The following is a 114,452-nucleotide window of genomic DNA, read 5'->3' as shown; positions in this document are numbered from 1 at the left end:
CGCGCTCGAGTCCCGTCAGACCGAGGGCAAGGTGCTCCTCACGCACTGAGGCGCGTCGGTCAGGAACGCGTCGCCACGTGGAGTCCGATGGCGTACGCACCCGTCGTGCCGGCGACCGGCGAGTAGGTCGTCGTCGTGTAGTACTGGTGCGGCGCGACGCCCGCGCTCGCGACCGCGTTCGTGCCGTCGTTGGCGCAGATCAGGTCGCCGGTGTTGCAGACGTTGTAGACGAAGAGTCCCGCCGGCCAGGAGCTCCGCTTGCCCCACACGCCGCCTCGGGAGGCAGAGTTGTTGCTGACCTTCCCCCGGAGCGCCGAGTTGAACATCGGGTCGCCGATCAGGCCGATGCCCTGCAGCCGCGACAGCTGGGTGGACGAGAGGCCGACGACGACGTCGCCGACGATGTGCGCGCCCTGGGAGTAGCCGACCAGCGCGATCTTCGTCGACGGGCACCCGTTCACGTACGCGGTGATCTTGGCCTTCAGGGCCGTCCGGCCACTGCTCATCGAAGCGAGGTAGTTGAACGACGCCGGGTACGACACGTAGTCGCTCTGGACGTTCGCCGCACCCTTCTTCTGGGTGAACGCGAGCTGTGCGGTCGGCAGCCTCGTACCCATCGATGCCTGTTGGCCGTCCTCGGTGCCACGGACACCGATGAACGTGAACGGCTTGCAGGTGACTGCACTGGCGGGTGCGGTGGCGGCAACGGTGCCGGCCGCCATCAGCGTGGCCGTCGCGGCCCCGACGAGTGTGCGGCGGACGTTCCTCGATCCGATCATGTCGGCTTTCCTCTCCCGAAGGCCCACGCCCGTGTGGACCGGTCGACCTCACCCTGGCGTCGAACACGGCGGCGCGTAACCCCCGGAAACGGGGGGTCGGCGCAGCGGGCGGCTACGGTGAACGAAGCCACCGACGAGGAGCAGCCATGCGGATCTGTGCCACCTGCGGCGTCGAGTTCAGCGAGCCCCTTCCCGAGGTCTGCCCGATCTGCGAGGACGAGCGCCAATGGGTGCCGGCAGACGGGCAGCGCTGGACCACGACGGACGAGCTGAGCGCTGCGGGCCAGCAGCTGGTCTGGACCGACCGCGAGCCGCGACGAGCGGAGATCCGGACGAAGCCGGCGGTCGGGATCGGTCAGACCGCGCAGCTGGTGACGACGGACCGCGGGTCGTTGCTGTGGGATCCGCCCGGCTACCACGACGAGGCGACCGCTCGTCGGATCCTCGAGCGCGGTCCCGTCCTGGCCGTCGCGGCGAGCCATCCGCACATGTTCGGAGTGCAGACCGCGTGGGGCGACGTGCTGGATGCGCCCGTCCTCGTGTGCGCGTCGGACGCCGAGTGGGTCGGTCGAAGCACGCCGCGCGTCCAGCTGTGGGAGGACGTGCACGAGCTCGCGCCCGGGCTGACCCTGCACCGCATCGGCGGTCACTTCGTCGGTGCTGCCGTCGCGCACTGGGCCGACGACGAGACCGGGCGCGGCCTCCTGCTCAGCGGTGACACCGTCTTCCCGAACCCCGACCGGCGGTCGTTGGGCTTCATGCGCAGCTATCCGAACAAGATCCCGCTGTCGGCGGCCGTCGTCCAGGCGATCGCAGACCGGCTCGCGCCGCTCGACTTCGATCGCATCGTCGGCAACTTCGGCAACCTGATCGACGGGGACGCGAAGGCCGTGCTCGAGTTCTCCGCCGCCCGCCACATCGCGTGGGTGCGCGGAGACCACGACGGCGAGACCGGGATCGGGGCTGGTCGCTAGCGCCGCATCACGAAACCGCCGCCGGTCACGACGCTCAGCGGCGGGACGTCGTGCGCGACGACCGTGCCCGCACCGACGACCGAACCGTGACCGATCGTCACACCGGGCACGACGGTCGCCGCTGCTCCGATCCAGACGTCGTCCTCGATGACGATGGGCGCGTGCGTGATGAAGTCGAACCGCTCGGCGACGGCGACCGGATGCCCGGCCGTGGAGAGCGTGACACCCGGCCCGATGAGGACCCGGTCACCGACGGTGATGCCTCCGAGGTCGAGGAAGGAGCAGCCCTGGTTGACTAAGACGCGCTCGCCGAACTCGGTCCCGAGGCCGTAGTCGCAGAAGAACGGCGGATAGATCGTCAGCGACTCCGGGAGGGGTTTGCCGAAGATCTCGCTGAGCAGAAGGTTGCGGCCGTCGACGTCGCTGTGCCGCAGGGCGTTCAGGCGCGAGGTCAGGTCCATGACGACCTGCACGCGCTCGGCGAAGGCACGCGACTCGGGGGTTCTCGTGGGCATGCGGCGCTCCTCGAACATGGGCCCGATGCTGGCACAGGGGTCTGACGCAGGACGCAAGCCGTTCCTTCGCCGTACGCCCTTCCCAACGGGTGCGCACCAGGTCTAGGGTGCGTGTGACGCTCGTCACACGCAAAGTGGCCCCCCGGAGGCGAAATGTTTGCTTGGACTGCATCCACCCCTCACCGCACGCGGACGCCGCTCCGTCTGCTGGTCTTCATCGTGGCGCTGGCACTTGCCGCGGCGTTCGGGCCGCCGGCCGCCACCGCCAGCGATCCGGGCCACTCCGGCGACGCGCCGTACCGGGGCAAGGTGATCTCCAAGCTGCGCCACATGACGGTGGAGCAGAAGGTCGGCCAGCTCTTCGTCATCGAGGTGGCGGGTCGCGACGCCAACACCGTGAGCGACACTGCGAAGGCCACCAACCAGCGGTTGTACGGCGTCGACACGCCCGCGCAGGCGATCGCGAAGTACCAGCCTGGTGGAGTCATCTACTACACGACGCGCAACAACGACGACAACATCGGCACCCCTGCCCAGGTGGCGACCCTGTCCAACGGGCTGCAGACCGCCGCGCTCGCTCAGCCCGGTCGTATCCCGCTGCAGGTCTCGGTCGACCAGGAGGGCGGCGCCCTCGTGGCCCGCTTCGGTGCCCCCGCGACGCAGATGCCCGGCAACATGGCGCTCGGCGCAGGACGCTCGGAGGCGGATGCCACGCGCTCGGCGGAGGTCATCGGCACCGAGCTGGATGCGGTCGGCGTGACGCAGGACTACGCACCGGTGTCGGACGTCAACGTCAACCCGAACAACCCGGTGATCGGGATCCGGTCCATCGGCTCCGACCCGGCGCTCGTGTCCGACCTCGCTGCGGCGCAGGTCCGGGGTTTCCACGCCGGCGGGGTCTCGGCGGTCGCGAAGCACTTCCCGGGCCACGGTGACACCGGCACGGACAGCCACTTCGGTCTGCCCGAGGTGACCCACACCCGCGCCCAGCTCGAGGCGATCGACCTGCCGCCGTTCCGCGCGGCGATCGCCGCTGGCGTGGACACGATCATGACCGCGCACGTCGTGCTGCCGGCGATCGACCCGGGCGTGCCGGCGACCATGTCCCACAAGATCCTGACGGGGCTGCTCCGCGACGAGCTCGACTTCGACGGCCTGATCGTCACCGACGCCCTCGACATGGCGGGTGCCACGGCGACGTACCCGCCGAACGTCGCGCCGGTCCAGGCCTTCCTCGCGGGCTCCGACCAGCTGCTGGTCCCGCCGCAGATGGACACCGCGTACGCTGCCGTGCTCGCGGCGGTCGAGGACGGCACGATCAGCAAGAAGCGGCTCGACGAGTCGGTCTACCGGATCCTGATGCACAAGCACAAGCGAGGGATCTTCAAGGACCCGTACGTCGATCCCGCCGCTGCGACGCAGATCGTCGGTGCGCCCCAGCACCTGGCCGACGCCCAGGCGATCACCAACCGGACGACGACGCTCGTCAAGAACGACGCGGGGCTGCTCCCGCTCGCTCCGGGCGCCCGCAAGGTCCTGGTCGCCGGGTGGGGTGTCGGCACCACGCAGTCGATGGCTTCCGCGCTCACCGCTCGCGGCGCGACGACACAGGTCCTCGAGTCCGGGACGACGCCGTCCGCGACCGCGATCGCCAATGCTGTGGCGGCCGCCCAGACGGCCGACCTCGTGCTGGTGTCGACGAACAACGCGTACGCCGTCAGCGCGGCCACCGGTCTGCCGACCGCGGCCGCGACGGCGCAGACCGCGCTGGTGCGGGCCTTGCTCGCGACCGGGAAGCCGGTCGTGGTCGCGGCGATGCGCAACCCGTACGACGTCGCGTCGTTCCCCGAGGCGGCGACCGTGCTCGACACCTTCGGCTACACGACACACCAGATCGAGGCGCTGGTGCGGGTGATGTACGGCGAGGTGGACCCGACGGGCAAGCTGCCGGTGTCGATCCCGCGCGCGGACGGCACGGGCGAGCTGTTCCCGTTCGGCCACGGGCTCGGCTTCTGATGTCCGTCACGTGCCGGGGCACCGGTCCGCCCACTCGATCCGCACGCCGGTCACGGTGTAGGCGCCGTCGAAGTGGATCATGGTGTTCGGGTTGAGACAGACCTGCTCCACCGCGCCCGTCGAGTTCACGGTGTAGCGCAGCCACACGCGGTCGTCATTGCGGGAGTTGTGGACCCAGTCCGAGCCACGGCTGCGGGACCCGAGGTTCTGGTAGGAGCTCGTCACGTCCTGGAAGCTCGACGTCGGCGTTCCGGCCCACCAGTGGTCCATGGTGAGGTAGAAGCACACGCGGGGCCACGCGCAGCCGTTGAACGACTCAGCCGAGGCGGGCGACGCTCCCATCGTGACGGCGACGAACGCGGCAACTGCCGCGACGACACCGGTGATCCGCGACCTCATCGTCACCAGCTCAGCTTCTTGCAGACGTTCGGGTCCTGGTCGCCCTCCCACGAGTCCTGCCGGTGCATCATCGCGTCCCTCGTCTGCGGACCGTAGACGCCGTCGGCGGTGATGCGCTCGATCTGCTGGACGCGCCTGAGCGCGGCCTTGGTCTTCGGGCCGAAGTTGCCGTCGACGCCGATGTTGAGCACGGCCTCCCCGTAGCCGCGGTAGCACCAGGTGATCGAGTACTGGAGCTGCCAGACCGCGCGGTTGCCGTTGTAGCCCTGCTGGAGATGACAGTGCAGGCTGCCGCTGCTCGTCGCCGGCACGGAAAGGATGTTGCCGCTCCTGGTGACGCCGTACCCGTTCGTGGTGCACGCGGGACTTGCCGCCGCCGGCCCCCCGGACGCGAGCAGCAGGCCCGCGGTGAGTCCGGCGGTGGCCAGGACGGTGATGACCTTCTTCTTCATGACATTCCCCCTTGTGGCGCTGGATGGACACCGTGGTCTTCCCGCCTGCTGTCGGCGGACCGCCACGGCGAAGGGATCGTGTCACCGAGGACGGAGCCGTCGACAGGCTTTTCGATGAGCGTTGAAAGTCCTCGCATGGTGAACCGATGAGTTTGCGAGCCTGTGGGGGTCCTGGTGGGCGTCCTGGTCAGGGGGAATCCAGTGCTGCGCATCCACTTCGGCGAGCTCGACCTCGCCCGCACGCGCCTTGCCGACGCGCCCGACCCGTTGTGGGAGATCGCCTCGAGCCTGCACCGCTTCCAGACGCGTCGAGGGCGGTGGGCACACGGTCGCTGGCACGCGGACGCGGTCCGCACCCTGCGCGGCAGCCCGCTCGGTCGTGCCGTACGCACGCTGCTCCTGCCGCTCTATCCGCGCGCCCAGTACTTCCCCGACTTCCTCACCCCGGGCGAGGGAGAGGCCGGTCTCGGCGCGGGACTCGAGGCGATCCTCGCCGCACCGAAGCGCCGTGTCACCGGGGAGATCACGCAGATCGAGCCGCGCCGCCGCCACGCCTCGCCGCTGCACACGCTCGCCACGCCGCGGGAGCGACGCGTCCTGGTCGAGACGCTCCGCGCCTACCACTCCGCCGTGATCTCGCCGGTCGCCGGTCAGATGCGTGGCCTCCTCGACAGCGAGCGCGCACTGCGTGCCCGGCATCTGCTGGACGGGGGAGTGGACGGTCTTCTCCGAGGGCTCGGCCCGACGATCCAGTGGCGTCCGCCGGTGCTCAGCGTGATCGACCACGTCGACGACCGCGACGTCCACCTCGACGGGCGCGGACTCCGCATCGTCCCCTCCTACTTCTGCTGGCAGCAGCCCGTCACCATGGCGGACCCGGGGTTGCCCCAGGTGCTGGTCTACCCGATGCCTCGCACCGCCGAGGACCAGGTCGCTGCCTCCTCGGAGGAGGCCGTGGCGGCGCTGATCGGCGGAAGTCGCGCCACCGTTCTCGCAGCCTGCGCTGCCGGCGCCACCACCTCGGAGATCGCTCGACGGGCGGGAGTGTCAGCCGGGACGGTCAGCTATCACACGCGTACGCTGCGCGAGGCTGGGCTGATCAGCAGCCGCCGCCATGCCGAGACCGTGCTCCACACCCTGACCCGCCTCGGCGCCGACATGCTGCGCCACACGTCGTGACGAGCCCGGGTCAGCTCGCGTACCGTACGTCGACGGTCCGGATCGTCCCGTTGAACGGGAACGGCGCCTTGTCGTAGTAGTCGAGAGAGACCGAGCTGCCGAGGCAGGTGCCGATGTCGAGACAGTCGTTGGCGGTGAACAGCAGCGGCGCGCTGACGGGCACCTGCCCGGACGCCACGACGTCGCCGTTCACGCGGATCGTGATGTCGAGCGGACCCCCTGGTCGCGGCTCCGCGTAGACGGTCTCCACCTCGATCGCGACCTTCCCGGTCGGGAGCGGCTCCTCGGAGCGCAGCTTGGTGCGCATGAGGATGAACAGGTTGTACTCGTAGCAGAGGTAGCCGTCCTCGACGAAGCAGGTGAGGCCGCCGCCGGCACCGCCGAGGGCGTACAGGACACCGTTGGCGTTCTCCGGCAGGTCGGCATCGATGGTGACGGTGTTCGCACGGTTGCCGAGCGCGGGTGCGCAGAACTCCGGCATCCGCACGATGTCGCCGGTGAAGCTCCACTCGCGGTACGGCGTGGAGATGCGCATCTCGGGATGGAACACCGGCACCCACAGACCGCCGCCGACCGGGTACACGCTGTTGCGGGCGGCCTCGATGGCGAAGATCTCCTTCATCCGCGCAAGCCGTTCGGGGTGTTCCGCAGCGAGGTCGCGTGCCTGTGTCCAGTCCTCGTCGAGGTGGTACAGCTCCCACGTGTCGTGGTCCGGTGTCCAGTCCAGGATGCCGTCGGGCAACCCGGGCAGCCACGGCGTACGCGGTCCGAAGGCCGACGCCATCCACCCGTCGTGATAGATCGCGCGGCTGCCCATGATCTCGAAGTACTGGGTGCGAAGACGCCCTTCCGCGTCCGGGTCGTCGAACGTGTACGCGAAGCTCACACCGTCCAGCGGTTGCTGCTCGACGCCGCGGACGACGCGCGGGGGAGTGATCCCCAGGATCTCGTACAGGGTCGGGACGAGGTCGTTGCAGTGGTGGAACTGGGTTCGCGGCTCGGCGGCCGGCGTGATCGTCCCTGGCCATCGGACGACCATCGGGTTGCGTGTGCCGCCGAGGTGGGAGGCGAGCAGCTTCATCCCCTTGTACGGCGTGCTGCCGGCCCACGCCCAGCCGGCGTGGTACTGGTTCTCCGTCTTCGGGGACCCGAGCACGTCGAGCCCTCCGATGTCGTCGAGCGCCTTGATGTGCATGTCGACGGTGGTGGGGATGCCGTTCTGCGCCAGGAGCTCACTGATCGTGCCGTTCTGGCCCTCGCCCGAGGAGCCGTTGTCGCCCCAGATGTAGAACACGATCGTGTCGTCGCCGTAGCCAAGCCGCTCGAGCTCGTCGACGAGCCGGCCGACCTGGACGTCGCAGTGCTCGGCGAACCCGGCCGCGACCTCCATGAGCCGGCGCTGGAACGGACGCTCCTCTTCGGGGATGTCGTCCCACGCGGGCAGGTTCGGGTCGCGCGGGGTGAGCTCGGCGTCCTCGGGGATCCAACCCTGGGTCTTCGCCCGCGCGAACACGCGCTCGCGGTACGCGTCCCACCCGTCGTCGAACGCACCGGCGTACTTGTCCGCCCACTCCTTCATGACGTGGTGAGGGCCGTGCAGGCATCCGCTCGCCCAGTACATGAAGAACGGCTTGTCAGGCTCGAACGCCTTGTGCTTGCGGAGCCACCCGATCGCGTCGTCCGCGAGGTCCTCGCTGAGGTGGTAGCCCTCCTCGGGACGCTTCGGCGGCAGCACGCTCGTGGTGTTGCGGACGAGGTTGGGCTCCCACTGCGACGCCTCGCCGGCGAGGAACCCGTAGAAGTACTCGAAGCCCTTGCCGGTCGGCCAGTTGTGGAACGGCCCTGCCGGCGTCGTTTCCTCGGCCGGGGTGTTGTGCCACTTGCCGAACGCGGCCGTGGAGTAGCCGTAGTCGGTGAGCACCTCGGCTGCGAGCGCGGTGCTGTCGGGGATGCGCCCCGAGTAGCCGTCCCAGTCGTTCGCCAGCTCGGCGATCTGTCCGTTGCCGATCCGGTGGTGGTTGCGTCCGGTCAGCAGCGAGGCACGGGTCGGCGAGCACATCGCCGTGGTGTGGAAACGGTTGTATCCGATGCCCTGCTCGCGGATGCGCGTCAGGGTGTCCGTGCGCACCTCGCCGCCGAAGGTGTCGGGGAGCCCCGGCCCGGCATCGTCGATGAGGATGACCAGGATGTTGGGGGCGTCGTCGGCGAGCCGTGGGGGCTCGACCCGGCGCTCGTACGTCGACTCCTGCATCGTGCGCCCGGCCACAGAGGCCGACGGCGTCGGGGGAAACGGCAGGCTGTCCTGACGGGGTAGGGACGGAAAGCTGGTGTCCACGACGACTCCTCCTCGGGCAGGGCGTTCGTGATCATCATCATGGCCACGATCCATGCGCCCGCACCTTTTGTCGTCGGCGTCGTGCGACGGCGCCCGGTGAGCTCGGGAGCTAGGTCCCCGGATGCTGACGGACCCGGCCGAGGATCGACCGGCTGCTGCGGCGGCTCAGGATCGACGCGCTGCTCTGCTCGCTGAGGATCGAGCAGTTGCTCTGTCGGCTCAAGATGGAGCAGTTGCTCTGGTGGGAGAGCATCGACATCACCGACATCAAGGACCCGATCGAGCCGACGGACAGCACCGAGCCGATCGAGCCGATCGAGGCGATGGACCCGATGCTCCCGATCGAGAGCACCGAGCCCTCGGAGCAGATCGACAGGAACGAGTTCTGGGAACGCCACGAGAGCACGGCGGCAGTCTAGCGTCGCTCGAGCCGGTGACGGGGCCCATGCGGGGCGGGTGCTGCTAGCGTCCATCCACCTGCCGCTTGTGAAGAGGATGCCGCCGTGACCCGATCCGACCCGCTCGACCTCGCCGCGTCGCCGCGCGACAACCTGTACGCGTTCGGCAAGACGTGGGGGACCTTCGGCGAAGACCCCCTGATCTCGACCTTCCACGGGGCGATGTACGCCTCGGTGGGGACGTCGCGGCTGCAGCCGCTGTTCGGGTACGCCGGGACCGGCATCACGAAGGTCCGCTTCGTCGGCGAGGGCGCGGGCGAGCGACTGCAGATGCGCGGCAAGGAGACCGGGTTCTTCTACGACCTGCGCACGGGGGAGGTCATCGAGAGCTGGGACAACCCGTTCACCGGCGAGACGGTCGACGTCTTCCCGTTCCTCAACGACAAGATCGGCGGCGAGCTCACGCTGGAGATGCCGAGGCTGTACGTCGGTGACGCCGAGGAGCACGGCGTCGCGATGAACGAGAACGTCGACGCGTCCGACGACGGGACGCTGCCGTTCCTCCTCCCGTGGGCGGTGTACGGCGACGAGGTGCTGCTGGAGTGGGACTACGCCCACGAGTACCCCAACCCGGTGACACCGTCGGGCTGGCCCAAGTCTTCGACCGGCGACACGATCAACCCGTCGGAGCACTTCGTCATCTACACCTCCAAGCGAGAGCTCGAGGACCGCGACCTCGCTTCGGCGCACTTCCGCGCCGGGTTCTCGCGCGTCTCACCGTTCTGGCCGTGGATGCGGATGGGTGGCTCGGGCCTCGAGGGCGGGGTGATGACCGGCCGACTGCACAGTCGCAAGACGATCCGCGGGCTCGACGACGTGCCGCCCAAGATCCGCGCGTACACCGAGAAGCACCACCCCGACTACTTCGAGGCGCCGGAGGACTGGGACGTGTCCGGCCCGATCCTGTCGTCGTGGGAGGCGTACGCCCGCAGCACACCGCGCGAGGCGTGAGCCGTTCCGTACGTCGGTCAGCGCCGGCGCGCGTGCAGCGTGCGGGCGGCACGACCGTCGACGAGGGTCAACGCCAGCAGACTCGCGGCCGTCGCACGACCCGCCCAGCCACCTCGGGCGACGACGACCGCGGTGCCCACGTTGGCTGCCGCTCGCGCCGCCAGCCACGGCCACCGCGGCGTACCCCCGAGCAGGCCAGGCACCAACGAGAGATCGACCAGACCGAGCTTTCGCGCCGTGCGCGGGTCGGCGACGCCGGCCAGCGGCCCCACGCGACTGGGCTGAACCAGCAGCGCCGTACCGATGACCAGCGTGGCGGCACCCGCGATCCGGCTCGCCCGCAGCGCAGCGTCCTCATCCATGCGGTGATCCTAAGTCAGTCATGATGAGGACGACGGCTATCCGCAGGAGGGCATCATGTGTCGCTGGCTCGCCTACTCGGGCTCACCCGTCCTCATCGAGGACCTGCTGTACAAGCCCAAGCACTCCCTCATCGTGCAGAGCCTGAGCTCCGAGCTGGGCGCGGAGCCGACGAACGGGGACGGATTCGGCGTGGGTTGGTACGGCCGTCCGGAGACTCCAGGACTGTTCCGCAGCGCTGAGCCGGCGTGGAACGACCGCAACCTGCGCGACCTGGCGACGCACATCGAGTCGCCGCTCGTCTTCTCGCACATCCGTGCCTCGATCGGCTCGCCGGTGCAGCAGACGAACTGCCATCCGTTCCGGCACGGTCGTTGGCTCTGGATGCACAACGGGTACCTGGACGGATTCGCGTCCATGAAGCGTGACCTCATGATGGCGGTCGACGCGGACCTGTTTCCCTCGATCGAGGGTTCGACGGACTCGGAGCTGTTCTTCTTCCTCGCGCTCACCTTCGGTCTGACCGAGGACCCGCCGGCCGCCGTCGCCCGCGCGGTCGGCCTGATCGAGGAGACAGCACGGCGGCACGGCGTGGGGTTCCCGGTGCAGATGACGGTGGCGACGACAGACGGCGAGACGATCTGGGGGTTCCGCTATTCGAGCGAGGGCCGCTCGCGCTCCTTGTTCCACAGCACCGACGTCTCGACGCTGCGCCACCAGTACCCCGACAACCCTGTGCTGCACGGACTGTCGGACGAGACCCGCCTCGTGGTGTCCGAGCCGCTCGGCGACCTTCGTGGCGCGTGGCGCGAGGTCCCCGAGTCGACGTGCGTGATCGTCCACGGCGGCTCGGAAGAGCTGCGCGCGTTCCAACCCGAGCTCGGCGCATGAGTCTGCCGAAGTCCGTCGACGGCGTCATCTCCCGTCTGCGAGAGATCGATGCCGGGCTCCCGGCCAAGGACGGGGTCGCGGTGTTCAACCGGATGTACCTCACCGTCACCGAGCGGGTCGCGGCGGTCATCGCCGATCCGGCGTCGGCCGGCACCCGGTTCCGGGACGCGGAGACGATGGCCTCGCTCGATGTCGGCTTCGCCAACCACTGGCTGGCGGCGATCGACGACGACGCGGCGGGGCGGCGGGTCGCGCCGGCGTGGCGGCCACTGTTCGAGTCACGTGGCGCGCGGCGCTTGTCCATCCAGTACGCCGTCGCGGGCATGAACACGCACATCGAGCACGACCTTCCGATCGCCGTGGTCGACACCTGTCGAGCGGGTGGCCTCGAGCCTGACGACATCCACGCCGACTACGAGACGGTCAACGACATCCTCGCCCAGGTCGAGTCGTCGATCCGGCGGTCGTTCCTGGACGCGTCAGGGCGTGCGGTCGACGACCGAGTCGGCCCGGTCGTCCACCTGATCAGCACCTGGAAGATCGACAAGGCACGTGATCTCGCATGGGTCACCGCCGAGACGATCTGGGCGCTGCGCCGGACGCGGATCCTGCGTGGCCGCTTCCTCGACGGTCTAGGTCACACCGTCGGCATGACGTCGAGGGCGTTGCTCATCCCCACGGACTAGTTGGTGATGCTGATGTTGAAGTTGGCCGGGTAGGCCAGCGACGGGTCGTACCCGCGATCCTCCATCTCCGTCTGCAGCGTCCGCAGCCGGTCCAGCCACGCGAGCATCACGCGCCGTCCTGCTCCGTCGAGGGCCATGTCCTCGACGTGGCTCTCGAGGAGCATGTTGAACGGGCGCCAGGTCACGAAGAGGACCGCGAGCGTGTCGAGCGCCCGCACCTGATCCATCTGGTCGGCGCTCGCCGGGACCACGGCGGGCACCGCGAACCCGAACGTCCCGTAGTCCCAGATGACGTTGTTGAGGATGTCGTGCTCGACGGTCGAGAGGTGGATGACCGTCGCGCACACCCGGGCCAGCCATTCACGGGTGATTCCACCGTCGGGTCTGCTGACGGGGTTCGGCAGCAGCGTGTCGAGCGCGTCGGCCCACCGTGCGAGGTCGGGGTCAGCGCGGACCGCGTCGTCGTCGGCGTAGTACAGCGCCAGGTACTCGCGCACGTAGTCGAGGTTGACCGCCCACAGCTCGAGGACGTTGTCGCGGTACGGGTAGGCGAACGGCGTCTCGGTGGTTCCGCGGCGTTCGAACTGGGTGTCCGGGGTGAAGCTGTGCAGGTCGAAGCCGTGCAGGTGCCGCGCGGCGAGGGCCGCGACCTCCTTCGCGTCGTGGGAGAACAGCGTGACCGCGAAGCTCTTCGCGCCGGCGAAGTGGGCGTTGCAGTTCTCGAGGTTGCCGATGAGCAGCGTGTGGAAGGTGTGCTGGAGCAGTCGCCTGACCGGGTGACGGGCCATCAGCTCGTTGATCGTCGCGATGGTGACGTCGGTGAGGATGACGTTGTGGATCGAGAGGTTGTGACGGAAGGTCGTCATGTCCTCGTTCATGGCCGCAAGCAGTGCTCGGCGCGCGGTTTCCTGCTCGAGGTCGTCGCTGCGGATCACGGTACGGGTGCGGAGGCCCGCCGCAGTCGGTGACAGCACGGCCTTGCCGCCCGGCCGGAGCAGACCGTCGCGCACCGGCTGGTCGAGATAGTGCGAGAGGTCCACGACGTACTCGTCCTCAGCGGCCTCACCAGCGGTGACCTCCTGGGCCGTCGCTCGCCGCAGGAAGGAGCCGAACGGACCGCGTACGGCGATCTCGGCGATGACGTCGGCGTCCGGCCCGCGCAGCTCCGGCGGCAGCACCGGGCGCCGTACTCCCGCCTTGTCGAACTCGCGCGGGTAGACCGCGTCGAGGAAGGCCTGCTCGTCGGCCGGGATCGGCGGGGCGTCCGGTGGCGCCAGGTCGACCAGCAGACGACGCAGTCGCATCTGCACCCGGATCTTGAGCCCGCGCCGCTCGGCATGGTCGGACGGGATGAACGTGGCCGCGACCCGGACCCCCGGCAGAGGGATGTCCGGCCACAGCTCGTCGTGGGACACGTGGTCGATCCGCGTGTCCACGGGTTGCGCCAGCGGCTCGATCGGGTGATCTTTGAAGCCGGCGCTGAGAAAGCCGGCCAGGATCGTGCGGTACAGGCGGAAACGCTGCCGCGTCAACATGTTCCGAGAGTAGCCGCGCAGCACGATCGTCGGGGATGAGACGTATCCCAGACGACCCTCGGTCGACGCAGGCGGGCCTGATGAGGGAGTTGCCATGGCCACCGACGTACCCGACGAGCTGGCAGCGGCCAACGCGGCGACCGGCATCGACCGCGGCGAGCACCAGGCGACCGTGTTCGCCGAGCACATCGCGCGGGTCAGGCGTGACGGTGCGTTCATCGAGCCGCCCGACCTCGGCACCCCGCCACCTGGCCCGCAGCCGGCCCCGGACGCCCTCCGTGGCGCGAAGGTCGCGGCCGGACGGGTGCTCGGCGCCGTCGGCTCCGGCCTCCTGCACCGCGTCACGAGCCTGCTGGGTCGGCACACCAGCGGCCGGATCTGGACCAACTGGTACGCGTCGGGTGCACATCTGCCCGGGCCCGTGTCGACATCGGTCAAGATTCTCAAGCTGGCCCACATGCGCGAGACGCTGTTCGCGAACAACGTCGTCCGCACGTACGCCGCCGGTCAAGCGACCGGGTTCGCCGAGCCGCAGTCGCAGGTGCCGGCGTTCGCTCGACGGTGGCGGACGGCCGACGGCAGCTGGAACGACCTCTCCCGTGACGAGGCGGGGAGGATCGACCCGATGGTCGGGGCCGCGTACACGCGGTTCTTCCGCAACGTCGGCGACGATCAGGGCCTTGCCGGGGTGCGCCCGCGCGAGAACCCCGCATCCGACCCGGTGAGCGTCCGCGACGTCAGCCGCAAGCTGCTCGCCCCCAAGGGGCCGCGGGTCGAGATGCCCTTCCTCAACCTGTGGGGTGGCGCCTGGATCCAGTTCCAGAACCACGACTGGATCAGCCACGGCACCGACCTCGACGGGGAGACCGACACGATCCCGCTGGCCGAGGACGACCCGCTCCGGGAGCACGGCATCGAGCACCTCGAGGTCCGCCGGTCGCTCTCCGATCCGACCCGGCGCGACGACGGCGCCGACCGGGACATGCCGGTGACGTTCCTGAACGAGGTGACCCACTGGTGGGACGCCTCTCAGATCTACGGCAGCGACTGGGAGTCCCAGCACTCCCTGCGCGCCCACACCGGGGGGCGGCTGATCGTAAACGACGACGGCTCGCTCCCTCTCGACCCCGAGACGGGCACCGAGCGATCCGGTTTCGTCCGGAACTGGTGGGTCGGGCTTGCGATGCTGCACACGCTCTTCGCCCGGGAGCACAACGCCATCGCCGACACGCTCGCTCGGTCCTATCCGGACTGGGACGACGAGGCGCTCTTCCAGACCGCCCGCCTCGTCAACGCCGCGCTGATCGCCCGCATCCACACCCTCGAGTGGACGCCCGCCATCCTCCCGAACGAGGCACTGCTGAGCGGCATGGAGGCGAACTGGTTCGGTCTGGTGACCTCGCTGCTCGGCGGAGAACGTAAGCAGGCGCTCGAGGACGTCCCCATCGCCAGCCGGGAGCTCGGCGGGATCGTCGGCAACGCGCCCGGCGACGCCCCGACGTACGGGCTGTCGGAGGAGTTCGTCAGCATCTACCGTCTGCACTCGCTGCTGCCCGACCGGATCCGCCTCGTCGATGCCGCCGGCGACGAGCTGGCCTCCGTGCCGTTCCAGCGCACCCGCCATGCCGCATCGCCTGCGCTGCTGGCCGAGCACGGGTTCGAGGCGCTGGCGCGGACGCTGGGCGAGCAGTCGGCGTGTGCGCTCGTCAACAACAACTACCCGGACTCGTTGCGCGCGATCACGGTGCCGGGCGCTCCGGTCGCCGACATCGGTGCGATCGACCTCTACCGCGACCGCGAGCGTGGCGTGCCGTCGTACAACCAGCTGCGTCGTGAGCTCGGCCTCGAGCCGGTGCCGAGCTTCGATGCCCTCACCGACGACCGCGACTGCGTGGCCACCCTCCGCGAGGTCTATGGCACCGACGCCGACGGGCACGACAACATCGACGACATGGACCTGCTGGTCGGCACGCTCTCGGAGGGCCACCGGCCCACCGGGTTCGGTTTCGGCGAGACCCTGTTCCAGATCTTCATCCTCAACGCATCGCTCCGGCTGTTGGGTGACCGGTTCTACACCACCGACTTCCGCGAGGAGATCTACACGCCCGAGGGGATCGCCTGGGTGGACGGGACCACCATGAAGGACGTCCTGCTGCGTCATTACCCCGACCTCGCCCAGACCGGCCTCGCCAACGTCTCCAACGCCTTCGAGCCCTGGGACATCGGCCCGCTCTCGCCCGAGCGCCACCCGCTGCGCGCCTGGGAGGGACGGCACGACGACCCCTGGGCCGGCGACGCCCCGGACGTTCGCTGAGCGAGCGTCATCCACCGCGGTCACGAGCGCGTTGCGAGCCAGACTGGTAGCGGCCGATGAATTGGGCACCGTGCGGGCAGGGTTTGACTGTCGGTACCAACGGTCAAGCGTCAGGCCCGGGTGGCTCGAGAGAACGGACGCCCGGGCCGTCCTGGGGGATCTGGCGTGTGGTGACGATGTGCTCGGCGACGTCGAGGAGCCGGATGTTGGTCATGTTGGAGACACGCTGCAGGAATCGGAAAGCGCGGGGATCGTCGAGGTCGTAGCGCTCCATCACGATGCCCATCGCCTGGCCGATGATCGTTCGGGTGCGCACCGAGCGTCCCAGCTGCTCGATCTGGCGTGATGAAGCGAGCGCGACGGCGATGTGGGCGGCCATGGCGACGCCGACGACCTGGTCGTGCTCGTCGAAGGCATCGACCCGATCGGCGTACATGTTCAGTGCGCCGTAGTCGTCGGCGGACGTGAAGAGCTGGAAGCAGAGGACGCTGCCGAACCCGAGGTCGCGGCTGACGGGCAGACTCCAATGGGGCCACCGGCCCTCATGGGCGAGGTCGCGGACCAGGGTGGTCCCGTGGTCGTGGATGGTGTCGAGACACGGGCCCTCGCCGACCTCGTACTGCAGGAAGTCGGCGTCTCGTGCACGGGAGCCGGTGGCGTTGAGGGTCTCGACCCGATTTCCCCGGCGGATCAGGCTGATCGCTGCCTCGTCACAGCCGGCGATGGTCTCTACCGTCATCTTGAGCGCCTGATCGAGCGTGTCGGACTCGTCGCCCTGGTCCGTGAGACACCGCGCCAGGTCGGCGAAGCGGTCGTCGGGGTCGGATTGACTCCACATCTCGTCAGAATAGTGAGGAGCGGCGCCTGGAGGGGATCAACCGGCGACCTCAACCGCGATTGACTCTGACCGCCTGGTGAATCAACGACTTGAACGCGCTCAGGTCCAGCTGATCAGGCTTCCAGCGTGCAGATGAGGCCGTCCAGCGAGAACGCCGGCACGCCGTCAGGGTTCGATGGCTTGCGCCATTTGATCTCCTCGACCACGTCGGGCTCAGCCTGCTTGATCAACGATCGAATCTCATCGATCCGAGCAGTGCGCCAGTCCTCACTCACAGCGCCAACGTACTTCAGTCACGCGTCGAGGTCGCGCCGAGCGACTATCGATCATGCGACGCGGGGGCGTTCAGGAGTTCGGCGAGGGTGACCGCGTCGGGTGTGCTGATCAGGAGCTCGTCGAAGCCGGTCAGCCGGCGGTCGACGGCTACGCGCAGCAGCGGTACGCCGCGTCGCATCGCCACCAGTCGCCGCAGACCTGACGGATGCCGGAAGGTGCCGATCTTCAGGTAGCCGGACACGGCGAGCCCTGAGCGGGCGCCGAGCATCTGAGAGGTCCAGCCCGGCTCGGCCGTCGCCTGCTGGATGGTCTGGGGAGGGGCGTTGAAGGCGGATTTCCCGGCCACCAGTCGCTCCCAGCCGGGAAACGTGACGTGGATGCCGGTGTGATCGGCGTGTACTCGGGTCATCGATGTCCTCCGCAGTTCTACGATGGGATCAGACTGCGAACATTATCAGAGTGAGAATAATGAGGTCCCATGGGTGAGTCACCGATCGCCGACGTCGTCATGCACCCCGTGCGCCTGCAGATCATCAAGCAGCTCGGTGGGCGTCAGCTCACGACGTCCCAGCTTCGCGAGGCGCTGCCCGGCGTCACGACGGCAACCCTCTATCGGCACGTCGCGAAGCTGGTCGACGCGGGGATCTTGACGGTGGTGGGGGAGCGTCGGGTGCGTGGTGCGGTGGAGCGCACCCTCGCGCTCGGTGATCGGATGGCGCGCGTCGATCAGGCCGAGCTGCGGGCGATGAGCGACGCGCAGCTGCGTACCGCTTTTCTGACGTTCATCGCTGACGTCAGCGACACCTTCGACCGTGCTGTCGCGAACGGTGACGAGAGCGCGCGTGACTTCCTCGGCTTCGGCGAGGGGCCGCTCTACGTGACGCAGGAGGACCTGGCGAGCATCCAGGCCGCCCTCGGTGAGCTGCTCGCCCCGTACCGCGCCGAGCGTGCGGGCTGTCGCCGCGTCACCCTCGCGACGATCCTGCTCCCCGAGGACCTCTAGGACGGGCGGCTATCCGCGAAGGTAGGCCAGAACCGCCGACACGCGGCGGTCCGAGTCGGAGTCGAGCCGGAGCTTGGCGAAGATGTTGCCGACGTGCTTGCGCACCGCCGCCTCGCTCACCACCAGCACCTCGGCGATCGACCCGTTCGTACGCCCCTCGGCCATCAGACCCAGCACCTCCCGCTCTCGCTCGGTCAGCGAGGCGAGCGGACCGTCGTCGCGGCGCCTGCCGAGCAGCTGCCTGACCACCTGCGGGTCGATGACCGTCTCGCCGGAGGCCACCCGGTCGAGGCTGTCGAGGAACTCGCGGACGTGCCCGACCCGGTCCTTGAGCAGGTAGCCGATGCCGCCGCCAGCAGCGGAGTCGATCAGCTCGGGGACGTACGCCTCGGCGACGTACGCCGACAGCACCATGATCGCGATCCCGGGGTGCTCGCTCCTGATCCGCGCTGCCGCCCGCAGCCCTTCGTCGGTGTGCGTCGGCGGCATGCGGATGTCGGTGACCACGGCGTCCGGCCGCTCCTTCGCGACGTACGCGAGCAGGGCATCCGCGTCGCCCACCGCAGCCACGACCTCGTGGCCGGCGCGCTCCAGGATGCCGACCAGGCCTTCGCGCAGGAGGGCTGCGTCCTCGGCGAGCACGATCCTCAGCCGGCGCACGGGCACTCCATCCGCACCTCGGTCGGCCCGCCCGACGGGCTGCTCACCCTCAGCTCGCCGCCCAGGGCGTCGAGGCGGATCGCGAGCCCGCGCAGCCCGCTGCCAGCGCCGTCGAGATGTGCTCCGCCGACGCCGTCGTCGACGACGGTGAGCACGACACGGTCTGCCTGGCGCCAGGCGTGAACCTCGGTCCGCCGCGCGTGGGCGTGCCGGGCGACGTTGGTGAGCGCCTCGCTGACGACGAAGTAAGCCGCCGCCTCGACCGGGACCGGCAGCCGCTCCTCGAGACGGATGTCGACGTCGACCGGGACCGTCGAGCGGTCGGCGATCTCGTGCACCGCAGCCGCGAGCCCGTGGTCGGCGAGCACCCGCGGGTGGATGCCTCGTACGGTGCCGCGCAGGTCGTCGAGCGCCTGCTCGGCCTGACGGTGCGCTCGGCGAACCAGGGTCAGGCCCGGCCCCTCGGGGACGTCGAGCTCGGCGTGCCCGAGGGTCATCGTCAGCGCGACCAGCTGCTGCTGCACCCCGTCGTGGAGGTCTCGCTCGATCCGGCGACGCTCGGTCTCGAACGCGTCGACCAGGTCGACCCGAGACCGTCTCAGGTCGACGACCGCGCGAGCCAGGTCGGCCTCGCGCGGGTCGAGCAGCAGCCTGGCGAGCGCGGCCTGGGCCACGGCTGCCACTCCGACCAGGTACGCCGCCGCGACCAGCAGCACCAGGCCGACCGCGGAGGCCGCCCATGCCTCCGTGCCGGGATCGACCTGCCAGCCCATGACCTCCATCCGGCCGACCGTCGCCAGCCACGGAGCGAGCAGCATCACGACCGGGAAGCTCACCGCGAGCACCAGGAGCAGCGCATCGAGCGGCCAGAGCACGACGGCGACCAGGAACGCGTACCCGACCTCCGGCCAGGACACCGCGAGGCGACGTCCCGCGCGGAGCCGGTCGGCCAGCGTCATCCCCGAGGGTGCCGCGCGTTGGACGAGCCGCAGCCGCGCGCGTTCCACCACGCCCAGCAGCCCGGCGAGCACCGGGATCGTGGCCAGCACCACGATCCCGACCACGACGACCAGCGTCACCGCACCGACGAACAGCGTGAGGCCGAGCACGACCAGCGTGACCAGGCCGACCGGCACGGTCGTCAGCAGGTAGGCGAGAGCACCCCACGGCCACCGGGAGCCCAGGTAGCGCCAGGGCTGCGCGCGCAGGGCGGCCCAGGCGTCAGGCGTACCGCTCATGTGTCGACCCTAGGGCGTGGAGGGCCCGAGCGGGGTAGCGCACGCGCTACCCCGGGTGTCGCGTACGGGCCAGAGATCGGCGGCCCGTCGGCGCCTTCGATGGAGACATGACGACCCACCTCACCACCGACATCGCCGTCGGGCTCGACGGCGTCACCCGTACGTACAGGTCCCGCGCGGGTGACGTGCACGCCCTGCGCGGCGTCACGCACGCCTTCGCTCGCGGCAGCTTCACCGCGATCATGGGGCCGTCCGGCTCCGGCAAGTCCACGCTGCTCCAGGTGGCCGCCGGCCTCGACCGACCCACCCGTGGTGAGGTCGTCGTGGGCGGACAGCCGCTCGGGGCGATGAACCAGACCGGACTGACGAAGCTTCGGCGTACGGCGATGGGCTTCGTGTTCCAGTCCTACAACCTCCTCGACGCCCTGACCGCGGCGGAGAACGTCGCGCTTCCGGCGCGCCTGGCCGGTCGGCGCGTACGGCGTGCCGCGATCGTCGACGCGCTGCGCCAGGTCGGTCTCGAGGGCAAGGCGCGGCGGCGACCGCCCGAGCTGTCCGGCGGCCAGCAGCAGCGGGTCGCGATCGCTCGCGCGCTGCACCTGCAGCCGGAGGTGCTGTTCGCCGACGAGCCGACCGGGGCACTCGACCGGAGCTCCGGTCGGCAGGTGCTCGAGCTGATGCGCGCGGTCGCCGACGAGCAGCGGCAGACGGTCGTGATGGTGACGCACGACCCGCTGTCCGCGTCGTACGCACACACCACCCTGTTCCTGGAGGACGGCCTCGTCGTCGGGCGGCTGGACCGCGCCGACGCGACCCAGATCGCCGCTGCGATGAGCGACCTGGAGCGACGATGATGCTCCGGCTCAGCCGCCAGACGGTGCGGCGCTCCTGGCCGCCGTACGCCGGAGCCTTCGTCGCCCTCGCGTGCGGGACGGTCCTCGTCGGGACCGCTGTGAATCTCGCCGCCGCCGTCGACGCCGCCATCAACGCGTCGGACCTCAGCGCTGACCAGCGCACCCAGCTCGCCGACCTGTCCTCGCTCGTCGGCGTGATGGCGGGGATCTCGGTGTTCATGGCCCTGTTCGTCGTGGGCAGCACCTTCGGGTTCGTCGTCGCCTCACGCCGGCGCGAGCTCGGGATGCTCCGGTTGATCGGTGCCACGCCCTGGCAGGTGCGCCGGATGGTCCTCGGCGAGTCCGCGCTGGTCGCGGTGCTGGCCGGGGCGGCGGGCTGTCTGCTGTCCGCACCGGCCACCACCGTGTTCGTCTGGGCGCTCCGCGCACGCGGACTCCTCGACGTCGCGCTCGAGCCGTCCGCACCGTGGCTGCCGTGGGCGGTGGCCGGGCCAGTCGCCATCGGCGTGGCGCTGCTCGGCAGCTGGCGCTCGTCCGCCCGGGCGGCGCGGGTCGCACCGGCGGCCGCCCTGCGTGAGGCCGGCGTCGAGCGCCGCCGACCGAGCGTCGTGGCCATCACGATCGGGTCCGTCTGCCTCGGCGCGCCGATCGCTCTGATGGCGGTCGCCGACCACTTCACCCCGCTCTTCACGGTGGTCGTCTCGATCCTCGTGCCGGAGGTCTTGGTGATCGGTCTGGTCTGCTTCGGCGGGGTGCTGTTCCCGTGGCTCGCCGGGCTGCTGGGGCGGCCGTTCGTCGATCGCGACGTCACCGCGCGGCTGGCGCGCGAGCAGGTGCGCACCGCCGTACGCATGCCGGCCGCGCTCGCGGCGCCGATCCTCGCGATCTCGGCGATCGCCGGATCACTGATCGTCGCGCTGAGCTTCACCGCCGACTGGACGACGGCCCTGGACCGCGAGCAGCTGCGCACGCCGCTCGTGGTCGAGACCGGAGGCGACCCGGCGGTGGCGGAGCGCATCGTGGCGGCGCAGGGCGTGGCCGTCGCCGACCCGCGTTCCACGATCTCGGCCCGGCTCCGCCCGGACGGCGAGCGAGATCTGGTCGACGTGATCGACCTCCCCGCGGCGACCCAGGCTCGCGGGCTCACCGCGGTGGAAGGCAGCCTCGCCCGGCTCGGCGCCGACGACATCGTGGTGACCGAGACCTACGCCTTCGACCTCGGCGCGGACGTCGGCGACCCGATCGACGTGCGGGTCGGCGGCCAGCGGATCCGCGCGACGGTCGCCGCGGTCGTACGCGATGCTCCGGACCTGTACGGAGAGGTGCTCGTACCTCGTGCGATGGTCGCCGACCTTCCGCTCACCGTCCCGGACGTCGTGTTCGTCGACCCCGGCTCCGCCGACCTCGATGCGCTGCTCGCGGGGACTGCCGGGAGGGTGCTCGCTGCGGACGCGTGGATCGACTCGGTCGACCAGCAGACGCGTGCCGGCAACAGCCTCGGACTGTGGGTGCTCCTCGGCCCGGCCGGGCTGTACGCCGCCATCGCCATCGTCAATGCCGTGCTGATCGGCGCCTCGCAGCGCCGTACGCAGGTGCGGACCGCGATGCTCCTGGGTGCGACCGATCGACAGCTGCGCCGTACCGCGCTGTGGGAGGCCGGCTTGGTCGGTGGAGCCGCGCTGGTCGTCGGGGGAGCGGTGACGGGCTTCGTGGGTTGGCTGATCCGGCAGGCCGTGACCCGTGACGTCGGCGCGGTCGGCATGACGATCCCGTGGCTTCCGCTGCTGGCCATCCTGGGCACCTGCCTCGGGTTGACGCTGGTCGCCGCGCTGGTCGGTTCGCGCCGGATCACCCGATCGGTCTGACGCCGTTTCCAGCCGGCGCACCTGCGGAAGGTGTGCGCACCCCGCTGACGGGGCACCCCTTGGGTTGCCGACCCGGGCGGCGGGCGCTCGGTCCCGAATGAAGGAGAAGCGCGTGACCAGATCCATCCGTTTGCTCGTGGCGCTCGGCGCCGCGATGCTCCTGGCGCTCGGGCTGCTGAGCCCGGTCGCCACCGCGACCGCTGCGCCTAAGGCCTCCGCACCGACGGCCCAGCGCGACCTGGTCGAGATCCCGGCGAAGGCCGCGGTACGACAGGCCGTCGCTCCCAGCGAGTGTGCGGGCACCTTGCTCGACGGCTACGTCGACGGGTTGCTCTCCGACATGACGACCGAACAGCTCACCTTCCTGTTCGCCCACCTCGACACCCTGCTGGATGTCCCGACGTACGACGCGCTCTTCTTCGGCACGACCGGTGACCCGGACTATGCGCTCGAGTCGCACGCCCACCAGCTCCAGAACACGTTCCGCGACCTCCGTAGGTTCTGGGACATCGAGTCCGCTGACATCCAGCTGATGGCCATGCACGGTGACGTGCTGCTCGACGCCGACCGCATCGCAGCCACGCTGACCGCCATGGTGGAGGCCGGGGAGATCGCCCCGATGACCCCCGCCCAGATCGAGCTCGAGGCACAGACCGTCGCCGACTTCATGCAGACGCAGGGAGACTTCTACGACAACCCGCTGTGGACGCTGAACGCCTACGCATTCAGTGGCGAGGACGAGACAGATCCCGTGCTCGCCGCCCTGCCCGACAAGCTGGTGTTCGGCGACGGCATCCTCGCGGCGTACGACGCCATCGGCCTGGGCGACGTCGGCCCGCGAGTGATCATGGCGCACGAGTTCGCCCACCACGTCCAGTTCGAGCTCGGCGTCTTCGACACCGGCCCGACGGATCCTGCGGAGGCCACGCGCCGTACCGAGCTGATGGCCGACGCCATGGCGGCCTACTACGGCGTCCACAAGAAGGGCCTCGCCCTCAACCAGAAGCGGGTCACCGACGCGCTGCTGAGCTTCTACACCGTGGGTGACTGCCAGTTCGCCAGTCCTGGACACCATGGGACGCCGCTGCAGCGGGAGCGCGCCGCGGCATGGGGAGCCGAGCTCGCGGCAGCTGCCAAGCCGCGAAGCTACGTGCTGCCGGCCGCGACCTTCATCGAGCTGTTCGAGGACGCGCTGCCGGGCATCATCTCCGGGAGCTAGACCGAGGTGGTACGGCGCCGCCCCCGGCCCTCGGGCCGGGGGCGTTGCGCGTCGGTGAGCGTCAGCTCACCAGCTGCCGGCTCGCGTGATGCAGAACGGGTGCCCGCCGGGGTCGATCAGCACCCGCCAGGTCTCGCCGGGCTGCTCGTCCGGCACGCGAGCCCCGAGGTTGACCATCGCCTTCTCGGCGGTCTCGAGATCGTCGACGGCAAGGTCGAGATGGAACTGCTTCGAGCCGTGCTCGTTGGGCCACGCCGGCGCTTCGTAGTCGGGGATCGAGCCGAAGCCGAGGGCGTGGGCGGGACCGGTGAGCATGGCGTACTCGTCCTGTGAGTGCGCCACCTCCCAGCCCAGCACCTCCGACCAGAAGGCCGCCGACGCCGGGGCGTCCGCGCAGTCCAGAGTGATCATCTTCAACTCGGCCAAGCTCATGGTTCTCCGCTCCGCGACGAAACCTCGCCGCTGATGGTGTCGTGGACAGAGCACCAGCATCGCCGGATCGCGGGCGCGGCGGCTTGAACGAACGCGACAGAGCGATGATGACGGCGAGCGTCGAGCCGGGATGCAGCCGACTGGTCGGCCCGATCGCCTGCGGTGGGGAGCCCCACTCAAGGCGCAGACGCGGATAGCATGTGGCCAGTTCGAGTGCCGCAGGTAGGGGTCACTATGCAAGCCGTCATCCAGGACAGGTACGGCAGCGCGGACGTCGTCCGGTTGGGCGAGCTCCCCGACCCCGTTCCGGCCGACGACGAAGTGCTGCTCCGCGTGCGAGCGGTCTCGCTGAACGGCTCGGACCGGGAGAATCTGGAAGGTCGGCCGGCGTACGCGCGGTGGACCAACGGACTCCGCCATCCCCGGGATCCCGTGCCCGGATCCGACGTCGCCGGCGTCGTCGCTGCCGTAGGCCGTGGGGTCACGGAGTATGCCCCGGGCGACGAGCTGTACGGCGAGCTCGCCGGATATCGCGGCGGCATGGCTGAGCTCGTGGCCACGCGCCCCAAGCTGCTGGCCCGCAAGCCCGACGGACTCTCGTTCGTCGAAGCGGCGGCGATCCCGCAGGCCGGAGGCATCGCGCACCGGGCCACGGCCCATGTCCGACCGGGCGACGCCGTGCTGGTCAACGGCGCGGGTGGTGCTGGGGGAGTGTTCGTCGTCGGTCTGGCGAAGCACGCCGGTGCCGAGGTGACTGGGGTCGACCGAGCCGACAAGGCCGACTTCCTGCGCGAGATCGGGGCGGACCACACCATCGACTTCGCCACGCAGGACTGGGCAGACGAGCGCGGGCGGTACGACCTCATCGTTGATCTCGTCGCAGAACGCTCACCGTTCCGTGTGCACCGCGCCCTGCGTCCCGGCGGGCGTTACGCGATGGTCGGCGGGCAGGCCAGGATCCTGTTGGGTACGGCGGCCGTCGGCTTCCCGGTCGGGAGGGTCCGCGGCAAGCGGGTCGGCGTACTGGTCGTTCCGCAGTCGCGAGCGGACCTCGAGTCGGTCACCGCCCTGATCAGTCAGGCCGGTTTCTCGCCACCGATCGACAGCGTCTATCCACTGCGGGACGCTCAGGCAGCCTTCGCCCGGATCGCTGCCGGCGACAGCCGCGGCAAGATCGTGCTCGAGGTGCCCGAGGGCCGATGAGTTTCCGCGTCGCGGGTGGTCACCAGCAACATGACCCAATACTTGCTGTCCGTTCCTCACGACTCCGACGAAGAGCCGACGATGGAGACCATGGACCCGGCCGAGCTCGAGGCGGCCCTGGCTGCCACCGGCGCGATCATCGAAGAGCTGACGTCGACCGGCGCTCTCGTCTTCGCGGGTGGGCTGATGCCGCCCTCGAGCGCGATCACGGTGGACAACACCGGCGAGTCTGTGAGCACCGTCAACGCCCCCTTCGTCGAAGCTCCCGAGTACCTCGGCGGATTCTGGATCATCGAGGTCGCCGACGAGGAGGCCGCCGTTGGCTGGGCCGCCAAGGCATCGAAGGCCCTAGGCGGTCGGATCGAGGTCCGGGCCTTCCAGGTGCCGCCGAGCGAGTGAGTCCACGGTTGCTGGTCTGAGCGCCCTCACGCGGGCTGCAACGGACTCTGCCGGCGGACCACCGCGGCGGACCACACGATCGTCACGACTGTCGCGACAACCGTCAGGGTGAAGACCGCCCCGCCCTTGATCAGCACGAAGCTGGCGGTCGAGAGCGACAGCAGCAGCCAGAGCGTGATGGCGCCCTTGGCCAAGATCACCGCACCCCACATCAGCGTGAGCCGTCGGAACAGGGCACGGATCTCGGGGTGCGCGGCAGTCGAGGCACTCAGGGGATAGAAGTCTGGTGCGATACGCGCGATGATAGGCCGCGCCGTCCACAGCGAGCCCAGGAAGATGACGGCCACGATGACGTCGGCGATCACCGGTTGGACGAAGTAGACGAAGGTGTTTCCGCTGACCAGGGTGAACGCCGTCTTGATCGTCAAGATCCCCAGGGTCAGCAGGAGCAGGACGGACACCGGTCGCTTCGTCGCGTATCGCCAGCCCATCGCCACCAACATCCAGGCCAGAACGGCGATCACTGCCACGGCGACGTTGAAGAGTTGCAGCATCGTCCACAGCAACACGCCTGGCACGATGGCGGCGACGAACAGACTCCCCACGACTCGGGCCAGGACATCGCGGGAACGCGGAGCGGAGATGGCGATCGCATGCTCGTCTCTCATGTCCGGCTCCTCCCCGCTCGTACGACCAGGCTTTGGGTGTGCACCGGAAAACGGAGCAGGAGCCGCCCCACGCCAGGAATCCTCGGCCTGTTCACGGTACCCCGCTCGAGTGCGGTCAATCTCCGACGCGCACATTGCGTCGGGAGTGGTGGGAACAAACCGATCACTTGGCGGAGTGCCGCGACGATCAAGCCAGGGATGCCGTCATACGTATCGAGACGAGCAGTCCCGGTATCTCGGCTCCTAGCTTGGCGGCGTAGCGGGCCGGTGGTTCAGACGGGAACCAGCGGGCGTACTCCTCGTTCATGCCCGCGAAGTCGCCCGGGTCGGTGAGCAGCACGCCTACCTCGACGACGTCATCGAGCGTCGCGCCAGCCTCCCGCAGGATGGCCTCGCAGTTCGCCAACGCTTGCCGGGTCTGAGCCTGGATGCTGTCACCGGCCATGCGACCGGTGCTCGAGTCGATACCGGTGGTTCCCGAGATGAACACCTGGGACCCCGCTTTGACTCCTTGGCTGAAGAGCGGTGAGCTCGGCGCGTTCGAAGTCGTGATGATCTGACGGGGCATCTCGGACCTCCTGGTTGAACTTTCCCTGTGCAGGCAACTTTTGTGGGCGATCGCACGAATACCTGAGTGAGGTCGACGCACTGACCTCGGGGGGTGCGCTCGACCGTCCGACCCGCGGCCGGCAGCGAGCCTCCACAGACGGAGGGTGATTGCGATGAGAAGGCTGCTGATCCTGCTGGGCGTCACGCTCGGCGCCATCGGGTTCTCGATGATGCCGGCATCTGCGGCGGACGATGCCCACGTGTCCGTGCTTCACGGTATCCCGGAAGCTGTCGTCGACGTCTATGCCAACGGCGACGAGCTCCTCACGAACTTCGAGCCCGGCACTCTGACCGACCCGGTCTCGTTGCCTGCCGGTGACTACGACCTCAAGGTCGTCGCGGCTGGTGACGGCGCTGACGGCGACGCCATCGTCGAGGCGAACGGAGTTGCCGTGCCTGGCGGCGCCAACATCACGGTCGTCGCCAACCTTGATGCTGACGGCAACCCCGCGCTGACGCCGTTCGTCAACGACACCTCGAAGATCGCCGCCGGCGACGGCCGGCTGACCGTTCGCCACGTCGCAGCGGCGCCTGCCGTCGACGTGCGCGCCAATGGTGAGCCCGCGTTCACGGATCTGACGAACCCGAACGAGGACACCGCCGACCTCCCGGCCGGGACGGTGTCCGCGGACGTGGTGCTCGCTGGGACCGAGGATGTGGTGATCGGCCCCGCTGATGTGGATGTTGCCGAGGGTGTGAGCACGATCGTGTACGCATGGGGCAGTGCCCAGGACGACAACCTGCAGCTTGCGGTGCAGACGATCGACGGCATGCACTCCTCGCCTGGCAGCGTGCCCGGTGGGTCCGGAGGACAGGCAGCGGACGGCTTGATGTTCGGCAGCGCGGTGGGATGGATCGTCGCGGGCACGCTGATCGCGGGCGGGCTCGCTGCACTTCTCACCCGTACGCCGGTGCCGCGACGCCAGCAGTGAGAACACGACTCACCACCCGCAGGGCGGTGACCATCCTGGTGGCCGCCCTCGCGGGCGGCGTCGCCGCCGGAGCCGTCGCCTGGACAGGGGATGACGGCTCGGTTGCCGACGGCTACGCCGCATCCAGCACGCTGCCCGACGACCTCACCTCACCGCCCCAGGCGGCGACTCAGGGACGAGTCGTCACCTCCGCACCTGACGGGCCCGATGCGTCATCGCCCGAGTGGGTGAGCATCCCTCGATTGGGAGTGCGGATGAGGGTCGTACCCACGGGCGTGGCACCAGACGGTGCGATGGCGCTACCGAGATCACCGGAGAAGCTCGGCTGGTACAAGTACGGAGGTCGGCCCCTGGATCGGGAAGGCTCGACCGTCGTCGCGGGGCACGTGGACACTGCGGCCGACGGGCCAGGGCCACTGGCAACGCTCGGAGGTCTCCGCCGTGGCGACCGCATCGACGTGGTCGCCGGTGGTGAGCGCGTGCGGTATGCCGTCACCTCGATCACGCGGATCGACAAGGACAAGATCGACCTCGACGCCGTGTTCGCCCATGGCGGGAGACCGCGCCTCCATCTGGTGACCTGCTGGGGGGCGTACGTCCGTTCATCGGGCGGCTATCAGGACAATCTGGTGGTCGCGGCACGGCGGGTCACCAGCTAGTCACGCGACGGCCAGGCGCCTGTGGTCACTCCTTCGGCGTGCCGATTCGAAGCCGGTTCCCGTCCGGATCGCGCAGCTCGATCTCACGTGCCCACGGAGCATCCTCCACGGGAACACCGAACTCCGATGCGGCTGCGTCGACGTCCAGCACCCGCAGATAGATCAAGGTGTCGGGCCGAGCGTCGCCCTGGTGCTCCGACAAGAACAGCCGCATCCCGAGCCCGCGCGCCACCTCGACGAACGCGGGGAATCCAGGCTCGAAGCGGTGCTCCCACTGCTTGGTGAATCCCAGCCGTGCGTACCAAGCGACGGCAACCTCAGCGTCGTCCACGTGCAGAACAGGAACGACCTCTTCGTCCATGCCGTCATGCTCGCACAGGCGCTGGACGTCCTGAGTCCCTAAAGGTCATCGGGGCCAGGTCAGTGGGTCAAGCAACTGGTAGAAGCCGAGACGGTCGGCGTCCAGGTCGATGCCGTACCCCTCCGCGAAGCCGTGGTCTGCTTCGCGGGCCGTGAGCTCGTCGGGCCAAGACTCGCGGGCGTTGGTCAAGAGCAGGGCGATGTCCGCGTAGGGGTCCGCGCGACCGAGGCGTCCGAGGTCGACCAATCCCGAAGCGCGGAGCGTGTCGGGGTCGACGAGAATATTCGGTAGGCAGAGATCACCGTGACAAACGACGCGCTCATTGCTTTCACGGCGGAGATTTCGAGCCAGTTCGTCTTCTAGCTGGCCGAGGATTGCCCTGGGTGGCACGTGCTGCACGTCTTCTGGCAAGAAGTCCCGCTGGACGCGGTTGGCGGCCACGGTCGTACGTGCGAGCGGCATCATCGTGGCCAGTCCGCGGTCGAAGGGGCAGGTCGCCGGCGGGATGTTGTGCAGCTCGCGCACGAGAGCCGTGATCGTGGGCCAGGCCTGCCGGAGCGCGCTTGCATCGAGCTGGGCAGCCGGAACACCTGGCACAGCGCGCGTCACGAGGCATGCGCCGTCGTCGGTCCGTCGCCACTCGAGCACCGACGGACCAGGGATGCCGGTCTGTTCCAGCCAGCGGATCCGATCCCGTTCGCCGGCCAGTTCCGCGGCCTGCTCGGCAGGTACGAGCTTCGCGTAACGCGCGGATTCGCGGTCGTGGAGCACTGTGGCTCCTGACTCCCCGATGGTGATCGACGACCACGTCGCACCATCGGCGGGCAGCAGATCGGCTTGCATGGGAGTGGGCTCCTTCATGACGCGGACGACTTTGCCGGGGATGTGAGTCACGCCGGATCTCGGTAGCGATCTGCGACTGTCTGTGCGCGGGTACGCAGGGAGGTACGTAGATCGAATGGCGCGAGTGCTTCGGCGTCGGTGCCGAGCTGCCACAGCGCCCACTCCGCGTGCCAGAGGTCCTGAAAGGTGAGCTCGAGGCGTAGCCAGCCGTCCGGTTCGGGTTCCTCGGTGCGGACGGCTTCCGCCATGTCCAGAAGGTGGTCTCGACGCGCCGGGTTCACGCGTACTTGGACGGGGATGTGGCCTTCGGAGAGGAACTGGGCGCAGCGCTGTGCCCAGATACGTTCGAGGTCGACCTGGTCTGGACGGTCTGCGGGTTCAGGCAGTTCGTGAGCGGTGCGGATCCGCGATATCCGCATGGTCCTGTCCGTGCCGGACTCGGTGGCCAGCAGGTAACCCTTGTCTCGTACGGTCACCAGACCGATCGGGTCCACGGTGCACCACCGCGGCGACTGGCCCCGGGACGCGTAGTGGATGCGCAGCTTGTGGCCGGCGAGGACGCCACCGCGAACGATGCTCAGGGTGGCGTCCGGGATGTCATCCCGAGACAGGCGGCGCGAGAGCAGGTCGGTCTCGGGGTCGACGAGGAAGCGTTGGGCCGCGTTGCTCGCGGCGATCTGGTGGCTTTGGGGAAGCGCATCGACGACCTTGCGCATAGCTGAGGCGAGAGCCGTTCCAAGGCCGAAGAGCTGGTCGCCGGCACCCGAGCCGGCGGCGAGCAGGGCGAGGGCTTCGTTGTGGTTCAACCCGGTGAGTTCGGTCCTGAAACCGGGAAGCAACGAGAACCCACCGTGTCGCCCACGTTCGGCGTACACGGGGACACCCGCTGCGGAGAGTGCCTCGATGTCGCGTAGGACCGTGCGGGTAGAGACCTCGAGCTCCCTGGCCAGCGCATCCGCGGTCAGCCGACCGCGCTGGCGCAGCAGCAGCACCAACGACACCAGCCGGTCAGCCCGCACAAGGCGACACGCTACCGAATACCCGACACAAGGTGTCGTGATTCAACGGCAGGGTTCAAGGCGACGCCGAACTAGCGGCGCTCGCGCAATCGGGGACATGCCCGACAAGATCAGAATGGAGCTGATGTGGGAATCGAACGAACGGCCGTCAATCCGGTGACGTGGTCGCTGGAGATGGGGTTCAACCAAGGAGAGGTCGTCACCGGCCACCCGCGGACCCTGTACTGCTCTGGGCAGACCGCGATGGGTGCCGACGGTACGCCCCAACACGAGGGAGACATGGCGGCGCAGGTGGCGTTGAGCCTGGACAATCTGGAGGCTGTCCTAGCCGCGGCGGGGATGTCGTTGGCCAACCTCGTCCGGCTCACCGTCTACACCACCGACGTCGACCTGCTCTTCCAGCACTACGGCGTGCTGGCATCGCGGCTGGGAGCCGCCCGAGTCACACCAACCACCACCATGCTCGGGGTGACACGCCTCGCGATCCCCGGCCAGATGATCGAGCTCGAAGGAACCGCAGTCGCCTGAAACGACCGCCGTCCTGCTCCCCGCGCTGGGCACCTGGCGCGGGCAGCAGGGCGAACCCCACGGCCTACGCTGCGATCTGCACCCTCTAATCGGCCCTGACGCGTCTCGTGTCGTAGGCCCACATCGCGATCTCGACGCGGTTGCGGGTGCCGAGCTTGGTCATCAACGATGCGACGTGGGTCTTGACCGTGCTGAGGCCGACGAAGAGCTCGGTGGCGATCTCGGCGTTGGTGCGGCCTCGGGCTACCAGCGCGAGCACCTCCTCCTCGCGCTCGGTGAGCGGGTCGGTGGGCTGGACCGGTGCCACCGGCGCCTGGTCGGCGAAGGTCGCGAGCAGCCGGCGGGTGATGTTGGGGGCGATCAGCGCGTCCCCGTTGGCCGCCGCGTGGATGGCCTGCACGAGGAGCTCCGGGCCGGCGTCTTTGAGCAGGAAGCCGCGGGCGCCGGCGCGGAGGGCGCCGAGGACGTACTCGTCGAGATCAAAGGTGGTGATCACGACGACCGCCATCGGGTCCTCCACGTCTGGCCCGGCGAGGCGCCGCGTCACCTCGACGCCGTCGAGCCCGGGCATACGGATGTCGACGAGGAGGACATCGGGACGCAGCCGGGTGGCCAGGTCGAGCGCCGCGAGCCCGTCTGCTGCCTCCCCGACGACCTCGAGGTCGGGTTGTGCGCCGAGGATCATCACCAGCCCGGTCCGGACCAGGTCCTGGTCGTCGGCTACGACGATTCGGATGCTCATGCCAGCGCCTCCACCGGCAGGACGGCCTCGACCACCCAGCCACCCTCGGGCGCCGGCCCCGCGGAGAGCGATCCGCCGAGGAGCTGGGCGCGTTCGGCCATGCCCAGCAGGCCAAACCCAGGCTCCGGGGCTGACCCCGGCTCGGTCAGTCCGTCGTCGCTGACACGCAGCCTGACGGCGTCGCCCTCCCGGCGTACGTCGATCCCGACGCGGGTCGCGCCCGGGGCATGCCGTACGGCGTTGGTCAGCGACTCCTGCGCGAGCCGGTAGAGCGCGGCGTCTACGGGTCGTGCCAAGTGAGTCAACGAACCGTCCAGCGAGACCTCGACGGTGGGTGTCGCGTCAGCGCGCGCCAGGGCAGGCAGGTCCGCGACGCCAAGCGGCGGTGAGTAGGACACGGTTTCCTCCTCGCGCAGCACCCGCACCATGGATCTCATCTCCGCCAGGGTTCGCGTCGCTTCAGACTCGATCGCGGCCAGGATCTCGGCAGCCTTCTCAGGCTGGATGCCGGCGACCACTCCACCGGCCTGCGCCTGCACCGCGATGGCCGAGACGTGGTGGGCCACGATGTCGTGCAGCTCGCGCGCCAGCGCGACCCGCTCCTGATTGCGGATCTCCCGCTGTTGGCGATGCCAGAGGTCCGCGCGGTATCGGAACACCGCCGCGAGGGCGACGAACAACAGCAGGAGGACGGTCCCGCCGAAGATGTCGGCCCAGCCCGCGGCGGACGCGTACATCCCGAGCGCGACGACGACTGTCACGAACGCCGTCCCCAGGACTACCTCCGGTCCCGAGCCCCACCGCACGAGGGAGTAGAGCAGGATCAGGACGGCCATCATGGAGTAGAGGCCGAGGTCCCCGGCGTCCGCAGTCAGCTGGAGGATCGAGAGCAGCCCGACGGCCGCCCACCCGACCAGGGCGGCCAGCAAGGGGTGGCTCCGCCGCCAGAGCAGGACAGGCATCACGGCGAGGGCGAGCACCGTCACCAGGGGGCGCCAGGCCAAGTCCGGACGAACGATGCCCTCGATCAAGGCAGCCGCCGCGAACACGCCCACCAGCAGCCAGTCGAGACGACCGATGGGTGGGGCGTCGGCAGGCCGCGGCTCATGCCAGAGGGAGCGCCGGAAGGTGACCACGGCCCCAGCCTAGGGATCGGCGCGCCTCGGCGTACCCGCCGAAAGAACGAGAGCGAGACCATTCCATCGGCCAGGCGAGGTCCGGCCTCCGGGCCGATGTGCCCCGCCGCCGGGCTCAGTGATCGTGGACCTACCGATCCTCACCACGACAACGGAGCCCATGATGAGCACACGTCAACCCACCACCACCCTGGAAGACCAGCCGGTCCCGGTGAGAGCCAAGCTCGCCGCAGCGTGGACAAGCTTGATGTTCCTGTACGCCTACGTGGACATTCTCAACTTCTTCACGCCCGGCGTCATCGAGGACATCCTCGACGGCCGGGTCTTCGAGTTCGACCTCTCCCAGACCTTCTCGACCGCGGCGCTGACCCTGATGGCCATCCCGATCTTCATGGTCGTGCTGTCGGTGACGCTGCCCGCCCGGGTCAACCGCATCACGAACCTCGTCGTGGCCGCGGTCTACGTCCCCGTCACGGCATTCAACGTGGCGGGCGAGTCCTGGCTGTGGTTTTACGGCCTTGGCGTCGTACTGGAGTTGATCCTTCTCGCCCTCATCATTCGGTACGCCTGGACCTGGCCCCGCACCTCGCCCTCGGCGACCATCGCGACCAGTCGCGACCGTGCAACCGTCCGCGCCCAGCAGCAAGCGTGAAACCACGAGCGGTTCCGTCGTGCCAGCGGCGGTATCGGCTCGCTCAACCAGCGGACGTACGACGAAGGCCAGGCATCATCGCGATGCCTGGCCTTCGTGGATGGTGCGCCATCAGGGACTCGAACCCGAACCCAGTGAGAAGCGGACGGGAGTTCTCGCGGGTGCGGGGGAGTGCTCGGAAATGTGCCCTGACCTGCGGCGATGCTCGCTCGGGTGTCTGGCGCGTGCTCGCTGATTCGGGCCGTTTCGCGTTGAAAGAGGGAGCATAAACCGGAGGCCATCCTTTGGTGCCACACGCGTCCCGCGCTGGCAACTTGGCGCGCGGGGCTCCGTCGAGTGGTTTGGCGAGACGGCGCGCCAAGTCGGAGTCAGACAGGCGGCCACGCGTGAAAGCATCGTCGCACCGACTTATGCCAGGGTTCCCCGCCGTCGCGGTAGCCCTTGCCTGGCTCTCCCGTGCGTTCGTTGACGACCAGCGGCGCCAGTGATGGCTCACTCCGATCGATGCATTCTTGACTGACGAGGTCAAGTATTCGGTTCATATGGTGACCCACAGGGACGTCGGGGTCGAAGTCGATGGCGCGGGCGAGCTCGCCGTAGGTGAGGGTGCTGCGCCGCATCGCGGCAGTGATCAGGGCTGCTCGGGCTCGTTCAGCGAGAATTTCGTAGTCCACGGAAGAAGCCTGCCAGGTTCGCCGGTGAACTCTTGTGGGACTACTACGAGCCCCGCTTCGCGTCCCGCCGAAGGCCCACCGTCTCGGCTCCCCTACCCAAAGATCGTGGTCGAACGCGGCGGAGTGGGGCAGGTCGGCCGTCCCGCGGCCGGTTACTCGGGCTCGGCAAAGGCGTTGAGCGGCTCGCTGAACTCTGGGCCAGCGTGGATAGAAAGGTGTCCATCGTCGTCGATCTGGGCGAGCTGCTTCGTAGCGGACCCGCTCCACCAGCAAAGGTGAGGGGTTGATAGGGCCAGGGGCGTCTGAGTAACCCAGGATTGGTGTGTCCACAGCTCCCCGGACACGCCGGGGTGGTTCAAGGTGTAGGTGGTCGATCTGTCGTCTTGCACAGGACTGTGAAGAGCGGTTCTTTTCGCTCGTAGCCTTACCAGTCGGTCTCGTCAGCAAGACTGTCGTCGTGACGAGGGGTCACCAGTCGAAATCGAAGAGGTGCGCAGATGCGCGACGTAGGGGGAGTTGCAGTGGTGAGCGCGATTCAAGTGCGAGCGCCTAGATGGTGCGCATGACCGGCAAGAAGAGCACTGCGAAGCTCCATCACTATGTGCCGCAGGGGTACCTTCGGGGATTCGCGACGAGCCAGGAGCGCATCAGGGTCGTGCCCCTTGACTGCTCCCGACCGCCATACACGCCCAGAGTGAAGAACGTGGCTGCGCAGAACCACTTCCACACGGTCGGCGAGTTCGAGGAGCCAGACGCGTTCGAGAAGGTGCTTAGTGAAGTCGAGGGCCAGGCCCTCAGTATCATCAGGGGCTTTGCCAACGGCGAGTTTCCTCCCTCCGAGGAGAACAGGTGGGCCTTTGCCCACTACACGGCCTTGCAAAGCGTGCGCGGGCCAGATACCCGGAGGACAATCGAGCACCTCCGCGCGACCGTGGTTCGGCTGGAGGTAGGTGTCGGTGGTCGCAAAAACGTCGGTACTTGGATCCAAAACAACCTTGGGTTCGATCCGACGTCCGAGCAAGAGGATCGAATCTGGGACGAGGCCACCCAGCCCGGTGGACCGCCGATCGGATTCTCCAACCTGGCTCACATCCAGAACACGGTCGAGACCGCAATCGAGTTGACGCCCTACCTTGCGACCCGTCCCTGGACACTCGTTCGCTTCGACCGACGCTCCCTCATCACATCGGATGCTCCAGTCAGCCTGGTGCGCCGACCGGACGACGAGCCATGGGAAGGAGTCGGCTTCGCGACGGCATGGGGCGTCACCTTCCCGCTCACTCGCAAGCTGGGGCTGCTCATGAGTGATCCCATGGCGATGTTGGAAGGTGTCGGAGCGGGAGATCCGCGTGTCCAGCAATTCCGCGAGATGGTGCTTGCCGGACGGATCGACCGAATCCAGTCCGGGACCACAGCAATGGAGAAGTTTTTCAACACGCACACGGCGGAATCGGCAAGGGAGTACGTCTTCCACCACCCCGAAGACGAGCGATACGTCCCTGTCAATCTGCCCGAGCCGGACCTGCTCAACATCAAGCCGATGGGCGGTCTCGTTGATATGGATTTTGACGGTGAGCCGCTGTTCGCATCCGATTGACGGCTCTTCACAGATGAGGGTGTGTGACGGTTGGGGTCTGATTGTCGCGCGTCATGATTCGTGGCAGGGCTGTTGAGTCAGTCCTGAAGGAGAATCTGAAATATGTCAGAATCACCCTCGATCCCGGCTGAGAAGAAGACCCGGATCGTGTTGAGCGTGTTGGCAGGCGAGATGACGATCGCCGAGGCGGCACGCAAGGAGATGGTGTCCGAGCAGTCGATCGGTCGTTGGAAGGCCGACTTCCTCGAGGCGGGCAAGACCGCGCTGGCGGCCGGTCCGGGCCGTCGACGCGTGAGTAGCAACTCGAGGCCGAGGTGGCCGACCTGACCCAGGCCTTGGGCGAGGCCGCGGTCGAGAACCGGATTTGGAAGAAGTCGGCGGAGGGCCGGCCCGGCCCTTCGAGGACCTCGAGGTCGTGTTGAAGCATGGGCTGGCGCATCCGGCGTCGGGGCACCGCAAGGTGTGGGCGATGGTCCGCCACGACGGCCACGTCGTGTCTATGGCGACGGTGCTGAGGCTGTTGCGTGACGAGGGGCTGATCCTGCCCGCGGTCTACCAGCGCGGACGCCGCCGGTCGGCAGAGCGCCGCAAGGCCGCGTTCGCGAACGAGCCGACAGGTCCGAACCAGGTGTGGCAGCTGGACTTCTCCGAGTTCGAGACCAAACGCGGCGGCACCTGGCGGCTCGCCGGCTGCCGGGACTACTGGTCGAAGTACGAGTACCCGTTCCACGTCTCATCGACGGCGAACAAGCACGACGCGATCGATGCGATCGAGCTGGCCCTGGCCGAGTTTGAGACCTTGTTCGGCCACCCGGACATGCCGGCGACGGTGATCGCCGAGCGGGTGGGCTGGACTGGGTCGATCACGTGGTTCCGTGACAACGTCCGGCGTCTGCGGCCTGAGCATCGGCCAGTCGATCCGTCGGACCGGTTGACCTGACTGCCCGGTGACGCGGCGCAGTGCGACCTGTGGTTCCCGCCGCGCAAGATCAGGCTCGAGGACGGCACCCAGGCGCTGCTGCCGGTGCTGGTGATCACGGCGGCGCATTCACGGTTCACGCTCGCGACGATGCTCCCGTCTCGCCATACCGAGGATCTGCTGCTGGGCATGTGGGAGCTGCTGCAGCAGCTCGGTGCGGTGCCGCGTCGGTTGATCTGGGACAACGAGCCCGGCATCGGACGCGGCAAACGGCACGCCCACGGCGTCGAGGCGTTCACCGGCATGCTGGCCACCACGCTGCAGCGGCTCAAGCCGTACGACCCGGAGTCCAAGGGCCTGGTCGAGCGTCGTAACGGGTTCTTCGAGACCTCGTTCATGCCCGGCCGCGACTTCACCTCACCGGCCGACTTCAACACCCAGTTCAGCGACTGGCTGATCAAGGCGAACGCCCGGATCGTGCGCACCATCCGGGCGCGTCCGGTCGATCTGCTCGAGGCCGACAAGACGGCGATGCTGCCCCTGCCGCCGGCGCCGCCCACGCTGGGGTGGATCAACCGGGTCCGGCTGGGCCGTGACTACTACGTCCGCGTCGATGCGTCCGACTACTCCGTCGACCCGAGCGTGATCGGCCGGTTCGTCGACGTCCATGCAGACCTGTCCCGGGTCGAGGTCCGCCACGGTGGCCGTCTGGTCGCCAGCCATGACCGGGTGTGGGCACGCGCGATGACTGTCACCGACCCCGCTCACGTGACCGCGGCGAGGGTGCTGCGCGAGCAGTATCAGCGTCCCCGGCCGATGGCCGATGATCCGCACGACGGCCTGGTCAGGGACCTCGCCGACTACGACCGCGCGTTCGGCCTGATCGTCGGCGAGGTCGCGTGATGGCCGCGAAGACGAAGACCGACGCGACTGAGGCGCTCAAGCAGCTGACCTACCTGGCTTCGGCGATGAAGGCACCCCGGATCATCGAAGCAGCCGCGCGACTCGCCGACCACGCCCGCGACGCCGGCTGGACCCATGAGGAATACCTCGCTGCCGTCCTCGAACGCGAGGTCGCCGCCCGCAACGCCTCCGGCGCCCAACTGCGCATCCGCGCCGCGGGGTTCGCAGCCCGCAAGACGATCGAGGAGTTCGACTTCGACGCCCAACCTGCCGTCCGTCAGCAGATCGCCGCCCTCGCCTCCGGCGGGTTCCTGACCGAGGCCCGCAACGTCGTGCTCCTCGGACCGCCCGGCACCGGCAAGACCCACCTGGCCACCGGGCTCGGTATTGCCGCCGCCAACCACGGGCATCGGGTGCTGTTCGCGACCGCAACCGACTGGGTCATCCGCCTGTCCGACGCCCACCGCGCTGGCCGGCTCCCGCACGAGCTCGCCCGACTGCGCCGCTACGGCCTGATCATCGTCGACGAGGTCGGCTACCTGCCCTTCGAACAAGACGCAGCGAACCTGTTCTTCCAACTCGTCTCCAGCCGCTACGAACACGCCTCGCTGATCCTCACCAGCAACCTGCCGTTCAGCGGCTGGGGCGGCGTCTTCGGCGACCAGGTCGTCGCCGCCGCGATGATCGACCGTGTCGTCCACCACGCCGACGTCCTCACCCTCAAAGGCGCCAGCTACCGACTACGCAACCGCGGCATCGACACCCTGCCCAGCATCCGCGAGACCGCCGACCACCAACCCCACTAGGCTGCCCCCACACCGTTCACTTTTCGGCCGTCGAAACCGACCAAAGTTCGAGCGCCGCCGACACTAGGCGATGTCTCGTTGCCCGCTACCCGCGCTCTCCCTATTGGATGTTGGCGGCGACCCCACTACGAAGCGCTTTTGCTATCAGCGAAAGTTCTACCTGTACTACGGCGACACCGTGGTCGAGAAGATGCGAGTCTACGTGTACCTCGGCAAGACCGGGATGAGGATCATGCCGCTTTCCCGGGCAGTGGCGTTGGTGGAAGAGGCAAGCGCAAGGCAGAAATCATCAACCGTGGCGGGACAGTCCGCTATGACACAGGACGTTAGGAAGGGAGCATGGGACTCGTAAGGCCACGAGTTTGGATATGGCCCTCGACTGACGAGAGCGTCCTTCATCTCCAGGTAGGCCGACTCCTTCACGAACTGGACCCCGCGACCCTCGACGTGCCGGCTGATCTCAGGAAGAGGCTGCTGCGCTGGGTCGAGACGTTCATGGACCAAGGGCCGATGTGGGAATGGGACGACCCTGAAGTCTGGCGTCAGTTCGTGTGGCCGGGTTTCGGCTAGCGGCCGATCTCCAAGAAGCTCTATGGCCTCAGTACGAGGTCTATTACACGGACCGCTTGGAACCTTCCTCCAACTTCCCCTAGATCCCCTCTGCGCGGCGTCGCTCGGCGTAGGCCCGGGTGTCGGGTCGTGGGTCATGCGAGTGACGACGGCCATGTGCAGGGCTGGTTAACCGCCGGTCACCGGGGCGGGCTTGAGCCGGTAGCGGGTGGTGTTCTCGAACGAGCCGGGGATCGGACTGACGCCGGCGAGGGCGGCGAATGCTGCTTTGAAACGGACCCGCCGGCGCGTGACCAGGCGGCGTAGACGTCCGCGACGGTGACCGGGCCGATGCAGGTCTTGTCCAGTAGTTCGGCGGCCTTGCTGTCGCGTACGAGGTCGATCATCTGGGCGTGGTTGGCCGCGAGATCCTCGTTGAGCGCGACCACTCGCTTGGCCAGCCGGACTGCCTCGGCGCGAGCGGTGAGCGTCGCGAGGTCTTCAATGCGGGTGCGCCAGCGCGCGACATCGCCGATCTGGCTCGCGGTCACTGCACCGGCACCCTCACGCTCTGGGCCTCGAGGAGCGCAACCGACAACGTTCCAAAGTCTCCGGCAAAGCGCCGACAGGAGTTCGAGCGTCACGATCTTCCGCCCGGAAACGACCGCTTCCGGACACGTCAACGAAGAGACAGGTGCCGGCTCAGTGGGTATCAGGTTCCGCGCTGATCCCGGCCAGTTTGTGGCAGGGGTGCGCATCTAGAGCGCGCCGAGTAGCGGCTTGCGGTTGCTGAGCCACAAGGCAAGGGTGGCGCCAGCACCGAGCAGCATGATCGACCCTGGCAGCAACGCCACTCTGAACTTGTCCCCGGCTTGTTCCTCGCAGTCGGCGAGTGCCTCGAGCTCGTTCGTCAGAACCTCGCTGCCGATGTGTGCGCTACCGAAGTAGATGTCGTAGACGTTGCCACAATCCACACCTTGCCGCTCCAGGTCGACCGGGACGCGGGGATAGATGGTGGTCACCATGAACGATGCCCACCAGATGGACGCAGCGACTGTGATGACGAGCGACACGAACCACGGCTTGGACAGTCCCCGTCTCATTTCGCTAGCCGACCTGCTTGATCCGGACGATCATCGTTCTCCATCTTCCCCATTTTCTCGGATTGGTCTCCGTGCACACTCACCCTGTTGACGAAGGTGTGATGAACGTAGAGGACAAGCCGCGTTGGGTCTCACGAATCGAGAACGCGGTTGAGGTTGACCCGCGGCAGAGGCGGGATCGGATATTCACACTCCCGGCGTGTTGCCGCTCTGCGAGGAGGAGTCCGGGGCGCCCGTTTCCGGGCGAGATGGAAGGTGCCCCGCCCCCACCAGGTGGGGGCACCGTCACACGGGAACGACGTGGTTTACTGTCTCTGCTTCCGAAGGGTCGCAGCGCTATACACGGCGAGTCCGGCTACGAGAGCGGCCGTGATGATGGCGAACTCGACGGGACCGATCGATCCGCCGCCCAGGACGACGACGATGCCGTAGATGATGAGCATCACGGCATAGCCGACCAGAATTCGGGTTAGCGTACGCATCGGTAGATCCTGCCCTTGTAGGTCTTCCCACGGTAGCCGTTCACCTTGAGCGTGGCCCACGGGGAGAAGTTCGAGCAGTAAGAGTCCCGGGATCCCGACACACGACTTGAGGTGCCGCTGCCAGATCGGACGGGAGAATAGTCGTCATGCCCGAACGAGCCCCGGTGTCACTCGACCTCAGCAATGCCGAGCGCTACATGCTGGCGCACGGACTCAAGGGCTGGGACGGGCCCACCGAGTGCACCGAGTCGCTGGCTCGAGCGTTCGGTTTCTCGGACCTCGAGGAGTTCGTCGACGACGGGAAGCGGATCGCTGATGCGATCTGGAGGCGCGAGCCTCTCACGACTGACGACTGGACTCGCGCGCTGTTTGCACTCGAAGTTGGTTGGGTGAGCGTTGTTGTCGGGTATGCCAACGAGTGGTACAGCGTGCACGGCTGGTCAGACGGCCGCTCGTTGGCAGTGCTCCGTAGCCTCCAGCGAAAGATCCCGTGGCAACGCGAGGCCGTTGGGCCCTGACTGGGCGTGCCGGGTTGTACGAGGGCCGGGATGAATCGGCCCCGTGTCTGGTGGAGGCTCGGGGCGATTCAGAGCTGATCGACTGGTGGTACGCGGATGACCCCTTTGGCCAGGCGGTAGGACTGGCGGCCTAGTTCCGCCGCGCTTGCGAGAGGTCGGAGAGCGAGCGCTCGAGTCCGGGTTCGAGCTACCGATCGCGGGTCGCCGAGGCGGCGGCTCTCGCGCCATTCGCCGATCAGGCCGGTGGCAGCGCTCCAACACTGGCGCGACGATGCGCCTCTCGGCTTCGCCGAGGTCGCCACACCGCTGAACCAGCGCGAGATCTACCTCTGGTAGAGGCCATCTGCGTCGATTTGGTCCCGGAAGGGACAAAGTGATATGAATCGCCCATGAAAACTTGGGCAAGTGTCCGAGTCACGGCTGCCGCGGTTGCGGTCACCGTCGTGGCCGGACTTCTCGGGGCGGGCCTACCGCTCGCCAGCGCGGCGCCAGCTGCCGCTGAAGACACTGGTGGCGTATTCGTACCCGTCACCCCAAAGCGCATCGTCGATGCCAACACGTGGGGTCCGGCAAGTACAGGCAACTTCAACGCGAATGAGACTCGCTCTTACCAAGTCACGGATGTCGGCGAGGTTCCAGCTTCCGGCGTATCTGCAGTCGTGATCGACCTCGCCGCACACGGAACGACTGCGGCGACGAGTTCGTACATGACGGCCTGGGCCTCAGGGACGCCGCGACCGGTGGTATCTAACCTCTACTACGACAACGTCAACGTTCCCAGGTCCAACACCGCGATCGTGCCGGTCGGCGACGACGGCAAGTTCAGCCTCTACAACTACATCGGCACAACGAGCGTGACCGTCGACATTCAGGGCTACTTCACCACCGGCGGCGCCGTCGGTGGTGGGTTCGAGGCGATCACGCCAACGCGAATCGCCAACACCGCGGGGTCAGCCGGAGCGGGGCCCAACGTCCCTCAGCAGCGCTTGGCAACCGACGCCAGCGTTGACATCCAGGTTGCCGGTCTGGGTGATATCCCTACCGACGCGACCGCAGTCTTCGCAAACATCGAAGCGCGAAACGCCACCGCCCCGGGTCAGCTCAAGGTCGGTCCGGGTGGCGCCAGCATGACAAGCTCTTATCCCGCTGCCATGGATTACGGCACGTCCGGTCCGTACGACTCGGGTGTCAACATCAAGCTGAACGCCGACGGGAAGTTGCGCGTCACGAACTACAAGGGGTCATCGGTCGACGTCAAGGTCGACGTTCAGGGCTACTTCACCGGCACTGCCGGTGAGGGAAGCGTCTTCCACCCCATGAACCCCGCGAATATCTACGCGACCGGAACGACGGACCCTGCCGCGCAGTTGCAAGCCGGAGAAACACGCCTGGTTCAGGTGGAGGGCGTCGCAGGCATCCCTTCCGACGGCTCCGTGACGGCTATTCCTATGACCGTCTCAGTGAAGGCATGGACGGCATCGGGAACGGTCACCGTCTTCAACGCCGACGACGAGATGCCCGGCACCACCACGTCGTCCTTCACCAAGGATCTTGGCGACCCATGGAACGGGATCACCTCGACTGCGATCGTTGGGGTCTCCGGTGACGGTCAGGTCGCAGTCCATAACACCAGCACGCAGCCCGTGGTCGTCACTCTGACGGGGCAGGGATGGTTTGCCGATCCCCGTCTTGCCGACGTAGAGCCAGAGCCGGCACCTGAAGGAACCGCGCACGTGTCGGGCACGGTCATCGAGAGCGACACGCCAGCTGCCGGTGCCGAAGTCGCGGCAGGGATCTGGCCAAATGCTGACTATCTCGCGAACGCGCCTGCCGATGTCGACCTGCCGATCTGGCGTGTCCCTGCGACAACTACCAACGACGCGGGCGACTTCGAAATCGACGTGGACACAAGCCAGGTCCCGGCTGAGTTCGTCAATCCGGATGGATCGGTGGATCTCCAGATCTTGGCCGAGGACGAAGGTCTCGGAGCTCCGACCTTCACACCGGCCCCTGTGATCGCAGAGGAGACCAGCGAGGTCGCGAGTTTCTCCACGGTCGACGATGACGAGGCAGCCGAGCCCCCGCATCTTCGGATGGACCTCTCGACCGGATCGACGACCAACACCAATGACCCCGAGTCGGAGTGGGAGACTGACGTGGAGCCTGCGGAGGTCGTTTCTCTGCAAACGACCTCGGAAATGATTGACGCGCCGACGTCACCGCTTTCCGTTACCGCCGAGGATCTCTTCCCAAGCGAGTGGACCAGCGAGACTGTCGCAGAATCGAACGCGAGGACGGCAGCGATGCTGAACGGGACGGAGTCCGTATCCCCGGGCGCAGCCAGCGCAAGGGCCGGCGGTGTGCCGTGCATCAGTAACCAGCCGACCGGCGAGGTCCGCAACGGTGTACAGGAGCGGTTCGGTTCGATCTACAACTGGAGCGGTGCCCCGGTGAGCTGGACTCAGCGGACAGGAGCAACTCATACGCTCGGAGTTGCGGCCAGCTACGACGGAGGTTCGTACCGTCCCAGCGGCACGATCAGTCTTTCCCGAACCAAGAGTTCGGGTGGCTCCGTGACGAAGAAGGGTCAGGTGAATCGGACCTGGTGGAACAAGGTCAACTACCGTCAGTTCCGGACGGGATGTGCGGGCACGATGACCACGTACTGGCGCCCTTCCTCGTGGAACATGTTCTTTACGAAGTCCGAGCCTTCGGTCAAGAAGAATTGGCGGGAGCAGTGCACAGCGATGGATCCGGGCGACACCTTCGAGAAGACTCGAGGCAAGTCGTACACCAAGTCCTCCGCCATCAGCCTCGCTGGGGTGAGCCTGTCCGCTCAGGCCGGCTACACCCGAGCGACGAAGTTGCTCTTCAACTTCAAGAAGAAGTCGATCATCTGCGCCAACAGCAGCGTCGGACCCCTGACATCACGAGCTGTGCAGGCACATCCAAGATGATCCGTCGCGTAGCCTGTGGCGTCGTCATCCTCTGCGTCAGCGTATTCATGAGTGCATGCTCGGCTGAGCAGGGGAGAAGCGATGCCACAGGCACGCCCAAGCCGGAACTACTCGTTGCTGGTGACGGCGGGTGGACAAATCTCGGATTCAACGCTGCGGGAACCAGAACGGCGAGCATCTGGGTGAGTACGGTGTGTCTCTCCACTCCAGGAGGCGTAAGGATCGACGGCGCAGAAGCGCTCAAGGTCAGCGGCGACTTGAGTATCGCCGACGTGACCGTCTTTGCACCTCGAGACGGAGTAACGCCTCTGAAGATCCTGGACACGTCGCTACCGGATGCGGAGCCATTCCGCGGTCGCGACGAGGTGACCCGCGAGTGCTCGCAAGGTGTCGAGAATGTTGCTGTCGAACTACACAAGGGTGAAGCTAAGGCAGCGTCGCTCGAAGGTATTCGACTGCGCTACACCGCCGAAAATGGGGGCAAGGGATCGCTTGTGCTTCCCGTCGCCGTTGCAATGTGCGAGAGCAACGACCCGAATACGTCCTGTACCACGGGTTCTTGATGTGGTCCGCCGGCACCCCGACCAACGTCGGGGTGCCGGCGAGTCAATGCGCGAGCAGAGGCGGGATCGAACATCACACCCCCTCGGCGTCTGCGGCTCTGCGAGGTGGTGTCCGGGAACGACCGTTTTCGGTCGTGTCAGATCCGAAGGGTGCCAGGCAGCCGGTAGGGGTTGCCAGCCTGCGCCGGCTGGTTTTGCCGTCGGACTGTCTGGGTCTCAGGTCGGGATCGGCGTTGCCGGACCGGCCACTTCCACGCGTCGTGCTCGCGGATCACGTCGATGCGGTAGCGCGAGTACTTCCGGTCGAGGGAGGCGTACTCTTCCGAGTCAGAGGCGATGCTGACGGTGAACTCGACTGACACCGCATCCGGCTCTTTGGCGTTGTCGGCGCTGGCGGCACGGACCCACACGGGCTGCGGGGTCGTAGTAGACCTGGGTGTTGTCGACGACGTTCGACAACGAGGCCATAGCGACGTTTGAATACGAGGCCACCCAGACAGATTGGATGGGTGATCTCAGTGGAGGATTGGGCTCTGATCCGGCGGCTGGTTGCGGACGGTATTCCGCAGCGTCAGGTCGCGCGGGATCTGGGGATCGGTAGGTCGACGGTTGTGAATCGCCCCGGGTCTGATGGAGGCTCTGGTGTGTCCACTCTAGGCGACGGTCAAAGTCTGGGGCAAGCAGGTCATGGCTGTCGGACCGTTCCCTCCGCGTCGCTCGTGCAACCACTGCTGGGAGAACCGAGTCCAGGCGTTCCGCCGCATCTGGCCAAATTCATGGAGTCTGTTGCGGTCGAGTTGCTCGCGCGCGGTTGAGGTCACGTAGTGGTAGAGGGCTTCTTCGGCCTCGTGCCACTCGGCGAGCGCCTCGTCACAGTTGATCCAGCGAGACCGCCAGTTGAAGAACGGCTCGGCCGAGCTCAACAGTGTGACATGCCGTGAGGGCGAAGCCGATGCTGGCGCCGGTGCTGAGGTCTGAGACGCCGAGGATTACCGTCGCCGACGCCCCTGTGATCCAAATCAGGTTCTGAGTCGCTGTGGCGTAACGCTGCCAGCCCCGGCGGCTCGCTCGCGCATAATCGCGATCGGCTTACCGTTGCGCCCGCACTAATTCGGCCAGCCGATCTGCGGTCACGCCGACTTCGAGCTCTCTAGTCGGAGACTGGCCGGGGACTCGTCGGTTGGCCCGGTAGGCGTTGTCTCCACGAGATGTCGAGCGCCAAGGTCTGAAAGTTCATGACGCGAGTCAAACAGAACCAAAGCGACGACTTGGGCAGATCGGGGTGGTCGTTCAGGCCGTGGGGTGTCCTGACCGGGAGAATCGCGGCGGTAAGAAGTAGGTCGGCCCAGCCGGGGCGGCGGGCGAGAACCTTGTCCGTCCGCAGCGGCCGGTCAAATACACCACGGGCTCACCGCACGCCCAGTACTGCGCACCGGTGGAATGCCGCGGTTGTACCTGGCATTCCGGGCCCGGTGAATTGGTATGTCGGTCGGAGAAGCGCGGTGCTCTTTGGCACGGGCTGCTCAGCCAGGACGCTCCTCCACCTGTCCGCTCATCACGATGGCGTTGTAGATGAACTGCCACCTTGCAGCGGTCCGCGGTGCGTCCCCTCGGAACTTGATGCCAGCGAGCATGTCGATGTCGACCTGCGGGAGGTTATTGGCTTCGGCGAACTCCTGAAGCGACTCGGGAACATCGACCGTCGTTGGGGTGGACTGGACGACTCGCCCAAGAATATCGGCGAGCGTTACGCCGAGCGCTGTAGCGAGTTTGTGCAGAACCGCGACACCTGGTCGGCTTCCGGTTCCGTGCTCGACTGTCGAGAGGTAGGACTTACTGACGCCCGCACGTTCGGCGAGTTCGGTCAGAGAGAGCCCTTTGTCGGTGCGGAGTGTTCGGATACGTGTGCCTATCGCCTTGACGTCGTCTGGATTGCGTGAGGTGTTCGGTGCGTTCATGGTCGCTTCTCCTTGCGTGTGGGCGAGTTGACGCCGACGGCAAGCACACGCAGGACGTCTTCGCCTTTCTGGTTGTCGAAGTAGGGGTACGGGCGTGCGGAGACCCGGAACTGTCCGGGCGCTCTGAGGCATGCCATGTCGGCGACTTCATCCACGAGCTCGCCTTCGGTTGCGCGGAAGATCGGGTGCGTTCGTGGCACCGACTTCTTGGGTGGGATGAAGATGTTGAGGTGGCGTGACCACGACGCATGGCGGACGCGGAGTTCGGGGCGCGGGTTGGTCTTGCTCGTGCCGAACTGCAGCCGCACGAAGAAGGCGGGGGCCGCGGAGAGGCGCACGAACCGTCGGGCCGTTGCCTCGAGGCTGGCTGCGTAGAGGTTGCTGACTGCTTCGAGTGCGTCCCAGCCGAAAGGGCGTTCAGCGAAGTCCTTCGTGACAAGCCGGCGGGGAAGGACGAGTTCGCTCGCGCCTACATCAGCGAGCCACTCGACGTCGAGCTGTCTTGATTGCCGGGGCGTGCTGCGGCCCGGGGTGCAACGGAAGTTCGTCGACAGAGTGAACCCTGGAAGGAGGGTGTGGCAGATCTCGTGGCCGAGCGTGAAGTTCTGTCTGGGGAGCGACTCGAGAGCGTTTAGCTGGACTCGGAGCTGGCCGTCCTTGTTGATGAGGCAGCCAGAAAAGGTGTCGATGGTTTCCTCGACGTCAACGATGGCCTGGATGCTCGCCAGCAGGCGCAGGTCCACGGGAGGGCGGGTGACCTCTCCCAGGTCGACCAGGTCGGCAGCCAGGTCTTGGATGACGTCCTCAGGTGATGCCCGCGGGCGTTGCCGCATGGCGATCTCCAGCGCTGAGAGCCCCTCTATCCCGGTCATCCTCACTAACGATAGCCCGTTCGCATTGACGAACGGTACAGCGGCGTGTCATCCTGATTCGTGTTTGCGAACGATAGATGATCGTTTGCGAACGGAGAGGCGCGGCAGCCGGCCGGGCCAACGAACGAGGGGAGTGCACAATGACCGCAACTGCCTCACCCGGAGGCCCTCCGCCCTCCGGCGCCCCTGTGGCCGCAGGCCACGGATCGGCCCCGCCTCGCGGCATCGGCAACGTCCCGCGGTCCACGACTGAAACCGGCAAGTTCGGACGCCTGTTCCGCGGCCTGACCCCGCTGGTTCTCGACGACGCGCAGATCCAGAACGTCGTCGCTGCGATGGTTGACCAGCCGGACCAGCCAGGCGGCGGCTGGAGCGGTGAGCCGACTCCTTCGGACGCGACGCTGGCGGCGGGGTGGACGTACTTCGCGCAGTTCGTCGACCACGACATCACCTTCGACCCGACTTCGATGCTCGACCAGGCCAACGACCCGGACGCTCTCGAGAACTTCCGCACGCCGCGCTTCGACCTGGACTGCCTCTACGGCCTCGGTCCGTCCGCTAACCCCTGGCTGTACGACGGCAACGACCCTGACAGACTGCTTCTCGGCGTAAACCCGCCCGAGTTCCTGCAGCGCGACCTCAACCGCAACCACCAGGGCCGAGCCCTCATCGGCGACCCCCGCAACGACGTGCACGTCATCGTCGCGCAGCTCCACCTCGGGTTCGTCGAGTTCCACAACCACGTCGTCGACCGCGTACGCGCTGACCCGTCCCTCGTGACTGGCGTCCCCGCCACCCCCGTGGGCGGTTGGGGCGGCGGACCTGCCGTCACCGGACAGCCGACCTTCGGCCAGATCGTCACGCTCGTCCGGTGGCACTACCAGTGGCTCGTGCTCACCGGGTTTCTCCCGCTCATCGTCGGCCAGGCAACCGCCGACGAGGTGCTCAAGCGCGACAAGCACGGCCGGCTTGACGCCGCCCTCAAGCTGTACAACGTCCGCCGCAACCCGTGGATGCCGGTCGAGTTCTCGGCGGGCGCCTACCGCTTCGGTCACAGCCTCGTCCGCGACGCGTACCTCCTCAACGGAGGACTGACGCCGTTGCCCGTGTTCTCCGTGGAGGGTGACTCCAACCCACTCGCTGACCTCCGCGGCTTCCGGCGCATACCGACCGGATGGGAGATCGAGTGGCACCGGTTCTTCGACGGCCTGCCGACCTCAGGCGGCGAGACCCAGCGAGCGCGGCTCTTCGACATCCGCATCTCGAGCCCGCTGCACTCCCTGCCCGCCTCGATCGACCAGATGCGTCGGTCGCTCGCGTTTCTCAACATCAAGCGCGGCGTCGCGCTCGAACTCCCGAGCGGCGAAGACTTCGCCGCCGCGACCGCCGGCAAGCTCCGCATCGACCCCGCGACGGTCGCCATCCAGACCGGGCTGCAGCACCCGGCGCCCCTCTGGTTCTGGTTCCTCAAGGAGGCAGAGGTCACTCGAGGTGGCCAGTCGCTGGGCCCCATCGGCGGCCGCGTGGTCGCTGAGGTTCTCATCGGCCTTACCCAGAATGACCGCTCGTCCTTCCTGCGGGCCCAGCCTGACTGGCGCCCCACGCTGGGAGCAACTGCCGGGGAATTCGGTATCGCCGACGTCCTCACGGTCGGGGGAGTCAGCGTCTGAACGTCTCGGGTGGCGGCCGGATCGAGGTCTTCGGGCCGGCCGCCGCGGAACTCGCCGTGGGTGGTGTCGTCGTTAGCCCATCCCTTAGTTGATGCCGCCATTCAGCGAGCCCTCGCCCAGCTCACGCTCGGCGCGAGGTGAGCTCCGGCATCGAGTGTGAGGAATGTGGGAGCCTGTGCCGTGAGGAGGGGTGATGGCAGAAAGACGGTCTGGAGGTGGTCGTCCGCCTGACCGGCGGCTTGGTGTCATGTTTCTCGGCGCTGGTGCCTCCAAGGCAGCTGGGCTTCCTCTGACGGACGAGCTTCTCCGCCACATTTGGCCGCGGGCTTTTGAGGCTGGCTACGCCCGGTGGGAGACTCTGCGCTCTGCCAAGCAGTGGAAGGCAGATCTGGAAGCTGCTGCCAGGGTTCTCTACCCTGACGGGGGTTCGCCCGAGTTTCGTCCGGTGGTCAGCGACTTCTTCACCCTTCTAGAGGTGATGGAGCGCGTGCACGGCGGCCGTGAGCGTCTCCCGCTCGACCCCGGCGACCTGCTGAAGGGCCTGCGAGCTGAAATCGCCCAAGGCCTGCTCGCCACGGCCGCGGCGCAGTGGCGCCGCGCATCACACCTTCCGCACGACGGCTGGTTCAAGGCACCTCAGGGTCGGCCGGCGGTGGTGATCACCTCCAACTGGGACACGATCGTCGAGCAGAGCGCCGTGCGCGCGGGGTTGAATGTCCAGTTGTCTTGGCCGCGCACTCGGAGCGGAAACAGGCTGGTTGATCTGCCCCCGAAGACGGTCGTAGTTCTCAAGCTGCACGGTTCGGTGGATTGGGGGCGTGGAGACGATTCGTGTGTCGTCGACGTCGCGGCCACGAAGTCGTGGGAGTTTGATCGGATTGACACCCCCATTAGTTCTGCGGCGTTGCGGAAGCACAGCCGCGAGGGCGACGAACTGTTGGTCCGGCACCGCTCGTACGATCATCCGGTAGCCAGCGCCCGTGGCGTCCGTCGATTTGACGAACCCCACATGGCGACCATGGCCGCCGGAAAGGAAGCGTTCATCGCGGACCTCGGGGAGATCTGGGACGACGCGTACTGGGCCTTGTCTCGGGCGTCATGGCTCGACATCGTGGGCTACAGCTTTCCTGCGGACGACCTGGAACTTCGCACACTCTTACGGGTGACAACGCGTAAGCCTGGCCAAGCCGGGTTGGCCTCTGATGTAGAGGTCTCGATCGTGAACCCGTCGCCCGATACGCACGAGCGAGCACGCTCGTTCCTGGGCCAGGACATCTCATCCTCGTTTGCTGGAGCAGAGTCTTGGAACATGCGAAGGCGACGGCCAACGAAGGGTGGCGACACTCTCTGACCGTCGGTCCCCTCGTGCCCCGCGCCAGCGTCATAGTGGGCGGAATGCTGCGCCGTCGTTCACCATAATGAGTTGCGTCCAGACCACCTTGCGCGGCCACCGGCGATGACAAGTCCAACCTTGGCCGCACTGAGGCGGCAGAGGAACGAACAGCGACCAGACCTGCTGACAAGTGCTGGAAGGCCTTCGTGCAGGTCAATGGCCGGACCCACGCACTTAGCCGGCGGGTATCACCGTCGCGTGTCCAAACCTCGTAGGCGAGTTCGAACTCACGAGAGATGCTGTGCGACGCGGTCCTGGGGACGCTCGTCGTCTCGCCCACGTCTAATCAATCGTGGCTTGGCTGTGAACTCCAGTCCGCAGCGCGTGGGCTGAGCGCTCGAGATTGGTACGACTGAGGGTGTTGGCGAGGACGTCTCGGCCACTTGGCTTGGCGGAGGGCAACGACGCCGAGGGTTCGATCGCACCTAGGCGCTCCGTGGTGACGTACTCGCGGGCTGGCTCGCGCGAGCGTGTGAGTGCGACGTATAGCGCTTCGCGGGTAGTCGCTTCGTCGACGACAACGTGTGCCGTGTCGACGGTCGCTCCTTGGGCGCGCATGGCTGTCATCGCGTAAGCAAGTTGGGTGTGATTGGCGACGTAGTCGCTAGGCAGGTCGATGGTCGTCCCGTCGGACGATCTTGCTCGGAGCCCGCCGTCCGCACCGACGGTCGTGACGGTCCAGGTGTCGCCGTTCTTGACGAAGCTCGACCTATCAGAGCTTCGCAGGCGGCGGTCGTTGCGGCGCGTGACGATGAGGTCGCCGACTCCAGCAACTGACTCATCGCGCAGTGTCACGCCGTTCTCCTCGACGGTGCCGGCACGTACGCGCATGCGTCGCGCCTGAAGGTTTAGGGCGAGGGCGTCGCGATCATTCGTGGTGATGATGAGGCTTCGGAGGCCTGCATGGGTATCACGCGCCCAGCCGTCGTACGCGGCAGAAAGCATGGCGGTGTCGCTGCCCGACTCGGCGAGGCCGCTGTCGAGGAAGTACTCGATGCCGGTGGGGTCACCGCGGCGAATCGCGAGTGTCGCTTGGGCGGCGGCGGGATCTCTGAACCGGCGCAAGCCAGTGAGCTCGGCGCCGCCGATTCGGTCGATGAGGAGTCGGAAGGCGCCGCCAGCGTCGACGGATGAGAGCTGGTATGGATCGCCGAGGAGTCGAACCACGGCGCCACGAGTGCGGGCGTACTGGACGAGCCCGTCGAGTCGATGGGTGCCCGCGAGTGTGGCTTCGTCGACGAGCACGAGGTCGCCTTGTCGAAGGCTGGCCCAATCGTCGTCGATGTTGGGATTCTGCGAGAGGTGCTGGAACTTGTGAAGATTCTCCGCGCGGCACCTGAGTTCGTTCTCGAGGACGTGTGCTGCAGTCGCCGACGGAGCCAGAGGGATCACACGGCCGCCGCTGTTGGTCCAGACAGCGGCAAGCGCGCGCATGGCGGTCGTCTTGCCCGACCCCGCTGGTCCGATACCGAGCGCCAGGCGTCTCGATGTGGTCGAGAAGGCGAGAACGAGAGCGCGTTGGTCATCATCAAGGTGCTCGCCTGAGCGGCACTCGTAGCGGTCGAGCGACAGCGACGCCTGCGCGGACGTTATGGGAAGTGGAACAACCTCCGCTGCAGCCTCGAGTAGTCGCGCCTCAGCATCGAGCATGGCCTGGTTGGTGTACCGCTCGCTGCCATGCTGAGTGAGGACGCTCTCGCCGTTCTCCCGCCGTGCCACCACGGCCGGCAAGTCCCGGTCCGTTCCGAGCGAGACCGAGACTGCGGGGGAGAGGGCTTGATCGAGGATCCGCTCAGTAATCGCTTCGCGGTCTGCTGGGTTGGTGAATCGGAGGTGGCGGGTCTGCCGCTCGATCTCCGCGATGATGTTCCACCGCGTCCAGGTGGACTTCCGTTCGGCAACGACGGCTGTGGTGACGTTGGCGATCAGGTCGACGGGTACGTCGTCGGGGTTCCAGACGCGTTCTGCCCTGTCCGTCGTCGTACGAACCAGTCCACGGACCTTGCCGCCGCCGATGACCGAGGAGGCCTCGGCACGCCACATCTGGATCTTTTCGTGGAGCGGGACACCGACGCTCTTGGGCCCTCGAGTGTCGAGCGTGGCCTGTTGCGCGAGTCGGAGCTGCATCGCCGTGTCGGGCTCGGTTGCATGATCGCGGCGGTAGTCGTCGGCGAGTTCGCGGTACCGCTCCTCTACGGCGGCTCGCCTCTTGGAGAAGTGCCGGATCAGCTGGTGCGGCACACCGTCGATCTCGCGGATCGGTCGCTTGTCTGAGCGTCGGTTGTCGGGACGCTCGGTGAACGTGACGCCGAGGCGACGGAAAAGCTCGGCCTCCATCCGCGTGTTGTAGCGCTCCGACGCCGCGACCGCGGCGGCGTGGAGTGCTCGCGCGTCGAGAGACAGCCATCGTGGGGTTCCGTCGTCGCGGTCGTGGACGGCGCGGACCTTGTTCGAGATCGCGACGTGGGTGTGGAGGTCGGGGTCACCAGCGCGGGAGTCGAAGTGGTCGAACGCTGCGGCGATGAACCCGCGCGCGTCGATCTGCCGCTCGCCGTAGTCGCCGATGCGGGCGAAGCACGTCTCGCGCTCCAGCCAGGAGAGAACCGACGCTACGGCTGCGTGGTGTGCGTCTGTCACTGCCTGCCGAGTGGCGGCGTCGCCGAGCCCCCACAGCAGCGAGGCGCTCTTCACCGGGGTGAAGACGAGGTCGTACCCGGCGACGGCGCGACGCTCTTTGGCGGCCTCTGAGGCTTCGATCCTGGCGCGTGCGGTGGCATCGGGGGTGTGGCCGGTCTTGCGCTCGTACCGCTCGATCCGTGCCGCGATGCGAGCCGCGCGAGTGTCTGGCATCTGGTAGACGGGGAAGGCCCGGCCGAACTGTGTCGCGCGGCGCGCATCGTCCGAATCCGCACCGTTCGTGACCTCGAGCGCGATGATCTGCTCGGCGTCAGGGTGGAGGCCCGCGCCGTACAGCGAGCGCATCTGGTCCTCGCGCACGGTGCCGCTGATGGCGAGGTCAGCGGCACCGGCGCCGATCCAGCGGCCGGGAGGGTTGCCGCTGGCGGTGTAGTACGCAACGAGATCCTGGCCGGCGCTGCGGTACACGTCTCCGGAGGCGACCTGGCGGGTGAGGTACGTGTAGCCGTCCCCAGCGTGCAGCTTGTGCAGCGTCATCATCAGTCGCGCACCTCCTCGTCCAGAATCCGCGCTGTCGCGGCGATCCGGAACGGGCGTTCGTGTGCAGGCGGTGGGCACAACGCCCGGGGCTGCTCGTGGGCACCGCAGGGTTGCCTCCTGATGCGTACGAGTGGCGCACCCTGCTCAGGAGTGGTGCCAGGCGAGGCATGATGAAGGTGCCGGGTCCTTACGCAGCAGGAGCGCGCCATGGACAACACAGAACCCAGCCGGTTCGAACACCTTTGGACGGTCGCCGACGTCTCGGAGTACCTCGGAGTCGCCGTCAAGACCCTGTACCAATGGCGGTGTCACGGTCTCGGCCCTCGCAGCTATCGCGTCGGCGGCTACCTCCGCTACCGGCCCGACGAGGTCCGCGCCTGGGTCGACGCCCAGGTCGTCACGACGTAGGCAACCGCAATGGCTCGCGAGCCTCTCCCCATCGGAACCTGGGGCCTGATCCGTGCTCACGAGGTCCCACACGCGAGTGGCCAACCGCGCCGATTCGTCGCGATGGCGTTGTTTCGAGACTTCGATGGCCGGACGCGCCGTGTCCAGGCGAGCGGACGTAGCTCAATCAAGGCGCGTCAGGCGCTTCAAGCCAAGCTCCAAGAACGCGCGACCGCACGGCCAAGCAGCGACTTCAACGGTCTGACGAAGTTCTCCGCCGCCGCTGAGCGGTGGATGGAAACGCTGCAGCTCATGGTCGCCGACGGTCGTCGATCTCCAGGCACGGTGGACACGTACGAACGGCAGCTCCGAAACCACGTGCTGCCTCCGCTCGGAGAACTGAGGTTGCGAGAGATCACCACGCCGCTCGTCGATCGCGTCATCGGGACCATCCGTACTGAGATCAGTCCATCGACCGCAAAGAGCGCCAAGAGTGTCATCTCTGGTGTCCTGGGATTCGCGGTCCGGTACGGCGCGCTCCAGTACAACCCCGTGCGAGAGATCGAACGCATTGAAGCCAAGCCACGGCGAGCACCGCGGGGCCTTACGAGTGACGAGCGAGTCGCGTTCTTCACTCAACTCACCGAGGATCCGATCGCGCGTCGAAAGGATCTCCCTGAGCTGGTCTTCTTCATGCTCGCCACAGGCGTTCGCATCGGTGAGGCCCTGGCGACGCTGTGGAGCGACGTGGACCTCGACGGTGGCGGTGTAAATATCACCAGCACAATCGTTCGGGTCCGAGGAAAGGGTCTCGTCCGCAAGGGAACCAAGAGCAGTGCGGGGGAGCGGACTCTCGCGCTCCCGATCAGCGCGATCGAGATGCTTCGCCAGAGATGCGCGACGGGCGCCACACCACCCCAGCCAGTCTTCCCGGACACGCTGGGCGGCTTCCGCGACCCCGCGAACGTTCGACGCGACCTGCGGAACGCACGCGGGCACGGCGACCTGAGCTGGGTGACGTCTCACGCCTTCCGGAAGACGGCGGCCACGATCCTCGATGAGGCAGCGTTGTCCGCGCGGCTCATCGCAGACCAGCTTGGCCATTCGCGTCCCTCGATGACTCAGGACGTCTACCTCGCGCGGCATCGGGTGGACTCCCAGGCCGCTGACGCGCTCGAGTCCGCGCTCCGCCAGAACCGTCCCGGCAGCCAAAAAGGGAGCAAAGAGGGAGGGAATGAAGAAGGCCAGAACCCCTAGGGGGTATCTGGCCTGCTTGTTTGTGCGCCATCAGGGACTCGAACCCCGAACCCAGTGATTAAGAGTCACTTGCTCTGCCAATTGAGCTAATGGCGCGTGGTGCCTCTGGACCGTCGTCCGAAGCAGTTGGAACTTTAGCAGGGCGATTCGGGAGTCCAAAATCGAGGGGTCACCTTGTGGTGGGGGTCACCCTGCGCGCCCATCCTCAGCCCAGCAGGAAGCCGAGCGCGACGGCGGCGGGCACCTTGGCGCCAGCGACGTACAGGTGTGACTTCCCGGGCATGACGACCGCGTGGCCGTCGGAGATCCCCTCGGCAGTAAGGCGGAAGAGGTCCTCCGAGTAGAACGGGTCCGACGTCCCGCCGATCACGAGGGTGGGTGCCTGGATGCGGCCGAGATGGGGCTCTGCGTCGAAGACGTCCTCCGCAGCGATCGTCGTCATCATGTCGGTCGGGTCGCTCTTCGACAGTCCACCGAGAAGCCAGCCGACGCCGCGTACGGGGTAGGTGAGGGGCCGCGGCGCGAGGGCCTCCATGAGTACGGCGGTGGCGGCGCGCGTGTCTCCCTCGCGGGTGAGGCGCAGCACCTCGGCCTGCATGTGCCGCCCGTGCGGCGAGAGCCGGCAGGCAGACGCGGCGACGACGAGTCGCTCGACGAGACCGGGGGAGTCGATCGCGAGCTGGAGCGCGACCGACCCGCCGGTCGAGGTGCCGTGCACGAGCGCACGCCCTCCGAGGTCGTGCTCGATCGCGTGCGCGTAGTCCGCGGCGATGTCCGACATCGTCGCTCCCGGAGCGAGGCCGGGTCGCCGATTCGTCACGTACACCGTGAAGTGCCGCGCGAACGGCACCGCCCACGACAGTGCCATCCGGCGGGCGACGCCGGTCGGGCTTGCGTGCTCGGGCGTGAGCCCGGAGGCGACGACCAGCGGCGGGCCCTCGCCCACCCGGAGGTAGGGCAGACCCGCGGTGAACCGGCCTTCGATCACCGCGTCCATCTGCTCAAGGTACGTCGGTCTGCAGGTTTTGACCGGCGGGGTCTCGATACGGGCTCGTTCCTCGCCCTACTCGACCAGCGAGGGGTGGTCTCGATCGCTTCGCGCCTCGACCAGCGAGGGGGGTCTCGATCGCTTCGCGCCTCGACCAGCGAGGGGTGGTCTCGATCGCTTCGCGCCTCGACCAGCGAGGGGTGGTCTCGATCGCTTCGCGCCTCGACCAGCGAGGGGTGGTCTCGATCGCTTCGCGCCTCGACCAGCGAGGGGTGGCGGCCTCGACCAGCGAGGGGTGGTCTCGATCAGCGAGGGGCGGTCAGGCTCCTTGTTCCTCCAGCGCCTCGGTGAGCAGCGCGACCAGAGCCTCGAGCTGGACGTCGGCCGACGCGTGCGTCTCCTCGGTCGAGCCGTCGAGTGCGGTGGCGGCGAGCTGCGCCTTGGAGTCGATCAGCTCGGCCACCTTCGCGTCGATCGTCTGCGCGCCGATGATGCGCCACGCGGTGACCGGCTCGTCCTGGCCGATGCGGTGGACGCGGTCGATCGCCTGCGTCTGCTCCGCGTCGGTCCACGACAGCTCGGCGAGCACGACGTTCGACGCGACCTGCAGGTTGACGCCGACGCCGGCTGCGGTCAGCGAGCACACGATGACGGCGACCTCAGGGTCGTTGACGAACGCGTCGATGTCGCGCTGCCGCTGGGTCGAGGTCTGGTCGCCGCGGATCGTCGAGTAGCGCAGGCCGCGCTTCGCGAGCGTCTCCTCAGCGACGTCCATGACGTCGAGGTGCTTCGCGAAGAACACGACCTTGCCGACGCTGCGGGCGAGCTGTGCCGTGTAGTCGGCGGCGAGCCCGGCCTTCGCGAGACCGATCCGGCGCATCATGCCGAACACGTTGCCGGTCTCGTTCGAGTCCTCCTCGCGCTCCCACTTGGCGACGAGGCGTACGAGCTCGTGGTCGATGCCGTCGACGACCTTGCCGGACTTGCGGGTCTCGAGCGCCGTCTCGTACCGCCTGACCATGCGACGAGCGAGCTCCTGCTCGGCGGCGCGGATCGAGCGGCCGGTCTCGTCGTCGAGCTCGACGGGGATGTCGGCGATCCGGCGGGCCGGGATGTCGGCGGCGACGTCGACCTTGCGGCGTCGCACGATGCCGAGGTCGACGACGCACTTGCGCGCCGCGGGGTAGAAGCCGGGCTCCCCGGGAGCGAGGCCGGTGTCCTCCAGCGCGCCCATCAGCTCCGGGAGGGGCTTGCGCTCGTCGATCCAGCCGAGGAACTGCCAGATCGCACGGAAGTCGTCGATGTCGTTGATCAGCGGCGTACCGGTCAGGGCCATCAGCAGCGGACGGACGGTGCGGGCCCGGATCCGCTCGGACAGCTCGAGGGCGTGCTGCGAGCGCTGCGACTTCCGGTTCTTGATGAAGTGCGCCTCGTCGACGACCATCCCGCGGAACCCGTGGTCGCCGAGCCATCCGACGTGCCGGTCGAGGACCTCGTAGTTGACGACGACGATGTCGGCGAACCCGTCGATGGTGTGGCCGTCGCCGTGGATGACCGTGGTGCTCCGGCGTGGCGTCCACAGCTCGGCCTCACGGGCCCAGTTGATCTTGACGACGTTCGGAGCGACGACCAGCAGCGGGTACGCGTTGGCGGCCTGCGCTGCCAGCAGCGCCTGCGCGGTCTTGCCGAGGCCCGGCTCGTCGGCGAGGAGGAACGTGCGGTGGCCGGCAGCGGCGGACGCGATCAGCTCGGCCTGGTGCGGCATGAGCTCCAGGTCGCCCGGAGCGCGCAAGGAGGACGGGTCGGGGAGCGGCATGCTCGACGCGGGCCCACCGTGCTCGAAGGAGCGGAGCAGCGGCTCGATCAGCTCCCAGTTGGCGAGGCGCCCGACGCTGGTACGGCGCGGGGCGGCCGCGGCGGAGAAGTCCGGGGTCAGGAACGGGTTCGCGAGTTGGCGCGAGGCCACCGACTGGGGCACCACCGCGCGCGGCGCGGCGGCCGCCGGCGTGTCCGTGGGCTCGGGTTCGGGCTCGTCCTCGACCTCGACGCCGGCGGCGACCAGCATCTCGCGCCGGAGCTTGGTCGCGGCGGGGGAGAGGACGGCGTCGTCGGCGAGCAGCGTGAACAGGGAAGGGTCCCGGGCAGCCGTCGTCGCGAGGATCGTGGCGATGCCGTCGAGGCGCTTGAGCTGCTCGGCGCGCCGGGCCTCGGGGATGGCGTCCACCTTCACGCGGGCGCGCTCCTCGCGGACCAGCATCGCGATCACCTGGAACGCCGTACGGGTCGACGCCGTCGCCGTGCCGCGCAGCACGGAGCGCTCGACCTCACGGACCGCCTGGGCGAGCAGCGGGAGGATGCCGACGTTGTCGGCGTCAGCGGTGCGGGCACGCTGCGGACGTCGCGGACCACCCTTGCGGCGGGGGTCCGGTCGACGCTTGGCCGGTTGAGCCAACGATCCTCCTCAGGATTCGTACGCTTGTCGCCGGGGCGAGGTGCACCGACGACGGCCTTCCGGAGACACCAGCGCGGCGCAGAGGATGTCAGCTCCCGACCTGCGCGGCCCCAGTGTGCGGTAGAGACCGCCGAGCGGCTGCTCATGACGGTGGAGGAGACGGCGAGTGCCGGTGTCCTCGACTGGCCTCTGGATGGCTGCGAGGTCGATGATACGCGCAGGTGCTGGTGATTTGCCGCAGGACGCGTGATCGCGGTCTGCAAGCGCCGTGGACACCCTGCCGTGGCGGTGTCATGTTGGAACGGTGACGCGCACCATCGACGCCGACTACCTCGTCGTCGGGGCGGGCGCGATGGGAATGGCCTTCACGGACGCCCTGACCGGCCACGCCGACGTGCGTGTCGCGCTCGTCGACCGCCGGCACGGTGTCGGCGGACACTGGCTCGAGGCGTACCCGTTCGTCCGTCTCCACCAGGCCTCCGCCTTCTACGGCGTCCCCTCGACCCTCCTCGGCGGCGGGCAGCTCCAGCAGAGCGGACCTGAGAAGGGCTTGCAGGAGCGGGCCACCCAGGCGGAGATCTGCGCCTACTACGCCGGGGTGCTGGACCAGCTGCTTGAGTCGGACAAGGTCGAGGTCTATCCGAACTGCGAGTACGTCGGCGACCGTACTGTCGTCTCGCGCATCTCCGGCGAGCGGTTCGAGGCGGGGGAGCGCTGCCGGGTGGTCGACGCCCGCTACCTCGCCCCGAGCATCCCTGCGGAGAAGGCTGCGCCGTTCGATGTCGACGGCGCCCGCGTCGTACCCGTCAACGATCTCGCCAGGCTGGAGGAGGCGCCGAGCCAGTACGTCGTCGTCGGGGCAGGCAAGACCGCGACCGACGCATGCATCTGGCTGCTGTCGCGCGGCGTCGACCCCGACGCGATCTGCTGGGTACGCCCCCGCGAGCCGTGGATGTTCAACCGGGCGCTGGTCCAACCCGATCCGGCCGTCTTCCTCGGCATGGTCGCCGGGATCATGCACGCGGCCGAGCAGGCGTCCTCGCTCGACGACCTCTTCCTCCGGATGGAGGACGAGGAGATCATGCTGCGGATCGACCGCTCGCTCACGCCGACGATGGCCAAGGCGCCGACGCTGGCCGCGTGGGAGCTCGACCAGCTTCGGACCATCGAGGACGTCGTCCGTCTCGGGCACATCCAGTCGGTCGGACGTGGACGGCTCACCTTCGCCGACGGATCCGTCGGAGTCGCCGAGGACGCGCTGGTCGTCCACTGTGCGGCGGACGGTCTGAAGTATCCGCCGCCCGTGCCCGTCTGGGGTCCGGACGAGATCACCCTGCAGCCGATCAGGGCAGGCTTCCCCTGCTTCGGCGCGGCCGTCACGGGGTACGTCGAGGCGACCCGCGACGACGACGCCGAGAAGAACCGGCTGTGCCCGCCGACGCCGTACGGCAACTCGCCGGCGGGGTGGGCGCGGATGATCGTCATGGGCACCCGGGCCGCCATGTCGTTCTCGGCTGAGCCCGACATCGTGGAGTGGGCGGACCAGGTGGCGCTCAACCCCTCGAGCAGCCCGAAGGGCACCCCGTCCGCGGCGTACGACGCCGCGCGCGAACGCATGGCCGCCCACGCGGCGCCGGGGCTCGCGAGGCTCGCCGAGCTCGCGTGACCGGTCGCGTCAGGTGACCGGCCCGTCAGACAGCCCGGCCCTCATGCTCCAGGATCGCCATCGCGGCGTTGTGGCCGCCGATGCCGCTGACCGCGCCGCCGCGCCGCGCGCCCGACCCACACACGAGAACGCGTGCGTGGCCGGTCTGGACACCCCAGCGCTCGGCCGGTGACTGACCGGGCTTCTCCACCCACGGCCACCGCAGGTCACCGTGGAAGATGTGGCCGCCGGGCATGGCGAGGTCCTGCTCGATGTCGGCGGGGGTCTTCACCTCGACGCACGGGTCGCCGTTCGCGTCGCGCGCGAGGACCGAGGCGATCGGCTCCTCGAGGTACGCGTCGATCGCCGCCTCGAACGCGCGCCAGCCCCGGTCCTTGGCAGCAGGCCCGGCGGCGTCGTACGGCCAGTGGATCCCGAAGTACGTGAGGGTCTGCGCGTCGCTCGCGGCGAGCTCCGGCCCGAGGATCGAGCGGTCGGTGAGCGTGTGGCAGTAGAGCTCTCCGCAGGCCACGTCCGGTGAGGGCACCGCGTACGCGCGCTGGAGGTCGCTGTAGGTCTCGCCGAGGTGGAAGGTGCCGGCGAACGCCGTCGCCGGGTCGATGCCGGACTTCAGCCGGGGGAGGCGGTCGACGAGCAGGTTGATCTTGAGCTGCGAGCCGCGGGGCTTGGTCGGCAGCGGGTCGTCGAGCAGTCCGGCGAGCACGTACGGCGCGACGCCCGACAGCATCCAGCGTGCCGCGACGGTGAGGCCGTCGGCGTGGACGGTGACGCCATCGAGGCCGGCGTCGACCGACGTGACCGTCACCCCCGTACGGATGTCCGCTCCGGCGGCCTCGGCGACGCGACGCAGTTCGTCGGTGACGGCACCCATCCCGCCGACCGGGACACGCCACTCGCCCGTCCCGTTGCCGATCAGGTGATAGAGGAAGCAGCGGTTCTGCAGCAGCGAGTCGTCGTCGAGCGACGCGTACGTGCCGATCAGCCCGTCGGTCGCGACGACGCCGCGGACGAGGTCGCTCGTGAACCGGCGCTCGACGGCCCGGCCGAGCGGGCGTGCGACGAGGTCCTCCCAAACGTGCTCGCCGACCTGGTCGCGGACCGACTGCGCGCTCGGCAGCGGCTGCAGCAGGCTCGGCGCGACGGCGAGGGCGAGCTCCTCCGCGTCGCCGTAGAACGCCCGCCACGCCTCGTACTCGCTGTCTGTCCCGGTCGCCTCACGGAACGATGCGACGGTCGGCCGGCCCTCGTGCGTCTCGACGAGCAGCCCGCCACCGTCGTACGGCGTGTAGGAGGCGGTGTCCCGCGAGCGCAGCTCGATCTGGAGCCCGAGCTCGGCGATGAGCTCGTCCGGCATGAGCGAGACCAGGTAGGAGTAGCGCGACAGTCTCGCGTCGACGCCGGCGAACGGACGCTCGCTGACGGCGGCGCCGCCCGTGTGGTCGAGGCGCTCCAGGAGGATCGTGCGCAGGCCGCTGCGGGCGAGGAGGGTCGCGGCGACGAGGCCGTTGTGGCCTCCGCCGACGATGACGACGTCGTGGGTCTCGCTCATGCCGGCCAGCCTAGGTCTCGATCGCTTTGCGCCTCGACCAGCGGTGCTTGCGCTTCGCGCCTCGACCAGCGGTGCTTGCGGATCGCGCCTCGACCAGCGGTGCTTGCGGATCGCGCCTCGACCAGCGGTGCTTGCGGATCGCGCCTCGACCAGCGGTGCTTGCGGATCGCGCCTCGACCAGTGGGGGAGGGTCGGGCGCTTGCGGAAAGTTTAATGCTCAACTAAAGTACGAATCACCGACTTCCTGGGAGGCCCCGATGCCCGCCGTCACCGTTCCCGACTGGACCGTTCTCCCTCGCGTGGTGTCCGTCCCCGCGCACGAGGGGCGCGAGGTCGTCTCGATCACCACTGCTCCGCAGGGCTACGAGGGCGAGGGCTTCCCTGTCCGCCGGGCGTTCGCCGGCGTCGACCTGCGCCACCTCGACCCGTTCATCCACATGGACCAGATGGGCGAGGTCGAGTACGCCCCGGGTGAGCCCAAGGGCACCCCGTGGCACCCGCACCGCGGGTTCGAGACGGTGACGTACATGCTCGACGGCGTCTTCGACCACTCCGACTCCCACGGCGGCGGAGGGTCGATCACCGACGGCGACACCCAGTGGATGACCGCCGGCAGCGGCCTCCTGCACATCGAGGCGCCGCCGGAGTGGCTCGTCGCCAAGGGCGGTCTGTTCCACGGGCTCCAGCTCTGGGTGAACCTGCCGAAGTCGATGAAGCTCGCCACCCCCCGCTACCAGGACCTGCGCAGCTCCGAGGTCGGGCTCGCGACGAGCTCCGACGCCGGCACGCTGATCCGCGTGATCGCCGGTGACGTCGACGGCGTCCAGGGTCCCGGCAGCACGCACACGCCGATGGCGATGGTCCACCTCACCGTCTCTCCGGGAGCCGAGGTGACGCTGCCGTGGCGTGCGGACTTCAACGCGCTCGTCTACGTCATGTCCGGAGACGGGTACGTCACCGGCTCGCGCCGCGCGCTGCGCTCCGGTCAGCTCGCCGTCCTCGGCTTCGGTGAGACGATCACCGTCGGTGCCGATCAACAGCAGGACTCCCGGCACCCCGCGATGGAGGTCGTCGTCCTCGGCGGGCTCCCGATCCGCGAGCCGATCGCGATGGCTGGTCCGTTCGTGATGAACACGCGTGCCGAGGTCCTTACGGCGTACGAGGACTACAGCAAGGGTCGGTTCGGGCAGATCCCCGCACAGGAGATGCCGCACGGCGACGTCGCTGGGTCCACGCCCGGCGCCTGACGCGCCGCCGGTCCTCGAGCCACACGATCCCCGTCGACGCCGCGAGGGTGGCGCCGAGCACGCTGACGGCACCCCACCCGCCGTGCACCCACGCGAGGGTGGTCGCCGCCGACCCGGCTGCGCCTCCGACGAAGAACGCCGTCATGAACGCGGCGTTCAGGCGGTTGCGCAGCGCGGGGTCGAGCGCATAGATCGCGTTCTGGTTGGCGTTGAGCAGCATCTGCTGAGCCACGACGAGCACGAGCACACCGAGCGTCAGCCAGGTGAACCCGGCGGCGCCCCCGCTGCCGCCGAGCGCGATCGCGCCCCACGCGACGGGGAGCGCGAGCGTCGACCCGCGCGTCACCGCACGTGCTCGGCCCGCGTCGACCAGCCGCCCCGCGACCGGTGTCGCGACGACCCCGGCGATCCCCATCAGGCCGAACGCCCCGATCGCGGCCTCCGACCAGCCGTACGCGCTCGCGAGCAGGAAGGTCGACGCCGTCCAGAAGGTGTTGAAGGAGGCGAGCGAGAGCGCGCCGACCAGCGCCCGGCGGCGCAGGACGGGTTGGGTCGCGAAGAGGCCGAGCGTGGACCGGATCAACGCCGGGTACGCGATCCCCGCCGGCGTGTGCATCGTCGGCAGGCGGTGCCACAACGCCACCGCGACGCCGGCCACGAGCACGCCGCACACGACGTACACCGAACGCCACCCCGCGAGCTGTGCCAGCGCCCCCGAGATCGGGCGCGACACGATGCTCCCGAGCAGGAGGCCGCTCATCACGACGCCGACGACCCGGCCGCGGTGCGCGGGGTCGGCGAGCGTCACCGCGAACGGCACCACCACCTGCGCCGCGACGGAGGTGAGTGCCGTGAGCGTCGTCGTGACCAGGAGGACGCGCCCGCTCGGTGCCAGCGACGACGCGACCAGCAGGGCAGCCGTCGCGCCGAGCAGCGACACCGCGAGGCGTCGCCTCTCCACCAGGTCGCCGAGCGGGACCACGAGCAGCAGCCCGACCGCGTACCCGATCTGCGCCGCCGTCACGATCGTCGCCGCGCTCGCGTCCGAGACTCCGAGGTCGGTCGCCAGCATGTCGAGCAGCGGCTGCGCGAGGTAGTTCGCCGAGACCGAGAGGCCGGTGGCGAGGGCCATCAGGAGAAGCAGCGGGCGGGTCATTCCTCCAGCGTGAACGGCTCTCGTCCATGAGTCCAACACATGATCATCACGCTAAACATGACCAGAAATGATGGATCGTGCGACGATGCCGGGATGGAGCTCCAGCAACTCCGGTACGTCGTCGCCGTCGCCGAGACCCGCAGCTTCACCCGGGCCGCGCAGCAGTGCCACGTGGTGCAGTCCGCGCTCAGCCACCAGGTCGCCAAGCTCGAGCGCGAGATCGGTGCGAGGCTCTTCGACCGTACGAGCCGGCGGGTCGACCTGTCCGCGGCGGGCGAGGCGTTCCTGCCGGCCGCACGCGAGGCCCTCGACGCCGCGGAACGCGCCCGCGCCGAGGCCGCCGCGGTCTCCGGGGTCGTCAGCGGGCGTCTCCGCCTCGGCGCGATCCCGACCGTGACGGCGTACGACCTGCCGAGCCTGCTTCGCGACTTCCGCGCCGCCCACCCGCGCGTCGACGTCTCGCTGCGCACAGACGGCAGCCAGGAGCTCGTCGCGCAGATCGCGACCGGCACCGTGGACATCGCCTTCCTCGGACTGCCGCCGGGGCGCGTGCCGCGAGGCGTACGCAGCCGGATCGCTGGGCGCGGCGAGCACGTCGCCGTCGTCGCGCCGGACCACCCTTTGGCGGACGAGCACCGAACCGACCTCGCGAGCCTTGCGCCGTACCCGTTCGTCGACTTCACCGCCGGGACGCCCGGTCGCCTCCAGGTCGACGAGGCGTTCGCCGCGGCCGGCGTCGAGCGCCACGTCGCCTTCGAGGTGACCACCGGCGACCTCGCGGCGGGGCTCGTGGCGCAGCGGCTCGGGATCGCGCTCCTCCCCGGCGCGTACGCGGCGACGCTCGCCGGCGTCCGTACGGTCGAGATCGCCGACGCACCCGTCCGCGAGGAGCACGTCGCGTGGAGCCGCCACCGTCCGTCGCCCGCGGCGGCGGCGTTCCTGGAGATGCTCGCCGCTTCCTCCGCAGGTTGAGCGAGCGAAGCGGCCCGCTGGTTGAGCGAGCGATGCTGCCCGCTGGTTGAGCGAGCGATGCTGCCCGCTGGTTGAGCGAGCGAAGCGGCACGCTGGTTGAGCGAGCGCAGCACGCTGGTTGAGCGAGCGCAGCGGCCCGCTGGTTGAGCGAGCGCAGCGGCCCGCTGGTTGAGCGAGCGCAGCGAGTCGAAACCGCAGGATCCGGGGGTTTCGACTCGCTGCGCTCGCTCAACCAGCGGAGGGGTGCTCGCTCGCTCAACCAGCGGAGGGGGCTTGCGCTCGCTCAACCAGCGGGGGCGGAGGGTGAGGGGCGGCGCAGCCGCCTGCCGGTCAGCACCAGGGCGGCCCCGGCCGCGAGCATCGACGCCCCGAGCAACGGCAGCAGGCCGGACGAACCTCCGGCATCGGGCAGGTCGCGTTCCGCCTGGCGGGGGACGACCTCGATGCTCACGACCGCGTACCCGCACAGCTCGGGCGCAGTGGTGCTGCACCTGCGGTAGGTGAGCACGTCCGTGCCGACGAACCCGCGCAGCGGCGCGTACGAGAGCGTGCCGTCCTGCTCAAAGCGCGCGATACCGCTCGACGCCGGGTTGACGATCTCGGGGCGCCCCGCGCGACCCACGCGGCCCGCAGCGGTCGAGACACGTACGGGAGTCCCCTCGGGCGTCGTGGCGTGCGCGTCCCCGGCAAGAGGGTGGACGGCAACGGTGACCGCGGCGGGCGAGCAGAGGACGTACGCCGATCGAAGGCAGCGCTCGTAGAGGTACGTGTCATACCCGGTGAACGGCAGGGTCGGTGCGTACCGCATGGCGTACCCGACGGTCGTCACCTGGCCGTGTTTCGGCGCGACGAGTGTCCGAGGCGGCCCTGCTCGGCCAGCGTCGTTGGCGGACACGGGCACGCGTACGGCTTCGCCCGCTCCGGTGGTGGCGCGGTCGTCGACCGTCAACGGGCGTACGACGATGTGGACTGTCGCGTCGTCGCAGATGTCGGTCGCGACGCGCCCGCACACCCGGTAGCGGACGGAGTCGATGCCGGTCCGTGTCGGCCCGGCGACGTAGGTGAGGACCGAGCCGTCGAGCCGTGCCGTACCCGCGTCCGGCTGGCCCAGCAGGACGGGCTCGCCGACGTCGCCCAGGTCGTTGCGTCCGATGTCGATCGACACGGCCTGGGTGGACCTGACGCGAGTGAGGTCGTCCGTCGCGCGCGGTCGTACGGTCAGCGCGACCGTGGCCTCGTCGGTGAGGCCGCCGTCATCGGTCACCTCGGCCCTGAAGCTGGTCCGCCCGACGAACGAGCCGTCGGGTGTGTACGTCCAGGTGCCGTTCGTGTTCACGACGAGGACGCCGCCGTCGGGCGCAGGACCGACGAGGCGGTACGTCAAGCCCTCGCCGCTGACCCGCAGCGCCTGTCGGCCGGACCGCGGCATGGTGACCGTCCGGGCCGTCTGCGGATCCGTGGCCAGCAGCCGGCCGTAGACGGTCTGGTCGACGTGGGTCACCCGGGCACTGTCGGCGAGCGACGGCGGATGGTTGGGCGTGGGGGCCTCCTCGACCGTGATGGTGACGGCGGCCGTCGAGCACAGGTCGGGGACCGACGGACTGCAGACCTCGTACTCGAGGGAGTCTGGTCCGACGTACCCGGCGTCCGGCGTGTACGAGACCGACCCGTCGGCATTCGCCACTGCGGTGCCGTTGTCGGGATCCGTGACGATGACGGGCTCGGAGGGGGACCCGAGGTCGTTCGAGCGGACGTCGACGCTGGCCGTCTGATCCTGGACGACCGCGACCGCGTCATCGACGGCCACAGGACGGACGGTGACCGTGACAGTCGCGTCGTCGCACAGCGACTCGTCACCGTCGGCACCGACGTCGCACCCTCGGACGGTGAAGCTCTCGCGTCCGCTGAATCCAGCCGCCGGCTCGTACCGGAAGGCGCCGTCGGCCTCGACGCTCGCCGTACCGAGTGCGGGTGGCGAGAGGAGTGTCACGGTGACGGTCTGGCCGTCGTCCACCTCGAAGACGGGGACTCGCCCTTCGATGGCGGACTCGGCGTCGGTGGCGACAGCGATGTCGGTGAGCACCGGCGGGTTGTTCGGAGGACGCACCACGTGGACGGTGACGGTCGCCTCGCCGCACAGGTCCGGGTCGGTGACGCTGCACGTCCGGTAGCGGAACTCGTCCGTCCCGACGAAGTCCTGGTCAGGCGCGTAGAAGAAGACGCCTCCCTGTCCGCCCGTGACGGTCCCGGAGGCCGGCTCCTCGACGACCACGGGGTCACTCGTCGTCCCACGGTCCGTGAGGCTGACCGGGATTGCGACCGGTTCGTTGCGCAGCGTCACCACCGTCAGGCCCGTGACCAGCGGGTAGACCTCGATGGTCACGGTCGCGCTGTCGCACAGGACCGGAACCCCGTTGTCACACCCCTCGACGGTGAACCGGTCCCGCCCGGCGAAGCCTCGCTCCGGGACGTACAGGTACGCGCCGTCCGCCTGGACCAGCACCGAACCGTGGCTCGGCGCGGACTGGTCGTCGAACTCGAGGACCTGCCCGGCGTCGGCGTCCTCGCCGTTGACGTTCGCCGTGACCGGCCGGTCCGTGACCGTCACGATCGTCTGGTCGTTCACCGAGGGCGCGGTGTTGTCCGGGATCGACTGGACCACGGTGGTGACACTCGCGGAGGGAAGGGATCCGTTGTTGTTCGTGTCGTCCGGGTCGATCGTCGTGCTCGAGCCCCGTGCGACGTCGACGAGTGTTCCCTCGCTGGGCGCGGTCCCTCCAACGGTGAGGACCCGCGTCGCTCCCGCAGCGAGATCACCGAGCGACCAGGTGGCGACATCACCACTGATCGTCCCGGCGTCGGACGCCTCCGGCGACGACAGCGCCGGCGGGAGGTCGTCACGCACCTGGACCGCCTGCGCGACGGCGGGACCGAGGTTGCGCACGGTGATCTCGTACGTGAGGCGGCCGCCCTCGTCGATGCTGGCGGGTCCGGACTTGGTGACCGAGAGGTCGGCGGTGGGTTGGTCCCCCGGGGGGCGGCAGCCCGGCAGGCCGGCCGTCGGCGGAGTCACGTCGACCGCACCGCGCACGACGTTGGCGACCGTCCCGCTGGCGGTGTCGAAGATCCCGGCGCCGGGAGACGTGTCCTCGAAGACGATCGGGTTGACCGGCGAGTCGCCCACGAACGTGCCCTGCGTGCGCGTGCTGCCCGTGAACCGGTACTGCCCGAACCCGGTGACCGCTCGGTCGTTGCTGAAGTCGCGGCCGGTCATGACCCCCGTCGTGGTCGACCTGATCGTGCCGTTGTTCTGGAGGTTCGCTCCGAGCGACAGGTGACCGGAGTTGGCGAGGGCGCCGTTGTTGCCGAGGTCGCCACCGATCGTCAGCATGCAGGCGTTGGAGATCGTCGACTGGCCGTTCGACGTCAACCGGCCGGAGACGTCGAGCCACCCCGTGTTGTCGATGTCGCCCGAGATCGTGAGGTCGCCCGCCAGCGTCATGGTGCCCGAGTTCTCGATGCGCGAGCTGCCGTTGAGGTTGACGTTCGAGGGCAGCGTGGCGTCACCTGCGTTCTCCAGGACGGCCCCCGACGAGAGATTCAGGTACGACCCCACGGTGAGCGTCCCACCGGCCTCGTTGCGCAGCGAGGCCACGCCGTTCGTGTTCATCCCCTGCGGGAACCCGGTCGTTCCTTCGTTCACGAGGACGAACGCTGCGCTGGTGGCGATCGAGGGGAACGTCGCCGTACCGCGTACGAGCACCGCTCCCGACGCGTTGTTGATCCACGTCGGGGCGAGGGCCCCGGAGGCGGTCACGCAGATCGCAGCCCCGTACGGGAAGGCGTTGATGCCGCCGGTGAAGCGTGCGCTGACCTGGACCACGTCGGACGGCTGGAGATTGAGCGTCGCGGCGGAGTCGGTCGCGATCACGACGGTGGGGTTCGTACAGTCTGCGGACCACGACTGGGCTGAGGCCGGCGTAGCGGGGAGGACCAGGCCGGAGGCGATCGCCAGCGCACCGACGGCTGCTACCCACCTAGCACGCACGATTCCCCCCCCCCCCCCCCCCCCCCCCCCCCCCCCCCCGGATCTGCACGCGGCTCAGGGGCCCCACCCTAGGTCGGGGCCGCGGGGTCTGCAGCGCGAGCGAAGGCGCCGCTCGACGGGTTGGCGGGCCGCTGGGTGCGCCGGCGTGTAGAAACGTCCCATGGCCGACTTCGTGGGTTCCGTGGACCAGGGCACGACCAGCACGCGATTCATGATCTTCGACCACGACGGTGTCGAGGTTGCGCGCCACCAGCTGGAGCACGAGCAGATCCTGCCGCGCAGCGGATGGGTCGAGCACAACCCGCTGGAGATCTGGGAGCGCGCGAGCGCCGTCATCCAGACCGCCCTTGCCAAGGCGCGGCTGACGGCGTCCGACCTCACCGCCATCGGCATCACGAACCAGCGCGAGACCACCGTCGTGTGGGATCGGCGGACCGGACGGCCGTACGCTCCGGCGATCGTCTGGCAGGACACCCGCACGGACAGGCTCGCCGCACGGCTCGAGCAGGAGGGGTACGGCGGGATCATCCGTGAGAAGGCGGGCCTGCCCCCGGCGACGTACTTCTCGGGCGGCAAGATCGCGTGGATCCTCGAGAACGTGCCCGACGTCCGCGAGGCGGCCGAGCGCGGCGATGCGCTGTTCGGTACGACCGACTGCTGGCTGACCTGGCAGCTCACCGGCGGGAGGCGCGGGGGAGTGCACGTCACCGACGTGACCAACGCGAGCCGCACGATGCTCATGAACCTCGAGACCCTCGACTGGGACGACGAGCTGCTCGAGATCTTCGGCATCCCGCGCGCGATGCTGCCCGAGATCCGGCCGTCGTCGGTCGCTGACGGGTACGGCACGACGCTCGACGACGGACCTTTCGCGGGGCAGGTGCCGATCACCGGCATCCTCGGCGACCAGCAGGCCGCCCTCGTCGGGCAGGTGTGCTTCGCGCCCGGGGAGGCGAAGAACACCTACGGCACGGGCAACTTCCTGCTCCTCAACACCGGCACCGAGATCGTCCGGAGCAAGGCCGGACTGCTGACCACCGTGGCGTACCAGCTCGGAGACGCCCGTCCCGTCTACGCGCTCGAGGGCTCGATCGCCGTCACCGGCTCGGCCGTGCAGTGGCTGCGCGACCAGCTCGGCATCATCTCCGGCGCCGCGCAGTCCGAGGCGCTTGCGCGGCAGGTCGAGGACAACGGAGGTGTCTACTTCGTACCGGCCTTCTCCGGCCTGTTCGCCCCGTACTGGCGCTCCGACGCCCGCGGCGCGATCGTGGGCCTCTCTCGCTTCAACACCAACGCGCACCTGGCGCGCGCGACGCTCGAGGCGATCTGCTTCCAGTCGCGCGACGTCGCCGACGCGATGGTGCAGGACTCCGGCGTCCCCGTCGGCGTCCTCAAGGTCGACGGGGGAGTGACCCTCAACGAGCTGTGCATGCAGATCCAGGCCGATGTCCTCGGGACGCCGGTGAGCCGGCCGCGGGTCGCCGAGACGACCGCACTCGGTGCGGCGTACGCGGCGGGACTCGCCGTCGGCTTCTGGAAGGACACCGACGAGCTGCGCCGGAACTGGCAGGAGTCGAAGCGCTGGGAGCCGCAGTGGGACGAGGCGCGCCGCGAGGAGGCGTACGCCGGGTGGAAGAAGGCCGTGAAGCGGACCCTCGACTGGGTGGAGGTCGACTGACGTGCGGCCGGTCGCGCTCGATCCGTCCTCGCGCACGGATGCGCTGGACGCCCTTCGCGGCACGGTCGCCGGCGACCCGCTCGACATCGTGATCATCGGCGGCGGGGTCGTCGGCGCGGGATGCGCCCTCGACGCGGCGACGCGCGGTCTGACGGTCGGGCTCGTCGAGGCCCGTGACCTCGCCTCCGGCACGTCGAGCCGCTCGTCGAAGCTGATCCACGGCGGCCTGCGCTACCTCGAGATGCTCGACTTCGGGCTCGTCGCCGAGGCTCTCGCCGAGCGGAGCCTCCTCGTCGACCGGCTCGCGCCGCACCTGGTGCACCCGACCCCGTTCCTCTACCCGCTCACCCACCGCGCGTGGGAGCGGGCGTACGCGGGCGCGGGCGTGGCGATGTACGACTCGATGGCGTGGCTGTCGGGTCAGGCCCGCGGGGTGCCGCATCACCGGCACCTGACCCGGCGTCGCGCGCTGAAGCGGATGCCCGCGCTGCGCAAGGACGCGCTCGTCGGCGCCATCGAGTACTACGACGGCCAGGTCGACGACGCTCGCCACACGATGATGGTCGCGCGCACCGCGGCGGCGTACGGGGCGCACGTCGCCACCCGCACCCGCGTCACCGGCATGCTGCGCGAGGGCGAGCGGGTCACCGGCGTCGTCGTGCGCGACCTCGAGTCCGGCGACGAGTTCGAGATCCGCGCGTCGCAGGTGATCAACGCGACCGGGGTGTGGACCGACGAGACGCAGGCGATGGTCGGCGAACGCGGTCAGTTCCACGTCCGGGCCAGCAAGGGTGTGCACCTCGTCGTGCCGCGCGACCGGATCCAGGGGGAGTCCGGGCTGATCCTCAAGACCGAGAAGTCGGTGCTGTTCGTGATCCCGTGGAAGCGGCACTGGATCATCGGCACCACCGACACCGACTGGTCGCTCTCGAAGGACCACCCGGCCGCGAGCCGTACCGACATCGACTACCTGCTCGACCACGTCAACGCCGTGCTCGCCGTGCCACTGACGCACGCCGACGTCGAGGGCGTGTACGCCGGGCTGCGGCCGCTGCTGCGCGGGGAGTCCGAGGCGACGTCGACGCTGTCGCGCGAGCACGCGGTCTCGCACTCGGTGCCGGGTCTCGTCGTGGTCGCCGGCGGGAAGTACACCACGTACCGGGTGATGGCCCGCGACGCGGTCGACGCCGCCGCGAACGCGCTCGGTGTCACCCGCGTGATCCCCGCCTGCGTGACCGAGGACGTCCCGCTGCTCGGGGCCGACGGCTACGCGGCGCTCTGGAACCGCCGGACGCTCCTTGCTGCGCGGACAGGGCTGCACGAGGTGCGCATCGAGCACCTGCTCCGCCGGTACGGCGCGCTGATCCACGAGGTGCTCGACCTGATCGTGGACGACCGGACGCTCGGCGAGCCGTTGGGTGGAGCGGACGACTACCTCCGCGCCGAGATCGTGTACGCCGTCACCCACGAGGGCGCCCGCCATCTCGACGACGTGCTGACGCGCCGTACGCGCATCTCGATCGAGACCTTCGACCGCGGCACCGCCTCGTGCGAGGAGGTGGCGGAGCTGATGGCCGCGCCGCTCGGGTGGCGGCGGGAGCAGGTCGAGCGGGAGGTCGAGCACTACCGGGCGCGGGTCGATGCCGAGCGCGAGAGCCAGACGATGCCCGACGACGAGACCGCGGATGCGGCGCGGATGGGGGCGGGGGACGTCGTGCCGGTGGCGCGCGTGGAGTAGAGCGCCGGTGGCGCGCGTGGAGTAGCCGCGCTGCCGGCGCGCGTGGAGTAGCCGCACTGCCGGCGCGCGTGGAGTAGCCGCGCTGCCCGGCGTCGGTGCCTCAGCGTCCACGCGCCCGGCCGCGGTGGACGCTGGCGCACCGACGCGCGGCCAGGGTGGACGCTGGCGCACCGACGACGGGCGCCGCGCCTACGATCGATCCGTGCCTCCTCGTTCGCCGCTCCCGCCGCGCGACGGGCTCAACGCGGTGTGGCTGCGTACGCCGGACCGCGGTCGCGAGCCGGTCGCGTGGACGACGATGGGGGAGTGGCTGCGGTGGCGGCTGCCTGAGAAGGTCGACGTCGCCGCGATGCTGGCAGCGCAGCGGTTCGTGGACGGAGCTGGCGAGACGGTCGCCGATGCGGCGCCGTACCAGCCCCACACCTTCGTCTGGTTCTACCGCGACCTGCGCGAGGAGGCGCCGGTCCCGGGCCAGCTGCACGTCCTGCACCGTGACGAGCGCCTCGTCGTCGTCGACAAGCCGCCGTTCCTGGCGACGATCCCGCGTGGCCGGCACGTCCGCGAGAGCGTCGTCGTTCGCCTGCGCGACGAGCTCGGTCTGCCGGAGCTGTCCCCGGCGCACCGGCTCGACCGGATCACGTCCGGCGTGCTCGTCCTCACTACCGAGCAGCGGTGGCGCGGCGCGTACCAGATGCTGTTCCAACGTCGCCAGGCCCGCAAGACGTACCGCGCTCTGGCGCCCGTCGACGAGTCCCTGGACCTCCCGACGACGGTACGCAACCACCTCGTGAAGCGGCGCGGCTCCTTCCAGGTCGAGGTCGTGCCGGATGCGCGTCCCAACGCCGAGACGCTGATCTCGCTGGAGTCACGCCTCGGCGAGCACGGCGTCTACCGGCTCGAGCCCGCGACCGGTCGCACGCACCAGCTGCGTGCCCACCTCCACGGGCTCGGCATCCCGATCGTCGGCGACCCCGTCTATCCGACCGTGCTCGACGTGGACCTGGACGACTTCTCGACGCCGCTGCAGCTGCTGGCGGCAGAGCTCGCGTTCACCGACCCGTACGACGGCACCGAGCGCCGCTTCGCCAGCGCGCGGACGCTGCCCCTTCGACCGGAGGCGTAGCACCTCACGGCACGCGGCCGGTCCACCCCGGGTCGGCGTACTTCGTCGTCGCCAGCTCCTCCATCGCCGCTCGCGTCGCGCCGTCGAGCGCGACCCGCGACAGTCCGTAGCTGTCCGCGAAGTGGTCCACCATCGCCGCCACGATCTCGGCACGACTCAGCCCGGTCTGGCTGCGCAGCGGGTCGACGCGCTTCCCGGCGCTCACCGTGCCCTTGTCCGACAGCTTCTCGCGGCCGATCCGCAGGATGTCGAGCATCTTCGCGGCGTCCAGGTCGTACGACATCGTCACGTGGTGCAGCACGGCGCCGCTCGCGAGCCGCTTCTGCGCCGCGCCGCCGATCTTGCCCTGGGGGGTGGCGATGTCGTTGAGCGGCACGTACGCGGCCTCGAGGCCCAGCCCCCGCAGGGCCCGGATCACCCACGCGTCCAGGAACGCGTACGACTCGGCGAACGTCATCCCCTCGACCAGCGACGACGGCACGTACAAGGAGTAGGTGATCGTGTTGCCGGGCTCGACGAACATCGCGCCGCCGCCCGACATCCGGCGCACGACGGTTACGTCGTGACGCGCTGCGGCCTCCAGGTCGACCTCGTTCGACAACGACTGGAACGAGCCGATGACGACGGCGTTCGAGGCCCACTCCCACACGCGGAGCGTCGCCGGCCGCAGCCCCGCCCCGACCTGGTCGGCGAGCACCTCGTCGAGCGCCATCTGCTCGGGCGGGTGGAGCGGGCCGGCGTCGACGAGCTCGAACGCGTGGTCGTGCCAGGCGGTCGAGCGCCCGAGCGCGCGGGTGACGGCGAACCCGACCGAGCGCGCGTCGAAGCCGATCATCGTCGCGCCGTCGAGTGACGCGTCGACAGCCTGCGCGTACGCCCCCACGCTGGCGTCGGCGGGCATCGACTCGAGGGCTCCGGTGATGCGGTCCAACGCCTCGTCGGGCTCCAGGAAGAAGTCACCGGAGACGCGTACGCCCGTAAGCCGGCCGTCGTCGACGCTGAGGTCGGCGACGACGAGCTTGCCTCCAGGGACCTTGTACTCACCATGCATCGGCTTGCTCTCCACGCCACCGACGGTACGTGAGAGGCCCGGCCGGACAGTGTCCGAACCGGGCCTCTGTGGGGTGGATGACGGGACTTGAACCCGCGACCACCGGCACCACAAGCCGGTGCTCTACCAACTGAGCTACACCCACCGCGCGCTCCACGGCAGGGACCGTGTGCGGCGAGAAAGAGTGTAGCGGGTCAGGCCTCGCCGTCCGAAATCCGGGTCGGCTCCTCGGCCTGCTCGCGCGACGGCTCGACCTGCCCGCGCAAGGAGCCGGCGTGCTCGGCCGCGATGGCCTTGGCCGTCTCGCTGTCGGGGCCGGGCTCGGGCACGAAGACGGCGGCCCGGTAGTAGCGCAGCTCCTCGATGCTCTCCTGGATGTCGGCGAGGGCCCGGTGGTTGCCGGTCTTGGCAGGAGAGGCGAAGTAGGCGCGGGGGTACCAGCGGCGCGACAGCTCCTTGATGGAGGAGACGTCGATCACGCGGTAGTGGAGGTAGCCCTCGAGCTCCGGCATGTAGCGCAGCAGGAACGCGCGGTCGGTGCCGATGGAGTTGCCGGCCAGCGGCGCCTTGCGCGGCTCGGGCACGTGCTGCTTGACGTAGTCGAGGACGACCTGCTCGGCGTCGGCGAGGGCCAGGCCGTCGTCGAGCTCCGTGATGAGGCCGGATGCGGTGTGCATCTCGGTGACGACGTCGTTCATCTGGTCGAGGGCCTCGCGCGGCGGCTTGATGACCACCTCGATGCCCTCGGCCACGGGTTTGAGGTCGAAGTCGGTGACGATCGCCGCCACCTCGATCAACGCATCTCGATCGAGGTCGAGCCCGGTCATCTCACAGTCGATCCACACAAGCCTGTCCACGGCCAACCACCCTAGCCTCACCCTCTGACGCCGACAGGTAGCCTGGGTCGCGAAAAGCCGGGAACGCGGGCGCCGCCACATCCGTTGGACGGGCGACACGTGTCCGTAGACGAAGGATGGTTGCCAGGTGGCCAGCAGGGACGACAAGCGCGAACGCCGCGAGCGAGCAGCCGAGCTGCGCAAGGAGCGCGAACGGCAGGAGAAGCGACGCCGCAACATCATCACGGCCGCTGTCGTGGCCGCGGTGCTCGTCGTGATCGCGGTCGCCGGTGTCGCCGTCAAGTCCGCGGTGGACAACGCTGCCGGTGATCCCGTCCGCACCCCGAAGGGGCTGACGGAGGACAACGGTGTCGTGCTGTCCGCCACCGATCTCGGTGGCACGGCCAACCCCGAGGCCGTCAAGGTCACCATCTTCGAGGACTTCGCCTGCCCGCACTGCAAGTCGTTCGAGACCGAGGCCGGTGCCTGGATCGACGAGCAGGTCAAGGCCGGCACGATCGAGGCCGAGTTCCGTCCGATCGCGTTCCTGACCCAGTTCTCCAGCGACGCGCTCGGTGCGTCGATGTGCGTCTTCGAGGAGTCCGGCTCCGCGGCGTACCGCGACTTCGCCGAGCAGGTCTTCGCGAACCAGCCGAGCGAGGGCGGCGACGTCGCCACCTCGGCCTTCGTCGAGATGGCCGAGAACGCCGGTGCCGAGGGTGCGAAGGAGTGCGTCGAGGGTCGTCCGTTCCGGGACTGGGCCGAGGTCCAGGGCCCGCCGACGGAGGCCGCGTTCGAGAACCCCGACGCCGACGGCAACAAGCTGAGCGGCACGCCGACCATCTGGGTCGACGGCGTGACGGTCAACGGTCCCGAGGTCGACGGACAGCCGACGACGCCGGGTCTCGCCGACATCCAGGCCGCAGTCGAGGCCGCGCAGGCCGGCTGACGCACGACAGCTCCCCCGCCGGCCCCGCCGGCAGTGACGCCCCGTACGCCTCGTGCGTACGGGGCGTCCGTTCTCTACGGTGGGCAGGGACGACACCGGACGAGACGAGGAGCGACATCATGGCCGTACGCACGGCAACGACGCAGTGGACCGGCGGGCTGCAGGACGGCTCGGGGAGCGTGAACCTCGACAGCTCCGGGGCGGGGTCCTTCGACGTCTCCTTCCCCAAGCGCGTCGCGGACGAGGCAGACGGGACCACGAGCCCCGAGGAGCTGATCGCGGCCGCGCACGCTGCCTGCTACTCGATGGCGCTGTCGGGCGGCATCGCGAACGCCGGCGGGACCCCGCAGTCGTCGACGGTGAAGGCGGACGTCACCGTGCGCCCAGACCGGGAGAACGGCGGGCTGCTCATCTCCCAGATCGTGCTCACCGTCCGCGCGAAGGTCGACGGCCTGACCGCCGAGCAGTTCGCGGACGTGGCCGAGGAGACCAAGAAGGCGTGCCCGGTCAGCAAGGCGCTCGCCGCGGTCCCCGAGATCGTCCTCGACGCCGCCCTGGAGAGCTGACCGGGAGCTGACCGGGAGAGCTGAGCGCGCCCGGCAGGATTCGAACCTGCGACCGGCGGATTAGAAGGCCGCTGCTCTGTCCAGCTGAGCTACGGGCGCCCAAGCGACACCATAGCGGCGGCGGGGTGGTCGGCGTACGCCGATAGGGTCGTCCTGTGTCCCAGCCCTGGTCGGCGCCTCAGCCACAGCCTCCTCGCGCGCCGGCCCCGCTCGGGCCGCTGCCGAAGCTGCCCGACCCCTTGTGGCAGCGCGGTCACACCCTGCTCGTCGTGCTCATGTTCGTGACGGCCGCGATCGGCGTGGTCGGCGCAGGCTTCCTGTCGATCACCAGCGGCGACGTCGCAGGCAGCGGTCTCAGCCTCTTGTACGCGCTCCTGCCCCTCCCGGCGCTGCTCGGCTGCTTCTTCTGGCTCGACCGCTATGAGCCGGAGCCGTGGCACTACAAGCTCGCCGCGGTGGTCTGGGGTGGTGTGGTCTCCGTGGGTCTCGCCCTCGCGGCCCAGATCTTCATCTCCGAGACCTTCGACCTGTCGGACGAGGCGCTCGCCACGTTCATCGCGCCGGTCACCGAGGAGCCGGCGAAGTGCCTGTTCCTCCTGCTCACGTTCCTGCGGATGCGTCGTGTGATCGACGGGCTGATCGACGGCCTCGTGTTCGCGGGGCTCGTGGGGCTCGGCTTCGCCTTCGTCGAGAACATCGGCTACTACGCGGGCGCCTACCTCGGCATCGACGAGACAGGCGTCGAGGGGGCCGGCGCCACCACGGCGACGTTCGTCCTTCGCGGCATCATGAGCCCGTTCGCGCACCCGATGTTCACCGCGGCGTTCGGGATCGCGATCGGCCTCGCCGTCCGGCAGCGTTCGGTGGCCGTCCGCGTGCTGCTGTGCGCGGGCGGGCTTCTGGGGAGCATGGTGCTGCACGGCATCTGGAACGGCGGCGTCAGCTACCTCGGCGGCACGGGCTTCCTCCTCGCGTACGGGTTCACCGGGCTGCTCCTCGCCGGGACGATCGTGCTGGCGGCGATCGCCCGTCGCAACCAGGGCCGCTACCTGACGCGTGCGCTCACCGACATCGCGCGCCGCGGGTGGCTCGTCGCGGACGAGATCCCCTTCATCGCGTCGCTGTCCTACCGTGGCAAGGCCGTCAGGCACGCCCGCACGTACGGCGGAGACGCCTCCGCGAAGGCGACCCGGCTCTACCAGCGGCGGGCAATCACAATGGCGTTCCTGTACGCCGGTGTGATCGACCGGCTCGCGAAGCCGAAGGCCGCCGAGCGCGTCGACGGGATCCTCGTGCAGATGCGGGTGCTCCGCCCGTACGTCGTGCTGCCCGCGCCGCTGCGCTTCGGATATGTCCCGCCACGGCCGACGTACGGTCAGCAGCCCACGCCGTACGCTCCGCCGCCGTACGCGGCACGGCAGCCACCGCCGTACGCGCCACCGCCGCCGACACCGCCGTACGCGGCTCGGCAGCCACCGCCGTACGCGCCGCCGCCAGCGCCGTACCTGCCTCCAGGTTCGCCGCCGGCTGCCCCGCCCCGACCTGCGGACGTGCCTCCGAACGCCCCGGGCGGCGACGGCCGCACCGGTCCACCCCGGCCGTGACGTGGACGACGCCGGGACAGTTCGCGAGGGTCGCGGCTACAGCGCGCGTTGGGGTCTCCACTACGCTGAACCGATAAAGCACACCTTCTCCGGAGGTTCGAGTGTCGAGGGATGGTTCCACCGCGACCCTGCTCGCTGCGCTGCTCAAGCTGCGCACCGAGCTGGGCGGTGCTGCCCTGGGTCTCGACGTCCCAGGCGCGGCTGAAGGGCGCGAAGCCCAGCGATCGCTGCTCTCGCAGCTCGATGACTACATCCTTCCGCGCCTGGTGCAGCTCGGCGCGCCCCTGCTGACGGTGATCGGCGGGTCCACCGGCGCCGGCAAGTCGACGCTCGTCAACTCGCTCGTCGGCCGTCGTGTCACCGAGTCCGGCGTGCTGCGGCCGACGACCCGGTCGGCGGTGCTCGTGCACAACCCTGCCGACGCGGAGTGGTTCCAGCCGGACCGGATCCTCCCCGACCTGGCGCGTGCGACCACCCAGTCGCACGACACGCGTGCGCTGACGCTCGTCGCGGCGCACACGGTCCCGCAGGGTCTCGCGCTCCTCGACGCCCCCGACGTCGACTCGGTGGAGGCCGACAACCGTCGGCTCGCCGGCGAGCTGCTCGCCGCGGCCGACCTCTGGCTCTTCGTGACGTCCGCAGCCCGCTACGCCGACCAGGTGCCGTGGGACTACCTGCGGGAGGCGGCCGACCGCAGCGCCGCCGTCGCGATCGTGCTCGACCGTACCCCCGAGTCGTCCATGGGCGAGGTGCGTGGTCACCTCGCGCGCATGCTGACCGCCCGTGGCCTGCAGGACTCGCCCCTGTTCACGGTCCTCGAGGGCGACGTCGACGAGGACGGCCTGCTGGCCCCGAGCGCCGTGGCGCCGATCCTCAACTGGCTGCACGACCTCGCCGCCGACCCGGAGGTGCGTGCCGCGATCGTGACGCAGACCCTCGACGGCGCGGTCCGCAAGATCGTCTTCAGCGCCTTCGACGTCGCCGATGCGGTGGCGGACCAGGGCGCCGTGCTCACGTCGCTCGTCGAGGACGTCGACCGCGCCTACACCGGTGCCGAGGCGGCGTTCGCCAAGGACCTGTCGGACGGCACCCTGATGCGGGGCGAGCTGGCGGCCCGCTGGCGTGACTTCGCCGGATCGGGCGACCTGCTCCGCGGCGCCGACGACCGCATCGGACGCCTGCGCGACCGCATCGTGGACAGCGTCCGCGGCCGTCGAGCCCGCGTCACGGAGGTCCAGGAGTCGCTCGCCCACGACATCGAGCTGCTTCTCCTCGAGCAGGCCGAGGCCGGCGCGCACGCCGCCTACCAGGCCTGGGAGGAGTCCGCCGCCGGCCGCTCCCTCCTCGCCGGATCGGGCCGCGAGCTGGAGCGCGCGACCCGCACCCTGCGCTCGCGCGCCGAGCGCATCGCCTCCGACTGGATCGAGGCGTGCACCGAGATCGTCCGGTCCGAGGGCGCCGAGCACCGCATGACGGCGAGGTTCCTCGCGCTCGGCACCTCAGGCTCAGCCGTGACGCTCGGCGTCTGCGTCGTCAGCGAGCTGGCACCGCGCGACGACGCGAGCGGCGCCACGATGGCTCGTGACCTGCTCGTCGACGTCTTCGACGACGCCACCGCGCACCGTCTGCTCGAGCTCGCCAAGGAAGACCTGCTGCGCCGTGCGGGCACCGTCCTGCGGGACGAGCGCCAGCGTTTCTACGACGTCCTCGCGAGGGCTGCCGCTGCACCCTCCGCAGCCGATAGCATTCGAGCCGCTGCGCGGGCCGCCGAGGACGCGCGACACACCGACCTGATCCCCGAGGACTGGGACTGACGTGACAGACACCCCTCTCGCACCGCTGTTCAGCACGAGCGGCGGTGACGTCGCCGCACGCGTCGACGGACTCGCCCGCGCCGTCGACGCGACCGCCGGCCGCCTTGACCCCGCCCTCGTCGAGGAGGGAGCCGCCGTCGTACGCCGTGCAGGCGAGCGCCTCCGGCTGGCGAGCGACCGCACCGTCGTCGCGCTCGCGGGCGCGACCGGCTCAGGCAAGTCGTCCCTGTTCAACGCCGTCGCCGGCATCGAGCTCTCCGCTGTGGGCGTCCGCCGACCGACGACGTCGTGGGCGATGGCCGTGGCGTGGGGCGACAGCGGCACGCGCGAGCTGCTGAGCTGGATGGGCATCGCCGAGCGTCAGCAGATGTCCCTGACGAGCCCGCTCGGGTCGACCACCGACGACACCAACCTCGACGGCTTGGTGCTCCTCGACCTCCCTGACCACGACTCGACCGAGGTGGCCCACCACCTCGAGGTCGACCGGCTCGTCCAGTACGCCGACGTGTTCGTATGGGTCCTCGACCCCCAGAAGTACGCCGACGCGGCCATCCACGACCGCTACCTCCGCCCGCTGGCGCGTCACGCGGCCGTCACGATGGTGGTGCTCAACCAGATCGACAAGCTCCCTCCCGAGAAGTGGGACGGCGCCCTGCAGGACGTACGCCGTCTGCTGGCCGAGGACGGCCTCGCCGGCGTCCCGGTGCTGGCGGTGTCGGCGCTGCGCGGCGACGGCGTGGACGACCTCAAGCGCGCTCTTGTACGCCGGATCCGTGACAAGCAGGCGGCGGGCATGCGGACCGGTGCCGACGTCGAGCACATCGCGAAGGCGTTCGAGCAGCTCAGCGGCGACGCACCGGCGATCGGGCTGACGGACTCCGACCGCGACCAGCTCGTCGACACGCTGGCCGACGCGGCGGGCATCGCCGCCGTCGCCGACTCCACCGAGAAGACCCTCATCTCGCAGGCGGTCGCAGCGACGACCTGGCCGCCGCTGAGGCTGATCGGCCGCTCCAAGTCGCGGGCCGCCGATGACGGTGTCGTCGCGGCGCGGGTGCAGCGGCCGGCGGTCGACGTCGCCGTCCGCGACGTCGCCGAGAAGTCCACGATCGGCCTCACGCCGTCCTGGGTCCAGTCGATGCGGCGCGCGGTCGTCGTCCCCAACCGCGACCTCGGAGACGTGCTGGACAGCGCGATGGCCTCGACCGGCGTGGGAGTCGGCCGAGCGCCGGCATGGTGGTCGACCGTCAAGGCGATCCAGTGGGTCGCCCTGGCCGCGACCGTGGGCGGGCTCCTCTGGCTCCTCGCCCTCGCCGGTGCCGGCCTGACCGGGAGCACCTCTGCACCGACCGTCGCGGGTGTCTGGCTGCCCGTGATCCTCGCGGGCGTCGGCCTCGTGGTCGGCCTCGGACTCGCGCTGGTCACGACCGTCGCCGCCAAGTCCTCGGCGCGGCGCAGGGCGCGCGGGGTCGAGGATCGACTTCGCGACACGATCGCCGAGGTCGCTCGTGCTCGGGTGCTCGGCCCGGTCGACGCCGAGCTCGCCGCGTACGACCAGGCGCGGCGCGGCATCGCGCAGGCCCTCGGCCGCAACGCCTGAGCCGAGACCAGTTCGTCCACACGCCGCGCCCGTCCACAGCGACGGGCGCGGCGTGGTTCGTTCCTGACCGCAGGACCCACCTAGAGGGCGTCCCCGACGACAGGAGCGCCCATGAGCGACAACCAGATGACCGTGTACGGCAACCTCGGCACCCCCGTGGAGCTTCGCGAGAGCGGCAGCTTCGCGTGGGCGATGTTCCGGGTGGGATCCACGCCGCGCTTCTACGACCGCCAGCAGGGCGGTTGGCGCGACCTCCCGACCGTGTGGATCACCGTCAAGGCGGCACGCACGCTCGCACAGAACGCCGCCGCCTCCCTCCAGCTGGGCGATCCGGTGGTGGTGCTCGGGCGACTGCGCACCCACGCCTGGAAGGACAAGGAGTCCGGCGAGGAGCACCGCCGCGACATCCTCGAGGCGACGGCGGTCTGCCACGACCTCAACCGGGGGACGACCACGTTCCGACGCAACGAGCCGGCGCCCACAGCCGAGGCGCCGTCCCAGGAGGGTGAGGCGGTGGCGGCGTTCGAGAGCACCCACGCCGTCCCGGACCAGCGGCCCGAGCCGGTCGCCGTCTGAGCCTGCCCAGCTCCTCCGGTGGCCGATTCACGCGACCGCCGGGGGAGCGCCTAGGCTGGACCCATCATGGCTGACTACGTGTTCACCCTGCGCAACGTCCGCAAGTCGCTCGGCGACAAGGTCGTTCTCGACAACGTCACACTCTCGTTCCTCCACGGCGCCAAGATCGGCGTCGTCGGCCCGAACGGCACCGGCAAGTCGACGCTGCTCAAGCTGATGGCCGGCATCGAGCAGCCGAGCAACGGCGACGCCTACAAGGACCCCGAGGCGACCGTCGGCATGCTCATGCAGGAGCCGCCGCTGACCGAGGGTGCGACCGTCCTCGAGAACGTCGAGGAGGCCGTCGCCGAGATCAAGGGCAAGCTCGACCGCTACAACGCGATCAGCGAGGAGCTCGCGAGCCCCGACGCCGACTACGACACCCTCCTCGCGGAGATGGGTGAGCTGCAGACGGACCTCGACCACGCGAACGCGTGGGACCTCGACTCGCGGCTCGAGCAGGCGATGGACGCGCTGCGCTGCCCGCCGCCGGACACCATCGTCGACAACCTCTCGGGCGGTGAGCGCCGACGCGTCGCGCTGTGCAAGCTCCTGCTCCAGCAGCCCGATCTCCTGCTCCTCGACGAGCCCACCAACCACCTGGACGCCGAGAGCGTGCTGTGGCTCGAGCAGCACCTCGCCAAGTACCCCGGCGCGGTCCTCGCCGTCACCCACGACCGTTACTTCCTCGACAACGTCGCCCAGTGGATCCTCGAGCTCGACCGCGGCAAGACCCACCCGTACGAGGGCAACTACTCCACCTACCTCGAGACCAAGAAGCAGCGGCTCGTGGTTGAGGGCAAGAAGGACGCGAAGCGCCAGAAGATCCTCGAGCGCGAGCTGGAGTGGGTCCGCTCCAACCCGAAGGCACGTCAGGCCAAGAGCAAGTCGCGTCTGGCGCGCTACGAGGAGCTCGCCGCGGAGGCCGAGCGTCGTCGTTCGGTCGACCTCTCCGAGATCAACATCCCGGCAGGCCCGCGCCTCGGCGACGTCGTGCTCGACGCCAAGAACCTGTCGAAGGGCTTCGGCGACCGTGCGCTCATCGACGACCTCAGCTTCTCGTTGCCGCGTGCCGGCATCGTCGGCATCGTGGGACCCAACGGTGTCGGCAAGACCACGCTGTTCAAGATGATCGTGGGGGAGGAGCAGCCCGACGCGGGCGCCCTGACCGTCGGCAGCACGGTCAAGATCTCCTACGTCGACCAGTCGCGCGGCGGCATCGATCCGTCAAAGAACGTGTGGGAGGTCGTCTCCGACGGTCTGGACCACATCAAGGTCGCCAACTTCGAGATGCCCAGCCGGGCGTACGTCGCGTCCTTCGGCTTCAAGGGCCCTGACCAGCAGAAGCGCGCGGGCATCCTGTCCGGAGGCGAGCGCAACCGTCTCAACCTGGCGCTGACCCTCAAGATGGGCGGCAACCTGCTGCTTCTCGACGAGCCCACCAACGACCTGGACGTCGAGACGCTGCAGTCGCTGGAGGACGCGCTCCTCGAGTTCCCGGGCTGTGCTGTCGTGATCTCCCACGATCGGTGGTTCCTCGACCGCGTCGCTACCCACATCCTCGCGTGGGAGGGTGACTCCGAGAACGCCGCCAACTGGTACTGGTACGAGGGCAACTTCGCCGACTACGAGGCCAACAAGATCGAGCGTCTCGGTCCGGAGGCCGCCCGTCCGCACGCGCTGACCCACCGCCGGCTCACGCGCGACTGACACCGCAGACTGCAGACCGAAAGGACCCGGCGCTCCGCCCCGTGAAGGGCAGGAGCGCCGGGTCCTGTCGTCGCGCCCTGCGTCAGGGCAGGATGCGAACGGCGTCGATCGCGACGTCACCCGTGCCGGTCAGCGGGTCCAGCCGCAGCTGGGTCAGCGAGGCCTCCTGACGGGGGACCTCCACCCGGTACGTCCGGGTGCCGCCCGATTCGACGGTGAAGCGTCCGCTGCGCGACTCGGCGAAGCCGCCGTCGGTGGTGGCCCAGAACAACTGACCACCGCCACCGGCCGAGGACGACATCACGATCTCGACCGTGGCGCTGTCGGCGAGCGGCACCGACACCGTCGGCCCGACGACATACGGGTCGCCGCCGACGGACCGGAACCGGAGCGCGCCGCCGGAGGGCGTGAAGCCCTCGACCTGGTTCGCGCCGGTCCAACCCTCGGTGTCGCCGTCGGCGTCGAACTCCCAGGCGGCGTACGCGTTCGTCACGGTGACCGTCGCGGTGCGCTCGACCGTACGCCCGTCTGCGCCGGTCAGCGTGAACCTGACCGACGACGCCCCTTCCGGAGCTTCCGCCGGCGGCGTCACGGCGACGTCGACGGTGGTGCTGACCTGGGTCCCTTGCGATGGCTCGGAGACGTCGACCGAGGCGGGCTCGGCCTTCCAGCCGTCCGGCACCGTGGTGGCCAGCGTCGCTTCGAGATCCTCGGGAGCGATTCCGTCGACCGTCGCGGTGAACGTCGCAGGGCGACCTGGTAGCACCGCCGACGACGCCGGGTCGACGGTCATGTCGACCGACGTCACCTCCGTGCCCTCGGTGAGCTCGAGGTTCACCTCCCGCTGCGGACGCAGCACGACGGGGCCGAGCAGCCCCGACGGGTTGTCGCGCCCCTCGATCGCGTTGGACGGCGTGTTGGTCACCCGCACCTCGACCACGTTCTCGCCCTCGCGGAGGAGGTCGGTGACGTCGACGGCGTATGGCGACCAGTCCAGTGCCCCAGCATGCTTGCCGTTGACGGTGACGTCGGCGAGCTCGCGTACGCGGCCGAGGTCGAGCTGTGCTCGCCGGCCCTTGGCGAGGAAGTCCGCGGGTACGGTGAACCGCTTCGCGTACGTCGCCGAGCCGGAGTACTTCGCATCGAGCGCCGTCCACGACCCGAGCGGCCGGGTCACGGTCTCTGCTTCGTCAGCATCGAACCGGAAGTCCCAGTCGCCGTTCAGCGCGAGTGGCTCCAGCGGGTCGTCGACGGTCGTCACGGCCCCGTACTCTCGCCCGCGGTACTCGCCGCGCGCGTACACCTCGCCGGGTCCGTCGGCGACCAGCGTCGCCTGAAGCGTGCCTCGCGACGCCCGCACGGATTCCGGCGTCGCGTTCGTCGCCGTCAGGTGCGCCACCTTCCCAGACGGGTACGCACCCGGCCGGAACGTCACCCAGCGCGCCTCGTACGGCGCGAGTGTGAGCGGGACGACGGTCTGCCGGCGATCACCGCGGAACACCGGAGCGACCTTGGTGCCGCCCGTCTCGGGGTCCCAGTACTCCGGGGTCCCTGAGACGTCGAAGCGTGCCGTGGTCGACACCTCGCGCCCGGCGAGGTTGACGACCAGGAACGCGTCGTCGGCCTTCCGCTTGACGTGGCGTACGCGGACGTCGGGCGCGTTCTCGAGCGTCACACCGGGCCTCACTCGCTCGTGGAGCACCTCGGCGAGGGTGGACCGGTCAGGCAGGTACGCCGCCAGGCCGCTGCGTCCGTGCCGGCGCTGCGACGCCTCCGGAGCGGACGGGTCGGTGCCGAACAGCGCGGTCAGGCGCTTGCGGAGCTCGGCGTCACGTCCGGACGCCTCGTGTGTTGCCAGCCCGTCCACCGCGACGACGCTGCCGCCGTCGGCGACGAGCTTCTCCAGCGTGCGTACGGCCTCCAACGCGAGCGTCGTCGTGCGGGGAAGCACGACCGCTTGCCAGCGCTGGTCGCGCAGCGTGAGCGCGCCGTGGCGAACGCGGAGGTCGACGTCGAGGTCCTCGTCGCCGGCCAGCGCCAGCTCGTCGAGGTAGTCGAAGTCGAGCTGCGCCTTGAGGAGGTCGTTCGAGGTTCCCTTCCACGAGTCGTCGACCGGCCCGAGCGCAGGCCCGTTGCCGGCGAAGCCGCGGACGTCCCAGGGCGTCCCCGCCGCCATCACCGACGAGCTCGGATAGAGCACGCCGACCGGGTTCATCGGTGTCGCGCCGCGTGCCGGCTCGGTCAGCCGCCCGACGAAGTTCGCATACTGCGAGAACCGGGGCCAGAACGTGTTCTGGTCGAACTGGCTCGGCGGCGATTCCGACGCCCGCTCGCCGTCGATCGAGTAGTAGAACGCGTGGTTGTCGATCAGGTCGACACCCCCGGCGGCCTCCCAGCCGACGGTGCGCTTCATCTCCTCCATCGTCAGGTCCCAGCCGAACGCACCGAAGGTCTCGGCGAGGTTGCGCTTGCGGCCAAAGATGTGGGCGACGGACGAGTTCAGCTTGGGCGTGATCGCACCCGTGTTGAGGCCGCTGATCAGGTCCATCCCCGGAAGCTGGTAGTGCTTGCTCATCTCGAACCAGCTACCGCCCTCGATCAGCTTGTGGCTGCCGAGATCCTCCTCGACCAGCGGGTTCGAGATCAGCGCGATGTCGTGGTCCTCGGCCCAGTCCGCCAGGGGCAACGTGTGCGCCTCGTTGTAGCGGTCGGACAGCGCGTCGTAGTAGTCGACCCGGGCCTTCGTGGTCGTCTCCCCGGCGTCGTACCAGATGCCGAGCAGATCCTGAGTCAGGTCGTACCCGGCGTTCTTCGAGAGGTACGTCCGGAAGCCGGGCGTCCACGGGATCGAGCCGCGCGAGTCGAGCCCGCCACGGTTGTCGGGGAAGTTGTTGTAGAACCCGGGTTCGTCGTTGAAGATGCCCGGGATCGTCGACCCGAAGTCCTTGCGGAACCGCTTGAAGTACGTCTCGTGCGTGATGTCGATGAACTTCTCGGTCACGTCGGGGTTGAGCATGTCGACGTACGGCTCGTCCGGCTCCAGGTCCGGGTGGTAGTTCACCAGCGGCCGCTGGACCAGGTGCACGAGGCACCAGTCGCCCGCGGGCACTTCCCAGGTCAGCCTGCCGTCCTTGATCTTGTGGGTCAGCTCGACGGTCGACGCGCCGTCGAGCGCCACTCCGCGAGCCTCTCCGTTCGTGACGCAGGTGCCGTTCGCGGACTTGCGGGCGGCGAGCGTGGCGATCAGCTCTGGCTGCGGACCGTCGGTGTCGTCATCTGGTCCGGGCACCTGCTCGTCGTACGTGGTGCCGCCCTCGACGTCCTTCGCCGTGGGGGAGAGATACCAGGGGACGTAGTCGGGGTCGGCCTTCACCTGACGTCCGTCGACGACGCCGCCACGAACCGTACGCCCGCCGGCGAAGCCGCTCGGCCAGTTGAGGTCGTCGTACAGCCAGGCCTTCATCCCGCGGCTGCGCGCCTCCTTCAGAACGAAACCGACCTTGTCGAAGTAGTCCGTCGACAGGTAGTAGGAGTTCTCGGTCTTGCCGAACTCGCCGCCGAGGCCCTGGCGCGGGTGGATGAAGAACTCCTCCACTCCGTTGCCCTGCATCTCGTCGAGCTGGCGTTCCAGCTCCTTCTCGGTGAGCTTGCCGTTCCAGAACCAGAACGCGTGCGGACGTGCCGTGGATGGCGGGTCTGCGAACGCCGCGGGGTCGAGCCTGCCTGTCGGGTCGTCCCAGGCGGGCGCCTTCGCGGGGCGTCCTGCGGCACCCGCCGCGCCGGTCAGCCCGACGGTCAGTGCGACGGCGGCAGCAGCCACCAGGGCGCGCCGACCCCAAGTCTTCGAACGCCGGGTCATGCGTGCTCCTTCACAGTGAACTGGTAGGTGCCCGAGCCGAGCTCGCCGACCACGACGCCGCGGTCGAGGCGCAGGTCACTGACGCCCTCGGACTTCTTCGCGGGCCGCCCACGCTCGGTGACGGCGTCGACGCTCGATGCCGGGATCTTGACGGTGGCCGTCGTGTTGACCGGCACCGTCACCTGCAGCGTCAGCCGGCCGTGCTTGCGCGACCAGCGGGAGCGGATCTCGCCGTACCCGGACTCGTACCGGGCGTCGGCGTGGTCCAGGTCGCCTCCGGGCTGCGGCGCGATCGTGAAGTGGCGGTAGCCGGGCTGCTCGGGATCGGGCTGGATGCCTCCGATCGTCTGGTACATCCAGTTGCCCACCGCTCCGTAGGCGTAGTGGTTGAACGAGTTCATGCCGACGTCGCCGAAGCTGCCGTCGGGCATGATCGAGTTCCAGCGCTCCCAGATGGTCGTGGCGCCCTTGTCCACCTCGTAGCCCCACGACGGGTACGTCCGCTGGTTGATCAACTTGTACGCCACGTCGGTGTGCCCGGTCTTCGTGAGCACCGGCAGCAGGTCCGGTGTCCCCAGGAAGCCGGTCGCGAGGTGCCAGTCGTGGCGCTCCAGGTTGGCGACGAGCCGGTCGGCGGCGTCGTCCACGAGATCGTCGGGGATCAGCCCGTACGACAGTGCGAGGACGTAGCCCGCCTGGGCATCGCCCGGAAGCGCACCGTCGTCGCCGACGTACTTGTCCACGAACGCCTCGCGCACGTCGTCGGCCAGCGCGGCGTAGGTCGCGGCGTCCGCGTCCTTGCCGATCGCCTCGGCCATCTCCGAGAGCAGCCTGGTGACGTGGGCGAAGTATGCGGTGCCGATCAGGTCGCGCGGGGTGTTGTCGTCGAGGTTGAGCCAGTCGCCGTACCCTGCGTCGGGTCGGATCAGGCCGGTGCTGTTCTTCTTCAGGTAGGCGACCCAGGCCGCCATCGAGTCGTAGCTCTCCTCGATCACATTCGTGTCCCCATACGTCTGCCAGACGGTGTACGGCACGGTGATCGCCGCATCGCCCCAGCCTGCGTTGCCGGCTCCGACGACGGGAACGTACGGGACGACGTCGGTGACCGCGCCGTCAGGACGTTGCGCGTCGCGGAGGTCCTGGAGCCACTTGTCACCGAGGAACGTCGAGACGTCCATGTTGAACGCGGCGGTCGGAGCGAAGACGTTGATGTCGCCCGTCCAGCCCATCCGCTCGTCGCGCTGCGGGCAGTCGGTCGGCACGCTGAGGAAGTTGCCGCGCTGTGACCAGACGATGTTGCTCTGCAGCTGGTTGAGCATCGGGTCGGACGTCTCGAACGTTCCGGTCATCGGGGCGTCAGTGCCGAGTACCTTGCCGACCAGATCCCGTCTCGAGGGCTTGCCCGGCAGGCCGGTCAGCTCCACGTAGCGGAACCCGTGGAACGTGTAGCGGGGCTCGTACGTCTCGACGCGGTCACCGCGGGCGGTGTAGTAGTCGGTCGCCCGGGCGCTGCGCAGGTTCTCGGTGTACAGCGTCCCGTCGGCGTTGATCTCTTCGCCGTAGCGCAGCCTGACCTTCTCGCCGGCCTTCGCTCCGCGCAGCGACAGCGCCACGGTGCCGACGAAGTTCTGACCGAGGTCGAGCACGTACGTCCCGGGCTTCGGCTCGGTGATCTTCTGTACGGGCATCTCCTCCGTCACTCGGACCGGCGGATCGGCCTGGGCGACGAGTGCCGTCTCCACGTCGGTCTTCTCGACGACAGGCGCCCAGGACTGGTCGTCGAAGCCCGCACGGGTCCAGCCGGGAGTCTCGCGGCGGGCGTCGTACTCCTCGCCGTCCAGGATGTCGGCGTGAGTGACGGGGCCGGCGGTGCTCGTCCATGAGGTGTCGGAGACGACGCGCTGGGTCGTACCGTCCTCGTAGGTGATCTCGAGCTGGCTCAGCAGGCCCGGCAGCTTCCCGTACAGGTTGGGGCCGTAGATCGCGATCTTGCCGGCGTACCAGCCGGTCGACAGTCGCGCGCCCAGGGCGTTAGCGCCTTGTCGTACCAGCGAGGTGACGTCGTACGTCTGGTACGGCGTGCGCTTGTTGTAGTCGGTCCAGCCCGGCGCCCAGCGGTCGGTCGAGACCTCGCGGCCGTTGATCTGCATGTCGTAGATGCCGAGAGCAGTCGAGTAGAGACGCGCTGACCGTACGCGCTTGTCGACGCCGAACGTGGTCCGGAGCTGGGAGGTCAGCTCGGCGTTCTCCTCGATCGTCGGGTTCCAGCGGATCGTGCGGTCGCCGGCGACCGGCTCGCCGTCGGCGTAGGCCTGGCCCTCGGCGTACACGTCGTCGGTGTGGCTCCACCACCCGGCAGTGCCTTCGAGGTCGGACATCTCGAGGTAGTAGTCGCCGGGCGTGGCAGCGGAGTCGAGCTCGAGCTCGGCCCAGCTGTTGTCGGCGTGGTCAACGATGCGCCTCTCGGCGACGACCTCGCCGTCGGGTCCGCCGCGCCGCAACGTCAGCGTGAAGTCGGAGTCCGGGGTGCCCCAGGTGGGGGCGCTGCCGCCGATCTTGTCGAACGGCCGGTCGGTGGTGACGGACTGGCCGAGCGTGTGCCCCGTACGGAGGGAAGCGGGGGAGTTCTGCTGGCTGTTGGAGGTCGGCAGCGGGAGGTCGGTGTCGTGCGCGATCCAGTCCGCGGACCAGTCCGACGCCTCCAGGAGGCCGGTCTCGAACCACGACGGGGCGCTCCAGCGGCCGGCGTGGCCGGTGGCGTCCCACGCCATCACTTTCCAGTGGTAGCGCGTGCGCGACTCCAGCGGCGGGCCGCCGTACGAGACCTGCCGCGACTCGGACGAGGCCACCTTGCCGGAGTCCCAGATGTCAGCCTCGCCGCGGGCGAGGACGGCCGGGCTCGAGGCGACGAGGACGCGGTACGCGGTCTGTGACTGTGCGCGCTCGTGCGAGGCGAGCTGCCAGCCCAGAGCGGGGAGGTGCTCGCCGACGCCGAGCGGTCGGGTCTTGTGGTCGGCGGAGAGTGAGTGTGGCTGGACCTCGCCGGGCGGGGCCGCGTCGGCGGGGGAGAACGGGAGTATCAGGGCGGTGGCGAGTGCAACGACGATGCTGAGCATCCGTTTGCTCATCGTGGCGAGATCCCTTCAGGCCAGAGGCAGGTGGTTCCGCGCTGTGTGTTTCAGATCACAGTTGGAACGTTTCACTCGACCTTGGCAAGAGTGCTCCTACGCCCGCAACCCGGGTGTCCGGTATCGGACACGAAGTTGCCTGCCGCAACCGATCAGGTCAATGACATGATCTGCGCCAATTCCCTGGCGCTGCCTCGACGTAGGTGACGGCGGATCACCGCCGGGTCAGAATCCCTGACCGTTGAGGTCTCCGCGGACGCGCTCGAACGCCTGACCGATGATCTCGAACTCCTCCTCGGTCAGGTTGTCCATCAGGTAGCGGCGAACGCCGCCGACGTGCGTGTGCGCCGCGTCGCGCAGTCGGTCCATGCCTGCGTCGGTCAGCTTCGCGTTGACGCCACGGCCGTCGGACAGGCACGACTCCCGCTCGACGAGCCCGGCACGCTCGAGCCGGCTGACGGTGTGCGTGATCCGGCTGCGCGAGTGCGCGACCTGGCTGGCGACCTCCGCCATCCGCAGGGTCCACTCCGGTGCCTCGGACAGGCGGACGAGGATCTCGTACTCAGGCATCGACAGGTCGTGCTCACGTCGCAGGTCGCGGTCGAGCTGGTCGAAGAACGCCGTCGATCCGCCCAGGAACGAGCGCCAGAGGCGCTGCTGTCGGTCGTCGAGCCACCGCGTGTCGGTGGCTGTCTGCGTGGTCGAGGTCATGGAGCGAGTGTACCCAGGGAATAGTTGCGTCTTCAATTAGTTATGGTACGGTGAAGGCAGTTGGTTGAAGCCGCAACTATAGCGGTGACGACGACGCCAAGCTCGAAAAGACCACCACGACCCAAAGGGGACGCAGGACCATGGCACAGATCACCGCAGGCACCTGGAACTTCGATCCGACCCACACCGAGATCGGTTTCACCGTTCGCCACATCATGAGCAAGGTGCGCGGCAAGTTCGAGAAGTTCGAGGGCAGCATCACCACCGCTCCCGAGATCACCGAGTCGACGACGACGGCGACCATCGACCTCACCTCGATCAACACCGGCACGCCTGACCGTGACGCGCACCTGCGCTCCGCCGACTTCTTCTCGGTCGAGACGCACCCCACGATGACCTTCACGTCCACCGGCGTCGTCGCGAAGTCGGACACCGACTTCGTCGTGACCGGCGACCTGACCATCAAGGACGTCACCCGTGCGGTCGAGCTGTCGGTCGAGTTCCTCGGCGAGGGCAAGGATCCGTGGGGCGGCACCCGTGTGGGTGTCGAGGCCACCACGACGATCAGCCGCAAGGAGTTCGGGATCGACTTCAACATCCCGCTCGAGGGCGACAAGCTGATGATCGGTGACAAGATCACCGTCCTCATCACCGGTGAGGCCGTCCTCGCCCAGTGATCCCGCCGGTTCCCTGACGTGATCACGTCAGGGAACCGTCGCGTACGGACGCGGCCGTTCTGGAGTTCCCCCGGCTCCAGGACGGCCGCTCTGCTGTCTGCGGGGCGGCTGTCTGCGGGGCGGCGTCGGGAGCGACGACTCCGTCAGGCCGTGCGGGCGCCGACTGCGCGGAGCGCGAGGTCGGCGTAGAGCTGTGCGACGGAGTCAGGTGTCCGGGGGCCGTCCGGCTGGTACCAGCGGACCAGATCGATCGCCATCGAGATCAGCGCCAGCGCTGTGCCCGGCACGTCCTCGATCTCGAACACGCCCTTGTCGGCGCCTTCGCGGATCGCGTCCTGATAGATGCGCTCGATGTCACGGCGGTGGCCGGCGACCTCGCGGCGGTGCTCCGGAGTCAGGGCGGAGATCTCGTACTGGACGACGCGCGCACGCTTGCTGTGGACGGCGTGCCACTTGGTGAACTCGAACTGCATCGTGGCCAGACGGGCGACGGGGTCGGCCGTGGAGGCGTACGCGTCGGCGAGCATGTGGCGCGTGTTGAGGTGCCCCGCCGAGCTGATCTCGTAGAGCAGCTGCTCCTTCGACGCGTGGTGGACGTACAGGGCGGCAGGACTCATGCCGGCGCGCGTCGAGATGTCGCGCGTCGTCGTGGCATGGAATCCGCGCTCGGCGAACGCCTCGACCGCGGCGTCCATCAGGCGCTCGCGGGCGGGAACCTCGGTCATGGGCTGCTCCTGCAGTGTGCTGGGGCGGGGACCCCTCATCGCGCTAAGCGCGCGCTTAGTACACTGTAGGGGATCGTGCGGTGATTGACCGTAGGCACTCCATGAAGCGAGCCATTCTGTGAAGCGAGTTATCTTCGAGGACGACCACGAGGCCTTCCGCGCTTCGGTGCGAGAGTTCGTCGAGCGCAGCGTCCTCCCGAACGTCGAGCAGTACGCCGACGACAAGGGTCTGCCACGCGAGTACTGGCTCGAGGCCGGCAAGCAAGGACTCCTGGGGCTCGAGGTCCCGGAGGCGTTCGGTGGCGCCGAGGCAGGCGACTTCCGGTTCAACGCCGTCCTCGCCGAGGAGCTGTCGAAGGTCAACGCCGCGCTCCCGTCGTGCACCGGCATCCACGCGGACATCGTCGCCCCCTATCTCGTCGAGCTCACCACCGACGAGCAGAAGGCGCGCTGGCTCCCGCGCTTCGTCACCGGCGAGCTGCTCACGGCGATCGCGATGACCGAACCGTCCGGCGGCTCCGACCTCGCCGCGCTCAAGACCACCGCGGTCCGCGACGGCGACGAGTGGGTCATCAACGGCTCCAAGACCTTCATCACCAACGGCTGGTCGGCCGACCTCGTCGTCGTCGCCGCACGGACGAGCCCCGAGAAGGGTGCCAAGGGCATCACGCTCTTCGCGGTCGAGACCGGCATGGAGGGCTTCAGCCGCGGCCGCAAGCTCAACAAGGTCGGCCAGAACGAGTCGGACACGGCCGAGCTGTTCTTCTCCGACGTCCGCGTGAGCGACGCCCAGGTCATCGGCGAGGTCGACCGCGGCTTCATCGCCATGATGGAGCGCCTCCCGCAGGAGCGTCTCTCGTGCGCCGTCTCCAACGTCGCGCACGCCAAGCAGATCCTCCTGGAGACGATCGACTACGCCAAAGAGCGGCAGGCCTTCAAGCAGCCGATCGGCTCCTTCCAGCACAACAAGTTCCTGCTCGCGGAGCTCGTCACGCGGATCGAGTCCGTCGAGGCGTACGTCGACGCCGCCGTCCTCGCGCACACCGAGCGCGAGCTGACCGCGATCGACGCGGCCAAGGTCAAGTGGCTGTCGTCGCAGGTGCAGAACGAGGTGCTCGACCACTGCGTCCAGCTGCACGGCGGCTACGGCTTCATGAACGAGTACCGTGTCGCGCGCGCCTGGCAGGACGCACGCGTCACCAAGATCTGGGCGGGCTCGAACGAGATCATGAAGGAGCTCATCGGGCGCGACCTCGGGCTCTGACCTCGCGGTCTGCGCCACCGTCTCGGGAACCACGCAACACCGGCTCAACTCAAGAACAGTCTGGACCCTAGAGAAGGACACCTCAATGCCTGAAGCCGTCATCGTCTCCACCGCGCGCTCGCCGATCGGGCGCGCGTTCAAGGGCTCGCTCAAGGACATGCGTCCCGACGACCTGAGTGCGCAGATGGTGCGCGCCGCTCTCGACAAGGTTCCGGAGCTCGACCCGCGTGACATCACCGACCTGATCCTCGGATGCGGTCTCCCCGGTGGCGAGCAGGGCATGAACATGGGACGCATCGTCTCGGTCCTGCTCGGCTACGACTTCCTGCCGGGCACCACGGTGACCCGCTACTGCTCGTCGAGCCTGCAGACCACCCGCATGGCATTCCACGCGATCAAGGCCGGCGAGGGCGACGCCTACATCTCCGCCGGCGTCGAGACCGTCAGCCGCTTCATCAAGGGCAACAGCGACGCGATCCCCGGTCAGGAGATCACCAACCCCGTCTTCAACGACGCGGTCGAGCGCACCGAGGCACTCGCCCAGGGCGGTCAGAAGTGGACCGACCCGCGCGAGGACGGCAACCTGCCCGACGCCTACATCGCGATGGGGCAGACCGCGGAGAACGTCGCCCAGGTTCTCGGGATGAGCCGTGAGGAGCAGGACCGCTTCGCCGTACGCAGCCAGAACCTCACCGAGCAGCGGATCGCCGAGGGCTTCTGGGCCCGCGAGATCACCCCGGTGACGCTGGCCGACGGCACCCAGGTCACGGCGGACGACGGCCCGCGCGCCGGCACCACGTACGAGGCAGTGTCCTCGCTCAAGCCGGTGTTCCGACCCGACGGCACTGTGACCGCCGGCAACGCCTGCCCGCTCAACGACGGCGCGGCCGCGCTCGTCATCATGAGCGACCAGAAGGCGAAGGACCTCGGCCTCACGCCGCTCGCTCGCATCATCTCGACCGGCGTGACCGGTCTGTCTCCCGAGATCATGGGCCTCGGCCCCGTCGAGGCGATCCCGCAGGCGCTCAAGCACGCCGGGATGAGCCTGGGCGACATCGACCTCTTCGAGATCAACGAGGCGTTCGCGGTGCAGTCGCTCGGCTCGGCGCAGCAGCTCGGGATCGACGAGGACAAGCTCAACGTCAACGGCGGGTCCATCGCCGTCGGTCACCCGTTCGGCATGACCGGCGCGCGCATCACGGCGACGCTGATCAACTCGCTGCAGTGGCACGACAAGCAGTACGGCGTCGAGTCCATGTGCGTCGGTGGCGGCATGGGCATGGCCATGGTGATCGAGCGTCTCTCGTGAGCGGCGAGGCGAAGCGCTTCGCAGGCCGTACGGCGATCATCACGGGCGCCAGCCGCGGCATCGGGCTCGGCGTCGCCGAGCGCATCGTCGCCGAGGGCGGCCGGGTGTGCATCACCGCGCGCAACGACGAGGCTCTGCAGGAGGCGGTCGTCCACCTCGGTGGCCCTGAGGTCGCGCTCGGCATCTCGGGCAAGGCCGACGACGCCGCGCACCAGGACGCGGTGATCGCGCAGACGCTCGAGGCGTTCGGATCGATCGACCACCTCGTCAACAACACCGGCATCAACCCGGCGTACGGACGCATGATCGACCTCGACCTCGCGGCTGCTCAGAAGATGTTCGCCGTCAACGTCCTGAGCGCGCTCGCGTGGACGCAGAAGGTGTACGGCGCGTGGATGGGCGAGCACGGCGGCACCGTCGTGAACGTCGCGTCGGTCGCGGGCATCAAGCCTGCGCCGGGCATCGGGTTCTACGGTGCGACGAAGGCGATGCTGATCCACGTCACGGAGGAGCTGGCCGTCGAGCTGGGTCCGGACGTGCGCGTCAACTCGGTCGCTCCGGCGGTCGTCAAGACGAAGTTCGCCGGCGCCCTCTATGAAGGACGTGAGGAGGAGGTCGCCTCCCAGTACCCGATGAAGCGCCTCGGTGTGCCCGAGGACATCGGCTCGGTGGTGGCCTTCCTGCTGTCGCACGAGTCGGGGTGGCTGACCGGTCAGAACATCGTCGTCGACGGCGGCCTGACGCTCACCGGCGGAGTCTGAGGGTGCTGCCCGATCGCGCGGGCGTCGTCATCACCGGTGGCGGCAACGGGATCGGGCGGGCGATCGCGCACCGGCTGGTAGCAGCCGGTGCGCGCATCGTCGTCAACGACCTCGATGCCGACGCCGCAGCGCGGGTCGCGAACGAGGTCGGCGGCTTCGCCGTACCCGGTGACGCGGCCTCCGAGGAGGGCGTACGCGCGCTGGTTGGCGCCGCGCGCGAACACCTGGGTGCGATCGACGTCTTCTTCGCGAACGCCGGGATCGCCCGTGGCGACGCCGCGGCGACCGAGGACGACTTCGAGGCGTCGTGGCAGGTCAACGTGATGGCCCACGTTCGTGCCGCGCGGGCGCTGCTGCCCGACTGGCTCGAGCGCGGCGAAGGGCGCTTCGTCGCGACGGCGTCGGCTGCAGGTCTGCTGATGATGCTCGGCTCGGCGCCGTACACGCTCAGCAAGCACGCCGCGGTCGCGCACGCCGAGTGGCTGTCCGCGACGTACCGGCACCGCGGCATCGTCGTACAGGCACTGTGTCCGCAAGGCGTGCGTACGGCGATGCTCGACGACACCGGTCCGGCCGGCGACGTCACGCTCAAGGACACCGCGATCACGCCGGAGGAGGTGGCGGAGACGGTGTACGCCGCGATCGGCGACGACCGGTTCCTGATCCTGCCGCACGCCGAGGTCGCGGACTACGTACGCGCGAAGGCTGCGGATCCGGACCGCTGGCTCGGAGGCATGAACCGCCTCCAGCAGCGCGTCGAGGACCTGCGCCCCGACTTCTGACCCGAACCAGCCGCCGCGTTTGCCACGCTCACACCGCAAATGCCGCCCGTGCCCTGCAAATATGCGGGGCACGGGCGGCATTTGCGGTGCAAGCGTGGCAAACGGGACCGGCGGTCAGGCGCGCGCGGTGACCGGAGAGGCCGTGCGGGCGGTGACCGGAGAGGCGGTGCGGGCGGTGACCGGAGAGGCCGTGCGCCGCAGGGACCGGCGGTCAGGCGCGCGCGCAGGCGAGGCCGGCGGAGATCAGCGGCTGCGTGGCCTCACCCATCCGGCTGAAGCCTTCGCCGACCGTCTGGCCCTGCGTGAAGCGGTAGTGGATGCCCTCGGTGATGATCGCGAGCTTGAAGTAGCCGAGCGCGAGATGGAACCCCATCGTCGCGACGTCCCGCCCGCTCCGCGACGCATAGCGCTCGAGCACCTCGTCGACCGACGGGTACCCGGGCGCTGCGGTCGCGTCGGCGACCGCGTTGTTGCGCGTCGTACGGCCCATCTCCTGGTAGACGATGGTGAGCGCGATGTCGGAGAGCGGGTCGCCGAGCGTCGCCATCTCCCAGTCGAGCACTGCCGTGATGCGGTCCTTGCCCTCGGGAGACGTGTCGACCAGCGCGTTGTCGAGGCGGAAGTCTCCGTGGACGATCGCCGCGTCGGAGTGCTCCGGGACGTGCGCGGCGAGGTAGTCGCGCAGCTCCTCGTAGCCGTCGAGCTCACGGCTCTTGGACGCCTCCGCCTGCTTCGCCCAGCGCCGGACCTGACGCTCGAGGTAGCCGTCGGGACGCCCGAACTCGGCCAGTCCGACCGATGCCGGGTCGACCGAGTGGAGGTCCGCAAGGGTGTCGATGAGACGCTCGGCGATGTCACGCGTGCGCTCCGGACCGAGCTCCTCGAGCTCGCCCGCCCGACGGATCGCGCGGCCCTCGGCCTTGCTCATCACGTAGAACGGGGCACCGATGACCTCGTCGTCGTTGCAGAGGGCGTGGACCTTTGGGACCGGTACGTCGGTCGGCCACAGCGCGGCCATCACCGTGTGCTCGCGGCTCATGTCGTGCGCGGTGGCGAGCACGTGGCCGAGCGGCGGGCGGCGGACGATGACGTGGGTGGTGCCGTCGGTGACGTCGTACGTCAGGTTCGAGCGACCGCCGGGGATGACGGTGCCGCTGAGCGGGCCGTCGACCAGGCCGGGCACCTTCTCCTGGAGGTAGGCGCCCAGCCGGTCGAGGTCCAGACCGGGGAGCTCGTCGGCCATGTCAGTCCTTCGGTCCGCCGGCGACGTAGATGACCTGGCCGGAGACGAAGCCGGACTCCTCGCTGGTGAGGAACGAGGTCGTCGCGGCGATGTCCTCGGGCTGCCCGACGCGCGCGACGGGGATCTGCTGCGCGCTGAACTTCTTGAAGTCCTCGTAGTCGACACCCAGTCGAGCGGCGGTCTCGGCGGTCATCTCGGTCTCGATGAACCCGGGGGCGATCGCGTTGGCGGTCACGCCGAACTTGCCGAGCTCGATCGCGAGGGTCTTGGTGAAGCCCTGCATGCCGGCCTTGGCGGCCGAGTAGTTGGCCTGGCCACGGTTGCCGAGCGCGGACGTCGACGACAGGTTGACGATGCGGCCGAACTTCGCCTCGACCATGTGCTGCTGGGCCGCGCGAGCCATCAGGAACGCACCGCGCAGGTGTACGCCCATGACCGAGTCCCAGTCGGAGACCGACATCTTGAACAGCATGTTGTCGCGGATGATCCCCGCGTTGTTCACGAGGATGGTGGGAGCGCCGAGCTCGGCGACGATGCGCTCGAACGCGGCGGCGACGGCCTGCTCGTCGGAGACGTCGGCGCCGATGGCCACGGCCTTACCGCCGGCGGCGGTGATGGCGTCGACCGTGGCGGCGCAGGCCGCCTCGTCGAGGTCGATGACGGCGACGGCGTGCCCGTCGGACGCGAGGCGCTTCGCGACGGCGGCGCCGATCCCGCGTGCGGCGCCGGTGACGATGGCAGTGCGCTGCTGGCTCACAACTTCTCCTCGATGCTTCGTACGGATGCTCGGGACCGGCTAAGCGCACGCTTAGCCAGGGTCGCCTAGCAACGTACCCCATCCGCCGTGAGCGACGACACAGGGGAGCCGGGGGCGACGAGCCGGTGGCGGCACCCGTCTGTCACGATCAACGGGTGCGACATGTTCACGCGTGCCCGATGCGCTGGGCCGACATCGACCAGCTGGCGCACGTCAACAACGTCACGTACGCCGACTACCTGCGCGAGGCCCGGATCGCGGCTGCCGCCGAGACGGGCAGCTCTCTCGGCGGTGAGCACGTGCTGCGGCTCGAGGTCGACTACCGGGCGCCGGTGGTCTTCCGTCCCGAGCCGCTCCTGGTGGAGACCACCTGGTCCGGCGACGGCGTCGTCGAGCAGGAGATCGTCGATCTCCGTGAGGACGGCGGGCGCACCGTCTACGTGCGAGCCCGTACGACGCTGGCGGACGGCTCCGGCACCCTGACCCGGGTGCCGCCGAGCGAAGGGCGTACGACGTCGGCCCCGACGCGGATCCGTGTCCGCGACCTCGGTCCGGACGGCGTGGTCGACCCTGTCGCGATGCTCGAGCTCTTCCAGGAGGGGCGGGTCGCGTTCATCACGACCGCGACCGGCCCGCGGCTCCACCCCTGGGTCGTCGCGCGGAACGAGACGACCTTCCTGCGACCGGCGCCGTACAGGTCCGAGCCGTACGCCGTCCGCAACGGTGTAGGTCGCGTCGGACGCTCGTCGTACGAGGTCCGGGCCGAGCTCGTCGACGAGACGCCCGCCGATGGTGGCGGGCCGGTCGTCGTCGCGACCTCGCGGGCGGTGATGGTCGGCTTCGACCCCGCCACGCAGCGTTCGCGCGAGCTCACCGACGAGGTGCGCGATCAGCTGGCGGCATACCTGCGGCCCGGTTTGAGTCGGTCGGGAGAATGACAGCGTGAGTCAGGACCAGGCGGAGCAGCAGCAGACCTTCTACGACGCGATCGGCGGGTACGACACGATCGCGGCGATCGTCGCTGCCTTCTACGAGGGCGTCGCCGAGGACCCGGTCCTGCGACCGATGTACCCCGAGGAGGACCTCGGCCCGGCCGAGGAGCGCTTCACCCTGTTCCTCGTCCAGTACTGGGGCGGACCGACGACGTACTCCGAGCGTCGCGGACATCCGCGCCTGCGCATGCGCCACGCGCCGTTCGCCGTGACGCCGACGGCGGCGCAGCACTGGCTGCTGCACTTCCGTGCGGCGCTCGACCGCGTCGCGCTGGCGCCGGAGCACGACCGCGAGTTCTGGGCGTACGTCACCCACGCCGCGCAGTTCATGGTCAACACGCCCGAGGACCTGGGCTAACGATTCCTACCGGCGGCGGTTCTCCGTCGCCTCCGGATCGGTCTCGTCCTGACCGGCATCTCCCTCCGCCGCAGCATCTGTCTCCGCTGCAGCATCTGCCTCAGCCGCCGCCGCGGCGGCCTGCGGGGGAGCGCCGTAGGCCGCTGCGTGGGCGTACGGGATGTCGATGCCGAGCGCGTCGAAGCGGTCCTTGATGAGCTCGCGCATCTCGCGCGCGACCTCCCACTGCTTCAGCGGCGCGGTCTTGAGGACGACGCGGACCACCACACCCTCCGCGGTCCAGCGCTCGACGCCCCACACCTCGGGTTCCTCGAGCACGGCCCCGCTCCAGGCGGGGTCCTGCCAGAGCGCGTGCGCGATCTCGTGCAGGACCTCGCGGACGCGCGCCAGGTCGACCTCGTAGCCGACCGGCACGTCGAGGACGGTGCGCGCCCAGTTCTGGGACTGGTTGCCGACGCGGATGATCTCGCCGTTGCGGACGTACCAGACGGTGCCGTTGACGTCGCGCAGCCGCGTCACGCGCATGCTGACGGCCTCCACGGTGCCGATCGCGTCGCCGAGGTCGACCACGTCGCCGACGCCGTACTGGTCCTCGAGGATCATGAAGATGCCCGACAGGAAGTCCTTGACGAGGCTCTGTGCGCCGAAGCCGAGCGCGACGCCGAGGATGCCGGCGGAGGCGAGGAGCGGGGCGATGTTGTAGCCGAGCGTCGCAATCACCATGAACGCGACGACGGTGAAGATCACGATCGTCGAGATGTTCTTGAGGAGCGATCCCATGCTGCGCGCACGCTGTTCGCGGCGCTCGTGGAGGGCGGGGCTGAGCGTCTCGGCCGCACGTGCGCCGGGAACCGTGCCGGCTGCCGCGGTCCGGACGATCCGGTCGATGATCCGGTTGACGAGCCACCGCACGGCGAGCCCGCCGAGGATGAGCACGATGATCGCGACGGGCTTGGCCAGCACGACGTCGGCGACCTCGGCGGCGGTGCCGTTGTCGGTCCAGCGGTACACGAGTCGACAGATCTGGTTGCTGGGGTCGTCCCAGCACTGCGCGCTGTCTGCTGCGAAGGGGACGTCAGCCATGTCCACGACGTTAGCGGGGCCGCGCCAACGCTCGTGGGCGGCTCCACCGGTTGTCTGGCGTCGACAGCTCGTGCTCGACCTGCGCGGCCAGGCTGATCAGCAGCGCGTCGTGCGTCGGGAGCGCGGCGATCATCGTGCCGATCGGGAGACCGTCGGTGCTCCACCCGGTCGGCAGGGAGATCGCGGGGCAGCCCGCGACGTTCCAGATCGACGTGTACGGGGTGAAGGCCTTCTGGGCCTCGAAGTCCGCCTCCGGGTCTGCGTCGTCGCGCAGCGAGCCGACCGGCGCCGGGAGCTGGCCGATCGTCGGGGTGAGGATGACGTCGAGATCCTCGTACGCCGCGAGCGTCGCCTGCTCGGCCCGCCGCAGCGCGAGGAGGGCGTCGGCGTAGTCGACCCCGCTGGCAGCGCGTCCGCGCGTGCGTTCCCAGCGGGTGAGCGGGCGGAGGAGCGCCTCGCGCTCGGGCGGCACGGGCGCGGACGCGGCGCCGACGAACCAGGCTGTCTCGAACGCGGCAACGGTCTCCGGCCCGAACGGCGGGTCGACGTCGACGACCTCGTGGCCGATGCGTTCGAGCAGGCGGCTCGCGACGTCGTACGCGGCGACCACCTCCGGGTCGGGCGGCACCTCGCTGATGACCGGGGTGTGGAACCGGCCGATGCGCAGGCGACCGGGGACGCGACGACTGGCGTTGAGCATGCGGCTGCCCGTCAGGGCGAGCACGTCGAGCAGGGCCGCGGCGTCGTCGACGGTGTTGGCGAGGGTGCCGGGGACGACGAGGCCCGAGACGTCGATCTCGGACGGCATCGAGGTGACGAGCCCGCGGGTCGGCTTGATCCCGACGAGCCCGCACACCGAGGCGGGGATCCGGACCGAACCTCCGCCGTCCGAGCCGAGCGCGACTGGGACGAGGCCCGCAGCGACCGCTGCGGCCGCGCCGCCGGAGGAGCCACCGGCGCTGCGCGACAGGTCGTACGGCGTGCGTGCGGGCGGCGCGACGTCGGGCTCGGTGTAGCAGGGCAGCCCGAGCTCCGGTGCGTTCGTCTTGCCGAGGCTGATCATGCCGGCGGAGGCGATCCGGAGGGCCGGGGTGCCGTCCTCGTCCGGGACCAGGTCGGAGAACGCAGCCGACCCCAGCGTCGTCCGGACCCCCGCCGTGGGTGTGAGGTCCTTGATGGCCGTCGGCACACCGAAGAGCGGCGGGAGCGCGTCGGCTGCGGGGCCGTTCAGCGCGTCGCGCGCGGCGGCCGCCCCCGCGCGGGCCTGGTCGGCGGTGATGGTGACGAACGCGCCGACCTCGTCGGAGCGGGCAGCGGTGCGCTCGAGCAGTGCGTCGACAACGGTGACGGGGTCGGTCTCGCCCGTGCGGTACGCGGTGGCGAGGCCGAGCGCGGACGAGAGGGGGTCGCCGGCAGCGGAGGGCATACCACCGAGCCTAGTGGCGTCGGGTGCTCGGCTAGAATGACCGCCATGCTGAGCCGGAGCCGTACCACCGCTCGTACCATCGTTGCCCGTTCCGCCGTCGCCGGTGCCGTGATCGCCGCGCCGCTGGCCGCGGGCGCTGTCACCCCGGCCGCCGCCGAGGTGCCGATCGGGTGGGAGGAGGCCAGCGCGATGTCGGGCCTCGACGTCCTTCTGATCTTCGTCGGCATCCCGCTGGCGATCGTGCTGGTGCTCGTCGTGTTTGGCTACGTTCTGGCACGCCGCACCACCCCGAGCTACCTCCCGTACGTCGCCGCGCCGGGCGAGGCGATCACCGCGGGCAACGACCGCGCGGAGCTCCCCGCGCACCACTGACCCGGACCATCCGACCGGACCACCTGGCCGGCACTCCGGCCACCGGACCCACCTCTCGAGGAGACCTGACGATGAGCTTCTCGCGTCCCGGCGCCATCGATCTCTCGGCGCTCAAGAACACTCCCGCCGGCGGGTCCGCCGGTCGACCGGCATCGGGCGCCCCCGCGCCCGCGGGCGCCTCCTGGGTGCTCGACGTCGACGAGCGGACGTTCCAGGACGTCCTCCAGAGCTCGCTCGACCACGTGGTCGTCGTCGCGCTCTGGTCGTCGCGGTCGCCGCAGGGTGCCGCGTTCAACGACTCGCTCGCGCGCGTCGCCGACTCGTACGCCGGCCGTCTGCTGCTGGCGCGGATCGACGCCGACACCAGCCCGCAGATCGCGCAGATGCTCGGCGCTCAGGGTGTGCCGTTCGTGCTGGGCGTCGTCAAGGGCCAGCCTGTGCCGCTGTTCCAGGGCACGGTCGACGAGTCGCAGATCCGCCAGTTCTTCGACGAGCTGCTCCGCGTCGCCGAGGCGAACGGCGTGAACGGCGTCGCTGCTCCCGTCGGCGGTGGCGAGGCTCTTCCGGACGAGGAGCCGGTGGACGACCCACGGTTCGCCGCGGCTGACGACGCGTTCGCCGAGGGCGACTACGCGACGGCCGTCGCCGAGTACGAGAAGCTGCTGGCGTCCAACCCGGCTGACACCGAGGCGGCCGAGCGGCTGGCCGGCGCCAAGCTGCTGCAACGGACCGGTGACGCCGACCTCGCCGCGGCGCGCCAGGCCGCCGCCGACAACCCCGACGACGTCGACGCGCAGCTGCTCGTCGCCGATCTCGACCTGTCCGGCGGACACGTCGACGACGCCTTCGGGCGGCTGATCGACCTCGTTCGTCGGACCACCGGCGACGACAAGGAGCGCGTGCGTGCTCGGGTGGTCGAGATGTTCACGATCGTGGGCAGCGACGACCCCCGCGTGAGCGCGGCTCGGCGGGCGCTGGCGAGCGCTCTCTTCTGAGCCTAGGCGCCCACGCACGCGAGGCCGCTCACCACCTGCTGGCGAGCGGCCTCTTCTTGCCCCCCTGCATACTGGCTGCATGCGACGGGTGGCCGGATTCGGGTTGCTGGCGCTCGGGGTCGTGATCGCCGTCGTCGGCGCAGTGGGCGCCGTCGCCTTCGGCCCGGACGATCGGATGACGACGGGGACGCGCGAGGTCGACACCGATGCTCGCGCGGTCGTGACGCGCCCGGCGGTCCTCGCCCGGTACGGCCCGCAGGTGAGCGTCCAGGTCGAGCTGCCGGACGACAAGCCGGTGTTCCTCGGTCTGGCGTCGACCGTGGACGTCGACGACTATCTCGAGTCGACGCAGCGGGTCGAGATCACCCGCTATCGCGTCCCGTGGTCGGTGACCACGAAGGACGTCGCCGGAGACCCGTTCCTCCCGGCGGCGCCGACGGCGCTGGACTGGTGGCTGGAGGCGACGTCAGGAGTCGGCGGAGCGCAGCTGCGGTTCGAGCTTCCTGACGAGACCGTCTCTCTCGCCGTCCTCGCCATGGGCGACGCCGACCTCTCGGGCCTGCGGGTCACGGGGGCGTACGAGGTTCCCGGCGCGTTCGGGGTGTCGCTCGGCGCCGCAGTCGGAGGTCTCGGGATCGCCCTCCTCGGTGTGGTCGTCGCCGGGCTCGTCCCCGCCGTACGCCGCCGCACCCCGAGCCTCGACGCGGCCGCCTTCGTCGACGACGAGTGGGACGAGCCCTGGCTGGAGACGGACCCCGCGGACGCGGACACCTGGGACGACTTCCTCGAGGAGAGCGACCCGACCGCTCCGACGCGCAAGCCCTCGAAGCCCTGGTCCACGAAGCTCACGCCGTCCAGGAAGCCCAGGTCCGCGAAGAAGCAGAAGCCTCATCAGGCACAGCGCGTACCCTCGTCGGAGGTTTCGGGCACGGACAGGGTGAAGGAGGACGCATGACTGCACGCGCACGCCTGACGGCGGTCGTCGGCGTCCTCGCGCTCGTGGCCGGCTGCGGCGCGATCCCGATGGAGAAGTCGAGCACCGAGGTCTCCAAGATCGCCGCGAACCACACCGAGATCGACCGCACCTACCGCAACCTCGAGAAGGCCCGCGGCGCCGCGTTCACCGCGCTCGATCCGGACATCCTGGCTCTGGTGGAGTCAGGGTCGGTGCTCGCGGTCGACGGCGGTGCGATCGACGTCGCGAAGCGGCTCAACGGCAACGCCTCCACCGGCAGCGGCATCAGCGCGGCCCAGGTCGAGGACGTCTACACGCCGCGGCTCTCCGAGTACCCCCTCTGGTATCTCGCGATCGCCCGCGACGAGGCTCGCGGTGTCCGCCGCATCCAGATCTTCGAGCGGGAGACGTCGACCGACCGGTGGGAGCTGACAGCGACGCCGGAGGCACTCATCAGCACCGTCCTCCCCGTGCCGAAGACGTCGGGGGACGAGCTCGAGACCGTCGACCCCGACGACGGCACCGCCCTCGTCGCTTCCCCGGGTGATGCACTGCGCGCGTACGCGGCTGCGCTGGGCGACCCGCAGTCGCCGGACGCCGGCCAGGTCACCGCCGACTCGTTCGTCACCCAGATGCGCGCCCAGGCAGCCGGGCTCGCGAAGCCCGGCACGACGTTCGCCCGGACGTGGGCGTCCCAGCCGGTCGAGCACGCGGTCCGCACCGAGGACGGGGGAGCGCTCGTCTTCGGCACGCTCATGCGGCAGGACGGCTGGGTCCTGACGCCTGGGGCGACGGTGAGCTGGCCGGCGGACTCCGAGCAGCGTGCCTACTTCGGAGAGCCGATGGCGCGGTCGGGCGTGCTGCGCTACTACCACCAGGTGCTGATGTACGTCCCGCCGACCGACGGCGTGGGGCTGCCGCGGGTGCTGGCTCAGTACGGCGGCGTGATCGACTCCGAGGACACGGCCGGCATCGCGACGCCGTAGGCGCTCGGCACGCTCGCGCGCAGAGCGCTCAGACGGTGCCGCGGAAGACCTGCCCCGCCTCGCGGTAGGTCTCGGCCGGGTCGTCGTCCAGGCTGTCGAGCAGCTCGATCGTCGCAGCCGTCGCACGCTCACGGACGAGCTCGCGGTCGCACCAGTGGACGGCGGCGATCTCGGTCGGCTGCAGCGTCAGCGGTGCCTGCGGGTCCCAGGACTCGACGTCGAAGACGAACAGCACCGCGTCGTCCCAGGCGCTCCACGGCGGCAGCCAGTTGACCGTACGGAGCCCGCGGACGCGAGCCTCGACGCCGAGCTCCTCGCGCAGCTCGCGCACCACTGCGTCAGCGGGGGACTCGGCCGGGTCGACCACGCCGCCGGGGAGGTCCCACTCACGCTTGTACGTGAGCTCGCAGAGCAGCACGCGTCCGGCATCGTCTCGGACGAGCGCCTGCGCGATGGCGCGCTTCTTGGGGAGCGCCGCGTTGAGCATCGCGACGAAGCCCTCGCGCGTCCCCGGGTGCGGGTCGTCGGACAGACGCGAGAGCAGCTCCTGGTCGGGTGCGCCGACCCGGCGTACGAGCCCGTCGCGGCGCATCCCCGCGCGAGCGGCAGCCCGACGGTCGGCGACGGAGTCCTCGTCGAGCAGGGTCTGCACCCGAGTCACGCCCAGCTCGTCGAGCGCGTACGTGATGGCGAGGTTGACGGCCCGCGAGCGACGCGGCTCCTCCGTACGGCCGAGGTCCCAGGCGACCGAGGCCGTCAGGGAGTCGTCGAGCGTGACGGTGAACGCGCCGAGGACGTCGTCGCCATCCCGTACTTCAAAGGTGCTGTTCTCGTACGCGCTGCCCGCGTCCGTGTCGTCGCCGACGGGGCGCAGCGTCAGGTCAGCCATCGACGGGCTCGATCCAGGTCAGCGAGAGCGCCGGGAGGCGGAGGTCGACAGACTGGGGCTGGCGGTGCCAGGCGATCGGCTCGGCCTCGAGGTCGGGCCCGGGCGAGGCACCTGCCCCGCCGTACGCGAGGTCGTCGGTGCACAGCACGACGCGCCACGCGCCGGGGTCGGGGAGGCCGACTCGGTACGACTGCCACGTCTCGCCGGACATGTTCGCCACGCAGACGAGGGTACGACCTCCGCCGCGGCGCACGAACGCGTACACGTTGCTGCCGGCGTCGTCCGCCTCGAGCCACGCGAATCCGTCGGGGGAGTAGTCGTCCTCCCACAGGGCCGGGTTGGCCACGTAGCGGGCGTTGAGGTCGCTCACGAGCCGTTGCACACCGGCGTGCTCCGGCGAGTCGAGGACCTCCCAGTCGAGGGAGCGCTCCTCGGACCACTCACGCTCCTGCGCGATCTCGGCCCCCATGAACGTCAGCTGCTTGCCGGGGTGCGACCACTGGTAGGCGAGGAGCGCGCGGAGGTTCGCGAACCGCTTCCACGGGTCGCCGGGCATCTTGCCGAGCAGCGACCCCTTGCCGTGGACGACCTCGTCGTGCGACAGCGGGAGCACGAAGTTCTCGGCGTGGTGGTACATCATCGCGAACGTCAGCCGGTGGTGGTCGTGGCTGCGGTACATCGGGTCGACGGCGACGTAGCCGAGCGTGTCGTGCATCCAGCCGAGGTTCCACTTGAAGCCGAAGCCGAGCCCGTCGTAGGCGACGTCGCGGGTCACCCCGTCGTACGCGGTGGACTCCTCGGCGATCATCGCGATGCCACCGAAGCGTGCGTAGCAGGAGGAGTTGAGCTCCTGGAAGAACGACACTGCCTCGAGGTCGATGTTGCCGCCCTGCGCGTTCGGGGTCCATCCGCCCGGACCGCGCGAGTAGTCGAGGTAGAGCATCGAGGCGACCGCGTCGACGCGCAGCCCGTCGACGTGGAACTCCTCGAACCACCAGAACGCGTTCGCGAGGAGGAACTCGCGCACCTCGCCCTTGGTCAGGTCGAAGACGTACGTGCCCCAGTCGGGGTGCTCGCCACGGCGCGGGTCCGGGTGCTCGTACAGCGGTGTCCCGTCGAAGCGTGCCAGGGCCCACTCGTCACGCGGGAAGTGCGCCGGGACCCAGTCCAGGATGACGCCGATGCCCGCGGCGTGGAACGCGTCGACCAGAGCGCGGAAGTCGTCAGGGTCGCCGAAGCGCGAGGTCGGCGCGTAGTAGCCGGTGACCTGGTAGCCCCAGGAGCCACCGAACGGGTGCTCCATCACGGGCATCAGCTCGACGTGGGTGTAGCCGCGCTCGACGACGTACGGGACGAGGGTCTGCGCGAGCTCCTGGTAGGACAGGCCGCGCCGCCACGAGCCGAGGTGCACCTCGTACACGCTCATCGGCTCCGCCCACGGCTGGCGCGTCGCGCGGTCGCGGACCCAGGCGTCGTCGGTCCACCGGTGACTCGAGGTGAAGACGCGCGAGGCGTTGTCCGGGGGGACCTCCGCCCAGGTCGCGAACGGGTCGGCCTTCTGGCGCCACACGCCGTCGGCGCCGTGGACGGCGTACTTGTAGAGCGCCCCGTCGCCGATGCCCTCGACGCTGCCCCGCCAGATCCCGTCGTCGCCGCGGGTCAGCGCGTGCGCGTGCCCGTCCCAGCCGTTGAAGTCGCCCAGGACCTGCACCTCACGCGCGTTCGGCGCCCAGACCGCGAAGGCGACCCCCTCCTCGCGCTGGTGGGCACCGAGGTCACGCCAGAGGTCTCGCGTCATGCTGGCGAGTCTTTCACGCGGAGGTGACGCGATGGGGTGGACGTGGGGACCACCACGTCAGCCCGGTCGTCGCGGTGCCGCCTCACCCGAGCAGCTGGTCGAGCATCGTCATCGGGATCGCCGCCCAGTCCGGCCGGTGGTCGAGCTCGTAGACGTACTCGTACAGCGCCTTGTCCACCTCGTACGCCGCGAGCAACGCCGTCGCGACCGTGTCCCCGCCCGCTGGTCGAGCCGCCTCGTGGTCGTGACCGTCGCCGTACCCGGCCAGGAACGCGGCGCGGTTGCGTGCGACCCACGCACGGGCCTGCGCGACCTCCGCGTCGCCGGTCGTACCGGTCTGGAGCAGGTAGGAGTTCGCGGCGTAGTCGAACGACCGGGTGACTCCGGCGACGTCTCGCCAGACGGTGTCGAGCGCCACCCGGTCCTCGAGCGCCGCGGCCGGCTCACCCTCGAAGTCGATCAGCTTCCACCCTGCCGTGGTCCGGAGCGTCTGGCCGAGATGCAGGTCGCCGTGGACGCGCTGCGCCGCAACCGGGCCGTCGAGCGTGCGGAGCCGCGCGTACACGTCGCGTGCAGCACCGGCGTACCGCTCGATCTCGTCGACCCGTCCGGCCAGGTGATCGAGGCGTGCGTCGAGCCGGTCGGCGAGGGCGCTCAGCTCCGCGGCACCCCACTCCGCCGTCGGCAGCCGCTCGGCCATCAGCGTGTGGACGAACCGCACGGTCTCACCGAGGCGCACGGACTCGCCGGCGAAGTCGCCGCCCGCGGCCTCCGGCTCGAGGCCGGGCTCGGCGAGCAGGTCGCGCACGCTCGCACGGGCGCTCTCCCAGCCGTTGCTCGCCGTCCGCAGGAAGCGCTGGAGCATCGCGAGGTCGTACGAGGCGCTGCCACCGGACGGCGTCGCGCTGATCCACCCCCACAGTGCTGCGATCGCGTCGTCACCGGGGCCGGCGAGTGCATCGTGGATCTCCACGTCGGGGTTGCGGCCGTCCACGACCTTGCGGAAGACCTTCAGCATCGCCGTCTCGGCCACCACCATCGACGTGTTCGACTGCTCGACGGCGAGCAGGACCGACTCCGAGTCGACGTCGATGACGAGCGCGCCGTCCTCGTCGTGCGGGAGGTGCGACACATAGACGGTGTCGGGGTCTCGACCCGTCGACTCGCTCGGCGCGGGGGAGTCCTCGAAGAACCCGCGCATCAGCACCTGGCGCGCGAGGGGGTCGTGCAGCGCGTCGTAGACGTAGACGTCGGCCGCCATCTCGTCGGCGCCGAGCGACGCCGTACCGACCAGCCCGTACGCGTTGGCCTCGACCGGCTCGTCACGGTAGGCGAGCGGGACGTTGTAGGTCTGCGTGCCGCCGGGCCCGTCCACCGTCACCAGCTCGAACCGCACACCGAGTCCGCTCGCCGGGTTGCTCAGCCACGCGAGCGGCTCGACGCGTACGACCTGCCAGCCGGCGCCCTCACCGGCGAACCAGCGCTGCCGGACGATGTAGTCCAAGAGATCGTGCGTACGGTCGCCTGCCATCAGGACTCCTCCGTGTCGGTCATGCGGCCGAGCCGGAACCAGTAGAAGCCGTGCCCCGCCAGGGTGAGCAGGTACGGGAGGTCTCCGATCGCCGGGAACTCGACCCCGCCGAACATCTCGACCGGCCGCACCCCTGCGTAGGCGTGGAGATCGAGCTCCACCGGCTGCGGGAAGCGCGACAGGTTGTTGACGCACAGCATCACGTCACCATCGTGCTCCCGGACGAACGACAGGACCGAGGGGTTCGAACCGCCGAGGTCGCGGAACGTGCCGACGCCGAAGGCCCGGTGCTGCTTGCGGATGTGGATCATCCGGCGCGTCCAGTGCAGCAGCGACGACGTGTTCTCCTGCTCGGCGACGACGTTGACCGACTGGTAGCCGAACACCGGGTCCATGATCACCGGCAGGGCGAGCTTGCCCGGGTTGGCGACCGAGAAGCCGGCGTTGCGGTCCGGGGTCCACTGCATCGGCGTACGGACGCCGTCGCGGTCGCCGAGCCAGATGTTGTCGCCCATGCCGATCTCGTCGCCGTAGTACAGCACCGGGGAACCCGGGAGGCTCAGCAGCAGCGCGGTGAACAGCTCCATGCGGTTGGTGTCGTTGTCGAGCAGGGGCGCGAGGCGGCGGCGGATGCCGATGTTGGCCTTCATCCGCGGGTCCGTGGCGTACTCGCGCCACATGTAGTCGCGGTCCTCGTCGGTCACCATCTCGAGCGTGAGCTCGTCGTGGTTGCGCAGGAAGATGCCCCACTGGCAGCCGTCCGGGATGTCAGGCGTCTGCTCCATGATCTCGCTGATCGGGTAGCGCGACTCGCGGCGCACCCCCATGAACAGGCGCGGCATCACGGGGAAGTGGAAGCACATGTGGCACTCGTCGCCGCCGACCTCGGGGTCACCGAAGTAGTCGACCACGTCGGCGGGCCACTGGTTCGCCTCTGCGAGCAGGACCCGCCCCGGGTAGTTGTCGTCGACGTAGCGGCGGACCTTGCGGAGGAACGCGTGCGTCGGCTCGAGGTTCTCGCTGCTCGTCCCCTCTTCCTCGTACAGGTACGGGACGGCGTCCAGGCGGAACCCGTCGACGCCGAGCTCGAGCCAGAACGTGAGCGCGTCCAGCATCGCCTGGTGGACGGCAGGGTTCTCGAAGTTGAGGTCCGGCTGGTGGCCGTAGAAGCGGTGCCAGAAGTACTGGCCGCGGACCGGGTCGTACGTCCAGTTCGACGACTCCGTGTCGACGAAGATGATGCGCGCGTCGGAGTACGCCTCGTCGTCGTCGGCCCACACGTAGAAGTCGCCGTACGGGCCGTCGGGATCCGTACGCGACGCCTGGAACCACGGGTGGGCATCGGACGTGTGGTTCATGACGACGTCGATGATGATCCGGATGCCCCGCGCGTGGGCGGCGTCGAGGAGGTCCTTGAAGTCGTCGACCGACCCCAGTTCGGGCGACACGCTCGTGTAGTCCGCGACGTCGTACCCGCCGTCACGCAGCGGTGACGGGAAGAACGGCGGCAGCCAGAGGCAGTCCACGCCCAGCCACTCCAGGTAGTCGAGCTTGCTCGTCAACCCGGCGAGGTCGCCGATGCCGTCCCCGGTGGAGTCGTGGAACGAGCGGATGAGGACTTCGTAGAAGACGGCGCGCTTGAACCACAGCGGATCGTCGTCGCGCCGGTCCTCGAGCGTCGGTGAAGGCACGGGGGCGGTCATGCGCGCCACCCTAGTGCCACTCGCCCGGCGAATCTGCTCGGCGGCCGACGACCCCGGCACTAGGGTGAGGGCATGCTCGTGGCCGTCATCGCTGCAGTCCTGTCCGGCGTGGCCATCGGCGCGCTCCTCATGTGGTGGACAGGACGGCGCGAGACCCCCGAGCCGCTGGCAGCACGCCAGCTCGCGCCCGTCGCCCCCGAGGTGCGCCAGGCGACGCTGTGGACGCAGGGCAACCGTCCCGTCGACCTGGCGACGCGCTCAGAGATCAGCCGCCTCGTCGAGGGTGGCCGCAAGATGGAGGCCATCCGGCTGCTCCACGCGAGCACGAACCTGTCGCTGCTCGCCGCACGCTCGAAGGTCGACGAGTGGTCGGTCGCCATCGAGCGGCGGCTGATCCAGCGCGCGTACGAGGACGCCTCCGAGCTCGATCACGCCGAGGTCGACGAGACCCTCGCAGCCGACCTGCAGGAGATCGCGCAGTTCCGCTGGGGACGCTGGCGGGCACTCAAGCTGCTCCGCAGGCGTACGACGATGCGGCTCGTCGACGCGTGGGACTACGCCGCGAACCTCGGCCGTCCCCCGACGGCGTAGGGATCGCTACGACGGGCTCCGTGGTCGAGGCGTTCACGCTTCGCTGGTCGAGGCGCGGAGCGATCGAGACCGGGTCTCGATCCTCCGCTAGCGCTCCGGCCTCGACCAGCGGAGGGGCCTGGGCTGAGTCGCGGGGTTCGGTGGTCGAGGCGCGGAGCGATCGAGACCGGGTCTCGATCCTCCGCTAGCGCTCCGGCCTCGACCAGCGGAGGGGGCGGGGTTGGCTGGTGCTCCGGCCTCGACCAGCGGTGGGGGCGGGGTTCGCGCTTCGGCCTCGACCAGCGGTGGGGGCGTGGGCTGAGTCGCGGGGTTCGGTGGTCGAGGCGCGGAGGGATCGAGACCGGGTCTCGATCCTTCGCTGGCGCTTCGGCCTCGACCAGCGGTGGGGGCGTGGTTGGCGCTTCGGCCTCGACCAGCGGTGGGGGCGTGG

The 114,452-nt window shown here is 69.2% G+C and carries 104 protein-coding genes and 3 tRNA genes (1 of these 107 running past the window's edge); 57 read left to right on the top strand and 50 right to left on the bottom strand.

Annotation, left to right across the window (positions count from 1 at the left end):
- Positions 1-49, top strand: the 3' end of a protein-coding gene (locus GH747_RS20335; protein WP_149771470.1) for a quinone oxidoreductase family protein. Its footprint begins 917 nt before the window's first position; only the last 49 of its 966 coding nucleotides appear in the window; its start codon lies off the left edge, out of view; the stop codon is at positions 47-49.
- 10 nt (positions 50-59) lie between these two features.
- Here the strand turns inward: GH747_RS20335 and GH747_RS20330 are convergent, their stop codons facing one another.
- Positions 60-779 (bottom strand): cutinase family protein, encoded by a 720-nt coding sequence (locus GH747_RS20330; protein ID WP_149771469.1) that lies wholly within the window; start codon positions 777-779, stop codon positions 60-62.
- A gap of 146 nt (positions 780-925) precedes the next feature.
- On the opposite strand from GH747_RS20330, the gene GH747_RS20325 reads away from it, so the two are divergent.
- Positions 926-1,753: an MBL fold metallo-hydrolase gene (locus GH747_RS20325; RefSeq protein ID WP_149771468.1), complete on the top strand. Its 828-nt coding sequence runs from the start codon at positions 926-928 to the stop codon at positions 1,751-1,753.
- Here the strand turns inward: GH747_RS20325 and GH747_RS20320 are convergent.
- Entirely contained in the window at positions 1,750-2,268 is a 519-nt protein-coding gene (locus GH747_RS20320; protein WP_163695836.1) for a sugar O-acetyltransferase, read from the bottom strand. The two genes, GH747_RS20325 and GH747_RS20320, sit on opposite strands and share 4 nt — an antisense overlap.
- A 153-nt stretch (positions 2,269-2,421) precedes the next feature.
- On the opposite strand from GH747_RS20320, the gene GH747_RS20315 reads away from it, so the two are divergent.
- The gene (locus GH747_RS20315) at positions 2,422-4,284 is read left to right on the top strand and encodes a glycoside hydrolase family 3 protein (protein WP_149771466.1); all 1,863 of its coding nucleotides are present in this window, start codon (positions 2,422-2,424) and stop codon (positions 4,282-4,284) included.
- Positions 4,285-4,290: 6 nt separating this feature from the next.
- On the opposite strand, the gene GH747_RS20310 is transcribed toward GH747_RS20315, so the two are convergent.
- Entirely contained in the window at positions 4,291-4,689 is a 399-nt protein-coding gene (locus GH747_RS20310) for a hypothetical protein (RefSeq protein ID WP_205603044.1), read from the bottom strand.
- A complete protein-coding gene (locus tag GH747_RS20305) occupies positions 4,686-5,135 on the bottom strand; it encodes a peptidoglycan-binding domain-containing protein (protein WP_149771465.1) in 450 nt (149 codons plus the stop codon). Before GH747_RS20305 ends, GH747_RS20310 begins: the two co-directional genes overlap by 4 nt.
- Positions 5,136-5,336: 201 nt before the next feature.
- Here GH747_RS20305 and GH747_RS20300 point away from each other — a divergent pair, with 201 nt between their 5' ends.
- Positions 5,337-6,314, top strand: coding sequence for an ArsR/SmtB family transcription factor (locus GH747_RS20300; protein ID WP_149771464.1), 978 nt, complete (start codon positions 5,337-5,339; stop codon positions 6,312-6,314).
- Positions 6,315-6,324: 10 nt separating this feature from the next.
- Here the strand turns inward: GH747_RS20300 and GH747_RS20295 are convergent, their stop codons facing one another.
- Positions 6,325-8,649 carry an arylsulfatase gene (locus GH747_RS20295; RefSeq protein WP_228553022.1) on the bottom strand — a complete coding sequence of 775 codons (2,325 nt, stop codon included), beginning with the start codon at positions 8,647-8,649 and terminating at the stop codon, positions 6,325-6,327.
- A 224-nt stretch (positions 8,650-8,873) separates the two neighbouring features.
- Between GH747_RS20295 and GH747_RS20290 the strand changes: the two genes are divergently transcribed.
- Both GH747_RS20290 and GH747_RS20285 read left to right on the top strand, forming a co-directional pair.
- Entirely contained in the window at positions 8,874-9,068 is a 195-nt protein-coding gene (locus GH747_RS20290) for a hypothetical protein (protein ID WP_163695833.1), read from the top strand.
- An 84-nt stretch (positions 9,069-9,152) separates the two neighbouring features.
- The gene (locus tag GH747_RS20285) at positions 9,153-10,058 is read left to right on the top strand and encodes a DUF1838 family protein (RefSeq protein WP_149771461.1); all 906 of its coding nucleotides are present in this window, start codon (positions 9,153-9,155) and stop codon (positions 10,056-10,058) included.
- 17 nt (positions 10,059-10,075) lie between these two features.
- On the opposite strand, the gene GH747_RS20280 is transcribed toward GH747_RS20285, so the two are convergent.
- Positions 10,076-10,420, bottom strand: a complete 345-nt coding sequence (locus tag GH747_RS20280) for a hypothetical protein (RefSeq protein WP_149771460.1) — start codon at positions 10,418-10,420, stop codon at positions 10,076-10,078.
- A gap of 55 nt (positions 10,421-10,475) precedes the next feature.
- Here GH747_RS20280 and GH747_RS20275 point away from each other — a divergent pair, with 55 nt between their 5' ends.
- Positions 10,476-11,309 carry a class II glutamine amidotransferase gene (locus GH747_RS20275; protein ID WP_149771459.1) on the top strand — a complete coding sequence of 278 codons (834 nt, stop codon included), beginning with the start codon at positions 10,476-10,478 and terminating at the stop codon, positions 11,307-11,309.
- Positions 11,306-11,995: a DUF5995 family protein gene (locus tag GH747_RS20270; RefSeq protein ID WP_149771458.1), complete on the top strand. Its 690-nt coding sequence runs from the start codon at positions 11,306-11,308 to the stop codon at positions 11,993-11,995. Before GH747_RS20275 ends, GH747_RS20270 begins: the two co-directional genes overlap by 4 nt.
- Here GH747_RS20270 and GH747_RS20265 read toward each other — a convergent pair.
- Positions 11,992-13,530, bottom strand: coding sequence for a lipoxygenase family protein (locus GH747_RS20265; RefSeq protein ID WP_149771457.1), 1,539 nt, complete (start codon positions 13,528-13,530; stop codon positions 11,992-11,994). The genes GH747_RS20270 and GH747_RS20265 overlap by 4 nt on opposite strands.
- A 94-nt stretch (positions 13,531-13,624) precedes the next feature.
- Here GH747_RS20265 and GH747_RS20260 point away from each other — a divergent pair, with 94 nt between their 5' ends.
- Positions 13,625-15,844, top strand: a complete 2,220-nt coding sequence (locus GH747_RS20260; protein ID WP_149771456.1) for a peroxidase family protein — start codon at positions 13,625-13,627, stop codon at positions 15,842-15,844.
- Positions 15,845-15,947: 103 nt separating this feature from the next.
- Here the strand turns inward: GH747_RS20260 and GH747_RS20255 are convergent, their stop codons facing one another.
- From GH747_RS20255 to GH747_RS20245, 3 genes are all read right to left on the bottom strand, one after another.
- Positions 15,948-16,682 (bottom strand): GAF and ANTAR domain-containing protein, encoded by a 735-nt coding sequence (locus GH747_RS20255; RefSeq protein WP_149771455.1) that lies wholly within the window; start codon positions 16,680-16,682, stop codon positions 15,948-15,950.
- A 113-nt stretch (positions 16,683-16,795) separates the two neighbouring features.
- Entirely contained in the window at positions 16,796-16,957 is a 162-nt protein-coding gene (locus tag GH747_RS20250) for a hypothetical protein (RefSeq protein ID WP_205603043.1), read from the bottom strand.
- A gap of 44 nt (positions 16,958-17,001) precedes the next feature.
- Positions 17,002-17,367 (bottom strand): hypothetical protein, encoded by a 366-nt coding sequence (locus tag GH747_RS20245; protein ID WP_149771454.1) that lies wholly within the window; start codon positions 17,365-17,367, stop codon positions 17,002-17,004.
- Positions 17,368-17,436: 69 nt separating this feature from the next.
- Between GH747_RS20245 and GH747_RS20240 the strand changes: the two genes are divergently transcribed.
- A complete protein-coding gene (locus GH747_RS20240; protein ID WP_149771453.1) occupies positions 17,437-17,961 on the top strand; it encodes a helix-turn-helix domain-containing protein in 525 nt (174 codons plus the stop codon).
- 9 nt (positions 17,962-17,970) lie between these two features.
- On the opposite strand, the gene GH747_RS20235 is transcribed toward GH747_RS20240, so the two are convergent.
- Together GH747_RS20235 and GH747_RS20230 are read right to left on the bottom strand one after the other, a co-directional pair.
- A complete protein-coding gene (locus GH747_RS20235; protein WP_149771452.1) occupies positions 17,971-18,627 on the bottom strand; it encodes a response regulator transcription factor in 657 nt (218 codons plus the stop codon).
- Positions 18,609-19,859: a sensor histidine kinase gene (locus GH747_RS20230; protein WP_149771451.1), complete on the bottom strand. Its 1,251-nt coding sequence runs from the start codon at positions 19,857-19,859 to the stop codon at positions 18,609-18,611. The genes GH747_RS20235 and GH747_RS20230 overlap by 19 nt, the downstream gene beginning before the upstream one ends.
- 107 nt (positions 19,860-19,966) lie before the next feature.
- On the opposite strand from GH747_RS20230, the gene GH747_RS20225 reads away from it, so the two are divergent.
- From GH747_RS20225 to GH747_RS20215, 3 genes are all read left to right on the top strand, one after another.
- Positions 19,967-20,713 (top strand): ABC transporter ATP-binding protein, encoded by a 747-nt coding sequence (locus tag GH747_RS20225; RefSeq protein WP_149771450.1) that lies wholly within the window; start codon positions 19,967-19,969, stop codon positions 20,711-20,713.
- Positions 20,710-22,578 (top strand): FtsX-like permease family protein, encoded by a 1,869-nt coding sequence (locus tag GH747_RS20220; protein WP_149771449.1) that lies wholly within the window; start codon positions 20,710-20,712, stop codon positions 22,576-22,578. Before GH747_RS20225 ends, GH747_RS20220 begins: the two co-directional genes overlap by 4 nt.
- Positions 22,579-22,690: 112 nt before the next feature.
- Positions 22,691-23,797 (top strand): neutral zinc metallopeptidase, encoded by a 1,107-nt coding sequence (locus GH747_RS20215; RefSeq protein WP_149771448.1) that lies wholly within the window; start codon positions 22,691-22,693, stop codon positions 23,795-23,797.
- Between the two features lie 66 nt (positions 23,798-23,863).
- On the opposite strand, the gene GH747_RS20210 is transcribed toward GH747_RS20215, so the two are convergent.
- Positions 23,864-24,229, bottom strand: a complete 366-nt coding sequence (locus GH747_RS20210) for a VOC family protein (protein WP_149771447.1) — start codon at positions 24,227-24,229, stop codon at positions 23,864-23,866.
- Between the two features lie 234 nt (positions 24,230-24,463).
- On the opposite strand from GH747_RS20210, the gene GH747_RS20205 reads away from it, so the two are divergent.
- Both GH747_RS20205 and GH747_RS20200 read left to right on the top strand, forming a co-directional pair.
- Positions 24,464-25,432, top strand: a complete 969-nt coding sequence (locus GH747_RS20205) for an NAD(P)-dependent alcohol dehydrogenase (protein WP_163695830.1) — start codon at positions 24,464-24,466, stop codon at positions 25,430-25,432.
- Between the two features lie 81 nt (positions 25,433-25,513).
- Positions 25,514-25,831 carry a YciI family protein gene (locus GH747_RS20200; RefSeq protein WP_240466223.1) on the top strand — a complete coding sequence of 106 codons (318 nt, stop codon included), beginning with the start codon at positions 25,514-25,516 and terminating at the stop codon, positions 25,829-25,831.
- A 26-nt stretch (positions 25,832-25,857) separates the two neighbouring features.
- Here the strand turns inward: GH747_RS20200 and GH747_RS20195 are convergent, their stop codons facing one another.
- Positions 25,858-26,499 (bottom strand): VC0807 family protein, encoded by a 642-nt coding sequence (locus tag GH747_RS20195; RefSeq protein ID WP_163695827.1) that lies wholly within the window; start codon positions 26,497-26,499, stop codon positions 25,858-25,860.
- Between the two features lie 187 nt (positions 26,500-26,686).
- Positions 26,687-27,067: a RidA family protein gene (locus GH747_RS20190; protein WP_149771443.1), complete on the bottom strand. Its 381-nt coding sequence runs from the start codon at positions 27,065-27,067 to the stop codon at positions 26,687-26,689.
- 154 nt (positions 27,068-27,221) lie between these two features.
- Here GH747_RS20190 and GH747_RS20185 point away from each other — a divergent pair, with 154 nt between their 5' ends.
- Together GH747_RS20185 and GH747_RS20180 are read left to right on the top strand one after the other, a co-directional pair.
- Positions 27,222-28,040 carry a DUF4397 domain-containing protein gene (locus GH747_RS20185; RefSeq protein WP_149771442.1) on the top strand — a complete coding sequence of 273 codons (819 nt, stop codon included), beginning with the start codon at positions 27,222-27,224 and terminating at the stop codon, positions 28,038-28,040.
- Between the two features lie 26 nt (positions 28,041-28,066).
- Positions 28,067-28,699 (top strand): class F sortase, encoded by a 633-nt coding sequence (locus tag GH747_RS20180; RefSeq protein ID WP_163695824.1) that lies wholly within the window; start codon positions 28,067-28,069, stop codon positions 28,697-28,699.
- 25 nt (positions 28,700-28,724) lie between these two features.
- Here GH747_RS20180 and GH747_RS20175 read toward each other — a convergent pair whose 3' ends face one another.
- The 3 genes from GH747_RS20175 to GH747_RS20165 are packed head-to-tail and all read right to left on the bottom strand — an operon-like array spanning position 28,725 to position 30,895.
- Positions 28,725-29,060, bottom strand: a complete 336-nt coding sequence (locus GH747_RS20175; RefSeq protein WP_149771440.1) for a glyoxalase superfamily protein — start codon at positions 29,058-29,060, stop codon at positions 28,725-28,727.
- Positions 29,061-29,105: 45 nt separating this feature from the next.
- Positions 29,106-29,903 (bottom strand): APH(3'') family aminoglycoside O-phosphotransferase, encoded by a 798-nt coding sequence (locus GH747_RS20170; RefSeq protein ID WP_205603042.1) that lies wholly within the window; start codon positions 29,901-29,903, stop codon positions 29,106-29,108.
- A gap of 47 nt (positions 29,904-29,950) precedes the next feature.
- Complete coding sequence (locus GH747_RS20165) at positions 29,951-30,895, bottom strand: helix-turn-helix transcriptional regulator (protein WP_228553021.1); 945 nt, start codon at positions 30,893-30,895, stop codon at positions 29,951-29,953.
- 159 nt (positions 30,896-31,054) lie between these two features.
- On the opposite strand from GH747_RS20165, the gene GH747_RS20160 reads away from it, so the two are divergent.
- Positions 31,055-31,450 carry a RidA family protein gene (locus tag GH747_RS20160; protein WP_149771725.1) on the top strand — a complete coding sequence of 132 codons (396 nt, stop codon included), beginning with the start codon at positions 31,055-31,057 and terminating at the stop codon, positions 31,448-31,450.
- A gap of 85 nt (positions 31,451-31,535) precedes the next feature.
- Here GH747_RS20160 and GH747_RS20155 read toward each other — a convergent pair whose 3' ends face one another.
- Together GH747_RS20155 and GH747_RS20150 are read right to left on the bottom strand one after the other, a co-directional pair.
- Positions 31,536-32,192, bottom strand: coding sequence for a response regulator (locus GH747_RS20155; protein ID WP_149771438.1), 657 nt, complete (start codon positions 32,190-32,192; stop codon positions 31,536-31,538).
- Entirely contained in the window at positions 32,189-33,328 is a 1,140-nt protein-coding gene (locus tag GH747_RS20150; RefSeq protein ID WP_149771437.1) for a sensor histidine kinase, read from the bottom strand. Before GH747_RS20150 ends, GH747_RS20155 begins: the two co-directional genes overlap by 4 nt.
- 163 nt (positions 33,329-33,491) lie before the next feature.
- On the opposite strand from GH747_RS20150, the gene GH747_RS20145 reads away from it, so the two are divergent.
- A complete protein-coding gene (locus tag GH747_RS20145; protein WP_149771436.1) occupies positions 33,492-33,980 on the top strand; it encodes a DUF6326 family protein in 489 nt (162 codons plus the stop codon).
- A 368-nt stretch (positions 33,981-34,348) separates the two neighbouring features.
- Here the strand turns inward: GH747_RS20145 and GH747_RS20140 are convergent, their stop codons facing one another.
- On the bottom strand, positions 34,349-34,654 hold the full coding sequence (locus GH747_RS20140; protein ID WP_149771435.1) for a hypothetical protein: 306 nt from the start codon (positions 34,652-34,654) through the stop codon (positions 34,349-34,351).
- Positions 34,655-35,216: 562 nt separating this feature from the next.
- Between GH747_RS20140 and GH747_RS20135 the strand changes: the two genes are divergently transcribed.
- From GH747_RS20135 to istB, 5 genes are all read left to right on the top strand, one after another.
- On the top strand, positions 35,217-36,251 hold the full coding sequence (locus GH747_RS20135) for a DUF4238 domain-containing protein (RefSeq protein WP_163695821.1): 1,035 nt from the start codon (positions 35,217-35,219) through the stop codon (positions 36,249-36,251).
- Positions 36,252-36,353: 102 nt separating this feature from the next.
- Positions 36,354-36,578 carry a helix-turn-helix domain-containing protein gene (locus GH747_RS20130; protein ID WP_228553020.1) on the top strand — a complete coding sequence of 75 codons (225 nt, stop codon included), beginning with the start codon at positions 36,354-36,356 and terminating at the stop codon, positions 36,576-36,578.
- 142 nt (positions 36,579-36,720) lie between these two features.
- Complete coding sequence (locus tag GH747_RS20125) at positions 36,721-37,191, top strand: hypothetical protein (RefSeq protein ID WP_205603040.1); 471 nt, start codon at positions 36,721-36,723, stop codon at positions 37,189-37,191.
- A gap of 129 nt (positions 37,192-37,320) precedes the next feature.
- Positions 37,321-38,073 carry a transposase family protein gene (locus GH747_RS20120; RefSeq protein ID WP_163695807.1) on the top strand — a complete coding sequence of 251 codons (753 nt, stop codon included), beginning with the start codon at positions 37,321-37,323 and terminating at the stop codon, positions 38,071-38,073.
- Entirely contained in the window at positions 38,073-38,879 is an 807-nt protein-coding gene (gene istB, locus GH747_RS20115) for an IS21-like element helper ATPase IstB (protein ID WP_149771433.1), read from the top strand. The genes GH747_RS20120 and istB overlap by 1 nt, the downstream gene beginning before the upstream one ends.
- A gap of 749 nt (positions 38,880-39,628) precedes the next feature.
- On the opposite strand, the gene GH747_RS20110 is transcribed toward istB, so the two are convergent.
- From GH747_RS20110 to GH747_RS20100, 3 genes are all read right to left on the bottom strand, one after another.
- Complete coding sequence (locus GH747_RS20110) at positions 39,629-39,979, bottom strand: hypothetical protein (protein WP_194842935.1); 351 nt, start codon at positions 39,977-39,979, stop codon at positions 39,629-39,631.
- A gap of 207 nt (positions 39,980-40,186) precedes the next feature.
- Positions 40,187-40,501, bottom strand: a complete 315-nt coding sequence (locus GH747_RS20105) for a hypothetical protein (RefSeq protein WP_149771432.1) — start codon at positions 40,499-40,501, stop codon at positions 40,187-40,189.
- 335 nt (positions 40,502-40,836) lie between these two features.
- Complete coding sequence (locus tag GH747_RS20100; RefSeq protein ID WP_153816639.1) at positions 40,837-41,013, bottom strand: hypothetical protein; 177 nt, start codon at positions 41,011-41,013, stop codon at positions 40,837-40,839.
- Between the two features lie 164 nt (positions 41,014-41,177).
- Between GH747_RS20100 and GH747_RS20095 the strand changes: the two genes are divergently transcribed.
- The 3 genes from GH747_RS20095 to GH747_RS20085 all read left to right on the top strand — a co-directional run bounded on the left by GH747_RS20095 (position 41,178) and on the right by GH747_RS20085 (position 45,051).
- Positions 41,178-41,531 carry a hypothetical protein gene (locus GH747_RS20095; protein ID WP_149771431.1) on the top strand — a complete coding sequence of 118 codons (354 nt, stop codon included), beginning with the start codon at positions 41,178-41,180 and terminating at the stop codon, positions 41,529-41,531.
- A gap of 389 nt (positions 41,532-41,920) precedes the next feature.
- Entirely contained in the window at positions 41,921-44,488 is a 2,568-nt protein-coding gene (locus GH747_RS20090) for a hypothetical protein (protein ID WP_149771430.1), read from the top strand.
- Positions 44,485-45,051, top strand: a complete 567-nt coding sequence (locus GH747_RS20085; protein ID WP_149771429.1) for a hypothetical protein — start codon at positions 44,485-44,487, stop codon at positions 45,049-45,051. The genes GH747_RS20090 and GH747_RS20085 overlap by 4 nt, the downstream gene beginning before the upstream one ends.
- 137 nt (positions 45,052-45,188) lie before the next feature.
- On the opposite strand, the gene GH747_RS20080 is transcribed toward GH747_RS20085, so the two are convergent.
- Entirely contained in the window at positions 45,189-45,413 is a 225-nt protein-coding gene (locus tag GH747_RS20080; RefSeq protein WP_163695816.1) for a hypothetical protein, read from the bottom strand.
- A gap of 147 nt (positions 45,414-45,560) precedes the next feature.
- Here GH747_RS20080 and GH747_RS22460 point away from each other — a divergent pair, with 147 nt between their 5' ends.
- The gene (locus tag GH747_RS22460; RefSeq protein ID WP_205603039.1) at positions 45,561-45,866 is read left to right on the top strand and encodes a helix-turn-helix domain-containing protein; all 306 of its coding nucleotides are present in this window, start codon (positions 45,561-45,563) and stop codon (positions 45,864-45,866) included.
- Positions 45,867-46,574: 708 nt separating this feature from the next.
- On the opposite strand, the gene GH747_RS20070 is transcribed toward GH747_RS22460, so the two are convergent.
- Together GH747_RS20070 and GH747_RS20065 are read right to left on the bottom strand one after the other, a co-directional pair.
- A complete protein-coding gene (locus tag GH747_RS20070) occupies positions 46,575-47,009 on the bottom strand; it encodes a helix-turn-helix domain-containing protein (RefSeq protein ID WP_149771427.1) in 435 nt (144 codons plus the stop codon).
- Positions 47,006-47,881, bottom strand: a complete 876-nt coding sequence (locus GH747_RS20065; protein WP_149771426.1) for an ImmA/IrrE family metallo-endopeptidase — start codon at positions 47,879-47,881, stop codon at positions 47,006-47,008. Before GH747_RS20065 ends, GH747_RS20070 begins: the two co-directional genes overlap by 4 nt.
- Positions 47,882-48,021: 140 nt before the next feature.
- Between GH747_RS20065 and GH747_RS20060 the strand changes: the two genes are divergently transcribed.
- Entirely contained in the window at positions 48,022-49,551 is a 1,530-nt protein-coding gene (locus GH747_RS20060; RefSeq protein WP_163695813.1) for a peroxidase family protein, read from the top strand.
- A gap of 445 nt (positions 49,552-49,996) precedes the next feature.
- Positions 49,997-50,902, top strand: coding sequence for an SIR2 family protein (locus GH747_RS20055; RefSeq protein WP_149771424.1), 906 nt, complete (start codon positions 49,997-49,999; stop codon positions 50,900-50,902).
- Between the two features lie 324 nt (positions 50,903-51,226).
- Here GH747_RS20055 and mobF read toward each other — a convergent pair whose 3' ends face one another.
- Entirely contained in the window at positions 51,227-54,121 is a 2,895-nt protein-coding gene (gene mobF, locus GH747_RS20050) for a MobF family relaxase (protein ID WP_149771423.1), read from the bottom strand.
- 207 nt (positions 54,122-54,328) lie between these two features.
- Between mobF and GH747_RS20045 the strand changes: the two genes are divergently transcribed.
- Together GH747_RS20045 and GH747_RS20040 are read left to right on the top strand one after the other, a co-directional pair.
- Positions 54,329-54,529: a helix-turn-helix transcriptional regulator gene (locus GH747_RS20045; protein WP_149771422.1), complete on the top strand. Its 201-nt coding sequence runs from the start codon at positions 54,329-54,331 to the stop codon at positions 54,527-54,529.
- Between the two features lie 9 nt (positions 54,530-54,538).
- Positions 54,539-55,765 carry a site-specific integrase gene (locus tag GH747_RS20040; RefSeq protein WP_149771421.1) on the top strand — a complete coding sequence of 409 codons (1,227 nt, stop codon included), beginning with the start codon at positions 54,539-54,541 and terminating at the stop codon, positions 55,763-55,765.
- A gap of 23 nt (positions 55,766-55,788) precedes the next feature.
- Here GH747_RS20040 and GH747_RS20035 read toward each other — a convergent pair.
- The 3 genes from GH747_RS20035 to GH747_RS20025 all read right to left on the bottom strand — a co-directional run bounded on the left by GH747_RS20035 (position 55,789) and on the right by GH747_RS20025 (position 59,205).
- Positions 55,789-55,861, bottom strand: a tRNA-Lys gene (locus GH747_RS20035).
- A gap of 109 nt (positions 55,862-55,970) precedes the next feature.
- Complete coding sequence (locus GH747_RS20030; RefSeq protein WP_149771420.1) at positions 55,971-56,762, bottom strand: alpha/beta fold hydrolase; 792 nt, start codon at positions 56,760-56,762, stop codon at positions 55,971-55,973.
- Between the two features lie 310 nt (positions 56,763-57,072).
- Positions 57,073-59,205, bottom strand: a complete 2,133-nt coding sequence (locus tag GH747_RS20025) for a DEAD/DEAH box helicase (protein WP_149771419.1) — start codon at positions 59,203-59,205, stop codon at positions 57,073-57,075.
- A gap of 304 nt (positions 59,206-59,509) precedes the next feature.
- Here GH747_RS20025 and GH747_RS20020 point away from each other — a divergent pair, with 304 nt between their 5' ends.
- Positions 59,510-60,871 carry an NAD(P)-binding protein gene (locus GH747_RS20020; RefSeq protein ID WP_149771418.1) on the top strand — a complete coding sequence of 454 codons (1,362 nt, stop codon included), beginning with the start codon at positions 59,510-59,512 and terminating at the stop codon, positions 60,869-60,871.
- 25 nt (positions 60,872-60,896) lie between these two features.
- Here GH747_RS20020 and GH747_RS20015 read toward each other — a convergent pair whose 3' ends face one another.
- The gene (locus tag GH747_RS20015; protein ID WP_149771417.1) at positions 60,897-62,420 is read right to left on the bottom strand and encodes a phytoene desaturase family protein; all 1,524 of its coding nucleotides are present in this window, start codon (positions 62,418-62,420) and stop codon (positions 60,897-60,899) included.
- A 257-nt stretch (positions 62,421-62,677) separates the two neighbouring features.
- Here GH747_RS20015 and GH747_RS20010 point away from each other — a divergent pair, with 257 nt between their 5' ends.
- A complete protein-coding gene (locus GH747_RS20010) occupies positions 62,678-63,667 on the top strand; it encodes a pirin family protein (protein WP_149771416.1) in 990 nt (329 codons plus the stop codon).
- On the opposite strand, the gene GH747_RS20005 is transcribed toward GH747_RS20010, so the two are convergent.
- Entirely contained in the window at positions 63,570-64,823 is a 1,254-nt protein-coding gene (locus tag GH747_RS20005; RefSeq protein ID WP_149771415.1) for an MFS transporter, read from the bottom strand. The two genes, GH747_RS20010 and GH747_RS20005, sit on opposite strands and share 98 nt — an antisense overlap.
- Before the next feature lie 93 nt (positions 64,824-64,916).
- Here GH747_RS20005 and GH747_RS20000 point away from each other — a divergent pair, with 93 nt between their 5' ends.
- Positions 64,917-65,795: a LysR substrate-binding domain-containing protein gene (locus GH747_RS20000; protein WP_149771414.1), complete on the top strand. Its 879-nt coding sequence runs from the start codon at positions 64,917-64,919 to the stop codon at positions 65,793-65,795.
- 283 nt (positions 65,796-66,078) lie between these two features.
- Here the strand turns inward: GH747_RS20000 and GH747_RS19995 are convergent, their stop codons facing one another.
- Positions 66,079-69,726 carry an Ig-like domain-containing protein gene (locus tag GH747_RS19995; protein WP_149771413.1) on the bottom strand — a complete coding sequence of 1,216 codons (3,648 nt, stop codon included), beginning with the start codon at positions 69,724-69,726 and terminating at the stop codon, positions 66,079-66,081.
- 277 nt (positions 69,727-70,003) lie between these two features.
- Between GH747_RS19995 and glpK the strand changes: the two genes are divergently transcribed.
- The 3 genes from glpK (at position 70,004) to GH747_RS19980 (ending at position 74,382) form a co-directional block, all read left to right on the top strand.
- On the top strand, positions 70,004-71,521 hold the full coding sequence (gene glpK, locus GH747_RS19990; protein WP_149771412.1) for a glycerol kinase GlpK: 1,518 nt from the start codon (positions 70,004-70,006) through the stop codon (positions 71,519-71,521).
- Between the two features lies 1 nt (position 71,522).
- On the top strand, positions 71,523-73,259 hold the full coding sequence (locus GH747_RS19985) for a glycerol-3-phosphate dehydrogenase/oxidase (protein ID WP_149771411.1): 1,737 nt from the start codon (positions 71,523-71,525) through the stop codon (positions 73,257-73,259).
- Positions 73,260-73,557: 298 nt separating this feature from the next.
- Positions 73,558-74,382, top strand: coding sequence for a pseudouridine synthase (locus tag GH747_RS19980; RefSeq protein ID WP_149771724.1), 825 nt, complete (start codon positions 73,558-73,560; stop codon positions 74,380-74,382).
- 4 nt (positions 74,383-74,386) lie between these two features.
- Here GH747_RS19980 and GH747_RS19975 read toward each other — a convergent pair whose 3' ends face one another.
- From GH747_RS19975 to orn, 3 genes are all read right to left on the bottom strand, one after another.
- On the bottom strand, positions 74,387-75,448 hold the full coding sequence (locus GH747_RS19975; protein ID WP_240466221.1) for a lipoate-protein ligase small subunit: 1,062 nt from the start codon (positions 75,446-75,448) through the stop codon (positions 74,387-74,389).
- A gap of 54 nt (positions 75,449-75,502) precedes the next feature.
- Positions 75,503-75,578, bottom strand: a tRNA-His gene (locus GH747_RS19970).
- 49 nt (positions 75,579-75,627) lie between these two features.
- The gene (gene orn, locus GH747_RS19965) at positions 75,628-76,290 is read right to left on the bottom strand and encodes an oligoribonuclease (protein ID WP_228553018.1); all 663 of its coding nucleotides are present in this window, start codon (positions 76,288-76,290) and stop codon (positions 75,628-75,630) included.
- Positions 76,291-76,417: 127 nt separating this feature from the next.
- Between orn and GH747_RS19960 the strand changes: the two genes are divergently transcribed.
- Complete coding sequence (locus GH747_RS19960; RefSeq protein WP_149771410.1) at positions 76,418-77,218, top strand: DsbA family protein; 801 nt, start codon at positions 76,418-76,420, stop codon at positions 77,216-77,218.
- A gap of 119 nt (positions 77,219-77,337) precedes the next feature.
- Positions 77,338-77,784 carry an OsmC family peroxiredoxin gene (locus GH747_RS19955; protein ID WP_149771409.1) on the top strand — a complete coding sequence of 149 codons (447 nt, stop codon included), beginning with the start codon at positions 77,338-77,340 and terminating at the stop codon, positions 77,782-77,784.
- 25 nt (positions 77,785-77,809) lie between these two features.
- Here GH747_RS19955 and GH747_RS19950 read toward each other — a convergent pair.
- Positions 77,810-77,883: transfer RNA gene (locus GH747_RS19950), tRNA-Arg, on the bottom strand.
- A 56-nt stretch (positions 77,884-77,939) separates the two neighbouring features.
- On the opposite strand from GH747_RS19950, the gene GH747_RS19945 reads away from it, so the two are divergent.
- The 5 genes from GH747_RS19945 (at position 77,940) to ettA (ending at position 85,127) form a co-directional block, all read left to right on the top strand.
- Positions 77,940-79,388 (top strand): PrsW family intramembrane metalloprotease, encoded by a 1,449-nt coding sequence (locus GH747_RS19945; RefSeq protein ID WP_149771408.1) that lies wholly within the window; start codon positions 77,940-77,942, stop codon positions 79,386-79,388.
- A 101-nt stretch (positions 79,389-79,489) separates the two neighbouring features.
- Positions 79,490-81,202, top strand: coding sequence for a dynamin family protein (locus GH747_RS19940; protein WP_163695809.1), 1,713 nt, complete (start codon positions 79,490-79,492; stop codon positions 81,200-81,202).
- A 1-nt stretch (position 81,203) separates the two neighbouring features.
- Complete coding sequence (locus GH747_RS19935) at positions 81,204-82,802, top strand: GTPase (protein WP_149771407.1); 1,599 nt, start codon at positions 81,204-81,206, stop codon at positions 82,800-82,802.
- Between the two features lie 111 nt (positions 82,803-82,913).
- Positions 82,914-83,378, top strand: a complete 465-nt coding sequence (locus tag GH747_RS19930) for a single-stranded DNA-binding protein (protein ID WP_149771406.1) — start codon at positions 82,914-82,916, stop codon at positions 83,376-83,378.
- A gap of 66 nt (positions 83,379-83,444) precedes the next feature.
- Positions 83,445-85,127, top strand: a complete 1,683-nt coding sequence (ettA, locus tag GH747_RS19925; RefSeq protein WP_149771405.1) for an energy-dependent translational throttle protein EttA — start codon at positions 83,445-83,447, stop codon at positions 85,125-85,127.
- An 82-nt stretch (positions 85,128-85,209) separates the two neighbouring features.
- On the opposite strand, the gene GH747_RS19920 is transcribed toward ettA, so the two are convergent.
- The 3 genes from GH747_RS19920 to GH747_RS19910 form a co-directional block, all read right to left on the bottom strand.
- The gene (locus GH747_RS19920) at positions 85,210-88,986 is read right to left on the bottom strand and encodes a glycosyl hydrolase (protein ID WP_149771404.1); all 3,777 of its coding nucleotides are present in this window, start codon (positions 88,984-88,986) and stop codon (positions 85,210-85,212) included.
- A complete protein-coding gene (locus tag GH747_RS19915) occupies positions 88,983-92,102 on the bottom strand; it encodes a glycoside hydrolase family 78 protein (RefSeq protein WP_149771403.1) in 3,120 nt (1,039 codons plus the stop codon). The genes GH747_RS19920 and GH747_RS19915 overlap by 4 nt, the downstream gene beginning before the upstream one ends.
- A gap of 237 nt (positions 92,103-92,339) precedes the next feature.
- Complete coding sequence (locus GH747_RS19910) at positions 92,340-92,825, bottom strand: MarR family winged helix-turn-helix transcriptional regulator (RefSeq protein ID WP_149771402.1); 486 nt, start codon at positions 92,823-92,825, stop codon at positions 92,340-92,342.
- A gap of 140 nt (positions 92,826-92,965) precedes the next feature.
- Between GH747_RS19910 and GH747_RS19905 the strand changes: the two genes are divergently transcribed.
- Positions 92,966-93,502 carry a YceI family protein gene (locus GH747_RS19905; RefSeq protein ID WP_149771401.1) on the top strand — a complete coding sequence of 179 codons (537 nt, stop codon included), beginning with the start codon at positions 92,966-92,968 and terminating at the stop codon, positions 93,500-93,502.
- Between the two features lie 143 nt (positions 93,503-93,645).
- On the opposite strand, the gene GH747_RS19900 is transcribed toward GH747_RS19905, so the two are convergent.
- Positions 93,646-94,227: a TetR/AcrR family transcriptional regulator gene (locus GH747_RS19900; RefSeq protein WP_149771400.1), complete on the bottom strand. Its 582-nt coding sequence runs from the start codon at positions 94,225-94,227 to the stop codon at positions 93,646-93,648.
- 118 nt (positions 94,228-94,345) lie between these two features.
- Here GH747_RS19900 and GH747_RS19895 point away from each other — a divergent pair, with 118 nt between their 5' ends.
- From GH747_RS19895 to GH747_RS19880, 4 genes are all read left to right on the top strand, one after another.
- A complete protein-coding gene (locus tag GH747_RS19895) occupies positions 94,346-95,491 on the top strand; it encodes an acyl-CoA dehydrogenase family protein (protein ID WP_149771399.1) in 1,146 nt (381 codons plus the stop codon).
- Between the two features lie 85 nt (positions 95,492-95,576).
- The gene (locus GH747_RS19890) at positions 95,577-96,800 is read left to right on the top strand and encodes an acetyl-CoA C-acetyltransferase (RefSeq protein WP_149771398.1); all 1,224 of its coding nucleotides are present in this window, start codon (positions 95,577-95,579) and stop codon (positions 96,798-96,800) included.
- On the top strand, positions 96,797-97,561 hold the full coding sequence (locus GH747_RS19885; protein WP_149771397.1) for an SDR family oxidoreductase: 765 nt from the start codon (positions 96,797-96,799) through the stop codon (positions 97,559-97,561). The genes GH747_RS19890 and GH747_RS19885 overlap by 4 nt, the downstream gene beginning before the upstream one ends.
- A gap of 2 nt (positions 97,562-97,563) precedes the next feature.
- Positions 97,564-98,343: an SDR family oxidoreductase gene (locus GH747_RS19880; protein ID WP_205603036.1), complete on the top strand. Its 780-nt coding sequence runs from the start codon at positions 97,564-97,566 to the stop codon at positions 98,341-98,343.
- Positions 98,344-98,554: 211 nt separating this feature from the next.
- Here GH747_RS19880 and GH747_RS19875 read toward each other — a convergent pair whose 3' ends face one another.
- Entirely contained in the window at positions 98,555-99,586 is a 1,032-nt protein-coding gene (locus tag GH747_RS19875; protein WP_149771396.1) for a phosphotransferase family protein, read from the bottom strand.
- A 1-nt stretch (position 99,587) separates the two neighbouring features.
- Positions 99,588-100,343 (bottom strand): 3-oxoacyl-ACP reductase FabG, encoded by a 756-nt coding sequence (fabG, locus tag GH747_RS19870; RefSeq protein ID WP_149771395.1) that lies wholly within the window; start codon positions 100,341-100,343, stop codon positions 99,588-99,590.
- A 155-nt stretch (positions 100,344-100,498) separates the two neighbouring features.
- On the opposite strand from fabG, the gene GH747_RS19865 reads away from it, so the two are divergent.
- Positions 100,499-101,281: an acyl-CoA thioesterase gene (locus GH747_RS19865; protein WP_149771394.1), complete on the top strand. Its 783-nt coding sequence runs from the start codon at positions 100,499-100,501 to the stop codon at positions 101,279-101,281.
- Positions 101,282-101,285: 4 nt separating this feature from the next.
- Positions 101,286-101,693, top strand: a complete 408-nt coding sequence (locus GH747_RS19860; RefSeq protein ID WP_149771393.1) for a globin — start codon at positions 101,286-101,288, stop codon at positions 101,691-101,693.
- A gap of 6 nt (positions 101,694-101,699) precedes the next feature.
- Here GH747_RS19860 and GH747_RS19855 read toward each other — a convergent pair whose 3' ends face one another.
- A complete protein-coding gene (locus tag GH747_RS19855; RefSeq protein ID WP_149771392.1) occupies positions 101,700-102,776 on the bottom strand; it encodes a mechanosensitive ion channel family protein in 1,077 nt (358 codons plus the stop codon).
- Between the two features lie 10 nt (positions 102,777-102,786).
- Positions 102,787-104,202: an amidase gene (locus GH747_RS19850; protein ID WP_149771391.1), complete on the bottom strand. Its 1,416-nt coding sequence runs from the start codon at positions 104,200-104,202 to the stop codon at positions 102,787-102,789.
- 45 nt (positions 104,203-104,247) lie between these two features.
- Between GH747_RS19850 and GH747_RS19845 the strand changes: the two genes are divergently transcribed.
- The 4 genes from GH747_RS19845 to GH747_RS19830 all read left to right on the top strand — a co-directional run bounded on the left by GH747_RS19845 (position 104,248) and on the right by GH747_RS19830 (position 107,510).
- Positions 104,248-104,574: a hypothetical protein gene (locus GH747_RS19845; protein ID WP_149771390.1), complete on the top strand. Its 327-nt coding sequence runs from the start codon at positions 104,248-104,250 to the stop codon at positions 104,572-104,574.
- A gap of 71 nt (positions 104,575-104,645) precedes the next feature.
- Positions 104,646-105,569, top strand: a complete 924-nt coding sequence (locus tag GH747_RS19840) for a tetratricopeptide repeat protein (protein WP_149771389.1) — start codon at positions 104,646-104,648, stop codon at positions 105,567-105,569.
- 79 nt (positions 105,570-105,648) lie between these two features.
- Positions 105,649-106,524, top strand: a complete 876-nt coding sequence (locus GH747_RS19835) for a hypothetical protein (RefSeq protein WP_149771388.1) — start codon at positions 105,649-105,651, stop codon at positions 106,522-106,524.
- On the top strand, positions 106,521-107,510 hold the full coding sequence (locus GH747_RS19830; protein WP_149771387.1) for a DUF8094 domain-containing protein: 990 nt from the start codon (positions 106,521-106,523) through the stop codon (positions 107,508-107,510). The genes GH747_RS19835 and GH747_RS19830 overlap by 4 nt, the downstream gene beginning before the upstream one ends.
- Before the next feature lie 28 nt (positions 107,511-107,538).
- Here GH747_RS19830 and GH747_RS19825 read toward each other — a convergent pair whose 3' ends face one another.
- The 4 genes from GH747_RS19825 to treS all read right to left on the bottom strand — a co-directional run bounded on the left by GH747_RS19825 (position 107,539) and on the right by treS (position 113,431).
- Complete coding sequence (locus GH747_RS19825; RefSeq protein WP_205603035.1) at positions 107,539-108,399, bottom strand: NUDIX domain-containing protein; 861 nt, start codon at positions 108,397-108,399, stop codon at positions 107,539-107,541.
- Positions 108,392-110,197 (bottom strand): 1,4-alpha-glucan branching protein GlgB, encoded by a 1,806-nt coding sequence (gene glgB / locus GH747_RS19820; protein ID WP_149771386.1) that lies wholly within the window; start codon positions 110,195-110,197, stop codon positions 108,392-108,394. Before glgB ends, GH747_RS19825 begins: the two co-directional genes overlap by 8 nt.
- 82 nt (positions 110,198-110,279) lie before the next feature.
- Complete coding sequence (locus GH747_RS19815; protein WP_149771385.1) at positions 110,280-111,728, bottom strand: maltokinase N-terminal cap-like domain-containing protein; 1,449 nt, start codon at positions 111,726-111,728, stop codon at positions 110,280-110,282.
- On the bottom strand, positions 111,728-113,431 hold the full coding sequence (treS, locus tag GH747_RS19810) for a maltose alpha-D-glucosyltransferase (protein ID WP_149771384.1): 1,704 nt from the start codon (positions 113,429-113,431) through the stop codon (positions 111,728-111,730). The genes GH747_RS19815 and treS overlap by 1 nt, the downstream gene beginning before the upstream one ends.
- Positions 113,432-113,503: 72 nt before the next feature.
- On the opposite strand from treS, the gene GH747_RS19805 reads away from it, so the two are divergent.
- Complete coding sequence (locus tag GH747_RS19805) at positions 113,504-114,022, top strand: hypothetical protein (RefSeq protein WP_149771383.1); 519 nt, start codon at positions 113,504-113,506, stop codon at positions 114,020-114,022.
- Positions 114,023-114,452 lie beyond the last annotated feature (430 nt).

The sequence above is a fragment of the Mumia xiangluensis genome, assembly GCF_010994095.1.
In the GTDB taxonomy this organism is placed as follows: domain Bacteria; phylum Actinomycetota; class Actinomycetes; order Propionibacteriales; family Nocardioidaceae; genus Mumia; species Mumia xiangluensis.
This window is presented reverse-complemented; position numbering and strand designations above follow the sequence as displayed.

Coding starts and splice junctions, on each gene's coding strand:
- GH747_RS20330 (WP_149771469.1), bottom strand. CDS start 779: ATGATCGGATCGAGGAACGTCCGCCGCACACTCGTCGGGGCCGCGACG.
- GH747_RS20325 (WP_149771468.1), top strand. CDS start 926: ATGCGGATCTGTGCCACCTGCGGCGTCGAGTTCAGCGAGCCCCTTCCC.
- GH747_RS20320 (WP_163695836.1), bottom strand. CDS start 2,268: ATGCCCACGAGAACCCCCGAGTCGCGTGCCTTCGCCGAGCGCGTGCAG.
- GH747_RS20315 (WP_149771466.1), top strand. CDS start 2,422: ATGTTTGCTTGGACTGCATCCACCCCTCACCGCACGCGGACGCCGCTC.
- GH747_RS20305 (WP_149771465.1), bottom strand. CDS start 5,135: ATGAAGAAGAAGGTCATCACCGTCCTGGCCACCGCCGGACTCACCGCG.
- GH747_RS20290 (WP_163695833.1), top strand. CDS start 8,874: ATGGAGCAGTTGCTCTGGTGGGAGAGCATCGACATCACCGACATCAAG.
- GH747_RS20280 (WP_149771460.1), bottom strand. CDS start 10,420: ATGGATGAGGACGCTGCGCTGCGGGCGAGCCGGATCGCGGGTGCCGCC.
- GH747_RS20275 (WP_149771459.1), top strand. CDS start 10,476: ATGTGTCGCTGGCTCGCCTACTCGGGCTCACCCGTCCTCATCGAGGAC.
- GH747_RS20270 (WP_149771458.1), top strand. CDS start 11,306: ATGAGTCTGCCGAAGTCCGTCGACGGCGTCATCTCCCGTCTGCGAGAG.
- GH747_RS20265 (WP_149771457.1), bottom strand. CDS start 13,530: ATGTTGACGCGGCAGCGTTTCCGCCTGTACCGCACGATCCTGGCCGGC.
- GH747_RS20260 (WP_149771456.1), top strand. CDS start 13,625: ATGGCCACCGACGTACCCGACGAGCTGGCAGCGGCCAACGCGGCGACC.
- GH747_RS20255 (WP_149771455.1), bottom strand. CDS start 16,682: ATGTGGAGTCAATCCGACCCCGACGACCGCTTCGCCGACCTGGCGCGG.
- GH747_RS20245 (WP_149771454.1), bottom strand. CDS start 17,367: ATGACCCGAGTACACGCCGATCACACCGGCATCCACGTCACGTTTCCC.
- GH747_RS20240 (WP_149771453.1), top strand. CDS start 17,437: ATGGGTGAGTCACCGATCGCCGACGTCGTCATGCACCCCGTGCGCCTG.
- GH747_RS20230 (WP_149771451.1), bottom strand. CDS start 19,859: ATGAGCGGTACGCCTGACGCCTGGGCCGCCCTGCGCGCGCAGCCCTGG.
- GH747_RS20225 (WP_149771450.1), top strand. CDS start 19,967: ATGACGACCCACCTCACCACCGACATCGCCGTCGGGCTCGACGGCGTC.
- GH747_RS20220 (WP_149771449.1), top strand. CDS start 20,710: ATGATGCTCCGGCTCAGCCGCCAGACGGTGCGGCGCTCCTGGCCGCCG.
- GH747_RS20210 (WP_149771447.1), bottom strand. CDS start 24,229: ATGAGCTTGGCCGAGTTGAAGATGATCACTCTGGACTGCGCGGACGCC.
- GH747_RS20205 (WP_163695830.1), top strand. CDS start 24,464: ATGCAAGCCGTCATCCAGGACAGGTACGGCAGCGCGGACGTCGTCCGG.
- GH747_RS20200 (WP_240466223.1), top strand. CDS start 25,514: ATGGAGACCATGGACCCGGCCGAGCTCGAGGCGGCCCTGGCTGCCACC.
- GH747_RS20195 (WP_163695827.1), bottom strand. CDS start 26,499: ATGAGAGACGAGCATGCGATCGCCATCTCCGCTCCGCGTTCCCGCGAT.
- GH747_RS20190 (WP_149771443.1), bottom strand. CDS start 27,067: ATGCCCCGTCAGATCATCACGACTTCGAACGCGCCGAGCTCACCGCTC.
- GH747_RS20185 (WP_149771442.1), top strand. CDS start 27,222: ATGAGAAGGCTGCTGATCCTGCTGGGCGTCACGCTCGGCGCCATCGGG.
- GH747_RS20175 (WP_149771440.1), bottom strand. CDS start 29,060: ATGGACGAAGAGGTCGTTCCTGTTCTGCACGTGGACGACGCTGAGGTT.
- GH747_RS20170 (WP_205603042.1), bottom strand. CDS start 29,903: ATGCAAGCCGATCTGCTGCCCGCCGATGGTGCGACGTGGTCGTCGATC.
- GH747_RS20155 (WP_149771438.1), bottom strand. CDS start 32,192: ATGAGCATCCGAATCGTCGTAGCCGACGACCAGGACCTGGTCCGGACC.
- GH747_RS20145 (WP_149771436.1), top strand. CDS start 33,492: ATGAGCACACGTCAACCCACCACCACCCTGGAAGACCAGCCGGTCCCG.
- GH747_RS20135 (WP_163695821.1), top strand. CDS start 35,217: ATGACCGGCAAGAAGAGCACTGCGAAGCTCCATCACTATGTGCCGCAG.
- GH747_RS20130 (WP_228553020.1), top strand. CDS start 36,354: ATGTCAGAATCACCCTCGATCCCGGCTGAGAAGAAGACCCGGATCGTG.
- GH747_RS20125 (WP_205603040.1), top strand. CDS start 36,721: ATGGTCCGCCACGACGGCCACGTCGTGTCTATGGCGACGGTGCTGAGG.
- GH747_RS20120 (WP_163695807.1), top strand. CDS start 37,321: ATGCTCCCGTCTCGCCATACCGAGGATCTGCTGCTGGGCATGTGGGAG.
- istB (WP_149771433.1), top strand. CDS start 38,073: ATGGCCGCGAAGACGAAGACCGACGCGACTGAGGCGCTCAAGCAGCTG.
- GH747_RS20100 (WP_153816639.1), bottom strand. CDS start 41,013: ATGCGTACGCTAACCCGAATTCTGGTCGGCTATGCCGTGATGCTCATC.
- GH747_RS20090 (WP_149771430.1), top strand. CDS start 41,921: ATGAAAACTTGGGCAAGTGTCCGAGTCACGGCTGCCGCGGTTGCGGTC.
- GH747_RS20085 (WP_149771429.1), top strand. CDS start 44,485: ATGATCCGTCGCGTAGCCTGTGGCGTCGTCATCCTCTGCGTCAGCGTA.
- GH747_RS20070 (WP_149771427.1), bottom strand. CDS start 47,009: ATGAACGCACCGAACACCTCACGCAATCCAGACGACGTCAAGGCGATA.
- GH747_RS20065 (WP_149771426.1), bottom strand. CDS start 47,881: ATGACCGGGATAGAGGGGCTCTCAGCGCTGGAGATCGCCATGCGGCAA.
- GH747_RS20060 (WP_163695813.1), top strand. CDS start 48,022: ATGACCGCAACTGCCTCACCCGGAGGCCCTCCGCCCTCCGGCGCCCCT.
- mobF (WP_149771423.1), bottom strand. CDS start 54,121: ATGATGACGCTGCACAAGCTGCACGCTGGGGACGGCTACACGTACCTC.
- GH747_RS20045 (WP_149771422.1), top strand. CDS start 54,329: ATGGACAACACAGAACCCAGCCGGTTCGAACACCTTTGGACGGTCGCC.
- GH747_RS20040 (WP_149771421.1), top strand. CDS start 54,539: ATGGCTCGCGAGCCTCTCCCCATCGGAACCTGGGGCCTGATCCGTGCT.
- GH747_RS20030 (WP_149771420.1), bottom strand. CDS start 56,762: ATGGACGCGGTGATCGAAGGCCGGTTCACCGCGGGTCTGCCCTACCTC.
- GH747_RS20015 (WP_149771417.1), bottom strand. CDS start 62,420: ATGAGCGAGACCCACGACGTCGTCATCGTCGGCGGAGGCCACAACGGC.
- GH747_RS20010 (WP_149771416.1), top strand. CDS start 62,678: ATGCCCGCCGTCACCGTTCCCGACTGGACCGTTCTCCCTCGCGTGGTG.
- GH747_RS20005 (WP_149771415.1), bottom strand. CDS start 64,823: ATGACCCGCCCGCTGCTTCTCCTGATGGCCCTCGCCACCGGCCTCTCG.
- GH747_RS20000 (WP_149771414.1), top strand. CDS start 64,917: ATGGAGCTCCAGCAACTCCGGTACGTCGTCGCCGTCGCCGAGACCCGC.
- glpK (WP_149771412.1), top strand. CDS start 70,004: ATGGCCGACTTCGTGGGTTCCGTGGACCAGGGCACGACCAGCACGCGA.
- GH747_RS19980 (WP_149771724.1), top strand. CDS start 73,558: ATGGGGGAGTGGCTGCGGTGGCGGCTGCCTGAGAAGGTCGACGTCGCC.
- GH747_RS19955 (WP_149771409.1), top strand. CDS start 77,338: ATGGCCGTACGCACGGCAACGACGCAGTGGACCGGCGGGCTGCAGGAC.
- GH747_RS19930 (WP_149771406.1), top strand. CDS start 82,914: ATGAGCGACAACCAGATGACCGTGTACGGCAACCTCGGCACCCCCGTG.
- ettA (WP_149771405.1), top strand. CDS start 83,445: ATGGCTGACTACGTGTTCACCCTGCGCAACGTCCGCAAGTCGCTCGGC.
- GH747_RS19920 (WP_149771404.1), bottom strand. CDS start 88,986: ATGACCCGGCGTTCGAAGACTTGGGGTCGGCGCGCCCTGGTGGCTGCT.
- GH747_RS19915 (WP_149771403.1), bottom strand. CDS start 92,102: ATGCTCAGCATCGTCGTTGCACTCGCCACCGCCCTGATACTCCCGTTC.
- GH747_RS19910 (WP_149771402.1), bottom strand. CDS start 92,825: ATGACCTCGACCACGCAGACAGCCACCGACACGCGGTGGCTCGACGAC.
- GH747_RS19905 (WP_149771401.1), top strand. CDS start 92,966: ATGGCACAGATCACCGCAGGCACCTGGAACTTCGATCCGACCCACACC.
- GH747_RS19900 (WP_149771400.1), bottom strand. CDS start 94,227: ATGACCGAGGTTCCCGCCCGCGAGCGCCTGATGGACGCCGCGGTCGAG.
- GH747_RS19890 (WP_149771398.1), top strand. CDS start 95,577: ATGCCTGAAGCCGTCATCGTCTCCACCGCGCGCTCGCCGATCGGGCGC.
- GH747_RS19875 (WP_149771396.1), bottom strand. CDS start 99,586: ATGGCCGACGAGCTCCCCGGTCTGGACCTCGACCGGCTGGGCGCCTAC.
- GH747_RS19855 (WP_149771392.1), bottom strand. CDS start 102,776: ATGGCTGACGTCCCCTTCGCAGCAGACAGCGCGCAGTGCTGGGACGAC.
- GH747_RS19850 (WP_149771391.1), bottom strand. CDS start 104,202: ATGCCCTCCGCTGCCGGCGACCCCCTCTCGTCCGCGCTCGGCCTCGCC.
- GH747_RS19845 (WP_149771390.1), top strand. CDS start 104,248: ATGCTGAGCCGGAGCCGTACCACCGCTCGTACCATCGTTGCCCGTTCC.
- GH747_RS19840 (WP_149771389.1), top strand. CDS start 104,646: ATGAGCTTCTCGCGTCCCGGCGCCATCGATCTCTCGGCGCTCAAGAAC.
- GH747_RS19835 (WP_149771388.1), top strand. CDS start 105,649: ATGCGACGGGTGGCCGGATTCGGGTTGCTGGCGCTCGGGGTCGTGATC.
- GH747_RS19830 (WP_149771387.1), top strand. CDS start 106,521: ATGACTGCACGCGCACGCCTGACGGCGGTCGTCGGCGTCCTCGCGCTC.
- GH747_RS19825 (WP_205603035.1), bottom strand. CDS start 108,399: ATGGCTGACCTGACGCTGCGCCCCGTCGGCGACGACACGGACGCGGGC.
- glgB (WP_149771386.1), bottom strand. CDS start 110,197: ATGACGCGAGACCTCTGGCGTGACCTCGGTGCCCACCAGCGCGAGGAG.
- GH747_RS19815 (WP_149771385.1), bottom strand. CDS start 111,728: ATGGCAGGCGACCGTACGCACGATCTCTTGGACTACATCGTCCGGCAG.
- treS (WP_149771384.1), bottom strand. CDS start 113,431: ATGACCGCCCCCGTGCCTTCACCGACGCTCGAGGACCGGCGCGACGAC.
- GH747_RS19805 (WP_149771383.1), top strand. CDS start 113,504: ATGCTCGTGGCCGTCATCGCTGCAGTCCTGTCCGGCGTGGCCATCGGC.